We start from the raw sequence: 115343 nt of genomic DNA, 5'->3' as shown, positions 1-115343 counted from the left end.
GGCAAGAAAGCATTCAACTATTCGGTTCATCACTATGAGCCCAGGAGCAACAACAGGCACTGAGGGATTCAATACACTCCCGCTTGTTAAACAATGGGTGATGAAGGGTATGATGCAGGTCATGCAATGGGCTGGTAAAGTCCATGGCGTTGAACAAGGTGCTGCTCGATACATTGACGGCCTATACAATCTTGAGCTTAAAAGTGGCGGGTTCTACGCCAGTCAGAAAGGGCTATCGGGGCCAATTGACGATCAAAGTAAGTTATTTCCTGATATAGGTAACACAAATTATCAAGACAACGCTTATCAAGCGATTCAGAGGTTCTTGTAAGCAGTGTATAGACACTGCTTACAATTCAACTATAGCGATCGTATTCGAGCGATATCAGCCATTGGGAGCTTCAAAGACACTAGAAATTTTTGATGCTCAGCAGGCTCCATACGTTCAAACGCTTGATGCCACTTAAGCATCTGTGCTTCAGAAATACCTGCAGCTTTCATAATTTCAACCCAACGTTGTTTATTCATCTTTATTCTCCTGTAGTAAAACCAGTTGTTATCAACTGACTCAGCAGTATGAAGCGTGAAGTCATGATCAGGTCAACATGCTTTATTTTTTAAATAACGCGCGTAGATTAGCAACCCCTTGTTTTGCTTTTTCTTGTGTTTGTTCACGTGTTTGTGGTTTGCGCGTATTTTCCCAAATTAGATCATCTTGAGGTAATTCATACAGAAAACGACTAGGTTCCGTTCGCGCGACTTCGCCAAACTGTCTGCGCTCTTTGGCATACGTAAATATTAACTCGCGTTGTGCGCGGGTGATACCCACATAGGCTAGTCGACGTTCTTCTTCAACGTTACCTTCATCCATCGATGTTTGGTGGGGTAGTAATCCTTCTTCCATGCCAATCAGAAAAACATAAGGAAACTCAAGGCCTTTTGATGCATGAAGTGTCATCAATTGTACTTGATCGGCGTTATCTTCTTCTTCACCACGCTCCATCATGTCGCGCAATGTTAGACGAGTAACCACCTGTGCAAGCGTCATCGGCTCATCCATTTCAGAACCTTCGAGCATATCCGTCACCCAGCTAAAGAGTTGAGTAACGTTTTTCATTCGCATCTCAGCTGCTTTTGCACTGGTCGATGAATCGTAAAGATAATCTTCATAATTCATTTCTCGTACCATGGCACGTAAAACGGCAGCAGTATCACCACGTTGCGCGTTATCTGCTGTTTCGACAATCCATCGGGTAAACTTTTGAACATTTACCAAACCACGCCCCGTTAGGTGCTGCTCAAGACCCAACTCAAAACTGGCCGCAAACATACTGATTTGACGCATATTGGCGTAAGTGCCAAGCTTCTCTAAAGTTGCGGGGCCAATTTCTCGCTTAGGGACATTAACAATGCGTAAGAAAGCATTGTCGTCATCCGGATTCACCACCAATCGTAAGTACGCCATCATATCTTTGATTTCCGCACGAGAGAAAAACGAGGTACCACCACTAATCTTGTAGGGAATACGGTTTGTCATTAGTGCTTTTTCAAGCAACCGCGATTGGTGATTGCCACGATAAAGTACCGCATAATCTCGATACTGGGTTTTGTTCATGAATCGATGACCAATCAGCTCACCGACTAGACGTTCAACTTCATGCTCTTCGTTTTTTGTTTCAACGACTTTAAGCTCAACACCATAAGCAAGTTCACTAAATAGCGCTTTGTCATAATCGTGTGGATTATTAGCGATAAGAATATTGGCACATTTTAGAATGCGACCACTTGAACGGTAATTTTGCTCTAGCTTGATTAGCTTCAGGCTAGGGTAATCTTTACCAAGTAGCACAAGGTTTTGAGGTTTTGCGCCACGCCATGAATAGATTGACTGATCATCATCACCTACAACCGTTAATAAGCCTTTATCACCAGTAATTAGTTTTACTAATTCATATTGGCTGGCATTTGTATCTTGATATTCATCAACCAGCATATACTGGATTTTTTGCTGCCAACGCTCACGAACCTGCGGAAAGTTTCGAAACATTAAGGTGGGAATCAAGATTAGATCATCGAAATCAAGTGCATTATAGGCTTTCATATGCTGCTGGTATCGTTGATAGAACTCAGCATACATTCGCGTATCCGCGTCACCAGCATATTCAATCGCCTGATCAGGCAATAACAAATCATTCTTCCAATTAGAAATCATCATTTGTAACTTACTTAATAAGTCTTTATCGCCATCTAGCTCTTCAAGCGTTAACTCTTTTAACAATGCGATGGTGTCTTGATCATCAAATAAGGTAAAGCCTGGCTTATAACCTAATGTACGTATTTCTTTGCGAATAATATCAAGACCTAACGAGTGAAACGTTGATACTGTTAAGCCACGCGTTAGGTCACGGCCAAGCATGTTGCTAACACGCTCTTTCATTTCGCGTGCGGCTTTATTGGTAAAGGTTACCGCAGCAATGTTTCTCGCTTTATAGCCACACTTTTGAATGAGGTACGCAATTTTTTGACAGATTACACCCGTTTTGCCACTACCAGCGCCTGCTAAAACAAGACAAGGTCCCGATACATATTTCACTGCCTCTTCTTGTCTTGGGTTTAATCTCATTGCCAACGTTTTGCCCTCAAAATAAAAAAGGCGATTTTACCTGTTTTTGTGATCAAGAACACGTGTTGTAACGATATTACAAATAAAAAATATCGCCTCAATCAAAAAATTGATTACAATGACACCATTAGATTAAGGCCAATCGGCATAATAGGATACGAACATGATTAACGCGAAGAAGCTCGAAGAGATCGCACAGCAAGTAACAGAATCAATTCCACCAGGATTAAAAAACCTTGCGAATGACTTTGAAGATAAAACGAAAACAGTGATTCAACGTAAATTAGCTGAGCTAGATGTTGTGTCACGCGAAGAGTTTGACGTGCAAACACAAGTGCTTTTAAAAACACGCGCGCAAATAGCCGAACTTGAGAAAAAAATCGGCGAACTTGAAGCTAAATTAGCTGAAAAAGAAGATTAATAGCGATTAAAATGTATTGCCGGCATAGTCTTCACCGGCAATACCACAAACAGCAAAGCTATTTACTTAGGAATGCTTTGAATGCTGGGTTTTGGCTCTCTTCTTGCCATTTATAACCTAAGTCTTTTAAGTGTCTAAAGAAGGCTAACTGTTCATCGTTATCTACTTCAAACCCCGCTAGCACTTGACCATAAGCCGCACCGTGATTGCGGTAATGAAACAGCGTGATGTTCCATAGTTCCCCTAACGTCTGTAAGAAATTCTCCAACGCACCAGGTGCCTCTGGAAACTCAAAGCTAAATAGACGTTCTTGTGCCGAATTTGGATTGGGTCCCCCCACCATGTAGCGCACATGTAACTTAGCAAGTTCATTGTCAGTTAAGTCAATGGCTGTAAAACCTTGTTCATTCAAACTCTGACACAATGCTTCGCGCTCTTCATTACCGCTAATTTTGATGCCGACAAACACATCCGCTTGTTCTTTGCCAACATAGCGATAATTAAACTCTGTGATAATGCGAGAATTCAGTGACTGACAAAAACGCTTAAAACTGCCTTTTTCTTCAGGAATAGTAACAGCAAATACCGCTTCTTTTTGCTCACCAAGTTCACAACGTTCAGAGACATAACGTAGACTGTGAAAATTCATGTTGGCGCCTGATAAGATCGCCGCAAGATTCTCATCGCCTTCACTGGTTTGACAATATTTGTTGATGCCCGCTAATGACAACGCTCCGGCTGGTTCCGCGATAACACGCGTTTGCTCAAAGACTTCTTTGATAGCAGCGCAAATTTCATCTGTCGTTACGGTAATCACCTCATCACAATACTGTTTGATCACGTCAAAGGTATGTTGACCGATGCGCTTGACCGCAACACCATCGGCAAATAAGCCAACTTGCGCTAGATCGGTTGGTTCACCGCTCTCCATCGCAGCTTTGAGACATGCTGAATCTTCAGCTTCAACACCAATGACTTTAATGTCAGGACGAAGCTGTTTAATGTATACCGCCATACCCGCTAATAGGCCACCACCACCTACCGGAATGAAAACCGCATTAAGCTGATGGTTCTGCTGTAATAACTCTTTGGCAACTGTGCCTTGACCTGCGATGACATCAGGATCATCGAATGGATGAACAATGGTTTTTGACTCTTCATCAGCTATCGCTAATGAGGCTGATTGCGCATCATTAAAACTTTTACCAATTAAGCGGACATCTGCACCTAAGCGCCTAACATTTTCCACCTTGATATCCGGCGTTGTAATCGGCATAACTATGGTGGCTGTAATACCAAGTTTACTTGCTGCTAATGCCAGCCCCTGAGCATGATTACCAGCCGAAGCCGCCACCACGCCTTGACTTCTTTGTGCATGGGTAAGACTCGCAAGTTTAGTGTAGGCGCCACGCAACTTAAATGAGTGTACGGGTTGCTGGTCTTCACGCTTAAGAAAAACCTGATTTCCATTACCTAATCGCGCCGATATCTTATGACACGGCGTTAAATCAGATTCCACGGCAACATCGTAAACAGGCGCAAGTAATATCTTTTTCAAATAATCGATTGCCATTGCTGCCTCGCTTTCTTGTTCAGTTTTAACCGCAGCTGTCCCAGAGCTTGCCATGACTTACCCTTTACTGCGTTGATTTAAATGAGGCGATGCGCCGTCTAATACGGCACGATCTCGTACGGCACCTTTATCTGCGCTTGTCGCTAACATTGCGTAATTCTTTAAGGCATACGTCAGAGGGCGATCACGATCGACAGGTTGCCACGCATATTGACGTGTTGCCATCTCGTCTTTGCGCTTTGCTAGCTCTTCGTCTGAAATCTGCAGTGAAATGCTTCGACTAGGGATATCAATATCAATAATATCGCCATTCTCAACAAGACCTATAGCGCCACCATTCGCCGCTTCTGGCGAAATATGACCAATAGAGAGTCCCGATGTACCACCAGAGAAACGACCATCAGTAATCAATGCGCATTTTTTCCCTAAGCCCATCGACTTTAAGTAAGTTGTTGGGTATAGCATCTCCTGCATACCCGGACCACCTTTTGGTCCCTCATAACGAATAACAACGACTTCACCCGCTACAACCTTACCTGACAAGATGCCGTCTACCGCATCTTCTTGGCTCTCAAATACATGAGCTGGGCCCGTGAATGTTAAGTTTTCTTCAGCTACGCCAGCAGTTTTAACAACACAGCCATCAAGAGCAATATTGCCGGTAAGCACCGCTAAACCGCCTTCGGTTGAGAACGCATTGTCGAGTGAGCGAATACAACCGTTTTCACGATCATCATCTAAGGTGTCCCAACGACAATCTTGACTAAATGCTTTTGTTGTACGAATACCGGCAGGACCTGCTCGATAAAACGCTTTTATGCTCTCATCTTCAGTCACCTTAATGTCATACTGATTCAGGTGTTCTGTGAGGCTTGTCCCCAAGACATTAGTCACGTCCATTTTTAATAGGTTAGCGCGGGCTAATTCACCCAAAATTGCGATGACACCACCTGCGCGATGGACGTCTTCCATATGGTAATCAGGAGTTGATGGTGCAACTTTACACAATTGCGGAACAATACGTGACAGCTTATCCATGTCTGCCATGGTGTAATCGATTTCACCTTCTTGCGCGATGGCAAGTAAATGTAAAATAGTGTTCGTTGAACCACCCATAGCAATATCTAAACACATAGCATTGTGCAAGGCGTCTTTGTTGGCTATGTTACGTGGTAAGGCCGTTTCATCGTCTTGTTCATAATAGCGCTTTGTTAATTCAACAATTTGCTTACCCGCTTTTAAAAACAATTGTTCACGATCGGCGTGAGTCGCTAGCATAGAGCCATTTCCTGGCAAAGCTAAGCCCAATGCTTCTGCTAAACAGTTCATTGAATTTGCAGTAAACATACCCGAACAAGAGCCACATGTAGGGCAGGCTGAACGTTCTACCTGTTTACTTTGCTCGTCTGAAACAGTTGGGTCTGCGCCTTGGATCATGGCATCGACTAAATCCAGTTTAATGATTTGGTCTGAAAGCTTGGTTTTGCCTGCTTCCATTGGACCACCGGATACAAAAATAACCGGAATGTTTAAACGCATTGCAGCCATTAACATGCCTGGTGTAATTTTGTCACAGTTAGAAATGCACACCATGGCATCAGCACAATGCGCATTGACCATATACTCGACTGAATCAGCAATTAAGTCACGCGACGGTAGGCTATAAAGCATACCCGAGTGGCCCATTGCGATGCCATCATCAACCGCTATCGTGTTAAATTCTTTAGCAACGCCACCTGCTTCTTCAATAGCGCCGGCAACAAGTTGTCCCATATCTTTCAAATGAACATGACCAGGTACAAATTGCGTAAAGGAATTAACAACAGCAACAATAGGCTTACCAAAGTCATCATCTGTCATACCCGTTGCACGCCAGAGCGCACGAGCACCGGCCATATTGCGGCCTTGAGTTGAAGTTGCAGATCTTAATTTTGGCATTTTCGTTGTTTCCTACTGTTACTGATTGTTTTTATTTTTTAACGTTAAATAACAGACATTGAGTGTCTGATTTTATTCAACAGGTAATAACCAAGAATCTGGAATGTCAGTTGTTCCATCGAACATACCGAAAAACGCTTCTTGGATAGCTTTGGTAATTGGACCTCGAGATCCTGTACCTACTGGCATTCCGTCAACAGTTTTCACTGGAACCACTTCAGTTGCAGTGCCTGTCATAAAGAATTCGTCCGCAAGGTATAGAGATTCACGTGAAATTGGCTCTTCACGTACTTCATAACCTAACTGTTGCGCTAATTGAATAACGGTATCGCGAGTTAATCCTGGTAAAATTGATGCTGTGCTAAATGGCGTGTAGATAACCCCGTTTCGAACTAAGAATAGGTTTTGGCCTGCACCTTCACTCACCATGTTATTGATATCTAAAGCAATACCTTCAGTGTAACCATGACGACCAGCTTCCATTGAAATCAATTGAGAAGATAAGTAGTTTCCACCTGCTTTCGCTGCAGTTGGCATCGTGTTCGGCGCTAATCGGTTCCAACTTGATACACCAACATCAACACCTTGTTCAATCGCTTCCGCACCTAAGTATGCTTCCCAGCTAAACGCTGCAACCATTAAATCCGCTTTTGCGTCTGCAGGTGGACGAAGCCCCATACCTACATCACCTAAAAAGGCTAATGGACGCAAATACGCTGCAGCTAAACCATTTTTTGCAACCGCATCTTTACAAGCTTGCTCAACTTCAGCCTGCGTGTATGGGATATTCATACGGTATACTTTTGCTGAATCGAATAAGCGTTTGATGTGTTCCTCTAAACGGAAAATACAAGTGCCTTTATGCGTTTTGTATGCACGGATACCCTCAAAAACTGATGAACCGTAGTGTAATGCATGGCTCATTACGTGAACTGTCGCATTCTGCCAAGGCATGAGTTCACCGTTAAACCATATTAATTCTGCATTTACTTTTGCCATTTTGTTGTCCTAACTATCTATTTGTTTTTGCTTAAAGAAAGAATGCTAAGCAAAAAAATTTATGTCTATTATTGGAGCACAATCCTTGATTATGCTCGTGTTATGCGCTTGCTAATTGCATGACGTTATTGTCTACCGTGACACTCTTGATGTCGATTAGTTTATTGATTTGATCTATCAATAATTCGATTGGTCGCTCACTACTGACAAGTAGCTCAATAATGCCAATATTGTTTTGAGTGTTAACTTGCGCATTAATGCCGTTGATCAGAAATCCACGGTAACGAGCAACTTGCAAAATTCGCTCTAGAACAACTTGTTTATCATCAGCGGTGATATTTAATTGGTAGCGATTCATTAGGTGCTCTCCATCATTTTGTCATTTGCGGTTTCTGGCGGTACAAGTGGCCAAACATTATCTTTTGCATCAATTTTAACTTGTAATAAATATGGGCCATCGTGATCAAGCATCTCTTCAACGGCATCGGCAACCTCATGTTTTTTCTCAATTTTTCTAGCTTTAATATCAAACGCTTCAGCAAGTTTTAAAAAGTCAGGGTTATCTGATAAGTCGGTTTCACTTAGTCGACCATTAAAAAATAAATCCTGCCACTGTCTCACCATACCCAGCTTTGAGTTATCGATGAGTACAATTTTTACAGGCAATTGAAAGCGCTTAATCGTTGCTAATTCCTGCACGTTCATCATGATTGAACCGTCTCCCGAAACAGCAATAATGCAGTCGTATGGACGGCTCACTTGTGCACCAATGGCAGCGGGAAGACCAAAGCCCATTGTGCCCATACCACCACTGGTTAAAAAGTTTGTTGGGTCGGCAAATCTCATATGCTGAGCCGCCCACATTTGATGTTGCCCAACATCCGTTGTTACGCACGAATTTGCTGGCATACGTTCGCTGACTTCTTTCAAAACCGCAGGTGCAAAGATATTTTCGCCTGGGTGATCGTAACGCCAGCCGAAGTCTCGCTGCATTTGCTGACATTGTTCTTGCCACTCAGTGATATTTAACGGAACTTCAAGCGCTGGTAAATTCACTTTCAAATCACCTAACACGGGAACATCCGCCTTACGTCTTTTATCGATTTCAGCGGTATCAATATCAAAATGAATAACCTTGGCATTGGGAGCGAACTCTGCAAGCTTGCCCGTAACACGGTCATCAAAACGTGCGCCAACAGCAACCAGTAAATCACATTCTTGCACTGCCAAGTTTGATGCTTTTGTACCGTGCATCCCCAACATGCCCATGTAATTAGGGTCCTTAGGATCTACCGCACCCAAACCTTTCAGCGTAGAAACACTTGGCATGCCGGTACATTTTGCAAAGCTTCGTAATTCATCAATTGCTTGCGCCATACCTACACCACCACCTACGTATAGGATCGGTTTCTTAGCCTTACTCATAAGCGCCAATGCACCACCAACATTTGCTGGTGGTAACTTCACTTTATTGCGCAATTGAGAGTAATTACCATGTTTCTCTTCTACGGCAGCAATCTGAACATCTTTAGGAATATCAACAAGTACAGGACCTTGGCGCCCTTCTAGCGCAATCGCAAAGGCGCGATGAAGGACTTTTTCTAAGTCATTAACGTCTGTCACTTGAAATGAATGCTTTGTACAAGCAAGCGACAAGCCGAAAACATCAATCTCTTGAAAGGCATCTGATCCCATTGCCGCCGTGGCGACTTGTCCAGTTATCGCAACAATTGGGATAGAATCAGCCAACGCATCAGCAAGGCCTGTGATTAAGTTCGTCGCCCCAGGACCTGAGGTTGCAAAACAAACCCCAACCTGCTCAGATGCACGCGCATAGCCTATTGCAGAAAATGCGGCACCTTGTTCGTGGCGGCATAAAAAGTGCTCTACGTCACTATCATAAAGCGCGTCGTAAATTGGCATGATGGCACCACCTGGGTAGCCAAAAACATGTTTCACTTTATGTTGTTCAAGCACTTTAAAAAGTAACGCTGCGCCTGTCGTTGTTTGCTCACTTGCCATGTGTTGTTAAAAGAATATGCAAAGCCTTTTCATGCTCAGGGTATTTGCACTTCAATCCTCAAAGTTAAGTTAATAAAAAATGGTTAATGTTCGTTTTCAGTTTTCTTTGGCCTAAAAAAACAAAACCCCCGGTCCTTTCGGAGCGGGGGTTTGTTGTAAAAATAAATTTCTTTTAACGCAACAAACGATCCCGCGGCGAAATAATAATCACCACGACGAGAATAATGTTAATAATAATTGCGTTTAAGTTATGCATATTTATTTAAAAATAATGAAAATTTATTTTGATGTTTGTCTTTTTTAAATTAGTACCATAGCTCTAATTCATCAGGCAAGTTATTTTTTAAAAAATTTATAATTATTTTTTCTTCGTTATTCCTGATTATTAATTAGGCAAACTTTCTCAACGTTAACTACACTCAATTAGCAACATATTAAATGGAATTATTATGTCTTTAGCCCGTGTATATAGTCGAGCACGCTTAGGATTAGAAGCGCCACTTGTCACCGTTGAGGTACACATCGCCAACGGTCTTCCCGCATTTCATATTGTTGGCCTCCCCGAAACATCGGTCAAAGAATCAAAAGATCGTGTTCGTAGTGCGCTTCTAAATTGCGGTTTCGAATTTCCTGCAAAGCGTGTCACGATAAATTTAGCACCTGCCGATTTACCCAAGGAAGGTGGCCGTTATGATTTACCCATTGCCGTTGGCATCTTGGTGGCGTCTAAACAATTACCTGACAACGACATTGAACATTATGAATTTGCCGGAGAACTCGCGTTATCTGGCGAATTACGTCCGATAGTTGGTGATATTCCGATGGCCATAGCGTGTGCTAACCAAAATCATACGCTGATTATGCCTTTTGAAAGTGCAAAGAAAGCCTGTCATGTGAAGTCTGCTCAAGTTCTTGGGTTAAACCATTTAACTCAATTGTTTGCCCATTTCGCGAGACAACAAACATTACCAATAATGAACCTTAATGAGCATCAGGTTCCACAAACCTCAGCTGATGACCTAGTCGATATGGCAGATGTTGTTGGCCAGCCACATGCCAAAAGGGCCTTAGAAATTGCGGCAAGCGGTGGCCACAACTTGTTGTTCATTGGCCCCCCAGGGACAGGAAAAACTATGTTGGCTAGTCGATTACCTGGGATCTTACCGACAATGACGGAACAAGAAGCGCTCGAAGTATCCGCCGTCACATCGATATCTCAGCAACACTTAGACGAAAGTCGCTGGTACGTGAGACCGTTCAGATCCCCACACCATACTGCCTCGTCTGCCGCCTTAATTGGCGGTGGCAGTCAGCCAAAGCCCGGAGAAGTATCTTTAGCACACAATGGTGTCTTATTTTTGGACGAGCTACCTGAGTTTGACCGAAAGGTACTCGATGTATTACGTGAACCAATGGAGTCAAATGAGGTCACTATTTCTCGAGCTAGCCAAAAGCTCACTTTTCCTGCGAATTTTCAGTTAGTCGCAGCAATGAACCCAAGTCCTACAGGTTTTTACAATGATAATCGGTCAACGCCAGAGCAAATCCTAAAGTACCTTAGTCGCTTGTCTGGACCATTTTTAGACAGGATTGATATTCAAATTGAAGTCGCCCGTTTACCCAAAGGAATTTGGGCATCACAGCAACATCAGGAAGAAACGAGTGAAACTATCAAACAACGTGTTGCACGGTGTAGAGCGATTCAACTTACGCGACAAGAGTGCGCTAACGCGCAAATGACAAGCGCACAAATCAAGCACTATTGCTATCTAAGCCATGATGATAATGAATTTCTCGAACTCGCCGTTGAAAAACTCGGGCTATCGACACGTGCACATCACAAAATCCTAAAAATATCGAGAACCCTTGCAGACATGGAAGGATCTGAAGATATTGAGAATAAACACCTTGTCGAAGCGTTGTCTTACCGTGCCATGGACAGAATTTTACGACATTTAACCGAGTCTATTGCCTGTTAATCGCATCAAAGAACGCTCTTAAAAGGGGTTGTTGTTTTTTAATATTCAAACAACATACGCCTAAATCAAATGGCTTGATATTTGTCTCAATATCAAGAACTTGAACACGATCTTTAAGTGGACTCAGTTCAGTAACGACTTTAGGGGCTATACCGACACCACAACCTAATGCAACCATCGACACAATCGCTTCATGGCCCGAAACGTTAGCGTAAATATTGGGCTTGCCAAAATGTAGTTGGCGATACCATTTTTCAAAACGAGTACGTGCCAAACCCTGTTCAGGCAAAATAATTGGCACTTTTGCCCAATCAATTTGTTGCTGATTGATCAGCTGTTCAACCGGACAAACCATCGACGGTGCAATCAATTGTAAATCAATATTCGTTAGATGATGAAAGTAAAAACTACTTGATAAGTCATCGGGTTTAGCCGCGATCGCAATATCAACACTTTGTTGCTGAATTTGGCTAACAGCGTCAGCGGCGTCCCCTGTAGTCAACATAATCTCTACGAGTGGATATTGCTGACGAAAACGATCGAGTAGATCTGGCAAATGACTGTATGCAGCAGTCACGGAACAGTAAATATGAAGTTTACCCGTCAATTGTGTTTGCTGTTGAGCAAGTGCTAGCTTTAGTCCTTCAAGTTGAGATTGTTGCTGAACGGCAAATTCTTGTAGCTTTTCACCCGCCTGAGTAAGCACTACATTGCGATTATCTCGATGTAGAAGTTGACAACCAAGCTCATCTTCTAGCCGTTGAACGGCGCGACTGAGTGTTGACGGACTCACGTAAAACGTTTCAGCCGTTTTGCCAAAATGCAGGCTTTTCGCGAGGTGTGCGAACATAGACAATGACTTTGCATCCATAGCACCAAATCCAATGTTGCGTATTTTGCAACATAGTAATGCAAATATATCAATTTAAGCAACATTAAACTTGTATTACTCTACTTTCATCAAATTTTTTCTGGAGTAAACCATGGCGAACTATTTCAATACCTTAAGCCTTAGAGAGCAATTATCGCAGCTAGGCAAATGTCGTTTTATGAAAAGAGACGAGTTTCAAGACGGCTGTAATTACATTAAAGATTGGAATATCGTCATCGTTGGTTGTGGTGCACAAGGCCCCAACCAAGGCTTGAATATGCGTGATTCAGGGCTAAATATCTCATATGCCCTACGTGAAGCTGCAATTGCAGAAAAACGTCAATCGTATCAATGGGCTACTGAGCATGGTTTTACCGTAGGCACGTACGAAGAGCTTATTCCAAAAGCAGATTTAGTATTAAACCTTACACCTGACAAGCAACATACATCAGCGGTTAGTGCAGTAATGCCATTAATGAAACATGGCGCGACGCTATCATACTCTCATGGTTTCAATATCGTTGAAGAGGGCATGCAAGTGCGTCCTGATATTACCGTTGTAATGGTTGCACCTAAGTGTCCAGGTACAGAAGTACGTGAAGAATATAAACGTGGATTTGGTGTACCAACCCTAATTGCAGTTCACCCAGAAAATGATCCTAATGGTGATGGTTTAGCGATTGCAAAAGCCTACGCAAGTGCCACTGGTGGCGACCGTGCAGGGGTATTGGAGTCATCGTTTATTGCTGAAGTGAAGTCTGACTTAATGGGTGAGCAAACCATCTTATGTGGCATGTTGCAAACAGGTGCAATTTTAGGTCATCAGCAGCTTGTAGCAAACGGTGTAGACGCTGGTTATGCACGTAAATTAATTCAGTATGGTTGGGAGACAGTTACAGAAGGTTTAAAGCATGGTGGTATCACCAACATGATGGATCGTCTTTCCAATCCAGCAAAAATCAAAGCTTATGACATGGCTGATGAGTTAAAAGAGATACTGCGTCCACTATTTGAAAAGCACATGGATGACATTATTGACGGTACTTTCTCGACAACCATGATGGAAGACTGGGCAAATGACGATGTAAATTTACTTACATGGCGTGCTCAAACTGCTGAAACATCATTTGAACTTGCGCCTGATTGCGCAACGGAAATAACTGAGCAAGAATTCTATGACAAAGGAATTTTCCTTGTCGCAATGATTAAAGCAGGTGTTGAACTGGCATTTGAAGCTATGGTTGCTGCAGGCATTATCGAAGAGTCTGCATATTACGAATCACTGCACGAAACACCACTTATCGCAAACTGTATTGCGCGTAACAAGCTTTACGAAATGAATGTTGTAATCTCTGACACAGCTGAATACGGTAACTACTTATTTAGCCATGCAGCTGTGCCATTACTGTCTGATTTTGTTAGTAAGCTGACGTTAGAAGAATTAGGTGAAGGTTTAGCAAGTTCATCGAACCAAGTAGATAACCAACGATTGATCGAAGTTAATGACGCGATTCGTAATCATAGTGTAGAAATCATTGGTAAAGAGCTACGCGGTTACATGACTGACATGAAGCGTATTGTAAGCGATAGTTTATAACAGAGAAAACGACAAACAGTTACTCGCTGACTGACATTACATTAAGTAATTTCAGTTAAAAAGCGGTACGAGTTGCACCTCGTACCGCTTTTTTATATTCAACGAAAGGTCAAGTTATCTCACTTGACCGTCACCAATTACGACAAACTTTTGTGTTGTTAGGGCTGCTAATCCCATTGGGCCGTATGCATGCAATTTACTCGTCGATATACCGATTTCCGACCCTAAACCTAACTCGCCGCCGTCTGAGAATCGAGAAGATGCATTCACCATCACGACAGAAGAGTTAATTTGTCTGACAAACTGCTGTGTGCGAGAAGTATCTTGACTCACAATCACCTCTGTATGATCTGAAGTATATTGGTTGATATGCTCAATCGCACTATCAAAGCTATCAACTACTCGAATCGCAATTTCTTGAGCAAGATATTCAGCAGAAAAGTCTGTTTCATCCGCCAATTCGGCACCATTAAAATATGGCAGAGCATGATTGCAGGCATGTATTTTTACTTTAAAGGGTGCTAAAGCCTGTTGTGCCTCAGGTAAAAATTTAGTCGCAATATCTTTGTGCACTAAGAGCGTTTCAATAGCGTTACAAGCACTTGGCCTCTGAGTTTTACCGTTCACTAAAATTGCGAGTGCTTTTTCAAGATCAGCAAACTTATCGATATATAAATGGCAAACCCCTTTAAAATGTTGAATCACGGGAATCTGACTTTGCTCAGTTACCATGGTGATCAGGCCCTCACCACCGCGTGGAATAACTAAATCAATGTATTCTCGCATCGTCAACAATTGCTCTATCATTTGACGAGAAGTATCGGGAATAACCGTTACAATCGCACTTGGTAATTGATGAGCAACCAACGCAACATGTAAGCAACTAGCGAGCGCCAAATTACTATGAATGGCCTCACTGCCGCCACGCAAGATGACACCATTACCTGACTTAATGCACAATGCAGCAGCTTCTGCCGTCACATTAGGACGTGCTTCATAAATCATCGCAATGACACCAAGCGGAATCCGCATTTTGCCAACTTGTAATCCGTTAGGACGGACAATCGTTTGCTCAATCGTGCCAACAGGATCCGGCAACGCAATAATTTCTCTAATAGCTTCTGCGATATCAACGACACGTTGATGTGTCAGCAACAAGCGATCGAGCATTGCATCGGAGAGCCCTTTTGCTCTTCCTGCTTCAATATCTTTGGTATTTGCCAATAATATCTCTTCAACCCGTTGTTCAATGGTATCGGCAATCGTTCTTAATAAATCATTTTTTTGCGTTGTCGTGCATTGGGCAATAGCAAAGCTTGCCTTCTTTGACGCCTGTGCGGCTGATTCCATATCAAAATGTGTAGAATTACTCATGACTTTGCTCCTTGCTCTTGTCCGATTAACAGTACTAAATCATCTCTGTGAACGATAACTTTGCTCGGACAAAAACCTAAAATATCTTCAAAAGCATCACTGTGCTTTCCTTTAAGTTTCTCTAAATCTCGGCTGTTGTATTGACTAATGCCCTTTGCAATAACTTGTTGCTTAGCATGACATACCATCTCAATTGACTCACCAACGTCAAAATGACCGATAACATCTGTAATACCAGAAGCAAGTAGTGATGCTCCTTTTGAAGTAAGCGCTTGGCTTGCTCCTTGGTCTAAAACTAACTGACCCGCACTTTTTAATGTATGTTTGAGCCAGTGTTTCTTGGCTTTCGTCACACTCGCTTGTGGCGTAAACAGTGTACCTGGATTTTTACCTTGTAATAGTTGTTCAAACGCTTCTGGCTTCGCACCATCAAGAATGTAAGTGGCTATTCCATTTTCAATTGCTTTTTCTGCTGCCTGAATTTTGGTTTTCATGCCACCAGTTGCAATATGGTTTTGACTGCCACCTGCCATCGCGTAAATCTCAGGCGTTATTTTCTCAATCACCTTGAACTTATTTGCGTTAGGGTTATTGCGAGGGTCTTGATCGTAAACGCCATCAACATCACTCAATATCAATAGGCAGTCAGCTTCAGAAACCATGGCAACCAGTGCTGCAAGATTATCATTATCGCCAACCTTCAACTCTTCAGTCGCTACAGTATCGTTTTCATTAACTACAGGTATGATCTTGTTCTCAAGTAGAATACGCAATGTATTTCGTATGTTGATGTAACGGTTTCGATCTTTTAAATCACCATGCGTGATCAGCAATTGAGAACACGGCTCATCAAAAAAGCGTTGCCAATTGGCCATCATCTTCATTTGACCAACAGCAGCCATCGCTTGCTTTGCGGGGATTGAGGGATTGGGAGAACCATGTTGTATGAGTTGACGTCCGGCAGCAACACTACCCGACGATACTAAGATAACTTCTTTTCCAGCTTGATGACACTGGGTGATAAAGCTAGCAATACTCAAGATATGTTGGCCGCTACAGCCATTACCTTGTGGCGCTACCAATGCACTACCAACTTTAATAACAACACGATTAAAGTTCATTTTTTCTCCTTTATTTCAATCCACACCTAGCATGAACTTAATTAACTGGATAAGCAATGAACTTTTCGCTTTGTTTTTAGACAAAAACGCAATTTTTAATACGTTAAATCAATAATCATTCCATAAAGAATGTTTTAACTAGTTATTCCAACCATTTATTAAAGATTATTTGAGGTATATCAAAAAAATGACGTTTTTTTCACCTTTTGACTACGAGCGAGCAAACGCCTTTTTAACAAAGTTTGGCAATGCTTTTGCCGCTTGATGAATCTCAGCATTGTAGTAAAGAGTTTCAAAAGTAGCTTGTTTAACATCATCTTCTCTAAAACCATCAATACTTTGCGATTTTCTTGCTAGTGTACAGCTCCACCATCCACTTGGGTAAATTGGTTGAGGAAAGTTTAAAGTTTGTAAGTCGGCAAACCCGACATCCTCCATGGCATGGCGCATAGCCGTCAATAAACTTAAATGATAAAGCGGCGATTCACTCTGCTGAACGAGAATTCCACCCGGTTTGAGCGCAGTTAAACAAGATTCATAAAATGCATGATTGAACAATCCTTCACCAGGACCAATCGGGTCGGTTGAATCTACGATCACAATATCAATCGAATTCGGTGCTGCGTCTTTCATAAATTTAATGCCGTCATCGAACATAATCGTTGCACGAGGGTCATTATTTGATTCGCATAATTCAGGAAAGTATTGCTCAGCCATTTGTGTAACAACTTCATCAATATCGATCTGATAGGCCTGTTTCACGCCCTGATGCTTAAGCACTTCTTTTAACGTGCCACAATCACCACCACCGATGATAACAACTGTTTCAGGGTTATCATGAGTAAATAACGCAGGGTGCGTCATCATTTCATGGTATAGAAAGTTCTCTCGACTTGAGACCATAGTGCAGCCATCGATAGTCATGAGTTTACCAAACTGAGTTGTTTGGAAAATTTCCACTTTTTGAAATGGCGACTGTTGCTCAGCAAGTTTTTCTGTAATTTTTAAAGAATAAGCACTTTCTACGTCTGCATGGACTTCAGTGAACCAATTTTTTTGCTCGAATGTCGACATGTTTGCCTCAAACCAAAACTAAAGTTTATTTTAGTGTAATCAAAATTTTGCGATTTATACTGCAACTCAGCGGTTTTGTCATTAAAATTAATTCACTTATTGTGTGTAGAAAATACAAGATGGCAGAACAACAAACACAACCTGATTTATACAATGTTAATGCATGGAGCTCGGGCTACTTTAGTATTAGTCGTGCGGGTAATGTGATCGCCCACCCTAAAGGCTTAGATAACTCAAGCACGATAGACCTGGCTAACCTAGTACCCAAACTTCAGAATGAAGGCGTTACCCTGCCCGTATTAGTGCGTTTTACAGACATTTTACAACATCGTGTTTCACGCCTTGTGACTGCATTTAAACAGGCAAAAGCGCTCAGAGACTATTCCGGTCGTTACACTGCTGTTTACCCAATAAAAGTGAATCAACAATTTAGCGTTGTTGAACACCTTCTCAAAGATAGTGACGGCAAAGTTGGGTTAGAAGCGGGCAGTAAGCCCGAACTACTGGCTATTTTAGGTGTAACCACCGAACCAATTAAAATCATCTGCAATGGTTACAAAGATTCAGAGTTCTTGCGCATTGCAACGATTGGCGCACAAATGGGCCATGATGTATGTGTTGTGATAGAGAAGCTAACGGAATTAAGAACCTTTTTAGCGAATTACGATCCGAATCAACCTCACCCTTGGCTAGGCATTAGAATAAAATTACATTCTGCGGCTAAAGGTAAATGGCAAAATACAGGCGGAGAAAAAGGTAAATTCGGTTTAAACGCCAGCCAGCTGCTTGAGGCCGTTAAATTACTTCAAGAAAACGATGCACTGCACCTGCTTAATCTCGTTCACTTTCATATCGGTTCACAGGTTGCCAATATCCGTGATATTCACGATGCCATGCACGAATGTGCTCAACATTATGCACAACTAAGACAATTAGGCATCAATATTACTTGTGTTGATGTAGGCGGTGGCTTAGGTGTCGACTATGACGGTAGTCGCTCTCGCAGCGCCTGTTCTATGAATTATTCAATCGAAGAGTATGCCAAAAATATTGTCAACGGCTTAGCTGACGCATGTGAAGCACTTGATTTACCGCACCCCGATATAATTTCTGAATCGGGTCGTGCAATGACAGCCCATCACGCGGTGTTAATTACCAATGTAATAGAGCGAGAGGCCGCTCTTGGAAAAAATCAACCGAGCGAGCCTGATGCTCAAGCCCCACGTCAATTGCAAGTACTTGCGTCATTAACGACAGAGTTAACTGTTCGCAGTGCTTTAGAAAGTTACCATGACGCCAAGCATGCTTTTAGCGATGCACATAGCCAGTATACCAGTGGCCAAATTACCCTGACTCAATGGGCCCAAGTAGAGCAATGGTATTTTTATTGTCTTCGACAGATTCACAAAACTTTAAAACCGTCTCATCGTGCACATTTAGATTTAATCGATAGGCTTAATGAAAAATTAGCCGATAAGCTGTTTTGTAATTTCTCATTATTTCAATCGATGCCTGATGCTTGGGGGATTGAGCAACTTTTCCCTATTATGCCGATATCACAGTTAAACGAACCACTGAATAACCGTGTCATCATACAAGACATTACCTGTGATTCAGATGGCCAGATAAAACAATATGTCGACGAAAATGGCATTGAATCGAGCCTTGCCACGCCTGACTTTAATGAAAAGTCTCCCTATTACTTAGCCATGTTTATGGTCGGCGCCTATCAAGAAATTCTTGGTGATTTACATAACCTTTTTGGTGACACCGATTCTGTTCACATCGAAACCACAGAACAAGGATATGAAATAAAAGAGTTCATTAAAGGAGAATCCGCCGCAGATGTCCTAGAAACCGTTCATTTTAATAAGAAAGGTATGCTAGAAAACTATCAAAAAAGACTAAAAAACAGTAAAGTATCAGAACAATACAGGGATGCATTGTTAGCCGAATTAAGTGAAAGCATCGACGGCTACACCTACTTTGAAGAATAAAAAGAGATAGTTATGTTGCGTTTTTTACCAGCCATCATTATCGGCTGTTTGTCATTTTTAATTTATGTTATCAACACCTTATTTTGGTTTGTACCCATTTTCATTGGCTCGATATTTAAGCTACTTATCCCAGTTGCACCTTGGCAAAAGTTAATGAGTTACCTGCTTGATGCAATGGCCAATAGTTGGGTGGCAGTTAACACGCTCAATCAAAAACTATTTATCGGTACCAAGATTGATGTTGACGGCCTCGGTAATTTGAAACTTAATGACTGGTACTTAGTCATCAGCAATCACCAAAGCTGGGTTGATATTCTTGTCCTGCAGCGCATCATGCTTGGTCAAATCCCTTTCTTAAAGTTTTTCCTTAAAAAAGAGTTAATTTATGTCCCTGTTATTGGGCTTGCATGGTGGGCATTAGACTTCCCGTTTATGAAGCGTTACAGCCAAGCTTTTCTGAAAAAGAACCCTCATTTAATTGGAACAGATATTCAAACAACTCGAAAGGCATGCGAAAAATTTAAGCATAAACCTGTGAGCATCATGAATTTCATCGAAGGTACACGTTTTACGCAAGCTAAACACACTAAACAAAAATCGCCGTTTAGCCACTTATTACGCCCTAAAGCAGGCGGTATCGCCTATGTGTTAGATGCAATGGGCAAACATCTCACAAAGGTAGTCAATGTGACCATCCATTACCCACAAGAAATTCCAACTTTTTGGCAATTTATTTCAGGGCAAGTGCAAACAATTAAAGTAAAAGTTGATACCTTTGATATTAATGAACAAATGTCAGGCGATTACTTCAATGATAAGGTATTTAAACAATCATTCCAGCAATGGCTCAACAAGCTATGGCTCGAAAAAGATGAGCAATTAAAATTGATGGCAGAGCAAACTAAGCAATAGAAATAATAGAGGGTAACTACTATGGATAGCGTGTTAGACTTTTTAGCAACCTATGGAGCAAGTCAACAAACCCTGAATCTTGTCGAGAAATCGTCGGGAATCATGCTCATCATTATTATTGCCCTGATTGCTCATTATGTTGCCAAATACCCTATCACCTCACTTATCGAAAAGGCGGTGATGAAATCCCGTAATAAATACGATGATTTACTGCAACAAGAACATGTATTTACCAAAGCAACGGCGATTTTACCTAGCATCGCCATTATCTTTTCTGCACCTTTTATTCTAGACCAGGACCATGCAGCAACTCACCTCCTGATTATCGCCGCCAAGTGTACGATTAGTTTCCAGGTAGCTAAAACGATCAGTGCCTTATTGAATGTCATCAACAAACAATATGATGCAATTGCGCAAGAACGCTATATTCCGCTCAACCCAATTATCCAAATTATGAAATTGACGGTGTATTTGGTTGCCGTAATTCTGTCTATTTCATACATCATAGATCGCTCACCGATGTATTTACTCAGTGGTTTAGGGGCGATTGCGGCTGCCTTAATGTTAGTTTTTCAAGACACGATTAAAGGATTTGCTGCAAGTATGCAAATCTCGGCAAACAAAATGGTGACGGTAGGTGATTGGGTGGAATTACCTAAATATGGTGCCGATGGTGATGTATTGGAAATTGGCTTAACGACGGTAAAAATTCAAAATTTTGATAAAACTATTGTGACGGTACCAACTTACGCGCTGACCTCAGGCTCATTCAAGAACTGGCACGGAATGAAAGTTTCTGGTGGAAGAAGAATTAAGCGCACAATTAATGTCGATACTAATAGCATTTATTTCTATCAGCTGGATGATTTAGAAAAGCTCAAACACTTAACCATCCTAGCGCCTTACATTGAAGAAAAGTTGAATGAATTAACGGCTGACGCAACAAAGAAGAATATTGCCACCAATGATATCAATGCGAGACAGCTCACGAATATAGGAACGTTTAGAGCCTATATTTCACTCTATTTAAAGCAACATGCGCAGGTCAACCACGCAATGACTTGCATGGTACGACAACTGCCAGTAGACGCGAAAGGCTTGCCACTAGAACTTTACTTTTTCAGTAAAGATAAACGCTGGATAAGCTATGAAGGCATTCAGGCTGATATTTTTGATCATCTTTATGCCATTGCGCCAATCTTTAACTTACGTATCTTTCAACTACCCAGTGGTTACGACTGGCATAAAAACAATCATTAAATATAAAGGGTGCATTCATCGTGCCTAAACAGGACGAATCACACCCTCTTGTACTGTTGAAGCAACAAGTTCACCTTGTTGATTAAATATTTTCCCTCGAACCAACCCGCGGCCATTGCTTGCTGATGGACTTTCCATCGAATATAGCAACCAGTCATCAAACCTAAATGGACGATGAAACCACATCGCGTGATCAATCGTAGCGATTTGAATGTTACCGTGCCAATGTGAGGCACTATGAGGGTATAAGGATGTAGGTAAAAAATGATAGTCAGAGGTATAGGCCAGCATATACATGTGGGTTCGTAAATCATCCGGTAGTGCACCGGTGGTCTTTATCCACATATCACATGCTGGTGCCATTTTTTGTGGCTTCACCCAATCATAAACTTGCACTGGACGAATTTCGATCGGCTTTTCTGCCAAGAACTTCGCTTTAATCGGGTCAGGGAAAAACGCTTGGTTTTCGGCAATAAAATCCTGAAATGACGCGATGCCATTAGGCCCATCAACTTCCGGCATTTTATCTTGATGATCAAAACCTTCAGAAAACGGTTGAAACGACGCTGTCATGTAAAAAATCGCCTTACCATTTTGAATCGCTTTCACCCGTCGTGTTGAAACAGTGCGGCCATCCCTAATGGTTTCCACGTCATATATCACCGGTTTTTGTGCATCACCCGGTAATAAAAAGTACGAATGTAATGAATGAACCATTCGGTCGGCTTCCACCGTATTTTGCGCCGCAGACAATGCCTGTCCCATGACCTGGCCACCAAATAACGCTTTAAAACCAAGATCTTGACTTTGGCCACGATAAATTCCGTGTTCGATCTTTTCTAATGATAATAGTTCGAGTAAATCCGTTAATACTTGACTCATAGGGGCTCTAGATGAAATTTATTTCGATTGTTGTGGTCTATTATAACAAGAGCAAACGTAATAATCACAAATGGAATTACAACATACTGGTACTATCAGTGTGGGAATTTTGGTTTTTTTTCGTTCTGATTGTTGAATAAGCAATCAAACTAGTTTATGTTGGACTCACTTATGGTTAAAGAAGTAACTTACTCATAAGATTACTAATATTTGAGGTAAGCAATGCAAGCGTTACGTGAAAGAGAAGTGTTGTTAGAGAGGCGTCAATATTGCCCGGAACAATCTGCTCTATGGGACAAGTTAACATTAGCTCAAAAGTTTGCTGCAAGCAGTTTAACGCAATTTGGCTATGACTTAACATTTATCAGGAACAGCAGTCGAGGAAGCCTCGCTGTATTGCTATGCAACGGAAATGCCGCAACTATTTCTGATGACGGTGAAATAAACACATCACCTGATATTGAAATCAGACATTAAAAAAGCGCTACAGAGCGCTTCTTTTTTATCTAAAATTTGATCTTCCTACCTTAAGCGATTTCTTTCTTATTTTTACTCAGCATTTGTTTTTGCTGAATTTCCAACAATATATCAATAAACGTTATGAACACGCAGTGATCTTTGCTTACCCACATTTTGCGGATACTAGCATCACATTCGCGAATATATTCGTCAATATCGTTAAAATATCGATTACCCGTTTCACCAAGGCATTTGCTATATAGTTGATTTATGGGTTCATCACCTTTCAATAGTTCGCGGTACACATTCGAATACTGACTGAGTAAATAAGACATCACTAATAATTCATGCTTCATTTCTTCTTCAGCACTAACTTTGTCTTGGAGCTTACTTAAACGACGTTTTAGAATGTCTTGATGTCGAGTTGCTGCTAAAACTACGGCATTAGCAATAGACAAATTTTCTTGCTTCGATATTTTTGCTTCGCGTTTATAAGCACTAATTTCTTTTTTGAAGTGCTCTGCGCGGTAAAATAAGTAAATACTAATCAGCACCAAGATAGCAATAACACCAATAACTAAAAACATAGCTTTCCTTGTACATTAAGTTTTATATTGTTCTTCTTCTTTAATCGAATCAGTTAAACGCGATAAAAAGATATACGGTTCAATATCTTGCACCGTTGGAGAGTCAACAGCATAATTAAAATAGACAACAAAATCACCTAAGTTTGCAAAAAATCTTACACGAAGGGCTTCCGTTAACGCTTTAATCTTGAGATTGACATCATCCAGTGTTTGGTGCGGGAAGATCAGCAAATATTCACTACTATTGAGTTCACCTGCTAAATCAAATTCTTCAATGTACTCATTAACCACGGTTGCAATTGAGCGTTTTGCCTCATCCAGACCTTTTCGATTCGTTCTGAATAACAAATCGTTCCAATTAGTCACTTTGATATAGGCAACACAGATAGGATATTCATAACGTCGAGCTTTTTTAAATGCCGATTGGTACATTTGCTTGGTTTTAGCGCTACTAGCAAGCATATCCACTGGAGTCTCTTGCTCTTTGTATGCTAAAGAGTGCTTATCTCGGCGTCGAATTAATAACAAAATGACAAGAGAAGCGCTTAACAGCACAATAATAATACCTAAGCTTATGATAACCTGATTCTTTTCTTGGTACCGCTGATTATATTCAGCTTCCAATTTGGTCTTATCGGCTAAGTCGAGTGCAATCTGCCTTGCTTGCGCTTGGGGTGCTTGTGGAGTTTGCATGGCCACTTTGGTATATCGATATTGATTGACCGAGGCTAAGTGTTTTTCAGACGCATCTAAGTATTGTTGCTGATACTGCCAGGCCAATTCATATTGCTGTTCATTCGCGTATAGTTGGCTTAGCAGACGATACAGCTCTACCTGATCAGACGTTAACTCCATATTTTGCGCAAGATGCTCTGCTTTAAGTAGTAATGTTTTAACATAATCGTCTTCCGATAATTCAAAAGAGACTTTAGCTAAGTTAATGAGCGCGGTGAGATAAGGCTTGGTAAGGTTTTGCCCTTGAAAATTACTTTCAGCATGCTCTAAGCGCTGCTGTGATTCAATCATACTGCCTTGATCAAGTAGCACCAGACCCAAACCAAGCTCAGCATACGCCAAACGAATTGGCGCATTTGCATTTTCTGCTTCAACTTTAGCTTCCCAGTAAGCATTGTATGCATCGTCCAGTCGGCCCATTTTCCAATAAGCTGAGGCGAGCGCGTAATAAGTATCACCTAACCGTTTAAGCTGGCTCAGTTCAAAACGTAATTTTAATACCTTTAATTGTAAATTAACCGCTGTCTCATAATCTTCTAGGTAGTGATATGCCGTAGCCAAGATTTCAAGTAGCTCAACATGTTCTGCGTAATTTTGAAAACGTTGCGTAATGCGATTAATTAACTCTAGCTCAGCCACTGCCTCTTCGTATTGAGAAGTCAAAGCAAAGTAAACGGCTCGATAACCTAGTGCTTTAAGCCGACAAGTAATATCCTCTTCAGAGGCCAGGTTTAAGACCTCATCAGCTCGTTCTTTTACTTGCTCAAATTGGCCTTGGCTGTAATTGGCCATGGCAACTTTTAACAGCAGCTCTAAGCGCGTTTTTCGATCGAGGGAAATAACCTTTAAGCCATCAAGAGAGAATTGGCGCGCTTGTTCCATATCACCTTTATTAATCGCAACATCGGCAAGTAGAACGTAGGTTTTTGCTATGGTATCGCCATGGTAATTACGACGCGAACGAATGACTTTTTGAGCTAGGGTTACCACCTTATCAGCGGGTAACTTTTCACTGCCTTCTTCGTAATAGAAGTCAATTTGCTGAGTATTTTGCTCGACGCTTTTTTCGATGCTAGATTGAGCGAACGTAAGGTGGCTAACCCCACAAGACAAAATCAAGACAAAAAGATTGATCCATCTTAGATTCAATGCCCACCCCTTTCTACACAGCAACTTTCAAATTTCAATTCATTAACTCAACTGTAACACAGTCACTAAAATTAAAGCTAGCGCACTATTTACTTTAGGAAGCGATAAACTATAATGGGCGCAGAGTACTATTACTCGAAAAGGCAAATTTGGTGAAAGCCAAAGACGCAAAGTTACCGGTCTAAGAGCAATGCTTAAGACAGCGGGACTACCGAAATTGATATAGTGGGGGCTTATCCTTTTTGATAGGACTAACGTTTCCGGTACTTTGCTGCTTTCCTTTTTCGCATATCAACAGCTTTAATAGCGAAACCTTCCTCATATACATGTAACAGGCACTTTGCATAGCAAAGCACCCGCTATGATATTGATTAACCCTGTTTTACTTCTCGCTCAGCAATATAGTTTTCAATAATTAACTCGAGCATAGACAATGGCATCGAGCCATTTTTCAACAGTTCATCATGAAACTCACGTAGATCAAAGTTCTTACCTAAACGCTGCTCAGCATCTTTACGCAATCGTTTAATTGTTAATTCTCCAATTTTGTACGACAGCGCTTGACCAGGCCAAGAAATATAACGGTCAATCTCAGTCGTTACATTGTGCAATGACAACGCCGTATTACCGGCTAAGAAGTCGATTGCTTGCTTTCGCGACCAACCCATTTGGTGCATCCCCGTATCAACCACCAACCGAGCAGCACGCCACATTTCGTAAGTTAAGCGGCCAAAGTCACTATATGGGTCTTGATAAAACCCGGCTTCAAGACCAAGGTATTCTGAATATAACCCCCAACCTTCGCCAAACGCCGAAATATAAGTTTGATTACGAAACTGTGGAACATTTTCCATTTCGCGGGCAATAGAGCCTTGCAGGTGATGACCGGGCACTGCCTCGTGTAAAGTTAAAGCTTCAAGCACGTAAAGTGGTCTTCTATCTAGACGGTAAGTGTTCACCCAGTAGTGACCAGCTTGATCATCGCGTGATGGGCCTGAGTATCGTCCCGTCGTATATTTGGGTGCGATATTCGCCGGAACAGGAATTACACCATACGGCGTTCTTGGTAGTGTTTTAAATAAGCTTGGTAATTTCGCATCCATTTTTTTCGCAATGTAGGACGCTTCTTTAATGAGTTCTAACGGTGTTTTTGCATAAAATTGTTCATCCGTTCGCAAAAACTCAACAAAATCAGCAAAACTGCCTTCGAAACCGACCTTCTTAATTATCGCTTCCATTTCAGCACGAATACGCTTGACTTCACTAACGCCAATCTCATGCACTTGTTCAGCACTCATATCCAACGTTGTGTAATGCTTGACGCGATTGTCGTAAAACGCCAAGCCATTCGGAATCGAACTCACTGCAATATCATCACGAGTATTAGGAATATAGTTGTTAACCATAAAGTCGTAGTACTTTTGGTAACTTGGGTATACTTGCGTTTCAATCACTCGTTTTGCTTGCTCACGCAAACGTTCTTGTTCGTCAGACGCGATATGTTTAGATATGTTCAAAAATGGACGGTAATACGTACTCTTTGTCACATCTTTCTTGATAAAAGCTGCAATAGATTTCTCATAACCTTTTAAGACGGCCTTGGGCTGAGTAATCCCTTCATCTAAACCTTTCTGCATCCATGTCATTTGTTGATCAAAATATTTCGGGAGCGCATTCAAACGAGCAAGGTAATCATTATAGTCCTGAACCGTGCTCATGCGATTCGCTGAACTTATCCAACTAATCCACACATGAAAACCTGATTCTGCAGTAAAAGGCGTGTAATGCGATTTAAATTGATATAAATCCAAGTCATTCTTAATTCGGTATCCTAATACCGCGTGGTTAATTTGTTCCTGCGTAGTTAACTGACTACGATCAACCGAATTTAATGCGGTATAAATAGCTAATAATTCTTGATTGTTTTTCTGCAAATTTTCCGCAGACAAATCTGGGAGTAATGCATTATTCCCACCAGGTTCATTGCTGTTCAATGGACTACTGGACTTATTGAATTCATGATAGCTTTCAATAATTTGAGAAAGCTTTTGAGTTTCATTTTGACTTTTTTCAACCGTGTTTTGACAGCCAGTAATAATGACCGTTGAAACAATCAACAAACAACTTAGAAATCGCATATTTTATACCTTCTATAACCTATTGTTAGTCTAACGATTATGTTTCATTGCACCAAGTGATTAGTCTGAATAAATTGACCACTGATCTAGTCTTTGTAAATTTTTCGTTAATTAAATGGGATTAAAACCGAATTTTTGTTGAAAAATACTAGCAGTTTCCCAAACTTTCCTAGAGAATAGCTCTATAAGAATAATAATTTGTACATAATACTTTGAAGTATATAGATTCCATTCAGCAAGCTAATAAAAAAATGGCGCTGGCTGCTCAACAGCTAGATGAATGGGTACTCCCTGCAAATCCTATCAACTACACCATCAGCTATGAATTTGTTGAAGGCAAAAACGCCTCTTTAATAAACGCCGTTAAACAGCGTTTAGCCGAAGGTAAAACACTTGATAACTTTTCAATGGAAGAGTTTTATAAACATTTCATTTTAGGTCAGAGCAAATTTCGTGACGAGTTGGTTGATGATATGGCTGACGTTGTTACACAAGTCGATAGAACCTGTAAGTTATCGACACAACAAGTTGAGCGATTCATCGATAAATTAGACACTAATTTAGTACATATCAACGCTAACGACGACCCACAAGTAAAGAATGCAGTAAGTAATATCCGCCGAGCATCAGACGACTTCAAAACACAACAACAAACACTTATCGAGCGTTTGATTACTTCCCAACAAAAAGCACGTGCACTCAAAGCAGAGCTTGATAAAGTTAAACAGGAAATCTATCTCGACCCAATTACCGGCATGTATAACCGCAAGGCACTACATAAACACTTAGAGACCTGGCATCAACAAGATCCAAATCGCCAACTCGCAGCGATTGTCGTTAATATTGATCAGTTCAAAGAGTTTCACGATAAATTTGGGCCACTAATCGGCAATGTTTTGCTGTCTAAAATCGCACAAAAAGTCAGTAGCTACGTAGATGACAGTGGCTTACCTGTGCGAACAATGAATGACGAGTTTTTGATCTTTTTGCCTGATATCGATAAAACGATAGCGGGTGAGATTGCTGAGAAGATTAGACAGGGTGTTGAAAAGCTTACGTTTATTAGCAGTAAATCTGGTGTTAGATTCCCGAAGATGACAATCTCGCTAGGCGTAGACAGTTTTTCAGTTACCGAAAAACCTACCGCTCTCATTCTAAAAGCCCGTCACGTCTTATCCCGTCATAAAAGTGCAACCGCTAATCAGGTTGTTGTTGCTTAACTTCATTTCCCGTTATCTATCAACGCAATAAGCTGATCAATATTTTGCTCAGAAAACACGCTTACTCCGTGCTGTTCTAATAATGCCGCAGTAACTCCCATTCCATTAATTTTGTTTTGTGAAAAAGTACCGTCATAAATCAAATTGCTGCCACATGAAGGGCTCGATTCTTTTAACAATGCAAATTTGATTTGATGTCGTTGACACAATTCGAGAGCCAAATTAGCGCCTTTTTTGAAAGCGCCAGTGACATCTTCACCATGGCAGGTCATTACACGATTTGTTTTCCGATCCATTTCAGCAGGTGGTCGCGGTACTGGCAGGCCTCCTGCCATTTCAGGGCAGATATTAATTAGTCGTCCTTCACTTTTCCATTGTTCAATGGTGCTAAGAGCTAATGGTTTTGATTGACCATCATAACGCACTGGCTGGCCGAGAAAGCAGCTACTTATTAGAATTTTTTCCATGGGATTAAAGAGAGTTATGCTTCGTTTTTATGTTGCTCTTCAACATCACTGACATAGACCATATTGCGGCCCTGCTTTTTCGCTTGATAGAGAGCTTGGTCTGCAAGGTGGAGCAAGCGTGTCGAGGTAATACCATTTCTCGGGTACATCGCAATACCAATTGATGTTGTTAACGTATCTATTTTATTAGCTTGATGGTTTACAACCAAATTTTCAATTAAGACTCTGATTTTTTCAGCAAGCAAATACGCCTCTCGCAGATTAGTATCAGGGCAGATTATACAAAACTCTTCACCACCATATCGACAAGCTACATCTGACATTCGTAGATTATGCTTAAACACATCAGCAACCAACTTCAAAACTTGATCGCCTGCATCATGACCGTAGGTATCGTTAAGCTGCTTGAAGTAATCGAGATCGATCATTAACAACGCCAGTGTTGATTTATATCGAATAGCGCCACTTAGGCTTTTCTCAAGTGCCTCAGATAAAAAGCGACGGTTATACAAGTTCGTCAACGGATCTCGAATCACCTTTTCTTTTAAGTCATTCTTCAATTGAAGGTTAATCAATGCAATGTTTAATTGAGAAACAAATTTTAAAATATGCTCAACATTGGCTTTGCTAATTCTATGTTTATCATGCTTTAGATGAATCGCACCATATTGATGGTCATCGTTGATCAGTGCAATGATCAATGAGCGATTGCGCAAGCTATAGGATAAATTCAAGTATTGCTTACGTTTACGTGATTTTAACCAACTATCCGTCATTAATACACGACTCGTATAAGCACTATTTCGCCCCCAGCTTCCAAAAGGCTTCAACGTGCCATTTGGCGACTCAATAAACAAAACAGAGCCTGAATAGTAAGGAAAAATATGCGCAAATTCGCGTTTAATCTCTGTCGCTGCTTGCGCTAAATTGTCGAGTTGATTGATGGACGCGGTTAGTTGGTGCATCAAGGTGATTTCACGCGTTTTAACGGACACTTCGTGCTGCTGCAACTCTTTTGCTTGCTCAACCGAAATCCGGATATATTTTCTAAAAGCCATGAGCATGAGCAAAATAACGGCGAACGTTAACACAATCACACGAATAATGAGATTCGTATCGTTATACCAAGCAAACTGTGCATCGGCTTTGTCTAACGATAACAATAATGCGTTAGTATTATTTAGTGGCGTAATGTAATGCCAGTAACCCGAAGTACTTTGAAAAATTGGCTGACTTAATGAAGACAAATTTAAGACATTTTTTGATAATGCAATGCGCTCTTTTTCAGTTAATGGAAAGTTTGTCTCTGATTCAGTGAAATTGAAAACATTGACGTTGAGCGCTTTGGGAAGGTGTTTTTCGTTTTGTAAGTAACGATATTTGTCTTTTAGCTGTTGGTTTGATTGAGAGTTTTCTGTTCCAACAATGAGTTGGCGATGGTCTTGGGTTGCGATGAGCACATTTACGATTTCGATCATCCTGTATCGAACGCGTTCGTCGGTATTTTGGTTATGCTGCCACACAAAACCCACCAAGATGACGACGTACACCATCAGTGGAGCTAAGATAGGCAAAATGTAATCAGTTAACCGATACTTCATTGAAAAACTACGCAAAAAATCGCATTAAATTTTATTATTGTAAAAGGCAATCAATAAAGTATAGACGCTATTTTATTTTTCGCTAATTTTCGATTTGATTTTTTCGGATATTTTTACTAAGGAAGTAATGTCTTGATTATTAACAACTTCTACCCAGCAAGACTCACTGTAAACTTCAAAGTTTAGCAACAATTCTGTATCAAAAGCTCGAATATGGTAGGTTTCAATATCGGCACCTTGAGCGTGATCTATAGTCGCAGCATCGTCGAATAAGCTGATAACGTGCGCTGATAATTCGTCAATATCTTCTTGTTGCCATGATAAACAAAATACGACGTGAATATACGGATTGTCTACATCACCTAATAACTCAATTGATGATATCGATTGCGACATAAGCTTGAGTTTCTCCTGCTTTTACTAATTTATACTTGACGTCTATTATAACGATTTTACCGTCAGGTTAGAGACCTATTTATCTGACCATATAAAAAGTTAAACGCAGTGACTATTTAATACTAATCAACTACCAGTTAGCATGGTCTATTATTTTAATGTAGCGATTGGATCCTTTGCGGCATTTTTAACGTATGATCCTTTGTAAAAATTTGGCGAGTACACCTTGTTGATAAGGTAAAAAAATTACGTTATAAATTTGCATATACAGTGAAAAGTAGCGCTGTTATTTGATGCGAAGCAGGACCAAATTGGACATTAATGTGTGATACTTTGTTTTAGAACAATAAGTTCAACAAAGATCATATAAAAAAATCAACGACAGGCATGTTGTTTTTCCCTATAATTGATCCCAGAAAAATTATATTTATTTGAAAAGAGAGATATTAGCTATGAAAAAAATGATCTTAGCTGCAGCAGCAACAATTGTTATGGCTTCTCCAGCATTCGCGGGCGACCCTGCAATCGGTAAAACGAAATCTGCAACTTGTGCAGCATGTCACGGTGCAAATGGTATTTCTGCTATCCCTATGTATCCAAACTTAGCAGGCCAAAAAGAAGCTTACATTGCTAAGCAATTACGTGACTTCAAATCTGGCGCACGTAAAGATCCTGTAATGGCTCCAATGGCAATGGCTATTGCTGATGAAGATATCGAGCACGTAGCAGCATACTTCGCAAGTCTTAAGCCATAAGCCTTCGCTATTAGCTAGAAAAAAAGCGCTATTGATAGCGCTTTTTTTGTGTCTAAATTAAGCTAAATGTTCTTTTATGACAGTAATGAAATCATCACCGTAACGTGCAAGTTTAGTATCACCTACACCTGAAACGGTCAACATTGCCTGAGATGTGGTGGGTTTAATTTTTGCCATATCAGATAAGGTTGCATCATTAAATACAATATAAGGTGCAATATCTTCAGCATCAGCGATGGTTTTACGTAACGACCTTAATTTACTGAATAACTGACGATCATACGTTGCGTTGACTTTTTGATCATGACGCCAGTAACTGGCGTTTTGCAGTCTTGGGGATGCAAGCATCAGAGGCTCTTGACCTTTGAGCACAGAATGTGAAGCCTGAGTTAAACATAACGCAGATTGTTGTGTAATATCCTGCTGAAGATAACCAAGATGGATTAATTGTCGAATAATCGAGAACCAGTATCCTGGCGTTTTATCTTTGCCAATACCAAAGGTTGAAACTTGGTCATGTCCATGTTTGCTCGTCGCGTTATTTTTAACGCCTCTAAGCACATCAATGACATATTTAATATCGCCTGTTTGCTCTATCCGGTAGACACAAGACAATACCATCTGAGCAACGCGTGTTGCATCAAATTGACTTGGCGGGTCTAAACAAATATCACAGTTACCACATGCATCTTTGGTAAATTGAGCAAAGTAATTTAGTACCACTTTACGTCGACAAGTTTGCGCTTCAACAAACCCACTGATCGCATGGAAGCGTTGCATTTCAACATTCACACGATGTTCATTTTCACCTTCACTAATGCGTTTTTTAATTCTCTCTACATCTTTATCATCATGCAAAATGAGCGCTTCAGCAGGCAAACCGTCGCGACCGGCTCGCCCAATTTCTTGATAATAAGACTCTAAAGTCCTTGGTGGTTCAAAATGAATGACAAATCGAATATTGGGTTTGTTTATCCCTAAGCCAAAAGCCACAGTCGCAACCACAACTTGAAGCTTATCTTTGATAAACCGATCTTGGACACTCGTTCTAAGCTCCATCGGCAAACCTGCATGATAAGCATCGGCATCAATTCCTTGGCCTTTTAAATATTCTGTTAAGCGTTCAACTTGCCAACGACTATTACAGTAAATTACACCACTTTCATTACTCTGCTTCTTGATGTAGCGAGTGATTTGCTGATCACCATTATATTTTTCAGCTAAGGTTAGACGAATATTCGGACGGTCAAAACAACCCAAGTGAATATATGGGTTGTTAAGCTGCAGTTGCTCCAAAATATCTTTACGTGTCGCAACATCTGCAGTCGCGGTTAATGCCATAATCGGTACAAACGGGAATCGCTGTTTTACAATACTTAAATTAGTATAAGCTGGGCGAAAATCATGGCCCCACTGAGAAATACAATGAGCTTCGTCAATTGCAAATAAGCTAATATGTAATTCAGCTAGCCCCATCATGAAATAATGATTATTCAATCGCTCTGGCGCTAAATACAAGAGTTTGATTTGACCTTGAGCTATACCAGAAAATATCTGGCGCGTTGTCTCTTGATCAACGGTGGAGTTAATATAAGCAGCACCAATTCCTTGCCTCACCAAACTATCAACTTGGTCTTTCATTAACGCAATCAAAGGGGATATGACAATAGTTAAACCGGGTAACAAACTCGCAGGCAATTGATAACACAAGGATTTACCCGCACCCGTAGGCATTAATACGAGTGAGTCTCTGCCTTGATAGACACTCTCAATGACTTCAGCTTGACCATCACGCAATGACGAATAGCCAAATTGATGTTTTAGCGCATGATTGATTTCATCTATGGAAAAAGTAGGGGTTGGTAACACTGTGGTCATATGGAGCAGAAATAATTGCGCTATTCTACCTAAGTTATTCGATAAAGGTAATGATAAATAGACAATGCAGATTCATTAATCATTAACACAATGATATTATGCGCCTCTTTTCGTTACCCATTGCTGAACTAACCGAATGTCGACTACTCAAGATTCCCGAAAAGGTATAATTAACGCGGTTGCTGCCTATTCGATGTGGGGCATTGCACCACTTTACTTCAAGCTGATTGCTGATATATCTTCAGGTGAAATCTTGGTTCATCGAATTGTTTGGTCATCACTACTATTGTTTGGTTTGCTCATCGTCATGCGCAAAATTCCAGCAACAATCGCAGCAATTAAACAATCAAAAACGCTAGTAACGCTCTCTTTAAGCGCAACACTATTGGCGGTAAACTGGTTCTTATTTATATGGGCTGTTAATAACGACTACTTGCTTGATGCAAGCCTTGGGTATTACATCAATCCGCTTCTCAACGTTGCGTTGGGCATGATATTTTTAGGTGAGAAGCTAAGAAAACTGCAAGTTGTTGCTGTTGTATTAGCAATATTAGGTGTTGCTATCCAGCTTGTAACATTAGGCTCAATTCCTGTCATATCTCTAGCACTTGCTGGCACTTTTGCTTGCTATGGGCTAATCAGGAAAAAGCTCGCTGTAGACACCTTCATAGGTTTATTTATCGAATCACTACTGATGTTACCCGTTGCACTTCTCGCGTGGCTTTGGGTCATTGATAGCACCACAACAAATATGTTTAACAACAGCGCTTACTTGAATATCTTGTTGGTATTTGCAGGAATCGTCACAACCGCACCGCTCTTGTGCTTTACTGCTGCCGCTAAACGCTTGCCACTGTCGACCTTAGGCTTCTTTCAATACATAGGCCCAAGTATTATGTTCTTGCTTGCGATGTTCCATTTCAACGAGCCATTAGCACTACCAAAACTCGTCACATTTGCTTTCATTTGGAGTGCCTTAGCAATTTATAGTTTTGATTCATTAAAACAACAGCAACGCAAACGTAAAGCGCTAAAAAGTTAAGTGAAAACTTGTCCCGTGGTCATTTTCGCTAGATAACGAAACAAAACCACCATGTGCTAACATAATTTGTCGAGTCAACGCTAAGCCAACACCCGAGCCTTCACGTTTAGTCGTAAAAAACGGGACAAATATTTTCTCCACGATATCCGGCGCTATGCCAGCGCCATTATCCCTTACTTCGATGACTACACGCCCACGGTTATTTAATTTTGCAGATACTATCACTTCAGGGTGAGCTGATGCGGCAACGGCATGCTCTGCGTTTTTTAGTAAATTGATCATGACTTGTGTCAGCATATCGCGGTCAGCATTAATCGTTAGCGTCTGTGGCGTTACATCAAATTGATAATTTACCCCTAGCTCTGGCCATGTCTGACAAGCTAACCGTTCAATTTCTTGAAAAATACTATGGATATTTACAGGTTGTTTATTGGGTGGTGGAAGCCGAGTCAGCTGTCTGTAACTGGTAACAAATTGCATTAGGCCATCACTTCGTCGAGCCACCGTATTGACGGCATCTTTAACGTCACTTAACTCATCAACAATATTAGGCTGCTTAGCTAACTGGATGACCACGTCATCCACCAAATCAACCGCTGTTTTCGCAAGTGAGGCTACTGGCGTAATACTATTCATGATTTCATGGGTAAGTACTCTCACTAAGTCTTGCCATGCCTCTAATTGGGCAGCATCCAATTCCGATTGAATATCCTGTAAGCTAATCAATTGTTCTTTGCGTTGACCAAGAATAATTTCCGTCGCAGCAATGCTCAATTGGTGTTGTACACCATCAATCGAGATTGTAATCAGTGATCGCTCTCCAGGAGCAAGAGTCAGAAGTTGCTGAGAAAAGTCCACCGAGAAAACATCCAAATCTGATAATTTAGTGACAGGGTGAGTGCCAAATAGTCGACGAGCACTATTGTTCCAAAGGGTTAATTGGTTAGATGTTGTAATACTGATAAGCGGTACTGGAACATGCTCGACAACGGCCTTGAGATGTCTAAAAGCTTCTTCTTGTTGTGTTCGAGCTTCTTGTAATCTTTTAAGAATATCGCCAAAAGCATGACCCAATTCATCAAAACCTGATCCTAGTTTTGTTAAGTCGAATCTCTGAGAGTAGTCTGCATGTCTTGCGGCTGAGAAAAAGCGTACTAGTTCATTATTGGTTTTGTTAACAAAGTTCGTCAGCTCTGCTAACTGTGCAACCAGCAACAGCGTCAGCATGATAGTCGCTGCATGATAACCTTCGCTACTGATAAAAAAGCCCAATAACAATAGCGATAGCATTGCTAGCATGGTACGAGCAATAATGAGCATTGAAAATTTCTTAAAGCCCATGCTTTTCCATCCTTCGATACAGTGCAGCTCGCGTTAGTCCTAATTCTTTTGCTGAGTGGCTGATATTATATTTGTGCTTTCGCAACGCTTGAGAAATTGCCATTTTTTCAAGTGCTTCAAGATTTAAATCGGTAGGGAGTGATTCATTGTTTTGCTCTTGTGGAGTAGCATTCGAAACGGTTTGTTGTTCAGCTGGTAACTGCAAATCAAATGGCGTTAACATATCATTTTCCGAGAGGATCACAGCGCGTTCAATCGCATGACGTAGTGCTCGAACATTACCCGGCCATGCATAATCCAACATCGCTTGCTTGGTTTCCTCTGGTAACACAAGTGATGGCTTTTGGTATTTTTTCGCATAAACATCGAGGAAATGAAGCGCTATTTCAATAATGTCAGCGCCACGCTCTCTTAGTGGCGGAAGTGTAACTTCAACGGTATTCAAGCGGAATAACAAATCTTGACGAAAGTATGCTTCGTTAGTCAATTGGCTTTTATCGATATTGGTCGCCGCAACTATCCGAACATTGAATGGTGTTTCAACATTACTGCCAACAGGCGTAACTTTTCTTTGTGCTAATACCGTGAGTAATTTTGCTTGCAAATGCAAAGGTAAATTGCCAATCTCATCGAGAAATAATGTGCCTCCCTCGGCTGCTTGAATTTTCCCAACACGATCTTGTTGTGCGCCAGTAAACGCACCTTTCTTGTGGCCAAACAACTCACTTTCAAATAATGACTCTGAAATCGCGCCCAAATCTACTGAAATAAATACTTGGCCTCGGCGTTGGCTTTGCTGGTGAAGTTCTCGAGCAATGAGCTCTTTACCCGTACCGTTTTCCCCTAAGATCAATACATTAGCATCTGTAGGTGCGGCTCGGCTAATAATGGAAAGCACATCGTTAATCGTCTGCGATTGACCAATAATATGTTCATTCGTGTTCACCGTTGCTTGTACAAGTGCTTGATTGACCACTTTAAGTGAAGCTGATTCCATCCGCGTTCTTTTCAATTCGAGCGCCGTTGAAACTGTCGCAATCACCTTTTCGTTATGCCATGGTTTAGCAATAAAATCAGTGGCTCCCTGTTTAATTGCTTCTACGGCAATGTCTACTCCACCGTGCGCTGTGATCATAATAACAACGATATTTGGATTTAATCGTTTTACTTCCTTGAGCCAATGAAAACCTTGCTCACCAGAGCTTTCTCCTGGGCCAAAATTCATATCTAATAGTACGACATCGATATCAGCTTCCTTGAGCAAAACAGGCAGCTGCTCAGGCCGATTACAGATATCTACTTGTGTAAACTTTCGCTTTAATAAGAGTTTTCCGGCAACGAGAATGTCCTCGTCATCATCGACAATCAAAATATGTGCTGGTTCTTTCAACAGGGCGACCTTGGTCTATTTTCTATAGATTAACTGTTCATTAACGTACACCTAGTGTTCATAAACGTACAGTTATTTCACTTAAATTTCGGACGAAAAATCAAAAAACTAATAAAATCAACAAATTAAAAGTTGGCGCAATTATTGTAGCTATCTATGCAATATCGAGTGCAATGCATTATGGATGCACTTGTAAATCACATAACGGACATAGTAGTTACTTATGAACAACTCATTAAAAGCAGTAAAACAATCAAGTGCAGTAACAGGTGCAGGAATGGATCGCAAAGTCGAAAAGCCAAAAGCACCATGGAAAAAGTTTGCTCTTTTGACGTTGGTCGTGCTTATCCTTGGCTGGTTTATTTTCAATATTTTTAGCCAAGGTACTGGAAAAACACTCTCCGTAAACAGCGAGCGCATTGTTATCTCGTCAGTGACCGAAGGTACTTTTGAAGACTTCATTCCGATAAGAGGCCGAATTGCACCAGCTAAAACAGTGTACTTAGATGCGATTGAAGGCGGGCGTGTTGAACGTATTCTTGTTGAAGACGGCGTAGAACTGAAAGCAGGCGATTTAATCGTCGAGTTGTCGAATGCGTCACTGCAACTTAACGTATTGAGCAATGAAGCTCGTGTTGCCGAGCAACTTAACAATATGCGTTCGATTGAGCTCAGCCTTGAGCAGAATCGCTTACGCCACAAAAGCAACCTCATTGACATTGAATATCAAATTAAGCTGCTAACGCGTCAATTAGCACGCGAAGAAGAATTAATCGCTAGTGGTGCAGTTTCTCAATCCCAATTTGCCGATACTCGCGATACTCTTGCTTGGTACAAAAATCGTCTGGCCATTACCCTTGAAAGCCAAGCATCAGACACCCGTATGCAGGAATCACAATTATCCTTCTTGAAAGAGACCAGCCAGCGCCTTGAAAGCAACTTGGCAATTTCACGTCAAAACTTGGACAACATGAATGTTAAAGCGCCGGTGGCAGGTAAGCTTTCAGGTTTTAATATTGAAGTAGGTCAGAGTATTGGCCGCGGCGAGAGAATTGGTCAAATAGACACACCAAACGACTTCAAAGTCACTGCTTTTATCGATGAGTTCTACTTAAGCCGCGTTGATATTGGTCAATCAGCGCAATTTAAGCAGTATCCATTAACCATCAGCAAAATTTATCCACAAGTCCAAAATGGTCAGTTTGAAGTTGATTTCACCTTCAAAGGTAAGCAACCAGCTGATATTCGTCGAGGCCAGACAGTACAAACCAAACTTACCTTAGGTGACGCAAGTAAAGCCGTACTTATTCCAAGTGGCGCATTTTATCAAGACACAGGCGGAAACTGGATTTTCGTCGTTACCCGTGACGGCAGTGAAGCGGTTAAACGAAATATTCGCTTGGGCAGACGAAACAACCAATTTATTGAAGTGTTAGACGGGTTAGAAGTAGGTGAACGAGTGATCACAAGCCCTTACACCAGCTATCAAGATATGCAACGCCTCGCGTTAAACAAAGAATAAAACGAATATATATAAGAATTAAAGGAAGAAAATCATGCTTAAACTACATAACTTAACTCGCGTATATCAAACGGAAGATGTCGAAACGTTAGCGCTAAATAATGTCAATATTGAAATTGAACAAGGTGAATTTGTTGCCATTATGGGCCCATCAGGTTGTGGTAAATCAACCTTACTTAATACGATTGGCATGTTAGATACACCAACATCTGGACAGTACTATTTCCAAGATGAAGAAATCGCAACATACAGTGAAGCTCAACTTGCAGAAATTCGAAAAAAGAATATCGGTTTTATTTTCCAGAACTTCAATCTCATTGATGAATTAACCGTAGAAGAAAATATAGAGCTCGCATTGCTTTATCACAATATCTCTCCTACCGAGCGCAAAACACGTGTAGAAAAGGTCATGGACCAAGTGGGAATCGCACATCGCGCTAAGCATATGCCAAGCCAGCTCTCTGGTGGTCAGCAACAACGTGTTGCGGTAGCCCGCGCGGTCGTGGGCGACCAAAAAATGATTTTAGCGGATGAGCCTACAGGTAACCTAGATAGTGCCCATGGCCAAGAGGTAATGGAAATGCTTCAAGCGCTAAACGAAGCCGGTACGACCATCATCATGGTAACTCATAGTCCAGCACATGCAGACTATGCCAAACGGACAATTAATCTGTTTGATGGCAATGTTGTGACTGAAAATGTACGTGCAGCCTAAGGTAGGGGAAACTTATGTTTAAAAACTACTTAATTACGGCTTGGAGAAATATCCTTAAAAATGGGATTTTCTCAGCGATAAATATATTTGGCCTCGCATTGGGTTTGATGTCTTGTATTTTGATCATGTTATTTGTCAAAGATGAATCGGGCTATGATCAATGGCTGACGGATAGTGATCGACTTGTTCGTATCCATACCGCTTATACTATGCCTAACCAGCCACCGTTTTTAACGGTGCGTTCAGCTGGACGTATGATGGAGGCGATTAGGGACTATGCGACAGCAGAAGTCGAGACCGGTGTTAGGCTGATTCAATTTGGTATGACGGTTCAGCAAAACAACGAAGGATTTAGTGAGCAAGTCACGATGGTTGATTCAAGCTTTTTAGATGTATTTGATCTGCCATTTGTCCACGGAGACCGCGCAAGTTCATTCGCTAAACCAATGGATATGCTCGTTACAGAAGAAATGGCCTACAAATACTTTGGTCGCACGGATGTAATTGGAGAAACCATGACATTCTGCTGTTTGGCAGGTGGCCCGGCAAATGCAGTAATCACAGGCGTGATAAAAGACTTACCAAGTGCGACGCATTTAGATGTAAATTTCCTATTTTATTTTAATCCTGCGCTTTTTGCTGATGATACCAACGTTGTGCACACCTGGAATAGTGTCAATGTTTACACTTATTTCAAGCTCAAAGAATCCGCAACTATTGAACAATTGCAAGAAAGAATAACTTACTGGTTAAACAACGAAAGTCCGTTTCTAGATATGGTGACCAACTTCTTAGGAGAGCAAGCTGAAGGGGCAAAAGTAACGGATTTTGTTAGCTTGAAAGTAATGTCAGTTCCAGATCTTCATCTCCACGCAAAGCGTGACGCAGGTAGCATGGGTGACCTAACACCAATGGGTGACGCTAACATGATCAAAACGTTTACGGTCGTCGCTATTCTTGTTCTTGTGATTGCTTGTATTAATTTCATGAACCTTTCGACCGCAAAAGCCAGCAAACGCGCAAAAGAAGTCGCCATGCGCAAGGTATTAGGTGCAAGCAGATTTCAAGTCGCTGTCCAATTTCTCAGTGAAGCGCTGACCCTAGTTTTTATCGCGCTATTATTTGCATTGGCCGCTGCAGAATTAGTCTTACCACTTTATAACAAAGTGATTATTAAAGACTTACAGCTTCAACTGTTTAACGACCCTATGTTAATGCTCGACTTATTACTTGTTGCGACTGCCGTTGGCCTAGCCGCAGGTATTTACCCGGCAATTTATTTATCAAAATTCTTACCAGGTCATATTTTAAAGGCAAGTAAAAGTTCTGAATCGCAAAGTTCTACGAAATTAAGAAGTGCACTGGTAGTTGCTCAGTTTTCAACATCTATCATGTTGGTTATTGCAACCTTGGTTGTTTATGGCCAAACGCTCTATTCGGTCGATGCGGATGTCGGCTACCGTTACGATAATAAATTAGTCCTAAATATCAGAACGGCAAGAGACAGTGCTGAAAGCTTAGAGCAGGCTCTATTGAAGGTTCCTGGCGTAACGGACGTGTCATTTTCATCGGAGTCGCCAACGCAAGATTATGAAAACAACACGCAATACACCTTAGTTGAACCAAATCAAAACGGCGATAAAGTAGAGCCTATCGTTTTGAATTACCACAATATGGGCTATGGCTTTTTTGAAAGTTATGGCGTGACTCCAATCGCAGGAAGACTGTTTGATGAGAATTACGGCACAGATCAGGTGCAATCTAGAACTGACGGTGCTGAAGGGATGTCGCAAGCAAGTATTATTGTCAACAGAACGGCAGCAACCAAGCTTGGCTTTACCGACGTTTCTCAGCTTGTAGGTAAAACATTAACGTCGGGTCACTACGAATATACCATCATTGGTGTTATTCCAGACCTACATTTTCGTTCGATAAAATTCGGCATTAGAGCATCAGTTTATACATTAGATCCAACACGTTTTAACGTTGCAAACATTGCCTTTAAAACCAACGACATGCCACAACTGATCAACCAAGTTGAAGCGGTTTGGAAAGAACAAGTCCCACTCCAGCCAATTGATTTACAGTTTTTGTCGGAGATGATGGCTGCCCAATATCAAGATGAAGCAACCACAGCCAAGTTGTTACTCGCATTCTCTGCTTTAGCAATCATTGTTGCTTGTTTAGGTCTATACGGCTTATCTGCGTTTACCGTTGAGCGTCGTACAAAAGAAATCGGTATTCGAAAAGTCATGGGAGCGAAGGTTACTGATATTGTTAAATTGCTCATTTGGCAATTTTCAAAACCGGTACTACTTGCAAATATTATCGCTTGGCCAATCGTTTGTTATTTCATGCTCGCTTGGTTGCAAAACTTCCCTTACCGGATAGAGGCATGGTACTTGATTCCAATTTGTCTATTTGTTGGCGTCATGTCGTTAATTATTGCTTGGCTAACCGTTGGTGGAAACGCAGCAAAGGTCGCTAACAAAAACCCTGTAAACTCATTAAGGTATGAGTGATGAAACAAAAAAGCCCGCTAAAATAGCGGGCTTTTTACTGTTAAGCAAAACGAGAGAAGTTTAATCCTCGTGTTCGTCACCGTGAATCACAACCTGATTACGACCATTTTCTTTGGCGTTATAAAGCGCCGAATCCGCCATATTTAGTTGTTGAGCGACAGCGGCTTTAACGTTCATCGCAACACCGATACTGACAGATACTGAAATAGCATTGTCTTCAAATGGCACTTGCTGAATAGATAACTCGCGACGAAAATCATCTAATTTTGAATACATTTGATCTTCATTAACGCCAGCTAAAATAACCGCAAACTCTTCACCACCCATGCGCCCTAGAACACTATTACCAAGATACTTACGCATATATAACGAGACAACCTTCAACACATGGTCGCCAGCTTCATGTCCGTAATTATCGTTGATTTGTTTAAAGTGGTCTAAATCAATCATTGCGGCACAATAAGGTACGTTTGATTTTAAACACTTAGCAATAAACTGCTGTGATTGCTGAAAAAATGCTCGACGGTTTGGTAAATCTGTTAAGTAATCGGTATTGGCAGCGTGCTTAATTTGCTCAATATGACTCAAACTTTCGATATTTTGCGTGATTCGGCAATAAAACTCTTCTGGGCAAAACGGTTTTCTCAAGAAATCGTCTGCACCATTTTTGATGAATCGTGCCGAATGAATACCTGAGGTTGCCCCAGAAATACCAATAATCGACAACTGATCGCGATTGTAATTCTTACGAATCTCATTGGTTAACACAATGCCATCCATTTCCGGCATCTCTAAATCAGTGATAACCATTTTTATGTTTGGGTTAGCGTGCAGAACTTCTAATGCTTCAACACCATTTTTCGCACCAAAGGTTTTAAAGTTCCTGCGCTTTAAAAGCTCAGTCACATGTTTTCGCGCAGATAATGAATCGTCAACGACAAGCACGCCAATGCTGCTGTTGGTGGTTTGCCAATGTAATATACGTTTTAAATAAAGGAACGCTTGACTGTTCTCTTTGGGAATATAATCAATAACAGGAAGTGACAAAATTCGCTCACGAGTTTTGTCATCCATTTTACCCGTTAACACTAGGCTTGGAATTTGATTTGCTAAAACCAATTCAATTGCCTGGCCATCTGGTGCATCAGGTAATGCATAATCGATTGTGGCGGCAAAAAACTCCTGATCGGTATTTAGGATAGCTTCTACCTCTGACAGTGTTTTAGCTAGCACAACGTTAAAGTCTAACGCTTCGCCAATTTGTCGAATAACCGATGCAATCGGTTTACTGTCTTCAACGACTAATAAGTTTCTTGCCATAGTTTTATTACTCTCAATTTACTGCTTGAAGGTTAGCGTAAGCGACAACCAGCCATTTACTGCCAAACTGGTCAAAGTTCACTTGTATGCGACTTTGCGCTCCACTGCCTTCATAATTTAGTACTACACCTTCGCCAAACTTGGCATGAACAACCTGCTGCCCCAAGGCAAATCCGGTATTATCAAAACTTTCCGTAGTAAAGGTCGATGAGAATCTCCCACTTGTTACCGGGCGACTCACTTGTTGTTGTAATCGTATCTCTTCAATACATTCACTTGGTAGCTCACGTATAAAGCGGCTTTGCTTGTGATATTTCTCTTGCCCATACAAACGACGTGACTCCGCATGACATAAGTATAGCTTCTCCATCGCACGTGTCATGCCGACGTAACATAATCGTCGCTCTTCTTCTAATCGACCAATCTCTTCAGCCGACTGAAGCGAAGGAAACATTCCTTCCTCAAGCCCAGCAATAAAGACCAACTTGAACTCCAAACCTTTAGCACTATGCATCGTCATAAGTTGCACCGCTGGTTCATAATCATCGGCTTGAGATTCACCCGCCTCCAGCGACGCATGCGTTAGGAACGCATTGAGGTCGGTCATTTCTTCTTCAAGCTCAGGATCTTTCTCAAACGTCTGACACGCCGTCACTAATTCGTTCAAGTTTTCAATTCGTGCTTGTGCTCGTTCACCTTTTTCAGCTTCATACATTGCTTTTAAGCCACTGTTTTTAATAACATAATCGGCTTGCTGATCAAGATTAAGATGAATGGCATCATCTTCTAACTGATCAATTAAATCAATGAAATTCTTAATTGTTTTTGCGCTACGCCCTTTGAGTTCTTCATTGCTAAGCATATGCTGACACGCTTGCCACATGGTCATCTCTAAGCTACGCGCAGCATCTCTCACTAAACTCAATGTCGTATTACCAATACCACGTGTTGGTGTATTTACAATACGCTCAAATGAGGCGTCGTCATCGCGGTTAGCAATTAAACGAAGGTAAGCAAGCGCATCTTTGATTTCTTGACGATCAAAAAAGCGCTGACCGCCATAAATGCGATAAGGTAAGTGCTCTTTTAGTAACGCTTCCTCAAGAATGCGTGACTGCGCATTGTTACGATATAAGATTGCAACATCGTCAAGCGAGCCATTTTGCGAGCGCCACGTGGTAATTCGATCAGAGATAAAGCGTGCTTCATCCAAATCATTAAACGCCGTGTAGATGGAAATCTTTTCTCCGTCGCCATCTTGCGTCCACAAATCCTTACCTAAACGATTGTTGTTATTGGAAATCAAGCTATTTGCAGCTTGTAGAATGTTGGCCGTCGAACGATAGTTTTGCTCTAGTCGTATCGTCTGTGCGCCATCAAAATCATCCAAAAAGCGTTGAATATTTTCAATTTTTGCGCCACGCCAACCATAAATTGACTGATCGTCATCGCCAACGATCATGACACGGCCTTGTTCACCACCAAGTATGCTTAGCCACGCATACTGAATGGCATTGGTATCTTGAAATTCGTCTACCAAAATATGACGAAAGCGTTGTTGATAATGATGCAGTAAAACAGGGTTATTCAGCCATAATTCGTGGGCACGCAATAGTAGTTCAGCAAAATCAACTAATCCTGCACGATCACATGCTTCTTGATAGGCTTGATAAACTTTGACGAACATTTGTTCGGTTGGATCATAACTATCTTCAATATGCTGCGGACGAATACCTTCATCTTTTTTGCCATTGATGTACCACTGTATTTGTTTTGCCGGCCAGCGTTTTTCATCAATATTCAACGCTTTGAGAATGCGTTTAATTAATCGAGTTTGGTCGTCCGAATCTAAAACTTGGAAATTTTGTGGCAACTTAGCTTCTTGAAAGTGCATGCGAAGTAAACGATGGGCTAACCCGTGAAAGGTACCTATCCACATACCGTGAACACCGCCACCCGTAGTTTGCTCAACACGAGCCCGCATCTCAGCAGCCGCTTTATTGGTAAACGTTACCGCTAAAATACTATGGGGAGAGGCTTTCTCAACTTTCATTAGCCACGCTATGCGATGGACTAACACACGAGTTTTACCACTACCTGCGCCTGCAAGCACCAACATGTTTTGTAATGGTGCAGCAACGGCTTCTCTTTGCTTGTCATTCAAGCCATCAATTAAATCAGAAACATCCATTATGGGATCTCAATGTACCTATGAAGGTAACTGTAAAAGTTGTTCGACACTCGAAATTTCTAGATTTGGCAAAACTTTCAATGGTTTGCCAACATCATATTTATTAAGCCATGCACTTTGACAACCAGCGCGCATTGCGCCAAAAATATCGGCATGGCCACAGTCTCCAACGTGAAGTAACGCGTGTGGAGATATGTCGAGTAGTTGGCAAGCTTGGTTAAACATATCGCTATCGGGCTTTTGCAAGTTGCCGTCACCTGCCAAGAAAATGTGCGTAAAGTAAGGTGAAAGACCAACTCGCTGGACATCGACATTACCATTAGTAATAGCAACTAACGGAAATTTTTCAGCAAGTTGCGCCAAAAAGTTGAGTGTATCTTGCCCAACCGTAAAGTTACTTCGCTGCTCTAAAAAGTACGCTAAGCCCTGCTTTGCAAGACGAGCGGCAATTTCATCAGCTAATCCCAGCTTTTTCAAACCATAGTCATAAACAACTTCACGTACTTTAGTCACGTCGTGTTTTAACGCTGGGGTTTGTTTTACAACTGCTTGGCGATATGGCCACCAAAATTTTGCGCTGTAGTCTTGCGCAGGCAAGCCATGTTGAGTGAGCACCTCATTGAAGTGTTTATTCATCGCAACATCCGCAGCAATCATTTGCTCACGATTACTATATAGGGTGTCATCTAGGTCAAAACTAATGGCTTTGACCGCTTTCAAACGGCGGTAAAACTTCATTTGTGCCCTCGGCTATTCACTAGCAAGGTGCTGTGCAAGTAACTTACCCACTAGCTTTCTAAACTGTTCTAACAAAAGGGTATCCATTGTTGGGTCAAAGTGCTCAGCATCTTGTGAGCTGATCGCGATAAACCCTATCGCTTGCTCTCGGTTTTCCAACTTGATCAGAACGACGGAACCATCAGTAGGCTCCGAAAAAATCATTTCTTGTTCACTTTGTTGGATTCGACCAAAATAATAGTCCGTTTTTGCAAATCGATTTTGCATGACACCATAACAATCATTTTTACTGACATTTTGATGATCGAGTTGGCTATCAACTAACCATAATTTGCAATCGGCAAGCGAAAGTAATTGTGTACAAGCCTGATGAATACAATCAATGATTTCACCCGCACTTTGACAATCAATCATTCTCATATACATGTCACTGTACAAGAAAAATAAACGTTCATTTTGTTGCGCAGTCGACATAAGGTGAGTAATTTCTTCTTCTAAACCTTGTACTTTCTGGCGCAAGACTTGTTGTTGTCGTTCAACCAAAGAAACAACACCACGTTGTTCATCCTGTAATCTAAGAGCACCAACTAAATCATTGTGACGTTGAAAAAACTCAGGGTGTTGAATCAAGTAATCAGCAACAAGTTGTTCTGTTGCTTGAGCGCCTACTTTGGCGATCATTTCATCTGCAACACCTTCAATGTCTGCATCTAATTTTTCTTGGGTGTTCTGAAGGTTGTTGTCGTTGTTCATATATGTAATTGTCCGTCGAATACGTGCACTGCGGGTCCTGACATTTTGACTGAATGTCCAGGCCCTTTCCAAAAGATACGTAATTTACCACCAGGAAGTTCTACCGTCACTTGATTGGCAAGCTTTTTCTGAATTTGACCAACAACGACCGCAGCACATGCTCCACTACCACACGCTAGTGTTTCGCCAGCGCCACGCTCGTATACACGTAGTTTAATAAATTTCTCTGAAACGATTTCCATAAAGCCGACATTAGCCTGCTTAGGAAAACGTTCATGATGTGATATCTCGGCTCCCAACGTCTCAACTGGTGCAGCATCAATATCCTCAACAGTAACCACGCAATGAGGATTACCCATGGATACGGCACCACAAAAAACCGTCTCATCTTCTGTGCGAATAATGTAAGTGCCTTCTTTTTTTTGTGCTTGAAATGGAATTTGACCCGGTTCTAATTGAGGGACAGGCATATGCACGGAAATATTGCCGTCACGCTCTACAAACAACGTCATTTTGCCAGATGAAGTCGACACCTTAATTTTAGTTTTGTTAGTCAGTCCTTTTAATCGGACAAACTTAGCAAAGCATCTAGCGCCATTACCACATTGACTTACCTCACTGCCATCGGCATTGAAGATACGATAATGAAAATCTAAATCAGGATCGTAAGGTGGCTCCACAACTAACAATTGGTCAAAACCAACACCAAAATTTCGGTCAGCTAACTGCTTAATTTGGTCGTTAGACAAAAACACATTTTGGGTGACATTATCTAACACCAAAAAATCGTTACCTAAACCATGCATTTTTGAAAAATTAACTAACATTCAGCTCTTCTTAATCCTCTTTATCGCCCGGCAAAATTGATTCGCCTTGCCATAGACTCTCGATAGTTTCGCGTTGACGAATTAAATGAGATTGCTCATCATCAACCATGACTTCAGCCACTCGAGGGCGTGAATTGTAATTTGAGCTCATTGTAAAACCATAAGCACCCGCAGAGCGCACCGCTAAAAGATCGCCCGCTTTTATCGCAAGAACGCGCTCTTTACCCAAAAAGTCGCCGGTCTCACAAATAGGACCAACAATATCATAGGCTTTCGCTTCAACATCATCACGTTGAGTATCCTCAACTGAAATAATTTGTTGGTAGGCTTGGTAAAGTGATGGACGAATTAAATCATTCATTGCTGCGTCAACAATGGCAAAATTTCGACCTTCATTCGTTTTTAAAAACTCAACCTCGGTAACCAAAATACCAGCATTTGCCATTATTGCTCGGCCTGGCTCGTAAATTAACGTGAGATCATAGCCAGCGAGCTTTTCCGCTAACGCTTTTGCGTAATCATTTGGATGTGGGGGCTCTTCATCATCATAACGAACGCCAAGACCACCGCCGACATCTAAGTGAGAGAGCGTGATCCCCATTTCGGCTAATCGGTCAATCAAAGCTAAGACGCGATCTAATGCATCTAAAAAAGGCGCCATTTCTGTCAATTGCGAACCAATGTGACAATCAATACCTTTGACAGCTATGCCCTTCATTTGTGCAGCTTTTTGATAAATAGAAATAGCTTCATCGATACTGACGCCAAATTTATTTTCTTTTAGGCCAGTGGAAATATATGGGTGGGTACCAGCATCTACGTCAGGATTAACACGTAATGAGACATTAGCCACTTTACCTTCATTGAGCGCCACTTGGTTGATACGTTCTAGCTCTGCTGCTGACTCAACATTGAAGCAATAAATGTTTTTATCTAGTGCATAAGCGATTTCTTTTGATGTTTTTCCGACACCTGAAAAGACCACCTTAGTAGGGTCACCGCCGGCTTGAATAACACGCGCTAACTCACCTTGCGAGACAATATCAAAACCACTACCTAAGCGCGCCATTGTATTTAATACCGCTAAGTTACTATTCGCTTTTACGGCGTAACAAACCATATGAGGTTGTTCGCCTGCTGCGTTGTCGAAAGCATGCCAGTGACGTTCAATTGTCGCTCTCGAATAAACATACAATGGCGTGCCATATTCTTTTGCTAACGCAGTAACAGAGCAGTTCTCAGCATATAATGACTCACCATGGCGATTAAAGTAATCCACGAATTATTGTTCCTGTGAAGATGATGTTGGCGTGTTTTTCTCAGGTGGTTCTTGATAAAGGTCGCCACTTAAACCGCAGCCAGATAAACACAAAACCAATAAACCACAAACGGATAAAATAACTTTTTGTTTGTTCATATGCACTATTTACCAATAGATAATTGGTGTTTCGAGTTTTTTTACCATGATAGACGTTTTATAATCGGTTTTATACAACGAATTTTATTACCTTGACGTATATCAGTGTTTTGGGGAATAAAATTGCTACATTAGACGAGTTAAAGGATAATTATGAACGATAGCCAATACAATTTAATTGCTGACGACTTATTACTGGCAATTGAAGAGGCCATTGAAGATTGTGGCGTTGATATTGATTACGAAAGCGTAGGTTCAATGCTCACATTAGCGTTCAAGAATGGCTCTAAAATCATTATTAACAAACAAGCACCATTACATGAAATATGGGTTGCGACTAAGTTTAATGGTCATCATTTCGTTTTTGACAACGATTCATGGCAAGACAAACGCGGTGGCGGAGAGCTTTGGCAGTTTTTATCTAACGCAGTAAGCGTGCAAGCCGAAGCAACTATAGAATTAAGTGCTGAATAAATTAAGGTAGTTTCATGACTCCAACTGTACGCATTGCAACACGCAAAAGCGCTCTTGCATTATGGCAAGCTGAATATGTAAAAGCTCAACTTGAGCACTTCCATGATGACATTAAGGTAGAGCTAGTACCTATGGTCACCAAAGGCGATATTATTTTAGATACACCATTGGCCAAAGTAGGTGGTAAAGGTCTTTTTGTAAAAGAACTTGAAGTAGCAATGTTAGAAAATCGTGCTGATATCGCTGTTCATTCGATGAAAGATGTTCCTGTCGAATTTCCAGAGGGGTTAGGCTTAGAGATTATTTGTCCACGAGAAGATCCGCGCGATGCATTTGTTTCAAATACTATCGCAAGCTTAGCAGAGTTACCTGAAGGAGCGATTGTCGGTACATCGAGTTTACGCCGGCAATGCCAAATCAAAGCAATGCGACCAGATCTGGATATTCGCGATTTACGCGGCAATGTAAATACCCGTCTAAAAAAATTAGACGAGGGTCAATACGATGCGATCATTCTGGCAGCAGCAGGATTAATCCGCTTGGAAATGCCTGAACGTATCAAAGAGTTCATTGAACCAGACGTCATGTTACCTGCTAATGGCCAAGGTGCTGTAGGTATCGAGTGTCGAACGGATGATGAACAAATAAAGGCATTATTGGCACCATTAGCCTGTGAACAAACGCGTATTAGGGTGCTAGCAGAGCGCGCAATGAACCGTGCACTTGAAGGTGGCTGCCAAGTGCCAATTGGCGCATTTGCAACGTTAGATGGTGACCAAGTTCATTTGAAAGGCTTAGTTGGCGCTGTTGACGGTTCAGAAGTCATCGAAAAGTCAGCCATGGGCCACAAGAATGATGCTGAGCAGTTAGGTCGAAACCTTGCACAAGATTTATTAAGCATGGGCGCTGATAAAATTCTTAAGCAGGTTTATGATCAAGCCTAATCCGCACGTATTAGTAACTCGGCCTGAACCCAAAGGCCGAGCACTTGTTTCACTCCTTCAACAACAAGGCATCAAAGCGCGCTTTGAGCCACTGTTTACCTATCAGCCCACGCCATTAACAACCTCGTTACCGCAAGCAGACATCGCCATTTTTGTCTCTCAAGCCGCGGTCGAGTTAGCCAATGCACAAGTGCCTATCAGTCGATGGCAAGTCACCCTCTTTATCGCAGTGGGAAAAGCTACTCAAGAAACGCTAAAACAACTCGGTGTTAGTGCCGTCACACCATTACAGCAAAACAGTGAAGGTGTATTAGCCCTCGATGAATTAGCGCATGTCGATACCAAAGATATCATCATCGTGCGAGGTGAAAACGGCAGAGAGCTAATGTTTGATGAGTTAACAAAGCGTGGTGCGCAGGTAAAATATTTACAAAGTTACCTGCGTTTATGGCGAACATTTAAACCACAAATAGCACAGCAGTGGCATGATGAGGGGATAAACTTTATTATTTGCTCTAGTGTCGCTATTTTAGAAAAAATGGCAAAATTACTAGTAACGACTGATAATTATTGGCAAAGATCATGTACTTGGGTTGTTGCCAGTTCACGGATTTACGCAAAAGCAAAGCAGTTAGAATTAACCCATATTATTCTAGCCAAAGGTGCGAGTAACCAAGATCTATTGGAAGCTTGCCAAAATGGAAGTAACTATGACCGATAAAAAATCAACGCCTGCAGATTCAAACACTTCTGATAACGTAGTGGACGAGAAACTCGAGGCAACTGCACCAGAGAAACCTGCTAAGGATAATGTTAGCGAGCCAACAAAAGGCGCAGTAGAAGATAAAAAAGCGTCGACAAATAACACGGCTAACTACGAAAAAACCGAAAAGACTGCATCGAGTAAAAGAACGGCGACTTCAGAGAATAAAACGGCGAGACAAGAAACTAAAGGTAGCAATAAATTAGCTGGCTTTGCGCTATTTCTTGCGCTAATCGCTATTGCTGGTTGTGCTGGTATATTTTATTGGTACCAGCAGCAATTGATCGTTATTAATCAACAAGCATCCGACGCCAATGCCAAGCTTGAACAAGATAACCAGCGTCAAATCACTGCATTGGTAACTAAGCAAGCGAATCAACTTGAAGAGAGAATAGCAACTGCTCAGCAAGGTGGAGAGTCCGAGTTAGCTCGAGTTTCTCAAGAGCTCACTCGACTATCAAATGATGTTAGTGCGCTTAAAGATATGCGTTCAAGTGATTGGTTGTTGCATGAAGCTCAGTACTTAGTACGTTTAGCATCACGAGCTATTTGGTTAGAAGACGATACTCAAGGCGCTATTACATTACTAAGAGATGCCGACAACCGGTTAACGGAATTAAACGATCCTAATTTATTGCCTCTTCGTGAGGTAATACACCAAGATATCGAGCAACTCTCGCTATTACCTGCATTAGAGAGCGAGTCGGTTATTTTAACATTGATCGGTCTTGAAAATCAGATCGAAACCCTTCCGCTAGCACTTGCTTATACACCTGATAGTGCAGAGCAAGAACCAGACTTCACGTTGAGCGATAACACTGATGACTGGCGTGAAAACCTATCGAAATCATGGCAACGCCTAATGGAAGACTTCATCACGGTGCGCCGAAGAACAGCAAATGTTGAAGCATTATTGTCACCGAGCCAACAAGAAAACTTGCAACAGAATTTGAGCTTAAAATTACAAGTGGCTCAATGGGCGGTAACGCGTAAAAACTCAGAATTATTTGGCCAAAGCATTGCTGATGTACAAGCATGGTTAATGAGTTATTACGATATGGACAGTCAACAAGTTATCCGATTTAATGAGCGTTTAGCAGAGCTAAATAAAGCGGTAATTGACCTTCCGTTGCCAACGCAACTACGTTCATTAAAAGCCATTTCGCAAACACTCGAGTATCAACCTAATCAAACACCTAAACAGGTTCCATTATTAGAAAAGTTACCAATGCCTAAGCCCGTATCAACCGACAAGGAAGATGAGGGCAGCGCATGAAAAATCTAATTCTGTTTATTTTATTATTTTTGCTCGCTGTTGCGATAAGCCCAATACTAATTGGTGAGAAGGGTTATATCTTGATCGCTATGGGCAATATTACCATTGAATCAACCGTCGTAACGGCTTCGGTACTGCTATTTTTCACGTTTATTGCGCTATTTATCATGCTGCGAGTTGTAAAAGGTGGCGTTAATTTCAGTTTTGGCGCATGGCGAAAGTTCTCACTTGCCAGTCAACGAAAAGCAAAAAGAGATTTCCGAAAAGGTATTGCGTCTTATATTCTCGGTGATTACAAATCCGCTGAGACGTTGTCAGTAAAAAGTGCCGAGCCTATCAGTAACGAAGATGTTGCATACCTGATTGCAGCCGACAGCGCCCAAAAACAAGGTGATAAAGCGAGCACCTTGCATTACTTGCAATATTTAGAAAGCAGCGAAAACACAAAACACAACATCGAAAGTGCGTTGGTGCGTCTTAATACGTTACTAGCACTTGAAGAATACGATAAAGCACGCAAACTGCTTAATGAATACCATCGTCACCTCGGACATGAACCACGTTTACTTGCTTTAGAAATTTCGCTTTCTCTTGCTGAGTTGCGCTTTGATAGCGCGATAGAATACTTAGTGCGTGCACGCAAAGATAAGAACATCAGTGAAAGTGAAGTTTGTCAGTGGGAACAAAAAGCATTTAGCGGTCAGTTCAATTTGATTATTCGCGAGCAGAGCAATGAAGCGCTACAAAAATATTGGCAGGACTTACCACGCAAGGTAAAGCAACGTGAAACAGTGATTGCTTGTTATGCTCACGTGTTAGCGAAAAATAGTATTCAACAAGGTCTAAGCAAAGTGTTATTGCCGCTAATTAAACCAGGTACTAATGTTGAATTGCTTAAATCTCTGCGTGATTTGCCACTTACTAGAGCTGATGATGTAATCGCAAGTGTGCAAAAAATTGTGCAAAAGCAACCAGAAAATGGAGTATGGCTAAGTTATTTAGGGCACGTTGCTGGACAGACTAAAGACTGGGATATGGCGGGTAAGGCGTTTCACTCATTAGCGCAGCTTGAGCACTACCATATGGATAAACAGGACTACTTGATGTTTAGTAACGCATTGGTGGCGCAAAACAAAGTTCAAGAAGCTAACGCAACCTTGTACAAAGCCGTTGAATTAGACAAATAAATGAGTTTCCATAAAAAAAGCCCGGTATGTACCGGGCTTTTTTATTTGTGAACAAGCGTTAATTACTTCTTCTTATTTTTCACGTATTTTTCGAGCCATTCATCTTGCTCCCACAATAAGTGCATGATGCTTTCTTTTGCGCGATAGCCATGAGACTCTTTCGGTAACATAACCAGCCTTGCCGTTGCCCCTAAGCCTTTTAGCGCATTAAAGTAACGCTCACTTTGCAATGGATATGTACCACTATTGTTGTCAGCTTCACCATGGATTAACAACAATGGTGTTTTCATTTTATCAGCATGCATAAATGGCGACATAGTGTAGTAGACCTCTGGTGCTTCCCAGTAAGAGCGTTCTTCTGATTGGAAGCCAAATGGCGTCAATGTTCTATTGTATGCACCACTACGAGCAATACCCGCAGCAAAAAGATCAGAATGTGATAACAGGTTCGCTACCATGAATGCACCATAACTATGACCGCCAACAGCAACACGCTCAGGATCAATAAGACCACGCTCGTCCAATGTATCTATTGCCGCTTTTGCATTGGCAACTAACTGCGTTCTAAACGTGTCATTAGGCTCTTCATCACCTTCACCGACGATAGGGAACGCTGCATCATCAAGTACTACGTAACCTTTCTTAACCCAGTAAATTGGTGAGCCCCAGAATGGGTACGTAAACTCATTCGGGTTCTGCGTGTTTTGACCAGCACTACTCTTATCTTTGTATTCACGCGGATAAGCCCAAAGAATCATTGGGTAACGCTTACCTTCTTCGTAGTTTGTCGGTAAATATAATGTACCTGTTAAGTCTAAACCGTCATCTCGTTTGTAGTTAATGACTTCTTTCTTAACGTTTTGCAGGCTTTGGAAAGGGTTTGCAAAGTCTGTCAATTGCTGAAGATCATCACTTCCTAAGTTACGGAAGAAGTAGTTCGGGTATTGGTCGCTTGATTCAATGCGCACTAGTAGTTGTTGATTCTTTACGTCAAAATCACGTAGATCTTCAATTCTGTCAGTGTATGGAGACTGGTATAAACGTTCCGTTTCTTTGCTTGCTAGCGTTAAGCGATCAAGAAATGGAAATTGACCTTTATCACTAAAACCATCACCAAGCATATAAACTTGACCTTCATCCATCGCCATTACTGAACGGCCGAACTCATTTCGGCGAGTCACGATGTTGCCAGGATCACTATATGCATCTTGGTAGTTGCGGTCATAAAGTACAACCGGTGCCTGCTCAGCGTTTGACGGGTTGAATAAATACGTTTTGGTATTTCGAGTATTCCACCAGTAATCAACCGCTAACGCGTTGTCATCATCACCCCACATAACTGTATATAGGCGGTTGATGCTTTTCATTAATGGTTTTGCGTCACCACTAAACGGCGCGTCCAGCTCACTAAGTTGATCACGATGTGCTACTTCATTAGCAGCGTCACCACCGTCTAATGCTTCAACAAAGTAAAGTGTCGCTGGCTTATCATTTCGCCATGCGATATTACGGCGGCCTTCTCGCACCGACATGAAACCTTTTGGTAAGTCTTCAATTAACGGTACAGAAACAATTTCTTCGACGGCTTTACCTTTTTTAGAATAGACCGTCGATGTCATTGGAAAGCGACGGTATGGTACTAAATATGAAAATGGGCGTTGGTACTGAGTCACAAGAACATACTTGCCATTTGGTGACACTGAAATACCACCGAACATACCTGCATCTGCCCAGTCTTTAACTTTACCCTTGAGAGAAACGACTTTAATTTCAGAACGCGCTAATTGTTCGAAGTTAAACTCGTCGTTTTTATTTTTTAATAAGTCTTGGTATGTGCGGTTTTGAGCTTTTTTACCATCACTTACACTAATTGTTGGACCTACAGGAATAGCCGCTTCAGCGTTAATCAAAGGTTTGCGATCTTCTGGTAACATTTTAACTAACAACGACTTATTGTCTTGCATCCAGTCAATTGGATTGCCCATGTTAGCGTTAAGCGTCGCTTTGGTTAGTTTGCGCACTTTGGCTTTAGCAACGTCAAGTACCCACAACTCAACACCCGTTGCCGTCGTATGCGTCATCGCAATGTATTTTTGATTAGGCGACCAAACAAAATTGGCGAAACGTGGTTTTTCAGGTAAACCTTTCACAGATTTACGCTTTGTATCACCTACGTTTTGAATTTTAATATCGTTGAAGTACGTAATTCGGCTACCAATATTAGTTTTTGGATCAATACGTAAACCCGCAAGCCTCATTTCTTTAATAGATAGTTCTTCAATCGATTTATATGTATCGCGAGATAGCAATACCATATGCTTACGCGCGTCATCGATTAATGTGTAGGGGGCGAGCTTAACGTCGACCAGCTCGAGTATCTCTTTAGATGGCTTCTGGTATTCAGGCGCATCTGCATTAGCACTAACGTGGACCGATGCAGATAACAAAAAGACACCAGAGAGCAACTTAATAAATTTGCGCAAATCTCTTTCTCCTTAATGATTATTACGCGAAATAATCTAGCAAAAACACAGCACTATGTCCTCGACCATGTGTAATAACAGATTCTTGAAAAGGTAAGATAAAGAAGGTCAGGTGGCGCTACAACACGACTATAGCGCCACTATGATTAACAAGTATTTAACAAATTAAATTGTTACAGAGTATGTATTTAAAGTGCGACAGAATGATCAATCTTAATCCATTGACCGTTTTCATATCTCAACTCGTAAAATGGCCAATAATGGTTATTGACTTTCAAGGTTGTTACTTTTGGATTGTTATTAAAATCTATGGTTTTAATTAGCACCGACTCCTGATGCTTTTTCCCTTTTACAGCTTGAATAAAGTCTTGTGTGGTACTAATTTTCTCACCATCAATTTCTACAATGCGTTGCATTGCAAACACTCCATATCGAGTTGCAGGTGAACCATATTGATAGCTCGCAACATAAACCCCTTCAGAGCTAACGTTACCTTGAAGTTGGGCAGCTCGATGCGGTGCATGCAAGTACAATCCAGACCAAAACAGAACTTGGTCTATATCGGTTCCATATAATGCTTGGGTCGCTATTGATGATGTTTTGATTTGTCCTTGACTGAAGTATGTCACGTCAACACTTGGCGCCTGTGATAGCTTTTCCACTTGCTTAAAGGTCGAAACCGGCGTGTCGTTAATAGCGAGTAGAATATCACCACGCTTCAAGAATTCAGCACTATTAGAACTTGTCGACACATTATAAATAGCCAACACTTTGTTTTTCGGATTTGTTTCTTGTAATCGTGTTAGCCATTGATCAGGTAAGCCCATTTGAAGTGCATCAACCGGGGGAATCATCGTCATAGAGATATCAAGCGAGTATATTGGCGTTTGTAAGTTCATGTGCTCAATCATCTCTTTGACATAATGAACCGATAACCCCGCAATTGAGCTACTTTGATTTTTACCAGAAGCATCAGCTGCATCGAAAACAAACCACAAACCTGCAACTTGATAGTCACTGTTAACGATAATGCCGTCAATTTCAGGGTTAGGGTTAACAAAATGGGTTGCTTGAATGTTTTTATCTATAAACTGAGGAACATTGTAATCACGCAACCAAAACTCTTCTGTTGTATCAACTTGGGTTTCACGATATTCAACGACGCCATCATAATTCAGGCCCATTTGGACAATCGTTTCACCTTTTTCCATTGGTTTATCGCTAAGTACAGCCTGTGAAACTTGTACATTGGGTAAATCACTTGGCTGATATGAAAGTAACGTTAAGTTATGAAGTGGATGGATATACTCAACCTTGGCATCAATCTCAAAACGATTGTTGAAGGTCAGTTTAACGTCTCCTAATTTGCTAAATGCGACACTTTGCGCGACAACTACCCATCCTTTTTCGATATCAACAATAACACCTGTGCCGTAATGGTTTTTATCACCACTACGACCTTGGATAGAGTATGGGCTACTAAAAGAAACTCTAACGAGTGTGTCCTCTAGACGCTTAGAATCAACAATCGCCAGCTGACCATTATTTGTATCAGTGGCTACTGCATCCCTGTTTTCATCTTGATACTTCTGACACGGCCAATAAGGGAGAGTGGCGGTTTTTTCACATCGACTATGTTCGAACCATTTTCGATTAATCTCTACCAGGCTGTAGTTGGTCGACCTTGGCGTTGAAAAATCAAAGTAACGCAAATGCACTTTTGTGCCATTATCAATTTCTTGGAAGGCCGCATTTAACTGGTCAACATGCGTAATCTTTTGTCCGTTAAATTCAGTGATGACACTTTTATCAGGCACCCCTGCTTTTTTAAATGAGCCACCGGAATTCGCGACATAAACACCTTCAATAGGTTTGTTAAAGTGGCGCGCTTGTTGATATGACAACGTGTGAAAAATACTACCATCAAATTTGACGATCGTTTGCGGGCTCAAGTCGTGCAAATCATCAACTTGTACATTTAGGCTCATGGCCTGTCCGCGTCGAATAACATTTATCTTGATAACTTGGCCTACATGCTGATTAAGCGCTGAAGCCAGCTGGGTAAAGTTAACCGCATCTTGATCATTAATCTCAAGCAATATATCGCCAACTTGTAACTGACTGTCGGCAGAGCTTTGCGGGATAATATTTCTGGCAACCAATAATCCTTTCAAACTAGGATATTTGTCACGATATTTTTTCTCCAAATCATCGCTTAATCCAAGCCTTTGTAGCTCTGCATATGGCGTCGAGTTAAACGTTGTTTTTAAGGTACCTCGGTTAATTTCTTTGCCTTGTTGCAGCTTCAACAGCGCCTCTTTAATTGGAGACAATGGCAAATAAAAGGCATTAGCAGACTTAGTTTGGCTACCGGCATTCAATGCAACGGCTTCGCCCTTGATGTTAACAACAGGGGCCCCAGATGAACCGCCAGAAGAGGATGTTGCGGCTTGGATATAATAGATGTTGAAGTCGTTATAATTGCCTTTCCCGTATTGCGGAGCATCTCGATCTAAACGAGAAATAGTACCGTCGAGTATCGATATCTTTTGACCCGCATCATTACCAATAATACGAATTGATTCACCAATTTCAGGCGTTTTGTCGCTCAAGATAAACTCATGGGGCTGCAAGTGCTTTATCTGTGCAGGGTCGTACTTGAAAAAGCCGAAGTCATGGATAGGGTCAAAATACAGCGGTGTTAAATCTATTTCTTCATTGTTTACTAAAATGGCTTTAGCGGTAACTGGACCAGGCGTAATCACGTGACGATTGGTTAAAATAATACCTTGAGTCGCATCAACAACAAAGCCCGTTGCATAGCTACTCCTGTTCCACCGTCCATCAAAACTCAGAGGCACGTCAGTTTGAATACTAACAACACCACTGGAAACATTGTTTACCGTTTTATTCCAGCGCTCTTCTGAATTTTTTGGCGAGCAAGCTGTTAGGCTCATTAACGCAACGGTAGCGACAAGCGTCATCACACCGAATTTTTGCCAACTATTCATGAATATCCTTTTCTTTCTATTCTTACTAAATTTTCACCTACTTTAGCGATAAACCGACCAAAGACCAAGGAGTTATCTGCATGATTGGACTAAAAAATCTTAGCATTTAGTAGGTGGCAAATAAAAAAGCCAGTATGGTAATACATACTGGCTTTAAGCATTGGAAACGTGTTTGTTAGATAAAGGCGAATGCGTCTGCAAACATGTGCTCTTTAATTCCACCTTGTTCTATGAAATCTTGACGTACTTTACCCACCATATCGAATCGACCTGCAAGATAGATATCGTAAGGTTCAAAGCTCACAATATCTTTCATTGCTACTTCATGCACTAAGCCTACTTTCCCTTGCCAATCTGCATCTGGATTTTCAACCACAGGAATAAAGCTCGCATGCGCTAATTTAGCGATTGTTTGTGCCGTCTTTTCTAACTCATAACATGCACTTGGTTCACGCAGCCCCCAATAAACAATGACAGGACGTTGGCAATTAACATTCACTAAATGTTCAAAGATTGATTTGATGTAAGAAAACCCAGTGCCACCAGCAAGTAATAAAATCGGACGCTCACTGTCCGCTCTAAATTGCGCTTTTCCTGCAGGTACTTCAATCTGAACAGTGTCCGACGATTTAATTCGATCAATGACCTGCATCGGGTAACTATCCGCACCAAAGGCACCGATTTGTAGCTCTATCAAATCACTTTCAGGTGCACTAGCAATTGAAAAAGGACGTTTATCATCTTCACTCATGACAAAATTTAAATATTGTCCCGCTTCAAATGAAACAGCTTGCTCAGGCTTCAATAATACCTTGTATACATGCTCTGTTAGCGGACTAAGTTGTTCTACCTGACAGGTAATTGTTTTCATACTAAACCTTACATCTTGGTTGGCGATCAAAGCCACTCAGCTAATCTAAAATACCGAGTGACTGCCAAATTTCATCTACTTCTTGTTTAACGGCATCATCCATCACGATGGGGACACCCCACTCTCGATCGGTTTCACCAGGCCATTTATTCGTCGCATCTAGACCCATTTTTGAACCTAAACCAGACACAGGAGATGCAAAATCTAGATAATCAATCGGTGTATTATCTATTAACGTAGTATCTCTGGTTGGGTCCATACGTGTTGTCATCGCCCAAATAACATCATTCCAATCACGCGCATTAACATCATCATCGCAAACGATAACAAATTTGGTGTACATAAACTGTCTCAAGAAAGACCATACACCCATCATTACGCGTTTCGCATGTCCTGGATATTGTTTCTTAATCGTTACCACTGCCATACGATACGAGCAACCTTCTGGCGGCAAATAGAAATCAACAATTTCAGGAAATTGCTTTTGAATAATAGGTACAAACACTTCGTTTAATGCAACACCTAATATTGCAGGTTCATCAGGCGGACGACCTGTATAAGTACTGTGATATATCGGTTTTTGCCTCTGCGTGATATGCGTCACAGTAAACACCGGGAAGTCATCTACTTCATTGTAGTAACCTGTGTGATCACCATATGGACCTTCTGGTGCCATTTCGTCTGGATCAATATAACCCTCTAGCACGATTTCAGCTGATGCCGGCACCTGCAAATCATTGCTCACTGATTTAACAACTTCAGTTTTACTACCACGTAATAAGCCAGCAAAAGCATATTCAGATAACGTATCAGGAACAGGAGTAACAGCGCCTAAAATCGTTGCCGGATCAGCGCCTAATGCAACCGAAACTGGGAATTTTTCACCTGGATGTTCTTTTTTCCATTCAAAAAAGTCCAATGCTCCGCCTCGATGCGACAACCATCGCATAATAACCTTGTTCTTACCCAATAGCTGTTGACGATAAATACCAAGGTTCTGACGTTTTTTGTGAGGGCCTTTCGTAATCGTCAACCCCCATGTAATCAATGGCGCAACATCACCAGGCCAGCATAGTTGAATAGGTAATTTTGTTAAATCAACATCATCACCTGTTAATACAACTTCCTGACATGCTGCTTTCTTAACATGCTTCGCCGGCATATTAAGCACTTTTTTATATACAGGAATTTTATTGAGCGCATCGCGAAAACCTTTTGGTGGCTCGGGCTCTTTAAGCATTGCAAGCAACTTACCCAGTTCTCTTAAGGCTGTTAGATCAGGTTGCCCCATTGCAAGAGCAACACGCTCTGGCGTACCAAATAAGTTGGTAAGCACTGGCATATCAAACCCTATTGGGTTTTCAAAAAGCAAAGCAGGACCTTTAGCACGTAAAGTACGATCACTAATTTCCGTCATTGTTAGCTCAGTAGAAATCGGTTGAGATATTCTTTTGAGCTGACCCATGGCTTCGAGCTGTTCGATAAAATCGCGTAAGTCGTTGTATTTCATTGAGCGTTGCGTTCTAAAATTTGCTGAGCATTATAGCTTGAGATATCGTCGAAAGCATTAACCAAAGTAAGAAGATTAATTAGTTGAGCTTTTCAATCTCATTTGACTCGTCATAAGCCTGCAATAAGCGACTAATCAATTGAGGGTCTGTCCCTTTGCTAAATGCAAAATATAGTTGAGTTGACGGTACAGGTAACGGATGAAACTCTACTAACAGATCACAATCTAGGCTCATTTTCTGACAAAATGCGGCAACACTCGTCCTGTTTGCCGGGATCGCATCGATACGCTTTTGATTAAGCATAGTGACCATTTGAACGGGGTTATTTACACGCTGTATGTTCTCAAACTGTTTTGTCGTTAAATATTGCTCTGTAGCTGAATTACGAATAGCGGCTATGCTTAACTTTTTTAATTGCTCTACAGGCATTTGAGAGAAGGCTAATTGGTTTTCTTTTAATGTGTACAATGAATAACTGAGGTCCGTAATTGGTCTGCCCCAAATAAAACTATGCTCACGTGCAGGCGTTCTAGCTATTGAAAAAATGAGTACATTCGGTGTTTCCAGCGCAATATTGTAGGCACGTGCCCATGGCAATACTTCAATATCAGGCGTTAAGTTAGCGGCGGCTAACATTTTCTTTACTGTTTCAGCATTTTCACCTTTAATTTCATCGTTCTCTAAATACTGAACTGGATATGAATTCTCAGTAACAACCCGTAAATTTGATGCTTCAACCGATAAGGTATAAAAAAACATCAAAAAAAGTACGTTTAGCGCCTTTTTCTCAATTTTCATACAAGCTATTAATTTATTTAAAGTTTTATAAACGTTTATGCCGTGCATGTAGCAACTACCAAAAATGAAAAAGCCAGCGATAACGCTGGCTCCAAAGTAACTATATGATTTACTTACGTTTCATGGAATCAAAGAATTCATCATTGGTTTTGGTCATCGCCAATTTATCAATCAAGAATTCCATGGCATCGATTTCACCCATCTCGTGAACAATCTTGCGCAGAATCCACATTTTTTGTAACTCATCAGGTTTAGTTAATAACTCTTCGCGACGAGTACCACTGCGGTTAATGTGAATAGCTGGGAAAACGCGTTTTTCAGCAACTTTACGAGAAAGGTGTAATTCCATATTACCTGTACCTTTAAATTCCTCGTAAATAACTTCATCCATTTTTGAGCCAGTTTCGATTAGTGCTGTTGCAATAATCGTTAAACTACCACCTTCCTCGATGTTACGTGCTGCACCAAAGAAGCGTTTTGGACGGTGTAATGCATTAGCATCTACACCACCAGTTAAAATCTTACCAGACGAAGGGATCACGGTGTTGTATGCACGAGCTAAACGCGTAATAGAGTCGAGTAAGATAACAACATCTTTTTTGTGTTCAGTTAAACGTTTAGCTTTTTCGATAACCATTTCCGCAACTTGCACGTGACGGCTAGCTGGCTCATCAAATGTTGACGCTACGACTTCACCTTTTACGAGGCGTTGCATCTCTGTTACTTCTTCAGGGCGCTCATCGATAAGCAATACCATTAGCTCACACTCAGGGTGATTATGAGCAATACTTTGAGCAATATTTTGTAGTAAAAGCGTTTTACCTGCTTTAGGAGGTGCAACGATTAAACCACGTTGACCTTTACCAATTGGCGATGCTAAATCTAGAACACGTGCAGTAATGTCTTCCGTTGAGCCATTACCACGTTCCATACCTAAACGTTCATTAGCATGAATCGGTGTTAAGTTTTCGAATAAAATTTTATTACGAGAGTTTTCAGGGCGGTCAAAGTTAACTTCATTCACTTTTAATAGTGCAAAGTAGCGCTCACCGTCTTTAGGTGGGCGAATTTTACCCTGAATAGTATCACCCGTTCGCAAGCTGAAACGGCGAATTTGACTTGGTGATACATAAATATCATCTGGACCCGCTAAGTATGATGAGTCGGCAGAACGCAGAAAACCAAAACCGTCTTGAAGAATCTCAAGTACACCACCACCAAAAATATCTTCACCACTTTTTGCGTGTGCTTTTAAGATAGCGAAAATAATATCTTGTTTACGATGCCTTGCGAGATGCTCAAGTTTCATAGACTCAGCAAGTTGCACCAATTCGTTAATCGATTTTTCTTTTAGTTCGGTAAGATTCATAGTGAGAGTACTTAACAATATTTAATATGTTTGATTGCCTGATGGCTAATGCAAATTATTATAGAAAGTGTTTTGGTTGATATGTAATGTCGGTTGAATGCTAAACTTAGCATTAATTTCCAAATAGGTAAAGAAAGTGGCCTTTCTTTCTAGGTTTTCTAGGTGCCAAATAGCAAAAAAGCCCTAAAAAGGGCTTTTTTCATTATAAGTTGTTATCTAAAAACTCTTTTAATTGAGTTTTTGATAAAGCACCAACTTTAGTGTCTGCAACGTTACCGTCTTTGAATAAAAGTAGCGTTGGGATACCACGAATGCCGTACTTAGGTGGTGTACCAGCATTTTGGTCGATGTTTAATTTAGCTACTGTTACTTTGCCGTCGTATTCTTCAGCAATGTCATTTAATAGCGGGGCGATCATTTTACAAGGACCACACCATTCAGCCCAAAAATCAACAAGTACAGGACCAGATGCATTGATTACATCTGCTTCAAAACTATCATCTGTTAGCTGAACAATCTTATCGCTCATTATTTTCTCCGTTGTATGTGGCCTAAATGCCTAATGGTTGAAGAGTATAACGTCATCTTCACCAGATACCAAACCAAGATATATCACCCTTTTATATAATTAATTCCGACCCGCTCAAATAATAAGGAAGGAATAACCACAACAAGGATAAAAATCATCATTAACTTCTATATTGGGGCATAGATTAAATAATCAATAGTTTTTTATTAACTGCTTACCTGTTAAGCTAGCAGCCATGAAAAAAACACACTTATCAGATAAAAAGTTTGCCGACTTAAACCTTGACCCAAAGGTAGTGACCGGTTTACATGCCATGGGCTTTCAACAATGTACTTCTATCCAGGCAAAATCGTTGCCAGTACTGATTGAAGGTAAAGATATCGCAGGTCAAGCGCAAACAGGTGAAGGTAAAACCATTGCCTTTCTAGCCGCCACATTCCACCGACTGATGCAGTCAGAAAGACCAAACAATAATAATCCGCGTGCGATTATTATGGCGCCAACCCGAGAGCTTGCCGTTCAAATCCAAAAAGATGCTGTTGAAATGGCAAAAAGCACTGGCTTGCGCGTTGGTGTTGTTTATGGTGGTGAAGGTTATGATTCACAGCGCGAAACACTAGAGAAGGGCGTTGATATCCTTATCGGCACTTGTGGTCGATTAATCGACTATCTGAAACAAGGTGTTTATCAATTAAATAATATTGAAGCCGTGGTTCTTGACGAAGCCGACCGTATGTTCGATTTAGGCTTTATTAAAGACATTCGCTATTTATTTAGACGTATGCCTGAAGCAAAAGAACGTCTAAACATGCTGTTCTCTGCAACTTTGTCATTCCGTGTGAAAGAGCTTGCTTTTGAACATATGAATGACCCTGTAAGTGTTGAGATAGAACCAGAACAAAAAACGAATTTACGTATCTCAGAAGAGTTATTTTATCCGTCAAACGAAGACAAAATGACGTTGCTTCAAACCTTAATTGAAGAAGAATGGCCAGAAAAAGCGATTATTTTCGCGAACACGAAGCATTCATGTGAAAACGTCTATAACTACCTAGTGGCAGATAAGCACCGCGTTGGTTTATTAACGGGTGATATCCCACAAAAGAAACGCTTAAATATCTTAGAAAGTTTCAAAAAAGGTAATTTAGACATTTTAGTTGCAACAGACGTGGCGGCACGAGGACTTCATATTCCTTCTGTTAGTCATGTATTTAACTATGATTTACCAGATGACTGCGAAGATTACGTGCATCGCATTGGTCGAACCGGTCGTGCAGGTGCAACAGGCCATGCGATTAGCCTTGCTTGTGAAGAATACGTATTTAATCTACCGGCTATTGAAACTTACATTGAGCACACGTTACCAGTAAGTAAGTACGATCCTGACGCGCTACTCACAGACTTACCAAAGCCTAAACCAAGACAACGCCGTCATAAGCCACACAACGGTGGCCAAAACCGAGCAAAAACATCGTATAACAAGCAACGCAGAAATTAACTTATGTCTTACCCTTTGTATGCTGTCATTGATTTAGGCTCAAACAGCTTTCATATGCTAATTACTCGGCAATTAGCTGACAGCGTACAAATTGTTGATAAAGTTAAACGCAAAGTTCGTTTAGCTAGCGGATTAGACGAAAACAATATCCTCAGTAACGAAAGCATTGAACGTGGCCTTGAATGTATGCGTTTTTTTGCTGAACGTTTGCAAGACTTTCCAAAACAAAATATCCGTATAGTTGCGACAGCGACCTTAAGACTTGCCAAAAATCGAGACGATTTTATTTCGCAAGCTAATCAAATTCTTGGCCACAACATCCAGCTGTTATCTGGTGTCGACGAAGCAAAAACCATCTACAAAGGTGTCGCTTATACCTCGAATATTAAAGGGAACAAGCTTGTATTTGATATTGGTGGTGCGAGTACGGAAATCATTATTGGTGAGAATGTAGAACCGTTAAAAGCAGTTAGTTTAGACATCGGCTGCGTCACCTTTAACAACGCATTCTTCAAGCAAGGTGAATTAGCTGAGCAAGCGTTTGAGCAAGCAATTATCAGAGCAAAAACGAAGATAGCGACCATTATTGAAGACTATCAAACGATTCCATTTGATGTTGTATTAGGTGGTTCAGGTACCATGCAAGCACTTGCTGAAATACTCATGCATCAGCAAAAACCAACGATTATCGATTACCAATTTTTGCGCGATATGCAGCAACAGCTAATCAATAGCAAAACAATTGATGCTATTGATATTGGCGGCTTAGTTGGTGAACGTATTCCAGTATTTGCTAGTGGTTTAACCATACTCATTGCGTTGTTCGAATCTTTTAAAGTTGAATCGTTGCGTTTATCTGCTGGTGCTCTGCGCGAAGGCTTGTTGTACGACATGTTACCGAGCACTAAAACAATCGATATTGCAACGTTAACGATTAACTCAATGATGACAAAATATCACGTTGATCAACCACATAGTCAACGTGTCCTAAATCTTGCCAACGAAATTTTTAGTGCTTGTGTTAATTCATGGTCAGCGCTAGAGCAACAAGATGAGTTTATTCTTAATGCTGCCTGTCAATTACATGAAATAGGCTTATTAATTGAATATAAAAAGCACCAAAAACACGGCGCATATCTAGTGAATAACAGCCAAATGCTTGGCTTTAATCAAACGGAAAAGCAAACGCTCGCTATGCTTATTGAGCAACAAAAAGAAGCGATTGATCTTGATAAACTGGCAAATCAATTATTGCCAATTAAAACTTGTGCGGCGTTGCTGGTTATCTTCAGGTTAGCGATTATGTTGGCAAGTCGTCGTCAAGATAAACACTTACCAAAATTACGTATTAGCGCCGAAGCCAATACCTTAACTATGGGCTTTGAATCGGCTTGGCTTGATAGCCACCCGTTAATCCACGATGAGCTTACTCAAGAGATCAACCGGGTGGCTAAACTAGGTATCAATCTGACGATTAATACCTAATCTTAAGCAAATACTAATTATCTTCTTTCAACCACTGTGCTACCTGTTTAGCAAAGTAAGTTAAAATGCCGTCTGCACCTGCTCGTTTAAACGCTAATAGACCTTCCATGACACATGGTTTTTCTGCTAACCAACCATTTTGAATGGCTGCCATATGCATGGCATATTCACCACTTACTTGATAAGCATATGTAGGTACTTGGAAGTTATCTTTTACGCGACGCACGATATCTAAGTAAGGCATGCCCGGCTTTACCATTACCATATCAGCACCTTCATGAATATCTTGGGCGATTTCATGTAACGCTTCATCACTGTTTGCAGGGTCCATTTGGTAAGAGTATTTGTTGCCGCCTTTAATGTTACCTGCAGAACCAACAGCATCTCTAAATGGGCCGTAGTAGTTTGACGCATACTTTGCTGAGTAAGCTAAAATACGTGTGTTAACAAAACCGTTTTCTTCAAGTATTTCGCGGATTGCGCCAACTCGACCATCCATCATATCTGACGGTGCCACGACATCAGCGCCAGCTTCGGCATGAGACAATGCCTGTTTAACTAAGATGTCTTTTGTGACTTCATTTAGCACATAGCCGTCGTCATCAATGATGCCATCTTGGCCATGCGTCGTGAATGGATCTAATGCAACGTCAGTAATAACACCTAATTCAGGAAATTTAGCTTTAAGCGCACGCACCGCTCTTTGAGCTAATCCTTCGGAGTTATATGCCTCTTCCGCCATTAATGACTTCTTATCACTTGGGGTAACCGGGAAAAGAGCAACCGCAGGAATACCTAAGTCAACGAGCTCTTGCGCTTCTTCAAGTAGCAAGTCTATGCTCTTACGCTCAACACCCGGCATAGAGGGTACAGCTTCTCGTTGATTCTCACCATCTAAAACGAACACAGGGTAAATTAAATCATTTACGGTTAATTGATTTTCCGACATTAATCGGCGAGAGAAATCATCTGCTCTCATGCGTCGCATACGACGAGCAGGGTATTGTCCAAAATTCTTTGTCATTGTCTTTTATTTATCCAAATTTAATGGCAGAAACTGTATTTGATTTCGGCCTTCATTTTTTGCTCGATACAATGCTTTGTCAGCACAGCTAAATAAGGTTTCTACTGTAGCAAAGGACTCTTGTCGATAAGTTGAAATACCACAACTTATCGTTAAAGAAATTTCATGTTCATCTAAACTAATCGAATGCTCTTCTACTTGCTGACGTAGTTTCTCTGCTATAGCCATAGCACCTTCTTCATCCGTTTCCGGCAAAATAATACAAAATTCTTCACCGCCATATCGACATGCGATATCAGTACTACGCTGCGTTGTTAACTTAATTAGGGCTGCAACAGCAATCAGACTTTTATCGCCACCTAAATGGCCATATTCATCATTTACTTGCTTAAAGTAATCAATATCGATTAACACTAAACTTAGTGGCGTGAGATTTCGTTTGCTACGCCTAAACTCCGCCATAATCTTTTGATCGTAGAATCTACGATTATACAAACTCGTTAGCTCATCAGACGTATTCTTTTCTTCCAACTCTTGATTCACTTGTTCAAGCTCTTGCAATGCAATATTGAGCTCAAACGTGCGCTCTTGAACTCGCATTTCCAACTCTTCTTGAGTCGTATTCTGTAACGCTAATAGCTCTTCTTGTGCTTTCTTGGTTGCGTTAACCTGTGCCAGCGCTTCTTTTTGCGCTAATTGCTTATCTTGAATTTGATGTCGATATTGTTTACTTAACAGGAACACAACGAGAATATTATGCAACCAAAAGCCAACAAACATTAAGGTATGGGCTTGCTCAAACCAATAATAGGTATAACTAAAGTAATACAATATGCCTAAAATTAGTTGGATAGCTGAGATAATCGTAATCGCCAATGACAGGCGAACTTGTCGTTTATATAACTGCCAACCGATCACCACAATTGAACTGGTTACCGCGAAGTGCATAATACCTGAAATAGCATAATTTAAAGGCGTATCCAGCAATAGACTTAGCGGGATATATACCACTAATATCAAACTAAAGGTTTTTAAATAACGATAAGCATTAGGTAGGTTTTTCTTTAAATTAAACAGTCTCTCGATAAATAACATATAGAAGACTGCTGATATCGATCCAAGCACCGGATATTCGACGGCTCGAAGCTCAGGATAATCTGGAAACAAATAAAATAGATTATTTCCCATGGTTGTTGTCAACAATACGGTTCGAGTAATGAAGAATGCAAACAGCCACATCAAAGGAGCATTGCCGGTACCGAAATACAACAACAAGGCGGCGACAGATAAACAGAGCATACCACCAATGGCAAAACCCTGAGTAAACTGTGCGTCAAACGTGGCCTCAACAAACGCTGCTTCTTTTTTTAGTTTGATTTGTATATTTGCTGGCCAGTCAGTATCAACCACGATGAAGACCGTCGATTGACCAAAAGCTGGCAATGGAATCGAAGTGGACCATGTATCGTTATTACGAAGAGAGACCTCAAGGATTTTAGGATCTTGACGCTGATCGATATAAAAAATTTTGACTTCCGAAATCGCATTTCGGTTGGCGACATTGATGAATGCGGTCGTTGCTTCCGTATGATGGTTAGCTATCGGAACTTTTAACCAGTTTTTGCCTTCTTCTAGCGCAATAAAACGTTCAACCTTGTTGTCCTGCCACGCACTAGCGGGTGCAGCAAGCACTGCGGAAACAGAAGATACAGGTAGCGACTTAACACGTAATGATTGGTATTCGGTCACCAAAAATGCGGTAGATTTCTCTTTGAAACCATAAACAGTCTCAGCCGCGCTCACCCAAGACATCATTACCAAACAACACAGCATCACTAGCCTAGTCATGAGCACCGCCCAACTGGAAAACTTGGCGAGCATTCTCACTACTGTGCTCCATAATAAGATGCTTTTCTACACCATAAAGCTCAGCTAATGTTGATGCGACATAATCGAGATAGCTTGGTTCATTACGGCTTGATTTGGGCCTTGGACGAATTGTTCTGGGGGTGAGATAGGGTGCATCAGTCTCAATCATCAGACGGTCAAGCGGAATTAGATTGACGATACTCTGCAACTCTTTGCCTCGTCTTTCGTCGCACACCCAGCCGGTAATGCCTATATACATGTCATGAGCCAAGCATATCTCTAATTCACGTTGATTTCCGGTAAAACAATGAGACACCATTGCAGGCACCTGACCGATAAACGGTTTTAAGCACGTAAACCACTCTTCAAATGCATCGCGTTGATGCAAAAACAAAGGCTTTTGAAGGTGACACGCTAACTCAATTTGCGCGGTGAACACTCTTTTTTGATTTTCAGGGGTCGAGAAGTTGCGATTAAAATCCAAGCCACATTCGCCAATCGCTTTAACACAATCATTGTTAGACGCCAGCTCGCGCAATGTTTCAACAAAGTCGTCGCTGGCCTGATCAGCATCATGAGGGTGCACACCACAAGTGCTAGCAAGGTAATCAGGGTATTGCTGACACAAGGAGATCGCCTTTTGGCTTTCCTCTACGCTAGTTCCAGTCACCAAACAGTGGTTAACACCGGCTGACTTAGCGCGTGTAATCACGTCAGCTAAGTCTTTTGTAAACCGACTATTGGTTAGATTTACCCCAATATCAATCAAGCCTTTTATTTCACTCTCTTCACACGAACTTTACGGTTAAACCCAACCTTCTTTAAATACACGGCACTCCATGCGCCTTTAAACAACTCAACTTTATCACCTACTTTCAAGCGCAAGGTTTCGCTATCAGTTTGGTTCCAACGTTGACCATTTTCAAACGTGAGCTTCAATTTCTTTTTAGCAGAGTATGAAACTTTAGCAACTGTAAACTGAACACGCTCTAATTCATCTGGTTTTTTACCTTTCTTAAGGTGATGATCACCAAACTCAGCTTCTTTCTTTTGTTGCGTTTTTGGCACAGCCACTGCCGCAGGTGCAGCAGCTACTTTCTCTTCAACCTTTGCAGCTGACGTAGACAGCGATTGCGTCAGTTTGTCATAACAGGCCAATCGCTCTGTTGACGACGAAACAGTAGCACATTGCTTTAATGATGATGCTAAATCGTTCGCATACGCTGAGCTTGCCAATAAACCAGTCGCAACGACTACACCAGTAAAAAACACTTTAATCATGAATACTTTCCTGCTTAGAATTATCTTTCTTTTTCTTATTTTGCATCGATGCAATAACTACACCGAGTTCGAAGAGTAATAACATCGGCAACGCTAACAGCGTTTGCGAGATTACGTCTGGCGGTGTAAGCAACATACCAATCACAAATGCACCGACAATAATATAAGGTCTTTTCGCTTTTAAACTTTCAGGTGTTGTTACGCCCGTCCAACACAACAATATAATTGCAATTGGAATCTCAAAGGCTAAACCAAAGGCAAAGAATATCTTCAAAATGAAGTCTAGATAACTTGAGATATCGGTCGCAATGGTTACGCCTTCAGGTGCGACTGAGGTAAAAAATGCAAAAGCTAACGGAAATACCACAAAGTACGCGAAGGCTACGCCGGCATAAAATAACAATGAACTACCAAACATGAGAGGCGCAATTAAGCGCTTTTCATTTTGATAAAGCCCTGGCGCAATAAATGCCCAAATTTGGAATAAAATACATGGAATTGCCAAGAACAGCGACAAGATCATGGTTAGCTTAAAAGGTGCAAAGAAAGGAGATGCAACCTCTGTTGCAATCATTTGTGTACCTTCAGGCAAAACATCTAACAATGGTTTAGCGATAAATTGATATATATCTTGGGCAAAATAAACTAAACCACAAAATATAATCAGGACGGCTAAAATCGACTTGAGTAGACGTGATCTTAGTTCAATTAAGTGGTCAAAAAGCGTTAATGGTTGCGACATCTAATCTTGTTTTTCAGTTGATTGCGACGATTTATTTGAATCTGACTTGTCAGCATACGGACGATTAACCATATCTGCAGCCTCTTTCAGTTCAGCAACAGACTTAGCGACATCGGGCGCTAGGTTTTCCATATTAGCCTGTTCGGCTTTCTTCAAATTTTCATGTAGTTCGTGAACACGTAACTCTTCTTTCAACTCAGATTGCACGTTTTGACTAAAAGACTTTACGTTTCGAACCCAGTTGCGAACGGTACGAATGGCTGTTGGTAAGCGTTCGGGACCTAGGACGACAAGGCCAATTACCATAATCAGTAATAGCTCCCAAAAACCAATATCAAACATGAGCTTATGCCTGTTCTTTTTCTTTCTCAGTTGTTTGCGTAGACTTCTGAGTGTCGTCAGTTAAAGATTCAGGTTTGTCTTCTTCATTCATTGCTTTTTTAAAGCCTTTAACAGCACTACCTAAATCACCACCCATGTTACGAAGTTTCTTGGTACCAAATAACAAGATAACAATTACAGCGATAACAACTAGTTGCCAAATACTAATACCACCCATAGCATTCTCCTAAAATTGAGTTATGATGATTATAAAGTGTTGGAAATAAAAAGCACGTATTTCGCAAGGTTATCGCATTAAACTTGATCTCGCAAAACATCCATGGAGTGTAGATGGACAGGAAAAATAAAATCACTCAGATCTTATCGCTGTTTTTGAGTATTTTATCTTTTGACGTCTTGTCGCAGGAAGCAAAACATCAAGACAAGCCAAAGCATAAAAAAGTTACCACAACGGCAGAAGAGCAAACAGCAATCGATAAAATCGACGCCATAGAAGATATGGTGCTAAAGCCTGTGCCTAGCGTAAAACCACTAACCGAATTAGAGGTTTCTCCCGAAGTAGACGACTGGATGACACAAGTTCATCGCAACATTACCGATTCGGTTCATCAGTCCGTTATATGGTTTGATGGTTTTTTTAGTGACGATGAAGTCAATGAGCTTACGCCACAATCACTGGCGAGAATATCGACAACTTGGTTACCTAGAGCTAGAGATTGGAGTGAAGTAAAATTAAGATTTAAATTAAAAGCCAAACTGCCATATTTCGAAAACAAAGTTGATTTGATTTTTTCCGATAACGATGACGAAGATCAACTGCCACTAGAATCTGAGCAAACTAAGCGCTCTTTCGATGACAACGACTTTACAGCAGCCGTTCGTTATATTCACAAGCAAAATCAAAAAGTCTTTACCGATTCTCGAGTCGGTATCTCAGGCAGTGCTTTATATGTAAGAACCCGTCATAAAAGGACTTATGTGTTTGGTGAAAAGCATAGTTTCATGTTTGAACCTTCAGCATTCTACTATACCGATGATGGTTTAGGTGCGAGGCTGTTACTGGAGTATGATTACCAACTCAATCCCGATCATTTATTCAGGGCCAACTACTCTATTCGTGGTTCAGAATCATTTTCAGGTATACGTTGGAAACATGGTGCCTATTATTTACGCCATATCTCAGACAAAGAAGCAAGTGTTTTTGGGGTCGTGGTTGAAGGAGAACGTAATGGTGATAATGGCTTTTTAATTGAAAACACCACACTCAGTTATCGTTACCGGTTTAACGCAATTAAAAAGTGGTTATTTTTTGAGATAGAACCTTTTGTGGAGTGGCCTGAGGACGTTGATTATAAAACTACACCTGGCGTCGCACTCAAAATAGAAGGCTACTTTGCCAGTGGTTAAGCTTTCAATTTTTCGTTGGTAATTAACTCCGCAACCGATGAGTCGATCTTAGTCGGTCGGCTAATATGATAGCCCTGACCAAACTCACAGCCTACGCCTTGTAGCTTCTTAAGCATGGTTTCAGATTCAATACCCTCAGCAACAATGCGATAACCAAACTGCTCGCCAAGCTCATTTAATGCTTTAACCAAAGTTAAGTTCTTATCGCTATTGTTCAGCGTACGAATAAAGCTACGATCAAGCTTAATGAACTCAAATGGATAGCTATGTAAGAAACTAAATGAAGAAACACCTGCACCATAGTCATCTAGCGCTAACTTAACCCCAAACTCTTTAAGTTTACGCAGGCCTTTGTGCGCTAGCTCGGTATGTTGAGTAAAAGCAGATTCATTAAACTCTAAGATAAGGCGCTCAGGCTCAACAGTGTTGCTCTTAATCAATGAAATTAACTTATTAAGTTGATTAGCTTGAGTTAATTGACGACCCGATAGATTTACCCCAATGAAGGCATTGCTGTACTTTTTATGATCTTGCCACTGAGATAACTGCTGACAAACTTCTTCAATCACCCAGGTTTCAATTTCTAAGATAATACCAGTCTCTTCAGCCATGAAGAGGAATTGGCTCGGTGTTAATAGGCCTTTCGTTGGATGATTCCAACGCAATAACGCTTCAAAACCTATTGCACTTGTACTATCTAGGTTAGAGATCTGCTGATAATGCAGCTCAAACTGCTGCTGTTTAATCGCGGCACGTAACTCTTGCTCAAGTGACATATTCTCAAGCAATTTCTCACGCATGCTTTCATCGAAGAACACAAAACGGCCACGGCCTAAACTTTTAGCCTGATACATAGCGGCATCTGCATCACGCAAGATTTCATTTGCATCATTATACTGGTGACTACATAACGCGATGCCGATACTGGCATTAGAATAGAGCTCATTACCATCATAAACAAAAGGCTCAGCGATTTTATCTATGATTCGAGCACAAACATCTTCTACGTCTTCTTGACTTTGCATTGAATCAAGTAAGACCACAAATTCATCACCACCTAAACGCGCTAACAAGTCATTGTCACGAACACAAACCTTCAATCGATTTGCGATCTCAATCAAAAACTCATCACCAGCGTGGTGCCCTAAGGTATCGTTAATCATCTTAAAGCGATCTAAATCGATAAATAAGACGGCAAAACGATTTTGAGGGTGACGTTTAATATGTCGTAACGCAAAACTCAAACGATCAGAAAACATTGCTCTGTTTGGCAGTGTTGTTAGTGAGTCATGATGGGCTTCATGATAAAGTTTGGCTTCAGCTTTGCGACGTTCCTCTACTTGCATACGCAAGTTTAAGTTACTAATTTGCAGTTCTTTAGTACGCTCATTAACTAAGCGCTCTAATTCATCTTTGTTCTTCTGCTCTTGCAGTTCATGGTTCTTACGATTAATCGCACTTGCGATATGATCGGCGATAAAACGAATAATTTCTAAGTCGTCTTGCTGATAAGCATTTTCATCATAGAAGTCTTGCAACGCAAGGACGCCAATCACTCGATCTTGATGCATAAGCGGCGCCGACAGCCATGCTTTTGGCAACGTACTATTAAATTGCGCAAAAGATAAGTCCTGCGGTGTAATACCACCTTTAGGCGTCAAACTTAACAATTCTTGGTTGGCTAATAGCAACGGTGCTGATAGCACGATAGTGCGCTCAGTCAGCCCAGATTTACGTCGACTTGAGTTTATCTCAATGATTTGTTCATTAACGATGTACGGGTATTCAAGCTTGTAACCGTCGTTTGAAAGTAAACTAATGAAAAAGTTTTTCGCGGGTAATAGCTTTTTTACTTGATGATGCAATGCTTGATAAAACTGCTGAATATCATCACTCGATGCCGTAATTTCAGAGATCGATAATAAGACTTTATGAATATTTTCCGCTTTTTGACGCTCAACAATCTCTTTTTGCAACTGAGCATTCGCTTGGGTAAGTTTGCGAGTACGTTCAGCAATACTATTTTCTAATGATTGTCGAGAACGAACTCGATCAATAGCAGTAACAATGTGCTCACTAATAAACGTGAGTAAATCAGCGTCTGCTTTATCAAATTTCAAGTCTTCTTGATAACTTTGAATAGCAATAACACCAATCACTTTATTTTCGCGTTTTAGCGGAGCACCAAGCCACTCAAGACAACCACAGTCGCTTTCAATAGACTGTTTCGGGCAAAAATGTTGAGTTCGAGCTTCGCGGTAAACTTCAGCAGTTAAACCGTTTTGCCACTGGTCTGGCGTTGTATTTACGATCATTTCCGCATCAACATTGTTTTGCATGTAAGCAAGCTCAAGAAGTCCTTGCTTATTAACAATGGCGATATGGAAGTTTTTGGTGCGGAAAATGGGTTCTACGACAGAAGCAAGCGCAGTATAGAAAGCCCCCATGTCAGTCACTGTAGCCGCTAACTCTGAGAGGGTTAGCAAATTCGACTGCATGTTTTTTAGGTGTCGGTACTTTTTCAATAGCGACTTGAATTTTGGCAGCTGTCGAGCAGCAATAAAACTATCGCTCGCCTTGCATTCCATTAAGGCTTTCCATTTTATTAGTATTATTTTTAAGCAGTTAGTCTATCAAAAAAATCAGACATAACCACCCTTTTTGTGAATCCATATTATAAAAAACGTTAATTTGGATCAAGTAGTGGTCTAACTTCCTGTAAAAGCCAATGGCGCCATTGGACTATGCTTACTTAAGTGTACTGTTGATCACAATTGATGTAATCAACGTAAAGTTGTGTAAATAGTGTTTTTTCCTAGAAAAATATGAATAAACTGATGCAATCAAAATTCTCACTAAAAGGTAGTAAATAATGTTTTGGAGTCGAAGGGCTGCCTCCATATCCCTTGCAATACTAGTGGCATCTGGGTGCGCGTCTCAATCACGAATAGACGACCAAGTCATATCACCTGAGCTACCCAGCCAGTGGTATCAAAAAACCCAAATAGCGGAAGTCAATCAAGATTGGCTAAAGCAAATAAGCAATGATCAATTATCACACCTCATCGATCAATCTCTAAAGCACAATCGCCAGCTAAAACAAAAAGCCCTAGACCTAGCAATACTAGCTGAGCAAGTCGAAATTACCAACGCAACACTTTGGCCAGAGATCGACTTTTCGTTAACTAGCTCTCGTCAGGCATCAGGTGAGCCAACACAATATAGCAACAGTAATAGTGCAAACATCAACGTCAGCTACGAAATCGATCTCTGGGGAAAACTTTCTGATGCAGCCCAGCAAGATCATCTCACATATTTAGCAGCGAAAGCCGAATACCAGCAAGCGAGAACTGAGCTCATTGCTGAGGTCATGATCAACTATTTTGAACTAGCTGCAGCACAACAGCTTAGCAAGCTTTTCGAGCAACGTGTCACCTTATCAAAAGAAAATTTAGACATTATTTTATCAGGCTACAAACAAGGCCTAAATGAAGCCTTAGACGTTTATCTCGCACGAAACGACCTGAACGCAGAACTATCTTCACTTGCAGCTCAACAATCAAACGTCCAACAAACTAGCGCCAACATAGAACTACTTGTTGGAAAATACCCAGGTGGTCGTTTAAATACAGAATCAAACATTCCAGTGCTCTTGGACAATGTTAGCGTTGGGTTGCCTTCAGAATTAATTAAGAAAAAGCCCGAATTACAGGCAAGTTGGTATCAATTACTTGCCCAAGATGCGGCATTAGCATTTGCGCATAAACAGCGCTTTCCAAGTATCCGGTTAAGCGGTAGTTATGGCAGTCAGGCGAATGAGTTAGATGATTTACTATCAAGCTCATCAGTTGCTTGGTCATTGCTTGGCGGTGTCACTATGCCACTATTTAATGCCGGTGAATTGAAGTCAATTGAGCAACAACAAGCATTAAGATTACAGCAACAAGAACAACAGTATCTAGACAGCTTATATCAGGCCTTTGCTAGCGTTGAGCGTGGTATCACTCAAGAACGCAGTATCAAAGACCAATACCAAAGTACATTGGCAGCGCAAGAAAATGCATTAATCGCGCAGACCTTAGCGTTTGAGCAATATCAAAATGGCTTGGTCAGTTACACCACAGTACTTGACGCTCAAGAACGAGCATTCAATGCTCAAAGCAACGTAATTTCATTGAAAAACCAATTAATCACCAATCGTTTGAACCTTTATGTCGCATTAGGCGGAAACTTTGCAGAAGGTTTGAATATTCAAGAGTTAGCTAACTATGATCAATAAGAAATATTTACTTCCTGTTGCAATAATTTCACTGACTATTTTGGTGATATATTTCATTACAAGTAATCCTCCACAAACTAAACGTGGTCGTGGCGCACCAACGACTCAACTCGTTGTTGAGACCCAAACACTTGAACCACAACGCTATCAAGTTGCCGTTGAGAGCTTTGGTACAGTGACACCGAGAACCCAAAGTTCGCTGGTAACACAAGTATCGGGACAAATCTTAGACATCAGTCCCAACTTTCGTGCAGGTGGCACCTTCAAACAAGGTGAAGTGTTGGTGAAACTCGATGATCGAGACTATCAAGCCGATGTTAAAATTGCCCGAGCTGCGGTATTTTCTGCACAACAAGCGCTTGAAGAAGAAAAGGCAAGAAGTAAGCAAGCACTTACCGACTGGAATAGACTTTCAAATGGTGAAACACCAACCGACTTAGTATTGCGTAAACCACAACTCGAAGCCGCCAAAGCAAGTTTAATGTCTGCCCAGGCTCAGTTAGAAGTTAGAGAAATTGCGTTAGAAAGAAGTCAAATAATTGCGCCATTTGACGGTCGTGTATTAGAAAAAAATGTTGATTTAGGCCAAGTGGTTTCATCAAACACACAGCTAGCGACAGTATACGCAACAGACTATGTCGAAGTAAGATTGCCGATTAATAATAATGACCTTGCGCTAATGACACTACCAGAGTCATATCAAGCCACTAAATCGATTGATGTGAGTTTTAATTCAACGCTAGTTGGCAGCCAACGTTGGCAAGGCAAAGTCATACGATCTGAAGCGGCTATTGATAATGCATCGCAGCAACTTTACGTTGTTGCACAAATCAACCAACCTTTTGACGTGAGTAATGAGCAACCGGTTCCGATCAAGATTGGTCAATATCTAACAGCAAATATTGCCGGTAATACGATTAATGACGCGCTAGTCATCCCGAATAACACTATCTACCAAGGCAGTTATGTCTATATCGTCCAAGACAACAAAGTATATAGAAGAGAAATCAATATTTTATGGCAAAACAATCAAGAAGCTATTGTTGATTCTGGTCTTACGGCCGGTGAGGAGTTGGTGCTGACATCATTAGGACAGGTGAGTTCCGGCACAAAAGTCGCGATTATGGGGGACGCACTACCTGCCAATGGCCAACAACCATTAAAAATATCGAAGGGTAAACGAGGCGATAAGCCGAAGAAAAATGGACAAAGTGGCGAGCGCACCAAAGGGCAAAAACGAAAGTTGCAGGAGGCTAACTTATGATCGCTTGGTTCGCCAAAAACTCAGTCGCCGCCAATTTACTCATGTTGTTTATTTTGGTGATCGGGTTAGGCTCTTTGTCGACAAAAATCCCATTAGAGATCTTCCCTTCTATTGAGTCTGAAGTCGTATCTGTCAATATCTCCTTGCGAGGAGCAACCCCTGAAGATGTAGAAAAAGGTGTGACGATACGTATTGAGGAGGCTGTTCAAGACCTCGAAGGTATCGAGCGTATTGTCAGTAGCTCTTCAGAAAATCGTTCATCGGTAAGAATTGAAGTTGAAAGTGGTTACGACCCTCGAGAGATGCTTGCCGATGTAAAAAGTCGGATTGATGCGATTAACACGTTTCCTGTCGATGCAGAAAAACCAATTATTGCACTTGCTCAACGTAAAAGAGAAGTTATTGCGGTAACGGTAACAAGCCCATACAGTGAAAAAGAAACGTTAGAATTTGCTGAAGTTGTTCGAGATGAGTTATTAAGAATTCCAGGCGTCACTCAACTCGATCTCAGTGGTGTGCGTAACTATGAAATCAGTTTAACCTTGTCTCAAGATCAACTTCGACAATATGGTTTAAGCATCACAGAAGTATCTCGAAAAGTTAATGCGTTTAGTACCGATGTTTCTGCCGGTAACTTGCGTACTTCAGGTGGTGATATTTTGCTCCGCTCCTCAGGTCAAGCGTATTACAAAGACGAATTTGGCGAGATCCCAATCAAGACCCAAGAAGATGGAACGATTATTCGCTTAAAAGACGTTGCGACCATTAACGATGGCTTTGAAGAGACCCCAATTAGAACAAGATTTAACGGCCAACAAGCTGCATTCATCGATGTTTATCGTATTGGACAACAAAGTGCGATTGAAGTGGCTGATAAGGTTAAAAATTACATCGACAGCCGCCAAGCAACCCTCCCTGAAGGCTTCGGCTTAAGTTATTGGGATGATGACTCGGAAATTGTTAAAAAGCGCATTGCAACACTCACATCGAGTGCACTTCAAGGTGGTTTCCTCGTATTATTGTTACTAACGTTATTCCTACGCCCGTCAATAGCATTCTGGGTTTTCATTGGTATTCCAGTTTCCTTTATGGGTGCCTTTATTTTTATGCCGTTCTTCGGTGTCACGCTCAACATAATGAGTTTATTTGGCTTCATCTTAGTACTCGGTATCGTGGTCGATGACGCAATTGTCACGGGTGAAAATATTTATACCCATTTGAGAAACGCAGAATCTGGAGAAGAAGCAGCAATTAAAGGGACGCAAGAAGTTGCAACACCAGTAACGTTTGGCATTTTGACCACGGTTACAGCCTTTCTTCCAATGTTATTTATTGAAGGAAATCGCGGCGCCTTGTTCTCACAAATCGCAATAGTGGTGATACCTGTACTACTTTTCTCGCTCATAGAATCGAAGCTCGTGCTCCCAGCTCACTTAAAGAAAATAAAGCTACGAGCGGAAAGTAACCCTAGTAAATTAGAAGCATTTCAACAACGCTTTGCTGATGGCTTTGAACGTGGCATCTTAAAATTCTATCAGCCACTATTGTCAGTTGCTTTACGCAATAAGCTAACAACGATTTCGTTGTTCGTGGGTACTTTCGTCATCATCATCGCCTTATTAATGTCTGGGTGGAGTAAATTCGTATTTTTCCCACGTATTCCTAGTGAGACCGTACGTTTGAACTTAACAATGCCGAATGGCACACCATTTGAGATCACTAACAAGCATATTATTAATATCGCTTCACAAGCAGAGAAGTTACAGCAAAAATATGTCGATGAAGAGACTGGTGAAAGTGTCATCATGAACGTTTTAGCCACCACAGGTGGTCGTGGTGGCACATCACATGTTGGCGGTGTTCGTTTTGAACTTGTTTCACCTGAAGATCGCACCATTAATGTAACATCCAGACAGATGGTGGCAGAGTGGCGCAAAATGGTTGGCCAAATACCGGGCGCTGAGTCAATGACATACCGAGCAGAAATAGGGCGTTCTTCCGATCCCATCGACGTTCAATTGACAGGCAACTCACTTGAAACTTTGCAAGAGGTTGCTGACCAGGTCAAAGTGCAATTAGCGACTTATCCAACCGTTTTTGACATTGCTGATAGCTTGTCTGATGGCAAGGAAGAACTTCAAATAGAGCTCACCCAACAAGGTAAAGCGTTAGGGTTATCGCGCCAAGAGGTTGCTAGCCAAGTGCGTAATGCCTACTTTGGCGCTCAAGCTCAGCGTATTCAGCGGGGTCGAGATGACGTCCGGGTCATGGTACTCTTGCCATTAGATGAGCGTAGATCCTTAGCTGATCTAAAACACATTTTGATTGATACACCATCTGGTGCCCAAGTACCGCTATCACATATTGCTGAATTAATTCCAGGTAAAAGCCCATCAACAATCCGTCGAATCGATAGGTACCGAACCGTAAATGTGACAGCAGATATTGATAAGCAGTCGACCAATATGACGACGCTCAATGCTGACTTAAAGGTTTTTCTCGACAATTTAGTCGCTCAATACCCAGGCATAAACCATTCGCTTGAAGGTGAAGCAAAAGAGCAACGTGAATCCTTTGGCTCATTAGGGTGGGGGTTATTGTTTGTCTTTTTCGTGATTTACGCCTTATTAGCAATACCGTTTAAGTCCTACATTCAACCGCTCATAGTGATGAGTGTTATTCCATTTGGCTTAATTGGTGCCTTTATTGGTCACGTTATTATGGGCATGGATCTCACTATCTTTAGTTTATTAGGCATGCTTGCATTAATCGGTGTTGTTGTTAATGACTCGCTAGTGCTCGTAGACTTTATCAATAAGAAACGGGCGGAAGGGTACCCTATTGCTAATGCAGTTCTAACTGCAGGAGCAGCACGTTTTAGGCCAGTCATGCTAACAAGCTTAACGACCTTTATCGGCCTAATGCCATTGCTTTTTGAAGAATCAACGCAAGCACAGTTTTTGATCCCAATGGGGATTTCACTTGGCTTTGGTATTTTATTTGCGACATTTATTACCTTGATTTTGGTGCCCGTTAACTACTTGGTCGTCGAACGCTTAAAAGGCAATAAAGTCGAAAAGTCAGCGCTCATCATTCCATCTAGAGCTGCAACAACTTAATTGCAGCTCAACCAAAAAACTATAGATATAAAAAAGCCCGGTTAATACCGGGCTTTTTCTTAGCTATTCGATCGAACTAAACTAACGCACTTTTAAGTTTAGTTAGCGCATTTTTCTCTAACTGACGCACACGTTCTGCAGAGATGCTGTATTTAGCAGCAAGTTCTTGTAACGTTGCTTTATCATCATCTAACCAACGTGTTTTGACGATATCTTGGCTACGCTCATCTAACGCAACAAGCGCATTAGCTAAACGCTTGTTAGCGTGTGCTTCATAGTCTTGTTCTTCAACCATGACCGCAAGATCTGAGCTTTTATCTTCTAAGTACTGTGCAGGAGAAAAATTACCTGAAGCACTTGCCGAGTCATCTTCGTCTGAACTTAGTTCAAATGCTTGATCTTGATTGCTCATACGTGATTCCATTTCAACCACGTCTTTGGCTGAAACACCAAGTGTTTCCGCTACTGTATCAATCTCGTCTTGGCTAAACCAACCTAAACGTTTTTTATTCTTACGTAAGTTGAAGAATAATTTGCGCTGTGCTTTGGTCGTAGCAACTTTAACAATTCGCCAGTTCTTCAAAACGAACTCATGGATTTCAGCTTTAATCCAATGTACTGCGAATGAAACCAAACGCACACCCACTTCAGGGTTAAAACGCTTTACTGCCTTCATTAAGCCAACGTTACCTTCTTGGATAAGATCCGCTTGAGGTAAACCGTATCCTGCATAGCCTTTGGCAATGTGAATAACAAAACGCAAGTGAGACATAATTAACTCTTGCGCCGCTTGTAAATCATTTTCGTGATGTAAACGAGTTGCCAATTCTTGCTCACGCTCAGCGCTAAGCACAGGAATGCTGTATGCAGATTGTACATAGGCTTCGATGCTTCCGCTTTGTGGAACCGTTAACGCCATTGATTGCATCGTATTACTCATTTTGATCCTCGTTTAAAGTAGCCTCGCGATGATATCACGCGAATAAGCCTTTTGCCACGTCCATTTTTCACTTATGGCAATAGACCTTGGGGCAATAAAAATAATTTCAAGTAAAATCAAAAGAAAGCGGTTACTTGTAACAAATATCGATTAAATTGTTAGATTTTTTGTCTTCTTTCGTTGTAAGCTAACTTCAGATAAAGTCATATTTATTAGATAAAAGCCGTTATTTAGAGGTAGCTTTTGTATTCATATGTAGCCCGACAACCTATTTTAGATAGCAACCAAGAATTAGTTGCCTACGAATTATTGTTCAGGGACGGTGAAAGCAATCATTTCCCAAATATTTGCCCTGACCAAGCAACCTCGAACATCATAACTAACAATCACCTAAATATGGGTGTTGAAAAAGTTACTGGTGACCTTCCTGCATTTATCAATTTCCATGCTGATACGTTAATTAGAAACTTCCCAAGCTTTCTTGATCCTGAAAAAGTTGTGATTGAGATCTTAGAAGACGTTCCAATTAGTGATGAATTACTCGAAGCCTGCAGAGACTTGCGTGCGAAAGGATATAAATTTGCATTAGATGATCATGACTTCGATCCCAAATGGGATGTGTTCTTCCCACTTGTGGATATCATTAAAGTGGATGTATTAAACACCAACATGCTGTCTATTAGCCGTTATATTCGCCGACTAGAAGATCATAATGTTACCTTGCTTGCCGAGAAAGTTGAAACTGCGGAACAATTCGCGCAATTAAAACTTCTTGGGTTTACCCAGTTTCAAGGCTATTTTTTCGCAAAGCCGGAGATGATCAAGCAAAAGAAAATCTCAACGTCTAAACAAAACATTTTAGCGCTAATCGAACAAGCCAATTTAGAAAAGCTTAACTTTGACAAAATTAGTGATATTTTTAGTTGCGATCCAGGCTTAACCTACAAACTCTTGCGTTTCATCAATAGCCCAACTTATGGCAGAAGTCAGGAAATTACCTCACTAAAACATGCTTTAATTTACATCGGTGAAGTAGAACTTAAAAAGTTTATCGCTTTACTTGCGTTATCAGATCTTAACGATGGTCAACCCAGTGAAACTATGCGCATGTCATTAACGCGTGCCAAGTTTTGCGAGCAAATATCGAATTTACGACGCGATGAAGAAAACCCTCCAAAAGCATTTTTAACGGGTATGCTGTCGATGATTGACGGTATTTTAAACTACGAGCTGACCACGGTACTCGACATTTTGCCAATCCATACAGAAATCAAATCTGCGTTGAAAGGTGAAAAGAATGTGCTGTTTGGCTACTTAATGCTTGCAAGAAAATCAGAGAAGGGGATGTGGTTAGAAGCTGAAAAGATTGCAGCTGCATTAAACATATCACACGATGCATATTACCAAGCCCACTCGCTTGCGCTTGAATGGGCTGACGACATGATGCTTACTCAGCAGATGGCTCAATAGCCTTGATATGACGTCTTACCGAGATATAGCTACCCAATAGACCCAGTGCTACGGCGAAAACTAACAACATCATTACCTCACTGCCTGATAGTGCTTGGAAGTCAAAATGTTGCTGATAGACTTCGGTTAATTTAGTAATTGCAGTCGATAAATACCCGACCAGTAACCAGATTAAAATCGTCGCTAAAAGTCCACCAAAAATTCCATACCACATGCCTGCATACAAAAATGGGCGCTGTATAAAGCTATCTGTCGCACCAACCAACTTCATCACAGCAATCGTCTGACGTTGATTTAATATTTGAAGACGAATCGTGTTGCCAATGATCAAAACAACTGAAGTACAAAGCAGCAAGGCGACTGACATCACAATATCTTCAATCAAGCTAGCAATGGCTTCAAGCCTGGTAAGCCACTCTAAATCAAGCTGACCTATGTCTACTTCTCTTTCGTTTTGTAATTTAGCGAGTAGCTCTTGTGCGGCTATTGATTGACTATGTCGTTGAGTCGGCGTTACCAGCAACGTCGCAGGTAATGGGTTCTTATCCAAGTAACCCAGTGCGCCACCAAAACCTGACGACTGGCTAAACTCTGCTAACGCTTGCTTTGGCGAGATATAAACAACATCGTCTACTTCTGGATATAAAGAAACCCGTTGTACTAATGCCTGCGCAGCCTTATCCGAGGTCGACAACTTGAGGTACAAGGTTATTTGCGATGCGCTATGCCATTGGTGTGAAACGGCTTGAGCATTTTTCACAAAAACATGTAACGTTGCCGGCAAAGTCAAACTAATCCCTAACACAACAATCGTCATAATCGTTGTAAACGGTGTACGCCATAGGTCACCCAAACTCCCAACAGCTTGCTGTAAATGCCTGACGGGTAAGGAAATCAATTTTTGAAGAAATGATGGTCGATGTGACAGTGCATTAGTCGATTTAGCCATTTTCGCCCCCTGAATAAAGGCCTTCAACAACACCATCATTAATCATGTTGCCCTGTTTCAACGTCAACGTCCGATACTTCATGCGCGCGATAAGCCCGAGATCATGTGTTGCAATTAACACAGACACGCCTACCGCATTAAAATCTTCGAATAACTTAATAATTTCAAGAGATAATTTAGGGTCTAAGTTACCGGTAGGCTCATCCGCTAGAATAATCGGAGGCTTGTTTACAATTGCACGAGCAATACCTACACGTTGTTGCTCACCACCAGATAACATATAAGGATAGCAGCGTATTTTTTCAGACAAATGTACTTTTTCGAGCGCTGTTTCTACCCGCTTTTTTATTTCCTTAGCGCTAAACCCTTCAATAACCAATGGCAATGCGACGTTATCAAACACCGTACGATCCATAAGCAAGTTATGATTTTGAAAAATCATTCCTATACCGCGACGTACGTAGGGAATGTCTTGATATTTAATATTGGCAAGTTCAGTACCATTTATATTGATACTACCGCTGCTTGGTTTTTCCATCAGAGAAATAAGTTTTAATAACGTACTTTTACCTGCACCCGAGTGCCCTGTTAAAAACGCCATCTCACCTGAGCCGACTTTAAAGCTGACTTGTTTAAGCGCTAAAAATCCACCGGGATAGGTTTTACTTACATTATTAAACTCAATCATCTGACTACTTTTTATATATTTTTTATTATCTTAGTGTCTTTTGTTAAGCGATGACAACCGCATTTTATTGCCAATTGCAGATTATTCATGCTCAAACAATGCATCAATAAAGTCTTCCGCAACAAAAGGTCGTAGATCATCGATACCTTCACCAACACCTAAGTAACGAATTGGAATTTGATACTTATCCGCGATGGCGAAGATTACACCACCTTTTGCAGTACCATCCAATTTCGATAAAGTGATACCTGATAAATCAACAGCTTCCTTGAACAGCTGTGCTTGGCTCAATGCATTTTGTCCAGTACCAGCATCTAATGCCAGCATGACTTCATGAGGTGCGTTTTCGTCAATCTTCTTCATAACACGCACAACTTTTTTCAGCTCTTCCATTAAGTGACCTTTATTCTGTAAACGGCCTGCTGTGTCAGCAATTAGCACGTCCACATTGCGTGCCTTAGCCGCACTCAAAGCATCAAAGATAACAGAGGCACTATCTGCTCCAGTATGTTGAGCGATAACAGGAATATCATTGCGCTCACCCCACACTTGTAACTGCTCAACAGCCGCAGCCCTAAAGGTATCACCCGCAGCTAACATAACAGACTTACCTTGGGCTTGATATTGCTTGGCTAGCTTGCCAATAGTTGTTGTTTTACCTACACCATTCACACCGACCATTAATATGACAAATGGACCATCTGTCGTTTCGATATTAAGCGGTTGATCAACAGGCGCAATGGTATTTTTCAATTCTTGCTTCAGAAGATCATAAAGCGCCTCGGCATCTTTAAGTTGCTTTCGACTTGCTGATTCAGTTAACGAATCAATAATACGGGTTGTTGTATCAACACCGACATCGGCAAGTAACAAGTGCTCTTCTAACTCTTCAAAGAGCTCATCATCAATTTTTTTACCTCGGAATAAGTCAAATAGACCACCACCAAGGCTTTGGCGGGTTTTCGTTAAACCTGATTTCAAACGAGCAAAAAATCCCATTTTTGGCTCTGGCTCTGGCTCTGGCTCTGGCTCTGGCTCTGGCTCTGGCTCTGGCTCTGGCTCTGGCTCTGGCTCTGGCTCTGGCTCTGGCTCTGGCTCTGGCTCTGGCTCTGGCTCTGGCTCTGGCTCTGCAGGAGTTTGCTCTGGTTCGCTTATTGTAGCAACTACTTGATCAGCACTTTCCATAGGTGAATCAGCAGAGGTCTCTAGGCTTTCCTCTACCTGCTCATTTTCCTGTTTTTCAACTGCTTCCGCTTCGTCTTTACTGCCTAATCCTAACCAGGAAAATAAACCTTTCTTCTTGCTCATAATGCTTTATTTCAATAACTTTGAGTAATTTGGGAAGTTTGTTAATAGTTTTTCATAACAAACAGCGATAAAATTGCCGATATATTACCACTTTTAATGCACTAGACAAAACCGCAACTATCGATATGGCAAAACAACGCGCAAGTAAAAAACAGTCATCTGGCTCAATCAGAATTATTGCTGGTATTCATCGTGGCAGAAAATTACCCGTGCTTGATGCACAGGGCTTGAGACCGACAACAGATCGCGTGAAAGAAACGGTCTTTAATTGGTTAATGCCCTACACTCGCGATAGTAAATGCTTAGATTGTTTTGCTGGTGCAGGCTCGCTTGGATTTGAGGCGTTATCTCGAGGAGCAGCTCAGGTCACCATGTTCGAGTTAGAAAAAACGGCTGCGACACAATTGAAAAATAACGCCAAGTTATTGTCTGCAACGAATGTATCAGTGCAACAGGGAGATGCACTTACTTTATTAGGAAAAACGCCAGAAGCAATGGATCTTATTTTTATTGATCCACCTTTTAGGAAAGGTCTAGCTGAACAGGCGATAAACCTAGTCAATAACGGCTGGCTGCAACCCGAAGGATTAGTTTACGTCGAAGTAGAATCAGAACTAACACTCGATAATTTGCCCCATGACTGGCGTTTACTAAAAGAGAAAGTTGCAGGTCAAGTGGCTTACCGACTTTACCAAAAGTCAGCTTAACGCTATGTATCACCTTACCTTTGGGCCCTCAATAGGAGGCATTGAAATATCATTAACTGATTTCAATGCCGAGGTTTGACATACCTTCTTCTAACACCAAATCTTTCGCCTCTTGGCACGTTGCTTTCGTTTCTGCCGCGCTAGCAATATAGTCAAATAACTGTTGCTGTGTTGCAAGCTCCCATTGCATCAGTGGGTGTTCATCGATTGCTGACGCTAACTGTCCTTCGCTGATATCTTCTTGTTCAGAAAGTTCTAGTTCACAGTAAAAATTCACTGAGTTGAGGGATAGTTGCGCTACATTTTCGAAGTTTTCTAGTTCTTTGTCTTGCATCCCCTGAAGTAACGAAATCATGGCCATCGTGACATCTATCGCAGGGAAAACACCAAAACTATCAAATGCTTCTGGATCAGGGATTAACGGCTCTAGCTTAGCTAATTGTGCATTGTAATTAATTTTGCATGACTGCTTTTTATCTAACCATTGCCAAATCAGGTTGAGTTGATTGCGCAGAAGCTTAGGATCACCAAAATCGGTAACTTCATGAAACATATATAAATTAGGTAGCATGCGTTCCATCAATGCTGCGCCATAGGTAACTTGCTGCCAATGGCTCAAGCGGGATAAATTAACCGTCACTAGTTTTGCTCTTTACTTGATAATTTAGGCGTCATTATACCTAGCTTGATGTTTGTTTGGCCAACTGCTTTTGTGCATATTCAAACCGAAGGCGATATTCTTGTAGCTTGTCTTCAAGCTCAGTCGTTGATGTTGATAATTTCTCTGACAGCTCAAAATTTTCATCGCGCAAGTATTTTATAGTTTCGCGGGCTTTTTCATAATCAGCCTCTTCTTTTTCACGACGCTGTTGAGCTAACTGTTGTTTTTCTTTAACTTCTTCAACAAGCTGCTGATAAGCTTTAATGGCTTTTTCTTCATCTTGCTTGAGCAACTGAGCCTTTTCGTCTAACTGTTTGTTTTCCTCTTCACTGTTAGCAAGGTCTTTTGTTAACTGAGCAATCTGTTGCTTAAGTTTATCGCTATATTCAGTGCTTTCAGACAACGCATTTTGCTTTGCTTTTAACTCATTAGCTTGTTGTGCAAGCTCTTGTTCAACCTTCTTACGTTCTTGGTCTTTTTGTTCACTATGTTGAGTTAACTCTTCAATTGTTTGCTGTAATTTTTCTTGTTGCTCGTTATTCGCTTCTATTGTCGCTTGATATTCATCAATCATTGCCTGCATAGCAGTAGCTTGCTCATTCTGCTCTTCAATTTGCTTTTCACTGCTCAGCGCTCGCTGATGTGTTTGCTGCAAGCTTTGTTCTAACTCCGCACACTTATTTTGCAAACCAATAATATCTTGCTTCTGCTGACGACAATCTTCCTGTTCAGCGTCTAACGCTTTACTTTGCTCAGCAATATCTTTTTGTAATAGGGTAATTTGATTTTCGAGCTGAGCAATAAGCGTAGATTTTTCATCGGCATCAAGCGTAGCTTGCTCTTGCGAACTGGCTAACTGTTCTTCTAATGTTTCCTGCTGAGACATAAAAGTCGCCAAACTTTGGCTTAACTGAGCGCTGTTAGCTTTTTCTTCTGCTAACTCATTTTTCAACTGCTGGATTGTTTGTTCATTGTCATCAAGACTAGATTGTTTTTGATCGAGCATTGAGCGTAGCTCTTCTATGCAATCGTCTGCAGACTGCTGGCTCGTTTGATTTGATTCAAGCTGTTGGTTAAATTCGATTTGCTGTTGGGTCAAAGCTTGTTCAGCTAGGCTTAACTCATTCTGCAAATTAGCTTCGGTTTGTTGAAGCTTAGCGACCTGCTTTTCTAATTGAGCTTGCACTGCTTGCTGATCATTTAAATGCTGTTTTTCCGACAGTTTTAGCTGTTCATTCAGATTGGCAAGTTCGGCCTGTAAACTAACTTCAGCTTGCTCTCTTTGCGACAGATCTTCAGATGCTGATTTTTGAAAATCTTCAAACTCTTTATTTATTTGCTCGTAGGCTTGTTGGCTTTGTTGAAGTTGGTCAGTCAGTTCAGAGGTTTGTTGATTGAGATTACTAATTTGATCTTGAAACGATTGGCTTTGCTCATCCAGTTGCTCTGAAGATTGAGCTTGATCTGTAAGCTGTGACTTCAGCTCAATATTATCGCTATTGAGCGCGTTTACTTGTTGTTCTTTTAACTCTATTTTTTCATTGAGTTTTTCTATTTGTTGGTAGGCATTTGTGAGGCTTTTCTCGATTTTTAAATATTCTGGCAGAGTTTTAACATCTGTTGGCTGTACAACAGTCTCAGACTGAGCCTGTGCAAGTAACTGGTTAAAACGCTCTTCCATTTTGAGATAAATCTCACCAGTCAGGTTCTGTAACTCTTCTTCAACGGCTTGCATTAGTTTTTTATTATCAGCCATATCGTCCTCTAACAGCTCACTACCAAGTATGCTCTACTACCCTAGCATATGATTTACGGTGTGTTAATTTTTAATCAATTTTCCTTTTTGCTGAAAAGAAATTTACAAACCCGTAATAAAAAAGCCCAGCGATTGCTGGGCTTTCTGTACATCAATATTCAACGAATCATATGATTATGCGTTAGCTGCTTGTTGCTCTTCTTGATCTGCTGGAGCAATGCGTAAACCAACAACTTTCTGGCCGTCAGACTCATTGCGTAATTTCGCAAGGCGGTTAATTTGACCTAAAGAAAGTAACATTGCGTGCATTGGTACGAAAATACCACGCTTTGTGAAGTCGATGATTTTTTCATCCGAAAGTGCTTGTAGTTTTTGCTCATCAATACCGAATAAGCCAACTAATTTTTTCTTCTCGCCAGAGGCAAAATCAATGTTAAGTTGTAACTCTGCAAGTAATTCGTTATCAACCAATTCTTTAACGAACTTCTCTGTTAATACTTCGCTGTTGTATAGATCGCCAAGTGCTTCTTGAATGTTCTTGAATAACGTCGTTTCTTCACCATTTTCATCAAATAATGGTAAATCTTTGTCGTCACCTACATATTCGCTATCTAGATCAACACATGTTGTAAGCGTTCTTTCTTTTTCTGGATCTAAACCAAGGCTAAATGGCGCTAAAGCTAGTGCTTGTGGCATAAATAATGAGTCTAATACACCATCTTTGTAGAATAAGTTTTCGCCAGCTTCAAGACCTGTCATTAATACAGGGCGGTAACGCTCACCATCTTTGATTAGGAAGATAGGAAAGCTAGTCGCTAACTGAGGAAACTCACGTGCATGCGTAGCAATAATGTGTTGGTTAGAAATATCTGGTAAGCCACGTTGTGTAGTTACTTTTAAGTTTTGATGTGATTCTTTTTTAACTGGGGCAAAGTTAGCCATAATTCTTCTCTTCTTTGAATGTTTGCCTGAACGTGAGGCTTATAATAATTTTGTTAATTTAGTTATGGAGACGAGGTAATGCGGTTTCAATAGCAAGACTGCATTTTTTTATTCCGCGACTGCATTGCTTGCCTTCATTCTTCAAAAAAAGGCTAGCAAGTCAAGCATAGTCCGCGTAAATTTCACATATATTTAAATTAACAGGATAAATTTTGTTCGCTTTAGTTTTTGTTTCACTGTTATGGGCGTTTTCTTTCGGTATTATCAAAGGTGAACTTACCAACCTTCCGCCAACTTTAGTGGCACATTTGCGTCTGTTTATCAGCTTTTTAGTCTTTTTACCTGTTGCATTATTTTTCAAAAGAATAACTCCTTCGATCAAATTAATGGTCTTAGGTAGTGTTCAATTTGGCTTGATGTATATCGCTTATATACTCTCTTATCAGTATTTGCCCGGCTATCTTGTCGCCGTACTAACAATTTTCACTCCACTTTATGTCATGATTTTTGACGCTGTATTGAAAAAACGATTCCATGCAACCTGGTTCTTTCCGATTATTTTATCCATCATTGGTGCTGCGATATTAGTCTATCGCGAAAATAATGCAGACCATTGGTTTGTTGGCTTTTTGATTTTACAAGTCGCGAACTTAGCCTTTGCCTTTGGCCAGATCTATTACAAACATTACACGAGCCATCAAACCCAGATAGCCGACCATGCGAGTAATATGGCGAACATGTATTTGGGTGCGGCACTATTTTCTGGTCTAGTAATGCTAGCAAGTGTAGAGGGGAGCGTAACTGATATTGAGATCACACAACGACAATTATATTTTATCTTATATTTAGGAGCAGTAGCCTCAGGTTTAGGCTTCTTTTTATGGAACTTGGGAGCTAAACAGGTATCCTCGTCAACATTGGCCATCATGAACAATGGCTATGTTCCATTAGCAATTATTCTCGCGTTCACCGTGTTTGATGAAAGCATCGATATGATTAAGCTTTTATGCGGTACCGGTATAATCGTGATAAGCTTAATATGGGCACATAAACAACAGGCCAGAGGTTAATGTCCAAACTCGTTACACTCGTATTCTTGCTGATATTTTGTCTGCCAGCGTGGCCAATGCCTGATATTCGTGTTGAGCATGGTAAAAGCCTAGAAGGCTTTGCCCGCATCCGTATCATCAATAATACACCGCAACCGCTAGCTTGCTTTGTCGCCATAGATGGATACAAAAAACGTTTTGTGCTTGGCGCGTTGAAACCATCTTTGTGGTACAAAGCGACTGACATGAGGTTTAACTACAAAAACTTTAGCACTTGGTGTGATTATTTAGAGTTCCACCCTCAGTTTGAACGCTATCGCACCAATTAGCACTTGTCTGAAACAAAGTAGCAACAATTCTTCGCGGTTTGACTGCCGACATGCACCACGCTATCCGATAAACTAGATTTTTCAGTACAAACAAATAAGTGCGTTTAGCGAGTCGATGAGGTAGCAGTATGAAACTTTCGACACTTCTGTGGCTAGCGGTCATGAGTTGTGCCATCGTGTTAACGACATTAATCTTTGCTTTTGAGCAGTACTCATCACATGTCAGCACATTAGAAGCGCTTAATTACAAAAAACAGACAGTAAACTCGTTAGTTAATCAGTTAAAAGCTAGCCGGAGAAAATTAACTGCCCATGCGAGGCGGTATGTTATTACCAGCGATGAATATGCACTTGAGGTATACGTTCATACACTTGATATAATCCAAGGAAGAAAAGCACGAACGCTTGAATCTTTAAGGCCGTACTTACCCGGTTCTCTTGATAATACAGTGAGAGACTATGTGGGTTCATACCTCTCAGACTATGACTTAATTAAAAAGCAGAATTTCACAGCGAAAGAATTAGCATTATTGAGCGAAATTTTTGACCTTTCTAACGCACTACTCTCTATTGAACAACAGGCGATAAGTAATCAAAAGAACAACCAACGCACCAATCAAATACCCCCAGCCACACTCTTTTCGACCCCATATCAAGATTCAATAATTGCCTTTAATACGTTCCTAGATAGCTACCAAAGGCACAATGCGCATAAAATTAGCAAACAGGTCAATTTAGCTAACAAAGACGTCAATCACTTGTTTATGTTGGTTTCGATAATTTTACTACTTTGTGTCTCTGTTTTATTTGCCATCATCTTCGTGTATCACAAAAAACTTTGGCCGCTTATTACCCAAGAACATGCACCGTTACTTAACTATTGATGAACAAAAAAAGCGACTTAATGGCCGCTTTATTTACATCGATTCTGAAGGTGTTTAGCACCATAAATTTACTTGCGTAATTCTCTACGTAAAATTTTACCTACCGTCGATTTGGGCAGCTCGTCTAACACCACAACCTTTTTTGGCACCTTATATGCGGTTAAATGCGCCCGACAATGTTCAATTACCTCTTCCGCGGTGACACTCGCTTCAATAGTGATATAGGCTGCAACTTTTTCTCCAGTTTTATCATCAGGTTCACCAATTACCGCGGCCTCCAAAATAGAATTATGCTTAGTTAACACATCCTCTACTTCATTTGGGTAAACATTAAAACCAGACACAATAATCATGTCTTTTAAGCGATCAACAATCTTAATTTCGCCTGAATCCAAACGAATACCGACATCACCTGTCTTGAAAAAGCCGTCTTTCATAACTTTGGCTGTCTCATCAGGCATATTCCAATAACCACTCATTACTTGAGGGCCACGGGCAACGATTTGACCTTCTTCCGCGACTTCATCTTTGTCATTCCATAACTCAATTTCTGTCCCAACGAGCGGCTTACCAACACTACCAAGTACTTCATGATCTGGCGTGTTAAAACAAAGTACAGGTGACGTCTCAGATAATCCATAGCCTTCTGTTATCGAGCAAGACGTTACTTGTTTCCATATGTCGACAGCAGATGAAGTTAACGCGGTACCACCAGAAATTGTTAACTTTAATTTTGAGAAATCTAACGTTTTGAACGCTGGGTGGTGGCATAAACCAACAAACAACGTATTAATGCCTGAAAATCCGGTGAATTGAAACGGCTTTATTTGGTTAACAAATGCATCTAAGTCCCGAGGATTTGGAATCAATACATTTAAACTTCCTCGCGAGAAAAACATCACCATGTTCACGGTAAACGCGTAGATATGATAGAGCGGTAATGGACAAACAAATGTTTCCTCACCTTCTATACATTTGTCATCTAAGCGCTCAAATACCTGTACAGCATTAGCAATGACATTATGATGACTTAAACACGCCCCCTTTGATACTCCCGTTGTTCCACCGGTATATTGCAGGACACAATTATCATCACCAGACACTGTAGGTCGTTTAAGTAATGTTTGACTGTGGTAGTCGGTTAAAATGGCATTAAGACTGGTACATCCCTGAGGTGCATCTTTGGCGTCGGGCATCAATAGATCAGGGGCTTTTGTTGTAATAACGAGCTCGACCTCTGTCTCCGACTTGATGGCGTCAAACTTAGGCAGTAAATCTTCTAAAATCACCAAAACCTTGGCACCAGAATCCTTAAACTGGTGCTGCATTTCACGAGGCGTGTATAAAGGGTTAGTGTTCACAAGTACTAATCCAGCACGCAATGCACCATATGCCGCAATAGGATATTGAATCAAATTCGGTAGTTGAATAGCAATTCGATCCCCTGCATTAATCGCCGGATGTTCCTGTAAAAAACATGCTAATGCACGTGATTTTTGTTCTATTTCGGCAAAAGAGAGCGTTTGACCTAAACAAGAAAACGCCGGTTTTTCTGCGAACTTAGCCAAAGTCGCTTCAATAAAATCCGCTAAACTGTGATGTTGTAATTCCAATGCAGATGTAGTTGTCATGATTATTATCCTGTCTGCTTATTTGATAAAGAGTTTATAAACCATTTTATGTAGTGACGTTCCGTATGGAGGAAATAACAAGCTTGTTAAGCTAATTTTTCCACGCGACAAAATAGCTTTAGCATGAGAAAAGGTTTTGAAACCCTCAACACCATGATAATTCCCCATACCTGAATGACCAACGCCGCCAAATGGCAGATCCTCAACGGCCACATGAAATGCTGCCTCATTAATACACACACCACCTGAATGCGTGTTTGCTAAAATATGACGTTGTACAGACTTATCAAAACTATAAATATAAAGTGCTAGGGGTCGCTCATTGCGTTGAATGTATGCTATTGCGTCATCAACTTCATCGTACTCAATTATTGGTAATAGTGGCCCAAAGATCTCCTGTTGCATCACCGTCATGTCATCATTTACATTTTCAAGAGCCGTTAATGGCATTTGACGCGTTTTATTGCAATTGGAGTTTTTCCCTAATTCAGTGATCACGGCACCTTTTTGCTTCGCGTCATCAACTAGCCCCTGTAAGCGATTAAACTGACCGTCGTTAACAATACTCGTATAATCATCATTGTTATCGACGTTTGGGAACATTTTGTTAAACAGGCGTTGCAACTCATTCACCACCTCTTTGCTTTTACCTCGAGGTACGAAAATATAATCGGGTGCAACACAGGTTTGGCCTGAATTAAGCGTTTTTCCAAGCATTAACCTCGAAACAGCTGTTTTTATTGAGATATCAGGGCCAAAAATAGCTGGAGACTTTCCACCTAACTCTAATGTCACAGGCACTAAATTGTCTGCGGCAGCTCTCATGACTAATTTGCCTACATTTGTGGACCCGGTGAAAAACAAATGATCAAAGTTCATGGAAGAAAATTTGGCTGCAACACTTGCATCACCATCGATGATAGCCACTTTATCTTCGCTAAAATATTTACCGACTAATTGCGCCAATACTTGGGTAGTTTTAGGCGTAAATTCAGACATTTTAACCATTGCACGATTGCCTGCGGCCAGTGCCGTAGTCAGCGGACCTAAAGCAAGAAAAATAGGGTAGTTCCATGGCACCATGATGCCAATAACACCAAGGGGCTGATATTCTACACGCGCACTAGCTGGCTGAAACAAAATACCAACGTGACGTCTTTGTGGCTTCATCCACTTTTTTAATTGTTTTTTAGCGTAATGAATACCTGCAACCGTCGTCAAAATATCACCAATTCTAGAATCATCTACTGAGCGGTGACCAAAGTCTTCTTTCATCGCTTCAATCAACGCAGTTTGATTATCCAGTACAAGTGCTTTTAACGTATCTAGATCAGAAATACGCTCCTGATAAGACAAGTAAGGCTTAGCATTAAAGGCGACCTTTTGTTGATCCAATATATGATCTAACCTTTGTAAGTCTTGGTTGTTTTCCATCAATTTCCCCTCTATCGGCTCTATGCAAACACATTGAGATATACCCAATCAGCCTCTGAGCTCATAATTTCATTATCTCTACGATTATTCATCAATTGCAGTGCAAAATAATTGGTTAACTGCGCCAAACACTAATCATCTAACAACCGACAAGTACGTTTCATTTGGTACTTTCCATCACAAAACTTTGCTGCTGCTTTCGATAGGCCCCAGGCGTGACTCCTGTCCAACGTTTAAATGCACGATTAAAGTTGCCAATGTTAGAAAAACCAACAAGGTAGCCTATTTCACTGTAGGAGAGGTGGCTTTGAAGAATGTACTCTAGCGCGAGCTTTTTCCGGGTATTTTCGAGGATATCTCGAAAGTTTGTCTTCCGCTCTTGAAGCCTTCGTTGCAAGTTTCGCAAGCTCATGCCCAGTTGAGACGCTATTTCTGTTTGGGATGGCGTTCCCAGTGGTAACATTTCATGAATGCAATTTTTTACTAACTGCTCAACATCACTCTTATCCAAACGCGACAAATAATCATCCAATAGTTTCTCATGACTTTGGGTCAATAAAGGGTTACCACCAGCAAGATGTTTATTAAGGGTTTCTTCATCAAAAACTAGGCTAATTTCATCGCTATCGAAAATAATCTCACAGTTAAAGTACTCGTTTAAAAAACTTGTATCATAATGTGGCTTTGGCCAATTTAAATGTACCTTTATTGGACTATAATCGGTTTTCAATGATTCTCTTGTGAATTGGGTTATTGTGCCTAAAAAACTCAATATACAGTCTCTTGTCAATACCGGACGCATTGAATCTTCATAGCACTTTACGTCCATAACAAAGTGTACATGACTGCCAATAGTTTCAACGTTCAACGTGCAAGTATTTGACACAACTCGTTTATATCTCGCTATTCGAGAAAACGCATCTTTTAGTGTATCTGATGACATCATTGCGTAGCCTAACGCATGAAACATCCCCGGATGAAATGCTTTCGCAATTGCAATAGAAAAGTCTTTGCGGCCTTTGCGACGATTACAATAATCAATAAGCAATGCGGTTTTTTCAGCCGATAATCTAGATTCTTGATCTTTGAAGTCATCTGGCTTTACATCACATTCTTTGAGTACGTCATTGAGCTCAATTTCCCAAGCATCAAGTGCTCTTGTTACAGGTATCATCCAACCACTCAATACCGAAAAATAACTGCTCATAACCGTGTTAAAATTATTAAAAAAGATGTTTACAAATTAGCGCGTTTTACGTGAGATGACAATCATTTGGCTCGTATCGCGACCAATTTTACAGACGATATCTCAACCGAAATTATTATCACTAATAAAAAAGTAGCGCTTGTAAGGTTTTGTCATATAATCAAAAAATAAGTTTGCCGAACAATGTCTCTAGTTTGCATGGAAGAACTGCTTCGCACAGTTAACCGGTAAGCAACTACACGCGGCACGCTTAGCTATCACAAAGAATAAATATCCAAACGAAACAGTGAGGGATAATAATGATAGAATCTGCTTCCAACCATACGCTCCAATTACTCGCTAAGTCTTTGTTGTTAACAAAGGACGGCGTTGGGATCTTCGACAAAAATGATAAATTAATCTTTTGTAATGACGCTATGGGCGAATTATTTGGTGTTTCTGCATCTAAAGCACTGGGCGAGTCTTTCCGTCAATTATGTTTGCGATGTTTTAACGGCAATACTGGCTTGAATATAGAATCTTCCTCATTTGATAACTGGATGTCCTATGCACAGGCAAAGCGACGAAGCAGTGACTTCAGATCTTTCGAAACTGATACACAAGGCGGGAAATGGTACTTGGTGACAGAGCAAGTCGTTGACCAAGATTATTTGTACGTTCATTTTACCGATATCACAGAGAAAAAGGCCAACGAAACCGCATTACAGACAATGTCAGATAAGCTCACAAAGATTGTTGACAGAGATCACCTAACTGAGGTTTACAATCGACGATACTTTTATAAAAAAGGTCATGCTGAATTCAACCGTAGTCGGCGCTTAAATCAAGCGCTTTCGGTATTGATTCTTGATTTAGATCACTTTAAAGATATCAATGATAATTATGGACACGCTGCAGGCGACATGGTTTTGAAAGCTTTTTCAAATGCGATAGTGCCACTACTTAGAGAATACGATACATTTGCACGAATAGGGGGAGAAGAATTCGCTTTACTTCTGCCTGCTACTAACAGCAATGAAGCACAGTTAATATCTGAACGAATCAGAACAACAATAGTAAAATTAACAATACTGTTTGAGTCTCAGCAATTAAAAGTTACGACCTCAATAGGTGTGACAGGCTGCAGCTCAGAATTCAAAACATTTGATGAAATGATGCATCTAGCTGACACCAGCCTATACAGAGCAAAATCTCAAGGCCGTAACCAAACGATAGTTGCTTAAAAACAGCTTTTTAATCTATGTAAGCGATAACTTCGCGATTACTGATAATCCCGTTTGATCATATCTGCGGCTTTTTCACCAATCATAATGGTTGGCGCATTGGTATTACCGCTAACAAGTGTTGGCATAATCGACGCGTCAACAACGCGCAGTTTTTCAACACCGTAGACCTTAAGACTAGCATCAACAACCGAAAGCTTATCGTCTGATGTCCCCATTTTACATGTACCAACAGGGTGGTATTGGGTATCAGCTCGGTTACGAATGTCTTGCTCCATTGCCACTCGATCACCTTGAGCGACGGGGTAAAGCATCGCTTTGTTAATTGATGCTAATGGCTCAGATTCCAGAATTTTCTGCATCCTTTGAGCACCTTCAATCAGTACGTCCATATCTTCTGATTTATTAAAAAACTTAGGATCGATATCCAAAGATTCTGCTGGATTAGCAGAACGTAACTTAACTTCTCCCTTCGACTCAGGGCGAAGCAGTGTGATATGGCAGCTAATACCATGTCCTAAGTTAATACTTCTTGCATGATCATCTACAATCCCCGCGACTAAAATTAGCTGAACATCCGCACTTGGTACATCGGGTTTGGTTTTATAGAAGGCGCCTGATTCGGCAATGGTGCTGGTCACTTTACCCGTTCGCGTTTTTTTCCATTTAAAGATCTCTTTCGTCATTTTGAGACCACAAGAAAGGCTGAATCCAAAGGTATCTTCAGATGAACTTACTTTGTAGGTTTGAATATAATCAATGTGATCCTGCAGATTTTGCCCTACTCCGGGTAAGTCTTTGATGACGGGAATATTATGCTCTTCTAGATGAGCCCGCGGTCCGATTCCAGACAGCATCATGATCTGAGGTGAACCAAAAGCACCAGCACTTAATAAGACCTCTTTATGCGCGTAAATCTCTTGTACTTTGCCCTTTACGTTGAAGCGAACGCCAGTCGCTACGTTTCCTTCAGTAAGCACTTTCTCAGTCAAAGCATGGGTGATAACCGTTAGGTTAGGGCGATTCAAATGCGGTGTTAAATAGGCTTTTGCGGCACTCCAACGCTCTCCACCTTTGACGGTGCGTTGGTACATGAAACACCCATCTTGCGTTGCTCCGTTATAGTCATCATTGCGAGGTAATCCTTGCGCTTCACATGCTTGTAGGAATAATTCGTTTACATCACTTGCGTCAGTTGCATCCGTGACCTGCAAAGGGCCATCATTTCCGTGATAATAATCACTGATACGCTCGTTACACTCCGCTTTTTTGAAGTACGGTAATACGTCATCGTAACTCCAACCCGGATTACCTAGCTCTTCCCACTGGTTGTAATCAAATTGAGCACCTCGAACATAGAGCATGGCATTTGTTGAAGAACTGCCACCTAAGGTTTTGCCTCTTGGTTGGTACCCTTTACGGCCATTCAGCCCCGGCTGCGGAACAGTTTCAAACGCCCAATTATTGATTTTTGTTGGTAGCATTGCCGCCACGCCCAACGGTGCGTGAATGAGCGGGCTTTTATCTGGTCCACCGGCTTCAAGAAGACAAACGCTAACATCTGGATTCTCAGATAATCGACCAGCAAGTACGCAACCTGCAGAACCGCCCCCAACAATAATAAAGTCATAGGTATTTGACATTTTATTTCCTCAACCTGCTACTGCCTTTTATCGTTTATTTTTATTATTTAATGCGGCAGAAAATTGTTTTACTTCACTCTTTATACCTTAATTTTTAACCTATTTGCTTTAAAAATTCCTATTTGGCATGTGAAGATTATAAGTTGGCGGATTATTTTCCGATGACAGATTTAAGCTTGTGAAAAAACAATAAGACAATGCGTAGTTGGTAATTATCACAAGATAATATGATGTAAAAACATATTATCTTGTGATTTCGCGAGCAACGCTCTCATTACAATCAATTCAGTCGAAAAAAGCGCTGTCGAATGATTATATCTTTACAAAACAAGAGTAGCAGCGCAATCAGCATCATGACCAGACTTGCTGGTTCAGGTACTGTATTAATGGCTTTTCTTTCACCCGTTAACATCAGTTGATCAAAAGCAAAGTCTTCATCGCCGGCATCAAAATTAGCAAACGTTACTTGAATATCTAAAACACTACCTAGCAGCAGTTCGCGTGTATATTGGGTAAACGCATTAGAAATGGTTGCTCCGTCCCCAATACCATCGAAATTGGTATCAACACGGGCTTGGTTATTTGTACCGCCAGCCGAGCGGACAGAAAATAACGGGTTATAGCCAGACTTGTTTATTTGCGTGTCGATTAAGAACTCAGTATTCGCGTCCAAGTCTTCGTTGCCATCACCGGCATCAGCTTCTGCGATAAACCAAGACAATGATAAATTTTGCCACTGACTAATATCGATGTTCTGCCAAGTTAACACTACGTCATCAACGGCAAGCGGTTGAGCACTATCGGTGTCTTGGACACCATAGAATCCGGTTCCTTGATAGTTTTGATAATAAACCGTCGGTGGTAACTGACCAGTCGATAAACGGCCAAAATAGTCTTTGTTACTCACATCAGACAACGCGTCAGTTGAATCGCTCAGATAGGTAATATCGCTATCTTCAAAGTCTTCAACAAAAATAATGTCAGCATTAACATAGGGGTGAAATAAAAGGCAAGCGGCAACCGTGCCACTAAGCATTCTTGCTAGTTTCATATCGTTATTCCTTAACGAGGGTTAAAAATTCCTTTTTTCAAAAAGTAGTCGAGTATTTTGACTCTGTAAAGAAAAGGGTTGAGACTTTGTGTCGTAGGAAGCGTTTCGAACAAATACCAATATTTCACATTCTCGTAATTGACATCATATTACTGCAATATCGATAAGATAATATCAACCGAGCAAAAGGAGTGAGGAGCCATTGATGAAACGATTTGTGTTAATTTTCTTGTGTTCGATAGTGAGCATTTCTGCCATTGGTAAGCCTATCGTGATTGCTCACCGTGGCGCATCAGCTTATTTACCTGAACATACCCTGCCGGCGGTAGTACTTGCAGCGGCGCAAGGAGCTGACTACATAGAACAAGACTTGGTATTGACTAAAGACCATATACCTGTGGTTTTGCATGACATTCATATTGACACTACGACCAATGTCGCCGAACTCTTTCCCAACAGAAAGCGCGACGATGGTCGATATTATGCAATTGACTTTACACTCAAAGAATTAAAACGGTTGCGCGTTCACGAACGCAAAAACCTTGATGGTAAACAAGTATACCCAAATAGGTATCGAGGAAACGCCAACTATAAAATCGCCACGTTTGAAGAACAAATAGAGCTCATTGAGCAATTAAATAGGCAATTAAAACGAAACATTGGACTTTATCCCGAGATAAAAGCCCCCGCTTGGCACAAACAACAAGGTGCAGATATTTCAAACGTAGTATTAACGATTCTTCGTAAGTATCAACTGGACGATTATGATAAGCCAATTTTCCTACAGTGCTTTGATTTTAATGAAACCAAACGATTAAGAAATGCGCTTGGTGCACAGGTAAAATTAATACAACTCATAGGGGAGAATAGCTGGCAAGAGTCGACGACCAATTATGACGTGTTGAAAACAACGAGCGGATTAAATGAAATATCAAAGGTAGCTCAAGGCATTGGCCCTTGGATTCCTCAATTAATTGATATAAATACTGGCAAGCCTACGCTTTTTGCTCATCAAGCAAAAGACGCTGGATTAATGGTGCACCCATATACCTTTCGTTTTGATTCACTTCCCGATGATATGCCTGCTCAAATATTGCTCAAAAAGCTCTTTATTGATTTAGAGATAGATGGCATATTCACAGACTTCCCTGATCAAATACGCGCTTATGTGGATGAAAAAACAGCGACGCCTGTGAAAGATAACTCAAGAGAGGAAGGTCTATCACAGGAGGAATAAAAAAACGCTTAAATAAAAAGAGGAATTATGAGTAGCACGACAATGACCCCAAAACATATAGCACAAAGCGTTATGGCGCAGTTTCGTTACTCGACAAAATTCATCATTATCAGCATTATTTTTATTGTCCCGTTATGTCTGAGCCTGTTCACTTTGTTACTGGAGCTCAACAAAACGACAGATTTTATCGAAGTTGAAACGCAAGGTGCGAGAGCCTTAGCAATTGTTGAGCAAGAGAAACAAACAGCAAGCCAAGCAGTGGTAATGGCTACCTCTCATACATCACAATTAGCTAAGGAGCCAATAAAAGCGGCAATTACCTCGGTGCGTAGTCAAGATATTTTATCAACGTACAACAACCTTGGCGCGACACAAAACTCACTAACACCTTTTGAATTACTCTCTGAACTCTCACAAAGTATTGCTAATGACAAAAACCTAGAGCTTGATCAGCACCTTGACTCAAGTTACCTGATCACTACACTCGTTCATAGCTTACCGCAGGTACACCAGCAGTTTTTAATGACCTTACTTACTGCCCAGCAAGTTGTTAACAGCGGTAGCTTTACACCAGATACCTACATTGGTTTATCAAATGCAAATCAAAAAATGGTATTACTGATCGACAATGTCGACGCGAGTATCCAGGTAAGTTTTGGTGCAAACGACCAATTCTCGGAGCAGTTGCTCAACCAATGGCAAGCGTTACAATCTTCATTAACGCGCTTTAAAACGACCATTGATGACAAGATTTTAAACCCGGATAGTATTGAAATATCGAGTAATACGCTTAAACAACAAAGCGAAGCACTTAACGATCAGATTCATGCATTTTTCTATTTAGCTCAACCAGTATTATTGGAGACACTGGAAGCGCGAATTAGTGAACAGAAAAATAAAAAAGCATTGGTTCTAGGTATTTCTAGCCTGGCTATTATTGTTGCTATTTTTCTCCTCTGGGGAATGTACTTATCTGTTATTAACAACCTAACTCAATTACAAAAAACACTGCACGCTGTTGCGGAGGGAGATTTATCTTCTCGTGTGAAAGTTCAGGGTCGCGATGAAATGCAAGAGATTGCCAAAGACGCTAATCAGATGGCAAGCAGTCTTGAGTTATTGGTAAATAACATGAGCGAAACCATTAACTCATTAAACACCTCTGTTAGCCAGCTAAAACAGGTTAGTGTTGAAACATTGAGTGGTGTAGAGCAACAGAAAAGCCAAACAGAGCAGATAGCACAGTCGATGGAAGCAATGACATCCGTTGCTAAGCATATTGACGAAAACGCAGAGCACGCCTCGCAATCAGCAATAAAAGCAGATGAACAAGCAGCACAAAGCCAGCAATTGATCCAACAATTAGAAGGTGTGATGAACGACATGCAACAAGAGTCGGATCAATCACAAAAAGCACTGAATAAACTCATTGAAGATAGCCGAAATATCGGTCAAGTTTCTACAGCTATCGACGAAATCGCCGAGCAAACGAATTTACTTGCATTAAATGCGGCGATTGAAGCTGCACGAGCAGGAGAGCATGGCAGAGGCTTTTCCGTTGTAGCTGACGAAGTTCGTAGCCTTGCTCAACGCACGCAAGTTCAAACAAACCAAATTCACTCCATTATTACGACACTTCAGCAAGCAACTCAGGATACACAAAAGAGTATGGAGCTTAGCCAATCTCGTATGTATACAAGTATCAAGGAGGTAAATGTTGTTGGTCAGGCGTTAACGACCATCAGTGGCGTGATCACCGAGATTAATGAATTAAACGCGCAAATATCACAGTCTGCTACGCAACAGACTCAATTTACAGAGCAAGTTTCTAACCAAGTTGAAGATATCGCCAATATCGGTGAAACCACAAGAAAAGGGGCTCAAGAAACAGAGCTATCAACCGCTCAATTAGATAATGTGGTTACTCACCTTCAAGACAGTATTTCCAAATTACAGCAAACCAGTTAACTGTTTTCTAAAACGTTTAAACAGTGCTCCGTTTGTACTTGCATATAATGGCTGATTTTTGCACTTTGAGGGTTCCAACCCACTAAAAATCGGTAAAAATCAGCCCAACCGAAACAATATAACGCTCTTATTTCTTCCGCTACCACCTCAAAATCAAGCGTGACGTTATTTAGCACAAACGCCTCGGCTAAATACGCCAAATAACGTTCAATGATCTGTTTATCCTGGTTAAACAGCTGCTCATCCGTTAAACAGCCTGCGACTAAATACGCAATATCTTTAACGGGGCTACCATAGCCGACATATTGAAAGTCAACCGCCGCTAAATCATTACCATTGCTGTGAAAGCAAAAGTTAGCAAATTTTGCATCACCATGAATCAATGGCTGAAAGCGCGCGTTTCTCAGATATTGATCAATGTTTTTCGCCTGCAGTTTAAGTCGGCTTTCAGGCATGTTTAGCCATTCATCTTGACGCGTCGACAAATGCCAATAGCTTCCTGTGGGCCAAACGCCTGAATTGCTAACTTGCCAAGTTTGTGCGTGAAAGTTTGCTAACCAATTAAGCGCTAGATTCAATGCAGGTCCTTGCTGCTTTTCGATTCTCACGTCAAAGTCCAACGTATCAAGATCTTCAAGCACAAGAAAAACTTGCTGTTGAACCTGACAAAAAGCAATTAACTTAGGAACTCTTGCTCGTTCAGACAACGTCGATGCAATTTGTTGGTAAAAAACTCGCTCAACTTGATAAGATTTTAATTTACGCTGGTGACCAACATCGCTTGCCCAGCCTCTCGGGTGGTTTACTTCAGTAGGAGGAGCAACAACCTTAATCACATATGATGTATTTTTGTCTCGACTTAATACCCGAAGAATTTGACCATATCCACTCCATAAAGATTGAATAGACTCTTGAAAACTCAATGAATCGTCGTCGAGTAGTTCGCAAAGCTGATGAAGTATTTGTGCGTGATCCATAAAGCCACTATGAATGGGTAAACAAGAAACCTACATCATAACAGAGTCGGCAGCGCTAAGAAGTATCTTCAATATATCCCTCAACCCAAAATAGACGTATAGACGGCTATATTGATTTATTCGTTTAACCTGTTGTATGCTGTGCTAATCCATAAAAATATACGACTAACTGCCCCGAAACAGGTTAAACATGATAGAGCGACACCATCTACAACTGGTAAAAGCAATTGAGCAATATGGCACGGTGACTAAAGCGGCTAAGCATCTTTTTGTCAGTCAATCCGCGCTCAGCCATTCGATGAAAAAATTAGAGCAAAGTATTGGGGCAAAAATATGGCATAAACGTGGGCGAACATTAGTATTAACGCTTGAAGGTCAAAGGCTCTTAAAAAGCGCTCAAAAAATTCTGCCACAGTTTGAAAATCTCGAACAACAATTGCAAGCTATGGTAAAAGGTGTCGGTGGAAATATAAAAATAGGGATTGAATGTTACCCGTGTTTCTCATGGCTATTGCAAGTTGCCGCTCCTTTCTTAAAAGAAAACCCAGACGTTGATGTCGATCTTAAAAATGAGTTTCAATTCGGTGGTATTGGCGCCTTGCTAAATTACGAGATTGATTTATTAATCACACCTGATCCTTTGTACCAAAGCAACCTCATATTGAACAAGGTATTTGATTATGAGCAAGTGTTGGTTGTCAACAAAACAGACATACTGGCAAGTAAGCCATTTATAGAGCCCCTTGATCTGACTGATAAAACACTGTTTACCTATCCGATAGAGCGGAGTCGACTTGATATTTTTAATCAATTCTTAACCCCAGCAAGTATCGGTGTAAAACAGCACAAAACCCTAGAAAATACCGAAATGATTCTGCAAATGGTTAAGCATCATAGAGGTGTGGCTGTGCTGCCTGATTGGCTTGTTGCACAGGAAAACTGTCAGGACTTAGTTGCCGTTAAAATTGGTAAAGAAGGCATCCATAAATCTACTTTTATCGCGATACGTGCAACAGATGAAGATAATTCATTGATCAAACGATTTATTGAGCAAAGTACGCTGATTGACGTGAACAAAAAATATGGCGAAATTAACTAATTTATATGTGTAAAAATAACCAATTCTTAACATAAACACCTAAACCTTCATAACACCGAAAATTAAATCATTGAATTAAAAGGAATTTATATTTTGGTTTGTAAATTGCTTTAACAAGTTCTAACTTAATCATTGTTAATCACATTAAAACAATGAATGGAAAACACAAAGACAACAGGAATGATGAACATGACGGACGTTAAATTAGAAGATAGACCATTAGAGCAAGTTCGCGAAGAAGTAATTGATAAGCTTATATATAATTATAGCCGTGGCGTAATATCAGCCGAAGCCTTCGAGCGCAGACTCGATCAGGCAATGGCAAGTGAAGTTCACCAAGATATTGTCGATTTAGCCAAAGATTTACCGATGCAAGCCGATTCGTCATTCAAGCAACAAAAAGATGCTAGTTTCAGCGTAAATTATGCTCATAACTCAAGTGCAGAAAAGCTAAAACTGAAAACCATCCTCAGCCATAACGAGCGTAGTGGTAGATGGCAAGTTCCAAGTGAAATCAACAGTATGAATATTCTAGGCTCTTCGGTTTTAGATTTCTCTGATGCTGAATTTACGCATCAAAACGTTATCGTCAACCTCGATTGTGTGCTTGGTTCGAGTATCATCTATATACCTGAAGGTGTGAATGTCGTTTGTGAAGCATTTTGTTTCATGGGAAGTATTGAAAACAAAGCGCCATCGATTTCAAATCGTCAATCGCCAACGATCGTGCTAAAAGGCAATATGTGGTTAGGCTCCGTTGAAATTAAAATTCGTCGTACGATTAAAGAGAAGTTTGTAAGCTTCGCTAATGAACTAAAGGCAATGTTTGATCCAAAAATGTAGCAAAGGGGCTATCAGTTCAATGTCTCGATGTGTGTCATAATGTGGCGGTTCGGAAGATAGGGCTTACCTATTTTCCGAATCTATGCATAGAGGGTTCACAGGGTGAATCAAATTATTGAGCGATAATCTGAGTCAATTTGTTCAAGGTATTTACATTTCGACCCGTACCCTGCTGGCCTAGACAGGCTTCAATATTAGCGACGAGCTTAGATCGGCCAACGCCATCTGGCGCATATAAAAACAAAACGTTGTCCTTAACGGTTATTTCTTCAGTATCACTCTGATACTTCTCAACTTTCACCTGGTTAAGTTCAATGGCATCATCACAAAAATAGCAATGGGCATGATTACCTGGCTTATCTTTATAAGGATTAAGTAATGTTATTTGTGAAAATTCTTTCTCAGTTAAACAAAACACATCAATATCCAGTGAAAATACTTCATGAACTAAATGTTTAACCGTTTGTTTTGGGTTTTCATCCGCAGATAAAACAATATTGCCGCTTTGAATGTAGGTATCAACATCTTGAAAGCCATTCGCTATTAACGTTTGCTTGAGATCCTTCATGGCAAGCCGATTTTTTCCACCAACATTGATGCCTCGAAATAACAAGATATATTTAGTCATTGTGCTTCCCTGCCTTTCAATAGGCTATTGGCTTTTGTCAATTGCGATACATTCTATTTCAACCAATGAACCAAGCGCCAATTGAGATGTTGCGAATGCACTTCTGGCAGGGTATGGAGGTTTAAAAAACTCAGTATATATCTCATTGAATGCAGCAAAGTCATTAATATCAGTCAGCATGACTAAGCATTTCACGACGTCTTTTGTCTGATAACCATACTTATTTAATGTCGCTCGAATATTTTCCAGTGTTTGGCGGGTTTCTGCTTTAAAGCCGCCAACAGCAAGCTTTCCCGTTTTCGGATCAATGCCTATTTGCCCGGATAAATAGACAGTATCACCCACTCTAACGGCTTCTGAAAAAGGAAGCTTTTTATTTGCCGGCTTCGAATTTAAAAACTCAACATGCGATTTTATTTCGCTCTCTGCTCCACTAGCAAAAGATATACAGACAACCAACGTCGTAATAATTGAATAAAGCACATGTTTCATTTTTATTTCCTTAACTATTATTCTACCTGCAAGTAAGCAAGTAACATTTTAGGCAATTCTTTCGCGTAATCGTTTGCATTTAGCTCACTTGCGATTGCAGGCGTCAGGGTAGGATATAAAACTTTCTCCAACAGTGTATTAATCATTACAAACACCACTGTACCCGCAGCATTGCTCTTATTTTCTACTGTAATTTCCTCATCGAAATCCAGCAATAAACTCGCTATTCTTTGATAGATCTGACTGCGATCGACAACTTTATCTGACTCAAGAATTTGCGAGTGCAGGCGAGAGTTTAAATGCAAGGTTCTAAAAACACTTTTATTAGTTTGCAAAAATACCAACGTTTGTTGAGAGATCTTAGTAACGGCTTGTTCTAATGAACGGTACTTTTGCTTTTCTAGTTTGGTCACCCAGCTATCTAAATGATTACCAAAATCTTGGTATAAAAGAGGTAAAAGTGATTCTTTATCTTTAAATCGACGATAAAAAGTACCCACAGATACGCCAGCTTGCTCGGCAAGTTCTTTTATTGATATGTGCTCAAAAAACTTATCTTCTAGACACGTATGAAGTGCATCAAGCAACTTGCGCTGTGTTTGTTGACTTCTAAGTTGCTTTGGCTCTATTACACTTTGTTCAGGCATTTTTATTACAAAATATTAACATTTAACAAGAAAGCTAAATAATGCTCGTTTTAGCAAAAAACAGCAATATAAAAATCACAGTATTACGTGCGGTTTTTATATTGCTTTAAGAGAAAGTCATGTTCAAAGAATCACTACATTAAGTGTACTTGTGTAGCCAAACCAATATTACATCAACGACCAAAAAATGTAAATACAGATTCGCATTAAGTGATTTTAGTAATAAACTGATTAAGCCATCCACTTGCCACACTCGGCTGGTAAACTAAGCTAATTTTCTCTTTTGTTTCATGTCGGTGAACCGATTCATCTAGGTTCAAACGCACAAGCTGCGCACCTTCTCCAACAACATCTGGTAAGTATGACATATAATCTGAGGTTTTCATGAGCTGAAGCTGGCTTTGCAAATCATCAGTAAACACACCTATCTTCCTAGGTAACAGATGATCTGGCCATCCATCAGACCCTAACCCTCTCTCTATGCCACAAAAAGGTGATCGGGTCGGACAAATAAATGGGTATTGGGCAATATCAACTAACGATACTGCCTGGTTTTTGTTTGCTAAAGGGTGATTGTTTGCAACATATAAGTGAGATATTAATGTGTCTAATGTAAAACATTGCATATTCAACATTTGCCAATCAGATTGAGCTTCATGTGTGACAATCGCCATATCCACTTGACCACTAGCTAACATTTTTATTGCATCTCCCTCAAATGCGGTAAGGAATTTCAAAGACTGTGTCGTAATATCTAGTTCACTTGCCACTCGATCACTAAAAGCACTTATCAATAATGCAGGCGCTGCGATCCGAATGAGATGTTGGGTTGTTCCAGAAAATTCACTACACATTTGCTCATACTCATGAACTAAACTCCGCGCGTAAACACTGAATTTTTTCCCTTGTTCATTAACGATGATATTACGCCCAACTCTATCAAATAGTGGTGTACCTAATTTGTTTTCAATCTTTTTGACTTGTTTGGATAAGGCACTTACTGAGATATTGAGCGCCTCAGCGCTAGTATGTAAATTTTGCGTATAAATTAAATGCTGTATTTTTTTTAAATCATCGAATCCCATAACTATTTCCAAATAGTTAACAATCTTTTCTAATTATTCGATAAAAAGTAAATATTTAACAGGGTAAAATATAGAAAAAATTCACCGAGAATACTCATGCATAAAGTACTTATACTCATTATTACAATGCTATTTTACCTTCCAGCATCCGCTCAACAACACCAAGGTCATTCGCTCTATGGTTCACATGGTATGGTATTGTTAAATGTTCCAACGTTAGGTCATGTTGCAAGCCACCTGCCGTTATATTCAACACCCCACGATTATCAAATCCTTTATCAGGTTCATCTATCAGAGCAGGAAAAGTTAGCGCAGCTCAATTCACCAATAGTTACGATCTTGCCAGATAATTTTGACTTAACACGGCTCGTTACGAAACAGCAGTTTACGATAAACGCAAAAGTATTTTCTGGACATTTTGAACGAGGTGGTCAGTATGTGTTTGATTCAAAGATAACTTTCGAACAACCACTCATTGTAGAGCAATTAAAAAATGAATCACTGATTGAAAACGCACACTTCTTTCAATATCCAATTAATCAAGATCAAGAGCTGATTGTCCACAAAATCCAACCAGCACCATCATTTGATGTAATTGGTTTGCGAACAACAACCAAGAACCCAGTTGAGTGTAGTAAGCCAGCCAAGCTTGAGCAATCATTTTTAGCGGCGCATCTTGCTGAGTGCGGAATTAGCCAAATCCTTTACATAGAAACTCAGGATTTTAAGTAAAAGTGTAGCTAATAACGAATCCCCATCATGCAGAGCTGCTTGGTTTGATAATCATCCAATGCAGCTTTCACTTTTTTTGATGCCAAGACGTAAAAACACTTTTGAGTTTCCTCTTCTACTGTTACCCTGACACGCTCACATTCAACATAAAAATAACGATTAACATACGTCATTTACAATCAGTTGACCAAATAATCACAGTTCACATACAAAGCCTTGTATGATCTTGTTTCCCATGATATCTACGGTGCTAAATACCGACAATTCAAAGACGATATTCTGGTAATTGTCTATTCTTAATAAACTAAAGCTTAATCAACAAGATACTATTTAATGAAGCCTTACGTATTCACTATCTTCTTATTTATATTGTCAGGCGCCTGCTCCGCCAACGATGTTATGTCTCAGCAACAAGTCGCGGAGCGCATCAATCAATTAACAGAAGATACCGTTGGTTTACCAAAAGATATTATTGCAGAGCTCGATCAACTCACCGCGCTATCGAGGAAAAATCAGTGGCATGAAAATGCTGTGCATGCACAAACACTCAAAGCAGAGTTTTTAGTGATGTTAGAGCAACTCCCCAAAGCAACAAATGTTGTCAATGACATACTACCATTAGCAATCGAGAATAACTTCACTCGATTAATATCACGCTTAAAGCTGGTCAAGCTTGGCGTATTAGATTCATCGGCATATACCCCAGAAGTGGAAGCTTTGATTCAAGAGCTACTGACCGAAGCAAAGCATTGGAATAATGATTTAGAGGCTGCATCGATTTACACATCAATTGGCCAAAGTTATTACATGCACAAAATGCTCGACCAATCGATTATCTATTTGAAGAAAGCCTACGACATCTACCAACCATTGGATGATAAAGCGAACCTGAGTTACGTCTTAAACTCGTTAGCTAATTTATATTCTGAACTGGGTGATTTCCAAAAGTCTATCGACTATTTCGAGCAATCCATAGCAATAAACAAGTCGTTAGATGACATGTTGAGCGTCTCAATAATTTATTACAACCAAGGTAAGACATATACATTAGCAAAACAATTCGATGATGCGATTAAATCGCTTGAAGCCTCACTCAAGATCGCCATTGAGATTGAAGATGAAATAGGTATTATTTGGGCAAGACAAGCGATTGCTGACGTTTACATTGAACGCGGCACCCCTCAAGAAGCGCTTGTGCTCTATAAAAAGACAGCGCCTGTTTTTCAAGAAAATGGCAATCCTCGTGAATATTTCCACGCAATACAGGGCATGTTTGATGCTCATTTCATGCTTGGCGAATATGACCAATGTAATGCGCTTAAGCCAACGATTGAAGCACTGCTAGACGAACTAAACAGTGATGCTTATTTTGTGAAATTTACCAAACGATTCGCTGATTTAGCGGCCATGCAAGGCGATCATGTAACGGCCTACACGTTATTAGTGAAATATACAGAACAAAAAGCAGCCCTTGATAGCGCAGAAAAACAAAAAAACATCCAGCAGCTAAAAATTGGGTTCGATACTGAGTACCAAGAACATCAAAACCAATTGCTGCAAAAAGAAAATCAATTACAGCAACTCAAAATCACCCAGCAACAACAAGAGCGTTATCTGTGGTTAGTGATTATTTTATTAGCAATAATGTTACTCATTATTGTCATGTTCATGCTTCATCGTCAGATCAAAAGTCGAAACCAATATAAAACGCTAGCGCTCAAAGATACGTTAACGGACTCGCCAAATCGCAGAGCCATCTTAAAAACCGCGCAAATACATTTACGCCACAGCCTTGATACAAACCGTCCATTTAGCCTAGCTATCGTCGATCTAGATAAGTTTAAACGCGTCAATGACGTCTATGGTCACGATACCGGTGACGAAGTGCTTAAGGCTTTTTCCGAGGCCTGTAAATCAACAGTAAGAAAACTCGATCAGTTTGGTCGTTACGGCGGGGAAGAGTGGTTGTTTATTTTCGAAGAGCAGGACGAAGAGGCAATAACGGCTATTTTTCAACGAATACGAAGCACACTCAATGCCAAGGTGATACCAGGTTATCCACCGGAAAAAGACATTACCTTTAGTGTTGGTGTAGCGCGAAAGTCGTCGAGCCACAATAAAAAGCTTCAAGAGTTAATAAACTTAGCAGACAACCAGTTATACAAAGCAAAAGATTTGGGACGAGATACGATTGTTTTTGAGGAGAGTCATAAATCACTCAAATCAGGTTATTAGCCGTATAGTAACAGTTGAGTAGCTCACGATAAATTGAGCTACTCATACGAAAATCTAACGGCCTTTCAAGTACGAAAGCATAGTGTCAGCATCAGTCACTTCAAATGGATCTGTTGGGCAATTGTCTTCATAGCCGGGTTCACTAAATAGTTTTTTGATTTCACCATTTTCAACGTACATAGAATAACGCCAGCTA

98 protein-coding genes, 1 pseudogene and 1 riboswitch (2 of these 100 cut by a window edge) are annotated in these 115343 nt (G+C 40.8%); of the genes and pseudogenes, 37 read left to right on the top strand and 62 right to left on the bottom strand.

Annotated features, from left to right (window positions below):
* Positions 1-331, top strand: partial view of an SDR family NAD(P)-dependent oxidoreductase gene (locus QQK05_RS12295; protein ID WP_284298987.1) — the final stretch only. It extends 581 nt beyond the left edge of the window; only the last 331 of its 912 coding nucleotides appear in the window; its start codon lies off the left edge, out of view; it ends in the stop codon at positions 329-331.
* Positions 332-360: 29 nt separating this feature from the next.
* On the opposite strand, the gene QQK05_RS12290 is transcribed toward QQK05_RS12295, so the two are convergent.
* Complete coding sequence (locus tag QQK05_RS12290; RefSeq protein WP_284298986.1) at positions 361-528, bottom strand: MerR family transcriptional regulator; 168 nt, start codon at positions 526-528, stop codon at positions 361-363.
* Positions 529-610: 82 nt separating this feature from the next.
* A complete protein-coding gene (rep, locus tag QQK05_RS12285) occupies positions 611-2623 on the bottom strand; it encodes a DNA helicase Rep (RefSeq protein WP_284298984.1) in 2013 nt (670 codons plus the stop codon).
* A gap of 163 nt (positions 2624-2786) precedes the next feature.
* Between rep and ubiK the strand changes: the two genes are divergently transcribed.
* A complete protein-coding gene (gene ubiK, locus QQK05_RS12280; protein ID WP_284298982.1) occupies positions 2787-3044 on the top strand; it encodes a ubiquinone biosynthesis accessory factor UbiK in 258 nt (85 codons plus the stop codon).
* A 58-nt stretch (positions 3045-3102) separates the two neighbouring features.
* On the opposite strand, the gene ilvA is transcribed toward ubiK, so the two are convergent.
* The 5 genes from ilvA to ilvG all read right to left on the bottom strand — a co-directional run bounded on the left by ilvA (position 3103) and on the right by ilvG (position 9576).
* A complete protein-coding gene (gene ilvA / locus QQK05_RS12275; RefSeq protein WP_284298980.1) occupies positions 3103-4671 on the bottom strand; it encodes a threonine ammonia-lyase, biosynthetic in 1569 nt (522 codons plus the stop codon).
* 3 nt (positions 4672-4674) lie between these two features.
* The gene (gene ilvD, locus QQK05_RS12270; RefSeq protein WP_284298978.1) at positions 4675-6555 is read right to left on the bottom strand and encodes a dihydroxy-acid dehydratase; all 1881 of its coding nucleotides are present in this window, start codon (positions 6553-6555) and stop codon (positions 4675-4677) included.
* Positions 6556-6627: 72 nt separating this feature from the next.
* Positions 6628-7554 (bottom strand): branched-chain amino acid transaminase, encoded by a 927-nt coding sequence (locus QQK05_RS12265; protein ID WP_284298976.1) that lies wholly within the window; start codon positions 7552-7554, stop codon positions 6628-6630.
* Positions 7555-7654: 100 nt separating this feature from the next.
* On the bottom strand, positions 7655-7912 hold the full coding sequence (ilvM, locus tag QQK05_RS12260; RefSeq protein ID WP_284298974.1) for an acetolactate synthase 2 small subunit: 258 nt from the start codon (positions 7910-7912) through the stop codon (positions 7655-7657).
* The gene (ilvG, locus tag QQK05_RS12255; protein ID WP_284298973.1) at positions 7912-9576 is read right to left on the bottom strand and encodes an acetolactate synthase 2 catalytic subunit; all 1665 of its coding nucleotides are present in this window, start codon (positions 9574-9576) and stop codon (positions 7912-7914) included. The genes ilvM and ilvG overlap by 1 nt, the downstream gene beginning before the upstream one ends.
* A 449-nt stretch (positions 9577-10025) precedes the next feature.
* On the opposite strand from ilvG, the gene QQK05_RS12250 reads away from it, so the two are divergent.
* Positions 10026-11555 carry a YifB family Mg chelatase-like AAA ATPase gene (locus QQK05_RS12250; RefSeq protein WP_284298971.1) on the top strand — a complete coding sequence of 510 codons (1530 nt, stop codon included), beginning with the start codon at positions 10026-10028 and terminating at the stop codon, positions 11553-11555.
* Here the strand turns inward: QQK05_RS12250 and ilvY are convergent.
* Positions 11542-12426, bottom strand: coding sequence for an HTH-type transcriptional activator IlvY (ilvY, locus tag QQK05_RS12245; RefSeq protein WP_284298969.1), 885 nt, complete (start codon positions 12424-12426; stop codon positions 11542-11544). The genes QQK05_RS12250 and ilvY overlap by 14 nt on opposite strands.
* Positions 12427-12538: 112 nt before the next feature.
* On the opposite strand from ilvY, the gene ilvC reads away from it, so the two are divergent.
* Positions 12539-14023, top strand: coding sequence for a ketol-acid reductoisomerase (ilvC, locus tag QQK05_RS12240; RefSeq protein WP_284298967.1), 1485 nt, complete (start codon positions 12539-12541; stop codon positions 14021-14023).
* 114 nt (positions 14024-14137) lie between these two features.
* On the opposite strand, the gene QQK05_RS12235 is transcribed toward ilvC, so the two are convergent.
* From QQK05_RS12235 to speE, 3 genes are all read right to left on the bottom strand, one after another.
* Positions 14138-15397, bottom strand: coding sequence for a glutamate-5-semialdehyde dehydrogenase (locus QQK05_RS12235; RefSeq protein ID WP_284298965.1), 1260 nt, complete (start codon positions 15395-15397; stop codon positions 14138-14140).
* The gene (proB, locus tag QQK05_RS12230) at positions 15394-16518 is read right to left on the bottom strand and encodes a glutamate 5-kinase (RefSeq protein ID WP_284298963.1); all 1125 of its coding nucleotides are present in this window, start codon (positions 16516-16518) and stop codon (positions 15394-15396) included. The genes QQK05_RS12235 and proB overlap by 4 nt, the downstream gene beginning before the upstream one ends.
* A gap of 210 nt (positions 16519-16728) precedes the next feature.
* Positions 16729-17592, bottom strand: coding sequence for a polyamine aminopropyltransferase (gene speE / locus QQK05_RS12225; protein ID WP_284298961.1), 864 nt, complete (start codon positions 17590-17592; stop codon positions 16729-16731).
* Positions 17593-17711: 119 nt separating this feature from the next.
* Between speE and speA the strand changes: the two genes are divergently transcribed.
* Genes speA through QQK05_RS12210 form a run of 3 tightly spaced genes read left to right on the top strand, consistent with a single transcriptional unit; the run spans position 17712 to position 21761 of the window.
* On the top strand, positions 17712-19589 hold the full coding sequence (speA, locus tag QQK05_RS12220; RefSeq protein WP_284298959.1) for a biosynthetic arginine decarboxylase: 1878 nt from the start codon (positions 17712-17714) through the stop codon (positions 19587-19589).
* Between the two features lie 12 nt (positions 19590-19601).
* Positions 19602-20501, top strand: coding sequence for an acyltransferase (locus QQK05_RS12215; RefSeq protein ID WP_284298957.1), 900 nt, complete (start codon positions 19602-19604; stop codon positions 20499-20501).
* A 21-nt stretch (positions 20502-20522) separates the two neighbouring features.
* Entirely contained in the window at positions 20523-21761 is a 1239-nt protein-coding gene (locus tag QQK05_RS12210; RefSeq protein WP_284298955.1) for a mechanosensitive ion channel family protein, read from the top strand.
* Between the two features lie 24 nt (positions 21762-21785).
* On the opposite strand, the gene tesB is transcribed toward QQK05_RS12210, so the two are convergent.
* Positions 21786-22643 carry an acyl-CoA thioesterase II gene (tesB, locus tag QQK05_RS12205; RefSeq protein WP_284298953.1) on the bottom strand — a complete coding sequence of 286 codons (858 nt, stop codon included), beginning with the start codon at positions 22641-22643 and terminating at the stop codon, positions 21786-21788.
* Between the two features lie 222 nt (positions 22644-22865).
* On the opposite strand from tesB, the gene QQK05_RS12200 reads away from it, so the two are divergent.
* Complete coding sequence (locus tag QQK05_RS12200) at positions 22866-23120, top strand: hypothetical protein (RefSeq protein WP_284298951.1); 255 nt, start codon at positions 22866-22868, stop codon at positions 23118-23120.
* A 50-nt stretch (positions 23121-23170) separates the two neighbouring features.
* On the opposite strand, the gene QQK05_RS12195 is transcribed toward QQK05_RS12200, so the two are convergent.
* From QQK05_RS12195 to QQK05_RS12185, 3 genes are all read right to left on the bottom strand, one after another.
* The gene (locus tag QQK05_RS12195) at positions 23171-23689 is read right to left on the bottom strand and encodes a hypothetical protein (RefSeq protein WP_284298949.1); all 519 of its coding nucleotides are present in this window, start codon (positions 23687-23689) and stop codon (positions 23171-23173) included.
* A gap of 15 nt (positions 23690-23704) precedes the next feature.
* On the bottom strand, positions 23705-25573 hold the full coding sequence (locus tag QQK05_RS12190; RefSeq protein WP_284298947.1) for an ATP-binding protein: 1869 nt from the start codon (positions 25571-25573) through the stop codon (positions 23705-23707).
* Between the two features lie 132 nt (positions 25574-25705).
* Positions 25706-25789, top strand: a riboswitch (cyclic di-GMP riboswitch).
* Between the two features lie 155 nt (positions 25790-25944).
* A complete protein-coding gene (locus QQK05_RS12185; protein WP_284298945.1) occupies positions 25945-27711 on the bottom strand; it encodes a DUF885 domain-containing protein in 1767 nt (588 codons plus the stop codon).
* A gap of 212 nt (positions 27712-27923) precedes the next feature.
* Here QQK05_RS12185 and QQK05_RS12180 point away from each other — a divergent pair, with 212 nt between their 5' ends.
* Positions 27924-28931, top strand: a complete 1008-nt coding sequence (locus tag QQK05_RS12180; protein ID WP_284298943.1) for a GGDEF domain-containing protein — start codon at positions 27924-27926, stop codon at positions 28929-28931.
* 2 nt (positions 28932-28933) lie between these two features.
* Here the strand turns inward: QQK05_RS12180 and QQK05_RS12175 are convergent, their stop codons facing one another.
* From QQK05_RS12175 to QQK05_RS12165, 3 genes are all read right to left on the bottom strand, one after another.
* Positions 28934-29398, bottom strand: a complete 465-nt coding sequence (locus QQK05_RS12175) for a DUF523 domain-containing protein (protein WP_284298941.1) — start codon at positions 29396-29398, stop codon at positions 28934-28936.
* 14 nt (positions 29399-29412) lie between these two features.
* Positions 29413-30999, bottom strand: coding sequence for a GGDEF domain-containing protein (locus QQK05_RS12170; protein WP_284298939.1), 1587 nt, complete (start codon positions 30997-30999; stop codon positions 29413-29415).
* 72 nt (positions 31000-31071) lie between these two features.
* The gene (locus QQK05_RS12165; protein ID WP_284298937.1) at positions 31072-31395 is read right to left on the bottom strand and encodes a DUF3630 family protein; all 324 of its coding nucleotides are present in this window, start codon (positions 31393-31395) and stop codon (positions 31072-31074) included.
* A gap of 452 nt (positions 31396-31847) precedes the next feature.
* Here QQK05_RS12165 and QQK05_RS12160 point away from each other — a divergent pair, with 452 nt between their 5' ends.
* Entirely contained in the window at positions 31848-32150 is a 303-nt protein-coding gene (locus QQK05_RS12160; protein ID WP_284298935.1) for a c-type cytochrome, read from the top strand.
* Positions 32151-32207: 57 nt separating this feature from the next.
* Here the strand turns inward: QQK05_RS12160 and recQ are convergent, their stop codons facing one another.
* Positions 32208-34028 carry a DNA helicase RecQ gene (gene recQ, locus QQK05_RS12155; RefSeq protein WP_284298932.1) on the bottom strand — a complete coding sequence of 607 codons (1821 nt, stop codon included), beginning with the start codon at positions 34026-34028 and terminating at the stop codon, positions 32208-32210.
* A 136-nt stretch (positions 34029-34164) separates the two neighbouring features.
* On the opposite strand from recQ, the gene rarD reads away from it, so the two are divergent.
* A complete protein-coding gene (rarD, locus tag QQK05_RS12150) occupies positions 34165-35070 on the top strand; it encodes an EamA family transporter RarD (protein ID WP_284298930.1) in 906 nt (301 codons plus the stop codon).
* On the opposite strand, the gene QQK05_RS12145 is transcribed toward rarD, so the two are convergent.
* A complete protein-coding gene (locus QQK05_RS12145; protein ID WP_284298928.1) occupies positions 35059-36411 on the bottom strand; it encodes a sensor histidine kinase in 1353 nt (450 codons plus the stop codon). The two genes, rarD and QQK05_RS12145, sit on opposite strands and share 12 nt — an antisense overlap.
* Positions 36401-37801: a sigma-54-dependent transcriptional regulator gene (locus tag QQK05_RS12140; protein WP_284298926.1), complete on the bottom strand. Its 1401-nt coding sequence runs from the start codon at positions 37799-37801 to the stop codon at positions 36401-36403. The genes QQK05_RS12145 and QQK05_RS12140 overlap by 11 nt, the downstream gene beginning before the upstream one ends.
* Before the next feature lie 223 nt (positions 37802-38024).
* Between QQK05_RS12140 and QQK05_RS12135 the strand changes: the two genes are divergently transcribed.
* From QQK05_RS12135 to QQK05_RS12125, 3 genes are read left to right on the top strand one after another with little or no spacing between them, the layout of a single operon-like run.
* Complete coding sequence (locus QQK05_RS12135) at positions 38025-39323, top strand: efflux RND transporter periplasmic adaptor subunit (protein WP_284298924.1); 1299 nt, start codon at positions 38025-38027, stop codon at positions 39321-39323.
* Between the two features lie 34 nt (positions 39324-39357).
* Complete coding sequence (locus tag QQK05_RS12130) at positions 39358-40038, top strand: ABC transporter ATP-binding protein (protein ID WP_284298922.1); 681 nt, start codon at positions 39358-39360, stop codon at positions 40036-40038.
* A gap of 14 nt (positions 40039-40052) precedes the next feature.
* Complete coding sequence (locus QQK05_RS12125) at positions 40053-42560, top strand: ABC transporter permease (RefSeq protein WP_284298920.1); 2508 nt, start codon at positions 40053-40055, stop codon at positions 42558-42560.
* Between the two features lie 60 nt (positions 42561-42620).
* Here QQK05_RS12125 and QQK05_RS12120 read toward each other — a convergent pair whose 3' ends face one another.
* From QQK05_RS12120 to lptM, 7 genes are read right to left on the bottom strand one after another with little or no spacing between them, the layout of a single operon-like run.
* Positions 42621-43880, bottom strand: a complete 1260-nt coding sequence (locus tag QQK05_RS12120) for a diguanylate cyclase (protein WP_284298918.1) — start codon at positions 43878-43880, stop codon at positions 42621-42623.
* Positions 43881-43893: 13 nt separating this feature from the next.
* Positions 43894-46071: a DNA helicase II gene (uvrD, locus tag QQK05_RS12115; protein ID WP_284298916.1), complete on the bottom strand. Its 2178-nt coding sequence runs from the start codon at positions 46069-46071 to the stop codon at positions 43894-43896.
* 18 nt (positions 46072-46089) lie between these two features.
* Positions 46090-46809, bottom strand: a complete 720-nt coding sequence (locus QQK05_RS12110; protein WP_284298915.1) for an HAD-IA family hydrolase — start codon at positions 46807-46809, stop codon at positions 46090-46092.
* 12 nt (positions 46810-46821) lie between these two features.
* Complete coding sequence (locus QQK05_RS12105) at positions 46822-47562, bottom strand: DUF484 family protein (RefSeq protein WP_284298914.1); 741 nt, start codon at positions 47560-47562, stop codon at positions 46822-46824.
* A complete protein-coding gene (gene dapF, locus QQK05_RS12100) occupies positions 47559-48389 on the bottom strand; it encodes a diaminopimelate epimerase (protein WP_284298913.1) in 831 nt (276 codons plus the stop codon). Before dapF ends, QQK05_RS12105 begins: the two co-directional genes overlap by 4 nt.
* 10 nt (positions 48390-48399) lie before the next feature.
* Positions 48400-49668: a diaminopimelate decarboxylase gene (gene lysA / locus QQK05_RS12095; protein WP_284298912.1), complete on the bottom strand. Its 1269-nt coding sequence runs from the start codon at positions 49666-49668 to the stop codon at positions 48400-48402.
* A 3-nt stretch (positions 49669-49671) separates the two neighbouring features.
* The gene (lptM, locus tag QQK05_RS12090; protein WP_284298911.1) at positions 49672-49806 is read right to left on the bottom strand and encodes an LPS translocon maturation chaperone LptM; all 135 of its coding nucleotides are present in this window, start codon (positions 49804-49806) and stop codon (positions 49672-49674) included.
* Positions 49807-49959: 153 nt separating this feature from the next.
* Between lptM and cyaY the strand changes: the two genes are divergently transcribed.
* Genes cyaY through QQK05_RS12065 form a run of 5 tightly spaced genes read left to right on the top strand, consistent with a single transcriptional unit; the run spans position 49960 to position 54450 of the window.
* On the top strand, positions 49960-50280 hold the full coding sequence (gene cyaY / locus QQK05_RS12085) for an iron donor protein CyaY (protein WP_284298910.1): 321 nt from the start codon (positions 49960-49962) through the stop codon (positions 50278-50280).
* A 14-nt stretch (positions 50281-50294) separates the two neighbouring features.
* Complete coding sequence (gene hemC, locus QQK05_RS12080; RefSeq protein ID WP_284298909.1) at positions 50295-51224, top strand: hydroxymethylbilane synthase; 930 nt, start codon at positions 50295-50297, stop codon at positions 51222-51224.
* Positions 51211-51945: a uroporphyrinogen-III synthase gene (locus tag QQK05_RS12075; RefSeq protein WP_284298908.1), complete on the top strand. Its 735-nt coding sequence runs from the start codon at positions 51211-51213 to the stop codon at positions 51943-51945. Before hemC ends, QQK05_RS12075 begins: the two co-directional genes overlap by 14 nt.
* On the top strand, positions 51935-53263 hold the full coding sequence (locus QQK05_RS12070) for a uroporphyrinogen-III C-methyltransferase (RefSeq protein WP_284298907.1): 1329 nt from the start codon (positions 51935-51937) through the stop codon (positions 53261-53263). The genes QQK05_RS12075 and QQK05_RS12070 overlap by 11 nt, the downstream gene beginning before the upstream one ends.
* Entirely contained in the window at positions 53260-54450 is a 1191-nt protein-coding gene (locus QQK05_RS12065) for a heme biosynthesis HemY N-terminal domain-containing protein (RefSeq protein ID WP_284298906.1), read from the top strand. The genes QQK05_RS12070 and QQK05_RS12065 overlap by 4 nt, the downstream gene beginning before the upstream one ends.
* A 62-nt stretch (positions 54451-54512) precedes the next feature.
* On the opposite strand, the gene QQK05_RS12060 is transcribed toward QQK05_RS12065, so the two are convergent.
* The 7 genes from QQK05_RS12060 to trxA form a co-directional block, all read right to left on the bottom strand.
* Positions 54513-56933 (bottom strand): S9 family peptidase, encoded by a 2421-nt coding sequence (locus tag QQK05_RS12060; RefSeq protein WP_284298905.1) that lies wholly within the window; start codon positions 56931-56933, stop codon positions 54513-54515.
* 188 nt (positions 56934-57121) lie between these two features.
* The gene (locus QQK05_RS12055; RefSeq protein WP_284298904.1) at positions 57122-59944 is read right to left on the bottom strand and encodes a trypsin-like peptidase domain-containing protein; all 2823 of its coding nucleotides are present in this window, start codon (positions 59942-59944) and stop codon (positions 57122-57124) included.
* A gap of 175 nt (positions 59945-60119) precedes the next feature.
* Complete coding sequence (gene fre / locus QQK05_RS12050; RefSeq protein WP_284298903.1) at positions 60120-60815, bottom strand: NAD(P)H-flavin reductase; 696 nt, start codon at positions 60813-60815, stop codon at positions 60120-60122.
* A gap of 40 nt (positions 60816-60855) precedes the next feature.
* Positions 60856-62325 carry a 4-hydroxy-3-polyprenylbenzoate decarboxylase gene (gene ubiD, locus QQK05_RS12045; RefSeq protein WP_284298902.1) on the bottom strand — a complete coding sequence of 490 codons (1470 nt, stop codon included), beginning with the start codon at positions 62323-62325 and terminating at the stop codon, positions 60856-60858.
* Positions 62326-62404: 79 nt separating this feature from the next.
* Positions 62405-63124, bottom strand: a complete 720-nt coding sequence (locus tag QQK05_RS12040; protein WP_284298901.1) for a substrate-binding periplasmic protein — start codon at positions 63122-63124, stop codon at positions 62405-62407.
* 109 nt (positions 63125-63233) lie between these two features.
* Complete coding sequence (gene rho / locus QQK05_RS12035) at positions 63234-64493, bottom strand: transcription termination factor Rho (RefSeq protein WP_284298900.1); 1260 nt, start codon at positions 64491-64493, stop codon at positions 63234-63236.
* A gap of 202 nt (positions 64494-64695) precedes the next feature.
* A complete protein-coding gene (gene trxA / locus QQK05_RS12030; RefSeq protein WP_193022635.1) occupies positions 64696-65022 on the bottom strand; it encodes a thioredoxin TrxA in 327 nt (108 codons plus the stop codon).
* A gap of 235 nt (positions 65023-65257) precedes the next feature.
* Here trxA and rhlB point away from each other — a divergent pair, with 235 nt between their 5' ends.
* A complete protein-coding gene (gene rhlB, locus QQK05_RS12025; protein ID WP_322790572.1) occupies positions 65258-66520 on the top strand; it encodes an ATP-dependent RNA helicase RhlB in 1263 nt (420 codons plus the stop codon).
* A 3-nt stretch (positions 66521-66523) separates the two neighbouring features.
* Positions 66524-68005 carry a Ppx/GppA phosphatase family protein gene (locus tag QQK05_RS12020; protein ID WP_284298899.1) on the top strand — a complete coding sequence of 494 codons (1482 nt, stop codon included), beginning with the start codon at positions 66524-66526 and terminating at the stop codon, positions 68003-68005.
* A gap of 13 nt (positions 68006-68018) precedes the next feature.
* Here QQK05_RS12020 and hemB read toward each other — a convergent pair whose 3' ends face one another.
* Genes hemB through tatA form a run of 7 tightly spaced genes read right to left on the bottom strand, consistent with a single transcriptional unit; the run spans position 68019 to position 73480 of the window.
* Positions 68019-69029, bottom strand: a complete 1011-nt coding sequence (gene hemB / locus QQK05_RS12015; protein WP_284298898.1) for a porphobilinogen synthase — start codon at positions 69027-69029, stop codon at positions 68019-68021.
* Positions 69030-69035: 6 nt separating this feature from the next.
* On the bottom strand, positions 69036-70877 hold the full coding sequence (locus QQK05_RS12010; protein ID WP_284298897.1) for a sensor domain-containing diguanylate cyclase: 1842 nt from the start codon (positions 70875-70877) through the stop codon (positions 69036-69038).
* Entirely contained in the window at positions 70870-71667 is a 798-nt protein-coding gene (locus tag QQK05_RS12005) for a TatD family hydrolase (RefSeq protein WP_284298896.1), read from the bottom strand. Before QQK05_RS12005 ends, QQK05_RS12010 begins: the two co-directional genes overlap by 8 nt.
* Before the next feature lie 5 nt (positions 71668-71672).
* Positions 71673-72179 (bottom strand): hypothetical protein, encoded by a 507-nt coding sequence (locus tag QQK05_RS12000; protein WP_284298895.1) that lies wholly within the window; start codon positions 72177-72179, stop codon positions 71673-71675.
* Positions 72172-72921 (bottom strand): twin-arginine translocase subunit TatC, encoded by a 750-nt coding sequence (tatC, locus tag QQK05_RS11995; RefSeq protein ID WP_284298894.1) that lies wholly within the window; start codon positions 72919-72921, stop codon positions 72172-72174. The genes QQK05_RS12000 and tatC overlap by 8 nt, the downstream gene beginning before the upstream one ends.
* Complete coding sequence (tatB, locus tag QQK05_RS11990) at positions 72922-73263, bottom strand: Sec-independent protein translocase protein TatB (protein ID WP_284298893.1); 342 nt, start codon at positions 73261-73263, stop codon at positions 72922-72924.
* 4 nt (positions 73264-73267) lie between these two features.
* A complete protein-coding gene (tatA, locus tag QQK05_RS11985) occupies positions 73268-73480 on the bottom strand; it encodes a Sec-independent protein translocase subunit TatA (RefSeq protein ID WP_284298892.1) in 213 nt (70 codons plus the stop codon).
* 113 nt (positions 73481-73593) lie between these two features.
* Here tatA and QQK05_RS11980 point away from each other — a divergent pair, with 113 nt between their 5' ends.
* Positions 73594-74670, top strand: a complete 1077-nt coding sequence (locus QQK05_RS11980; protein WP_284298891.1) for a hypothetical protein — start codon at positions 73594-73596, stop codon at positions 74668-74670.
* Here the strand turns inward: QQK05_RS11980 and QQK05_RS11975 are convergent.
* Positions 74667-77258, bottom strand: coding sequence for a bifunctional diguanylate cyclase/phosphodiesterase (locus tag QQK05_RS11975; protein WP_284298890.1), 2592 nt, complete (start codon positions 77256-77258; stop codon positions 74667-74669). The genes QQK05_RS11980 and QQK05_RS11975 overlap by 4 nt on opposite strands.
* Before the next feature lie 329 nt (positions 77259-77587).
* On the opposite strand from QQK05_RS11975, the gene QQK05_RS11970 reads away from it, so the two are divergent.
* From QQK05_RS11970 to QQK05_RS11960, 3 genes are read left to right on the top strand one after another with little or no spacing between them, the layout of a single operon-like run.
* Positions 77588-78949 (top strand): efflux transporter outer membrane subunit, encoded by a 1362-nt coding sequence (locus tag QQK05_RS11970; RefSeq protein ID WP_284298889.1) that lies wholly within the window; start codon positions 77588-77590, stop codon positions 78947-78949.
* A complete protein-coding gene (locus tag QQK05_RS11965) occupies positions 78939-80213 on the top strand; it encodes an efflux RND transporter periplasmic adaptor subunit (protein WP_284298888.1) in 1275 nt (424 codons plus the stop codon). The genes QQK05_RS11970 and QQK05_RS11965 overlap by 11 nt, the downstream gene beginning before the upstream one ends.
* Entirely contained in the window at positions 80210-83332 is a 3123-nt protein-coding gene (locus QQK05_RS11960; RefSeq protein WP_284298886.1) for an efflux RND transporter permease subunit, read from the top strand. Before QQK05_RS11965 ends, QQK05_RS11960 begins: the two co-directional genes overlap by 4 nt.
* Positions 83333-83408: 76 nt before the next feature.
* Here the strand turns inward: QQK05_RS11960 and rpoH are convergent, their stop codons facing one another.
* On the bottom strand, positions 83409-84272 hold the full coding sequence (gene rpoH / locus QQK05_RS11955) for an RNA polymerase sigma factor RpoH (RefSeq protein WP_284298884.1): 864 nt from the start codon (positions 84270-84272) through the stop codon (positions 83409-83411).
* 243 nt (positions 84273-84515) lie between these two features.
* Between rpoH and QQK05_RS11950 the strand changes: the two genes are divergently transcribed.
* Complete coding sequence (locus tag QQK05_RS11950) at positions 84516-85742, top strand: EAL and HDOD domain-containing protein (protein ID WP_284298882.1); 1227 nt, start codon at positions 84516-84518, stop codon at positions 85740-85742.
* Here the strand turns inward: QQK05_RS11950 and ftsX are convergent.
* The 3 genes from ftsX to ftsY form a co-directional block, all read right to left on the bottom strand.
* Complete coding sequence (gene ftsX, locus QQK05_RS11945) at positions 85720-86691, bottom strand: permease-like cell division protein FtsX (RefSeq protein ID WP_284298880.1); 972 nt, start codon at positions 86689-86691, stop codon at positions 85720-85722. The two genes, QQK05_RS11950 and ftsX, sit on opposite strands and share 23 nt — an antisense overlap.
* Entirely contained in the window at positions 86684-87379 is a 696-nt protein-coding gene (ftsE, locus tag QQK05_RS11940; protein ID WP_284298878.1) for a cell division ATP-binding protein FtsE, read from the bottom strand. The genes ftsX and ftsE overlap by 8 nt, the downstream gene beginning before the upstream one ends.
* An 81-nt stretch (positions 87380-87460) precedes the next feature.
* Complete coding sequence (ftsY, locus tag QQK05_RS11935; protein ID WP_284298876.1) at positions 87461-88687, bottom strand: signal recognition particle-docking protein FtsY; 1227 nt, start codon at positions 88685-88687, stop codon at positions 87461-87463.
* A 125-nt stretch (positions 88688-88812) separates the two neighbouring features.
* Here ftsY and rsmD point away from each other — a divergent pair, with 125 nt between their 5' ends.
* Complete coding sequence (rsmD, locus tag QQK05_RS11930; RefSeq protein WP_284298875.1) at positions 88813-89394, top strand: 16S rRNA (guanine(966)-N(2))-methyltransferase RsmD; 582 nt, start codon at positions 88813-88815, stop codon at positions 89392-89394.
* Between the two features lie 52 nt (positions 89395-89446).
* Here rsmD and QQK05_RS11925 read toward each other — a convergent pair whose 3' ends face one another.
* From QQK05_RS11925 to QQK05_RS11915, 3 genes are all read right to left on the bottom strand, one after another.
* Positions 89447-90034 (bottom strand): YjaG family protein, encoded by a 588-nt coding sequence (locus tag QQK05_RS11925; RefSeq protein ID WP_284298873.1) that lies wholly within the window; start codon positions 90032-90034, stop codon positions 89447-89449.
* A 40-nt stretch (positions 90035-90074) separates the two neighbouring features.
* Positions 90075-91811 carry a hypothetical protein gene (locus tag QQK05_RS11920; protein WP_284298871.1) on the bottom strand — a complete coding sequence of 579 codons (1737 nt, stop codon included), beginning with the start codon at positions 91809-91811 and terminating at the stop codon, positions 90075-90077.
* Between the two features lie 174 nt (positions 91812-91985).
* Positions 91986-92753 (bottom strand): SapC family protein, encoded by a 768-nt coding sequence (locus QQK05_RS11915; protein ID WP_284298869.1) that lies wholly within the window; start codon positions 92751-92753, stop codon positions 91986-91988.
* 212 nt (positions 92754-92965) lie between these two features.
* On the opposite strand from QQK05_RS11915, the gene QQK05_RS11910 reads away from it, so the two are divergent.
* From QQK05_RS11910 to QQK05_RS11900, 3 genes are all read left to right on the top strand, one after another.
* On the top strand, positions 92966-93823 hold the full coding sequence (locus QQK05_RS11910; RefSeq protein ID WP_284298867.1) for an EamA family transporter: 858 nt from the start codon (positions 92966-92968) through the stop codon (positions 93821-93823).
* Entirely contained in the window at positions 93823-94131 is a 309-nt protein-coding gene (locus QQK05_RS11905) for a hypothetical protein (protein WP_284298865.1), read from the top strand. The genes QQK05_RS11910 and QQK05_RS11905 overlap by 1 nt, the downstream gene beginning before the upstream one ends.
* 128 nt (positions 94132-94259) lie before the next feature.
* On the top strand, positions 94260-95015 hold the full coding sequence (locus tag QQK05_RS11900) for a hypothetical protein (RefSeq protein ID WP_284298863.1): 756 nt from the start codon (positions 94260-94262) through the stop codon (positions 95013-95015).
* Positions 95016-95083: 68 nt separating this feature from the next.
* Here QQK05_RS11900 and QQK05_RS11895 read toward each other — a convergent pair whose 3' ends face one another.
* From QQK05_RS11895 to QQK05_RS11885, 3 genes are all read right to left on the bottom strand, one after another.
* Positions 95084-96646, bottom strand: a complete 1563-nt coding sequence (locus QQK05_RS11895; protein ID WP_284298861.1) for an AMP-binding protein — start codon at positions 96644-96646, stop codon at positions 95084-95086.
* Positions 96647-96664: 18 nt separating this feature from the next.
* Positions 96665-98080 carry a coniferyl aldehyde dehydrogenase gene (locus tag QQK05_RS11890; protein WP_284298859.1) on the bottom strand — a complete coding sequence of 472 codons (1416 nt, stop codon included), beginning with the start codon at positions 98078-98080 and terminating at the stop codon, positions 96665-96667.
* A 160-nt stretch (positions 98081-98240) separates the two neighbouring features.
* Entirely contained in the window at positions 98241-99287 is a 1047-nt protein-coding gene (locus tag QQK05_RS11885) for an AraC family transcriptional regulator (RefSeq protein WP_284298857.1), read from the bottom strand.
* 299 nt (positions 99288-99586) lie between these two features.
* Here QQK05_RS11885 and QQK05_RS11880 point away from each other — a divergent pair, with 299 nt between their 5' ends.
* A complete protein-coding gene (locus QQK05_RS11880) occupies positions 99587-100510 on the top strand; it encodes a sensor domain-containing diguanylate cyclase (RefSeq protein ID WP_284298855.1) in 924 nt (307 codons plus the stop codon).
* Positions 100511-100548: 38 nt separating this feature from the next.
* Here the strand turns inward: QQK05_RS11880 and QQK05_RS11875 are convergent, their stop codons facing one another.
* Complete coding sequence (locus QQK05_RS11875) at positions 100549-102153, bottom strand: GMC family oxidoreductase (protein WP_284298853.1); 1605 nt, start codon at positions 102151-102153, stop codon at positions 100549-100551.
* Between the two features lie 280 nt (positions 102154-102433).
* Positions 102434-103204 carry a PEP-CTERM sorting domain-containing protein gene (locus tag QQK05_RS11870; protein WP_284298851.1) on the bottom strand — a complete coding sequence of 257 codons (771 nt, stop codon included), beginning with the start codon at positions 103202-103204 and terminating at the stop codon, positions 102434-102436.
* Between the two features lie 205 nt (positions 103205-103409).
* On the opposite strand from QQK05_RS11870, the gene glpQ reads away from it, so the two are divergent.
* Together glpQ and QQK05_RS11860 are read left to right on the top strand one after the other, a co-directional pair.
* Positions 103410-104441, top strand: coding sequence for a glycerophosphodiester phosphodiesterase (gene glpQ, locus QQK05_RS11865; RefSeq protein ID WP_284298849.1), 1032 nt, complete (start codon positions 103410-103412; stop codon positions 104439-104441).
* A gap of 27 nt (positions 104442-104468) precedes the next feature.
* Positions 104469-106409 (top strand): methyl-accepting chemotaxis protein, encoded by a 1941-nt coding sequence (locus tag QQK05_RS11860; protein ID WP_284298847.1) that lies wholly within the window; start codon positions 104469-104471, stop codon positions 106407-106409.
* On the opposite strand, the gene QQK05_RS11855 is transcribed toward QQK05_RS11860, so the two are convergent.
* Positions 106406-107386: a phosphotransferase gene (locus tag QQK05_RS11855; protein ID WP_284298845.1), complete on the bottom strand. Its 981-nt coding sequence runs from the start codon at positions 107384-107386 to the stop codon at positions 106406-106408. The genes QQK05_RS11860 and QQK05_RS11855 overlap by 4 nt on opposite strands.
* Positions 107387-107576: 190 nt before the next feature.
* On the opposite strand from QQK05_RS11855, the gene QQK05_RS11850 reads away from it, so the two are divergent.
* Positions 107577-108485: a LysR family transcriptional regulator gene (locus tag QQK05_RS11850; protein WP_284298843.1), complete on the top strand. Its 909-nt coding sequence runs from the start codon at positions 107577-107579 to the stop codon at positions 108483-108485.
* Positions 108486-108641: 156 nt separating this feature from the next.
* Positions 108642-109328 carry a LiaF domain-containing protein gene (locus tag QQK05_RS11845; RefSeq protein WP_284298841.1) on the top strand — a complete coding sequence of 229 codons (687 nt, stop codon included), beginning with the start codon at positions 108642-108644 and terminating at the stop codon, positions 109326-109328.
* A gap of 112 nt (positions 109329-109440) precedes the next feature.
* Here the strand turns inward: QQK05_RS11845 and QQK05_RS11840 are convergent, their stop codons facing one another.
* The 4 genes from QQK05_RS11840 to QQK05_RS11825 all read right to left on the bottom strand — a co-directional run bounded on the left by QQK05_RS11840 (position 109441) and on the right by QQK05_RS11825 (position 112180).
* The gene (locus QQK05_RS11840) at positions 109441-109956 is read right to left on the bottom strand and encodes a DUF1697 domain-containing protein (protein ID WP_284298839.1); all 516 of its coding nucleotides are present in this window, start codon (positions 109954-109956) and stop codon (positions 109441-109443) included.
* A 24-nt stretch (positions 109957-109980) separates the two neighbouring features.
* Positions 109981-110448 (bottom strand): RidA family protein, encoded by a 468-nt coding sequence (locus QQK05_RS11835; protein ID WP_284298837.1) that lies wholly within the window; start codon positions 110446-110448, stop codon positions 109981-109983.
* A gap of 17 nt (positions 110449-110465) precedes the next feature.
* A complete protein-coding gene (locus tag QQK05_RS11830; RefSeq protein WP_284298836.1) occupies positions 110466-111095 on the bottom strand; it encodes a TetR/AcrR family transcriptional regulator in 630 nt (209 codons plus the stop codon).
* Positions 111096-111301: 206 nt separating this feature from the next.
* Positions 111302-112180, bottom strand: coding sequence for a LysR family transcriptional regulator (locus QQK05_RS11825; RefSeq protein WP_284298834.1), 879 nt, complete (start codon positions 112178-112180; stop codon positions 111302-111304).
* Between the two features lie 96 nt (positions 112181-112276).
* Between QQK05_RS11825 and QQK05_RS11820 the strand changes: the two genes are divergently transcribed.
* Positions 112277-112912, top strand: a complete 636-nt coding sequence (locus QQK05_RS11820) for a hypothetical protein (protein WP_284298832.1) — start codon at positions 112277-112279, stop codon at positions 112910-112912.
* Between the two features lie 8 nt (positions 112913-112920).
* Here QQK05_RS11820 and QQK05_RS11815 read toward each other — a convergent pair whose 3' ends face one another.
* Positions 112921-113085: a hypothetical protein gene (locus QQK05_RS11815; protein ID WP_284298830.1), complete on the bottom strand. Its 165-nt coding sequence runs from the start codon at positions 113083-113085 to the stop codon at positions 112921-112923.
* A gap of 160 nt (positions 113086-113245) precedes the next feature.
* Between QQK05_RS11815 and QQK05_RS11810 the strand changes: the two genes are divergently transcribed.
* Entirely contained in the window at positions 113246-115147 is a 1902-nt protein-coding gene (locus QQK05_RS11810) for a tetratricopeptide repeat-containing diguanylate cyclase (RefSeq protein ID WP_284298828.1), read from the top strand.
* Between the two features lie 66 nt (positions 115148-115213).
* Here the strand turns inward: QQK05_RS11810 and QQK05_RS11805 are convergent.
* A pseudogene (locus tag QQK05_RS11805) lies at positions 115214-115343 on the bottom strand (redoxin family protein); its annotated part runs 383 nt beyond the window's last position; the annotation flags it as partial.

Source organism: Thalassotalea loyana (genome assembly GCF_030161435.1).
GTDB classification, from domain to species: Bacteria; Pseudomonadota; Gammaproteobacteria; order Enterobacterales; family Alteromonadaceae; genus Thalassotalea_G; species Thalassotalea_G loyana.
This window is presented reverse-complemented; position numbering and strand designations above follow the sequence as displayed.

Coding starts and splice junctions, on each gene's coding strand:
- QQK05_RS11870 (WP_284298851.1), bottom strand. CDS start 103,204: ATGAAACTAGCAAGAATGCTTAGTGGCACGGTTGCCGCTTGCCTTTTA.
- recQ (WP_284298932.1), bottom strand. CDS start 34,028: ATGACCACAGTGTTACCAACCCCTACTTTTTCCATAGATGAAATCAAT.
- tatB (WP_284298893.1), bottom strand. CDS start 73,263: ATGTTTGATATTGGTTTTTGGGAGCTATTACTGATTATGGTAATTGGC.
- ilvD (WP_284298978.1), bottom strand. CDS start 6,555: ATGCCAAAATTAAGATCTGCAACTTCAACTCAAGGCCGCAATATGGCC.
- rho (WP_284298900.1), bottom strand. CDS start 64,493: ATGAATCTTACCGAACTAAAAGAAAAATCGATTAACGAATTGGTGCAA.
- QQK05_RS12070 (WP_284298907.1), top strand. CDS start 51,935: ATGACCGATAAAAAATCAACGCCTGCAGATTCAAACACTTCTGATAAC.
- ilvY (WP_284298969.1), bottom strand. CDS start 12,426: ATGGATGCAAAGTCATTGTCTATGTTCGCACACCTCGCGAAAAGCCTG.
- QQK05_RS11900 (WP_284298863.1), top strand. CDS start 94,260: ATGAAACTTTCGACACTTCTGTGGCTAGCGGTCATGAGTTGTGCCATC.
- QQK05_RS11905 (WP_284298865.1), top strand. CDS start 93,823: ATGTCCAAACTCGTTACACTCGTATTCTTGCTGATATTTTGTCTGCCA.
- QQK05_RS11980 (WP_284298891.1), top strand. CDS start 73,594: ATGGACAGGAAAAATAAAATCACTCAGATCTTATCGCTGTTTTTGAGT.
- ubiK (WP_284298982.1), top strand. CDS start 2,787: ATGATTAACGCGAAGAAGCTCGAAGAGATCGCACAGCAAGTAACAGAA.
- QQK05_RS12055 (WP_284298904.1), bottom strand. CDS start 59,944: ATGAATAGTTGGCAAAAATTCGGTGTGATGACGCTTGTCGCTACCGTT.
- rsmD (WP_284298875.1), top strand. CDS start 88,813: ATGGCAAAACAACGCGCAAGTAAAAAACAGTCATCTGGCTCAATCAGA.
- QQK05_RS12235 (WP_284298965.1), bottom strand. CDS start 15,397: ATGAGTAATTCTACACATTTTGATATGGAATCAGCCGCACAGGCGTCA.
- hemB (WP_284298898.1), bottom strand. CDS start 69,029: ATGACAAAGAATTTTGGACAATACCCTGCTCGTCGTATGCGACGCATG.
- QQK05_RS12105 (WP_284298914.1), bottom strand. CDS start 47,562: ATGAACAACGACAACAACCTTCAGAACACCCAAGAAAAATTAGATGCA.
- trxA (WP_193022635.1), bottom strand. CDS start 65,022: ATGAGCGATAAGATTGTTCAGCTAACAGATGATAGTTTTGAAGCAGAT.
- rarD (WP_284298930.1), top strand. CDS start 34,165: ATGTCGACTACTCAAGATTCCCGAAAAGGTATAATTAACGCGGTTGCT.
- hemC (WP_284298909.1), top strand. CDS start 50,295: ATGACTCCAACTGTACGCATTGCAACACGCAAAAGCGCTCTTGCATTA.
- ftsX (WP_284298880.1), bottom strand. CDS start 86,691: ATGGCTAAATCGACTAATGCACTGTCACATCGACCATCATTTCTTCAA.
- QQK05_RS12110 (WP_284298915.1), bottom strand. CDS start 46,809: ATGAAGTTTTACCGCCGTTTGAAAGCGGTCAAAGCCATTAGTTTTGAC.
- QQK05_RS12135 (WP_284298924.1), top strand. CDS start 38,025: ATGAACAACTCATTAAAAGCAGTAAAACAATCAAGTGCAGTAACAGGT.
- QQK05_RS11830 (WP_284298836.1), bottom strand. CDS start 111,095: ATGCCTGAACAAAGTGTAATAGAGCCAAAGCAACTTAGAAGTCAACAA.
- QQK05_RS12290 (WP_284298986.1), bottom strand. CDS start 528: ATGAATAAACAACGTTGGGTTGAAATTATGAAAGCTGCAGGTATTTCT.
- ubiD (WP_284298902.1), bottom strand. CDS start 62,325: ATGAAATACAACGACTTACGCGATTTTATCGAACAGCTCGAAGCCATG.
- QQK05_RS12040 (WP_284298901.1), bottom strand. CDS start 63,124: ATGAAAATTGAGAAAAAGGCGCTAAACGTACTTTTTTTGATGTTTTTT.
- QQK05_RS11810 (WP_284298828.1), top strand. CDS start 113,246: ATGAAGCCTTACGTATTCACTATCTTCTTATTTATATTGTCAGGCGCC.
- speA (WP_284298959.1), top strand. CDS start 17,712: ATGGCAGAACAACAAACACAACCTGATTTATACAATGTTAATGCATGG.
- QQK05_RS11965 (WP_284298888.1), top strand. CDS start 78,939: ATGATCAATAAGAAATATTTACTTCCTGTTGCAATAATTTCACTGACT.
- QQK05_RS11875 (WP_284298853.1), bottom strand. CDS start 102,153: ATGTCAAATACCTATGACTTTATTATTGTTGGGGGCGGTTCTGCAGGT.
- QQK05_RS11895 (WP_284298861.1), bottom strand. CDS start 96,646: ATGACAACTACATCTGCATTGGAATTACAACATCACAGTTTAGCGGAT.
- QQK05_RS11845 (WP_284298841.1), top strand. CDS start 108,642: ATGGAAAACACAAAGACAACAGGAATGATGAACATGACGGACGTTAAA.
- QQK05_RS11820 (WP_284298832.1), top strand. CDS start 112,277: ATGCATAAAGTACTTATACTCATTATTACAATGCTATTTTACCTTCCA.
- QQK05_RS11825 (WP_284298834.1), bottom strand. CDS start 112,180: ATGGGATTCGATGATTTAAAAAAAATACAGCATTTAATTTATACGCAA.
- lptM (WP_284298911.1), bottom strand. CDS start 49,806: ATGAACAAACAAAAAGTTATTTTATCCGTTTGTGGTTTATTGGTTTTG.
- QQK05_RS12125 (WP_284298920.1), top strand. CDS start 40,053: ATGTTTAAAAACTACTTAATTACGGCTTGGAGAAATATCCTTAAAAAT.
- ilvA (WP_284298980.1), bottom strand. CDS start 4,671: ATGGCAAGCTCTGGGACAGCTGCGGTTAAAACTGAACAAGAAAGCGAG.
- proB (WP_284298963.1), bottom strand. CDS start 16,518: ATGAACTTTAATCGTGTTGTTATTAAAGTTGGTAGTGCATTGGTAGCG.
- QQK05_RS12075 (WP_284298908.1), top strand. CDS start 51,211: ATGATCAAGCCTAATCCGCACGTATTAGTAACTCGGCCTGAACCCAAA.
- QQK05_RS11855 (WP_284298845.1), bottom strand. CDS start 107,386: ATGGATCACGCACAAATACTTCATCAGCTTTGCGAACTACTCGACGAC.
- QQK05_RS11840 (WP_284298839.1), bottom strand. CDS start 109,956: ATGACTAAATATATCTTGTTATTTCGAGGCATCAATGTTGGTGGAAAA.
- rep (WP_284298984.1), bottom strand. CDS start 2,623: ATGAGATTAAACCCAAGACAAGAAGAGGCAGTGAAATATGTATCGGGA.
- QQK05_RS12170 (WP_284298939.1), bottom strand. CDS start 30,999: ATGAAGTATCGGTTAACTGATTACATTTTGCCTATCTTAGCTCCACTG.
- QQK05_RS12065 (WP_284298906.1), top strand. CDS start 53,260: ATGAAAAATCTAATTCTGTTTATTTTATTATTTTTGCTCGCTGTTGCG.
- QQK05_RS12130 (WP_284298922.1), top strand. CDS start 39,358: ATGCTTAAACTACATAACTTAACTCGCGTATATCAAACGGAAGATGTC.
- QQK05_RS12195 (WP_284298949.1), bottom strand. CDS start 23,689: ATGTTTTTAGTTATTGGTGTTATTGCTATCTTGGTGCTGATTAGTATT.
- QQK05_RS11815 (WP_284298830.1), bottom strand. CDS start 113,085: ATGACGTATGTTAATCGTTATTTTTATGTTGAATGTGAGCGTGTCAGG.
- fre (WP_284298903.1), bottom strand. CDS start 60,815: ATGAAAACAATTACCTGTCAGGTAGAACAACTTAGTCCGCTAACAGAG.
- ftsE (WP_284298878.1), bottom strand. CDS start 87,379: ATGATTGAGTTTAATAATGTAAGTAAAACCTATCCCGGTGGATTTTTA.
- QQK05_RS12145 (WP_284298928.1), bottom strand. CDS start 36,411: ATGGGCTTTAAGAAATTTTCAATGCTCATTATTGCTCGTACCATGCTA.
- QQK05_RS11860 (WP_284298847.1), top strand. CDS start 104,469: ATGAGTAGCACGACAATGACCCCAAAACATATAGCACAAAGCGTTATG.
- QQK05_RS11960 (WP_284298886.1), top strand. CDS start 80,210: ATGATCGCTTGGTTCGCCAAAAACTCAGTCGCCGCCAATTTACTCATG.
- QQK05_RS12020 (WP_284298899.1), top strand. CDS start 66,524: ATGTCTTACCCTTTGTATGCTGTCATTGATTTAGGCTCAAACAGCTTT.
- rhlB (WP_322790572.1), top strand. CDS start 65,258: ATGAAAAAAACACACTTATCAGATAAAAAGTTTGCCGACTTAAACCTT.
- QQK05_RS11915 (WP_284298869.1), bottom strand. CDS start 92,753: ATGGCTAACTTTGCCCCAGTTAAAAAAGAATCACATCAAAACTTAAAA.
- ilvG (WP_284298973.1), bottom strand. CDS start 9,576: ATGGCAAGTGAGCAAACAACGACAGGCGCAGCGTTACTTTTTAAAGTG.
- QQK05_RS12210 (WP_284298955.1), top strand. CDS start 20,523: ATGGATAGCGTGTTAGACTTTTTAGCAACCTATGGAGCAAGTCAACAA.
- uvrD (WP_284298916.1), bottom strand. CDS start 46,071: ATGGATGTTTCTGATTTAATTGATGGCTTGAATGACAAGCAAAGAGAA.
- QQK05_RS11920 (WP_284298871.1), bottom strand. CDS start 91,811: ATGGCTGATAATAAAAAACTAATGCAAGCCGTTGAAGAAGAGTTACAG.
- QQK05_RS12175 (WP_284298941.1), bottom strand. CDS start 29,398: ATGGAAAAAATTCTAATAAGTAGCTGCTTTCTCGGCCAGCCAGTGCGT.
- QQK05_RS11885 (WP_284298857.1), bottom strand. CDS start 99,287: ATGAGCAGTTATTTTTCGGTATTGAGTGGTTGGATGATACCTGTAACA.
- tesB (WP_284298953.1), bottom strand. CDS start 22,643: ATGAGTCAAGTATTAACGGATTTACTCGAACTATTATCATTAGAAAAG.
- rpoH (WP_284298884.1), bottom strand. CDS start 84,272: ATGAGTAATACGATGCAATCAATGGCGTTAACGGTTCCACAAAGCGGA.
- ilvC (WP_284298967.1), top strand. CDS start 12,539: ATGGCGAACTATTTCAATACCTTAAGCCTTAGAGAGCAATTATCGCAG.
- tatC (WP_284298894.1), bottom strand. CDS start 72,921: ATGTCGCAACCATTAACGCTTTTTGACCACTTAATTGAACTAAGATCA.
- glpQ (WP_284298849.1), top strand. CDS start 103,410: ATGAAACGATTTGTGTTAATTTTCTTGTGTTCGATAGTGAGCATTTCT.
- tatA (WP_284298892.1), bottom strand. CDS start 73,480: ATGGGTGGTATTAGTATTTGGCAACTAGTTGTTATCGCTGTAATTGTT.
- QQK05_RS11835 (WP_284298837.1), bottom strand. CDS start 110,448: ATGAAACATGTGCTTTATTCAATTATTACGACGTTGGTTGTCTGTATA.
- QQK05_RS12250 (WP_284298971.1), top strand. CDS start 10,026: ATGTCTTTAGCCCGTGTATATAGTCGAGCACGCTTAGGATTAGAAGCG.
- ftsY (WP_284298876.1), bottom strand. CDS start 88,687: ATGAGCAAGAAGAAAGGTTTATTTTCCTGGTTAGGATTAGGCAGTAAA.
- QQK05_RS11850 (WP_284298843.1), top strand. CDS start 107,577: ATGATAGAGCGACACCATCTACAACTGGTAAAAGCAATTGAGCAATAT.
- QQK05_RS12265 (WP_284298976.1), bottom strand. CDS start 7,554: ATGGCAAAAGTAAATGCAGAATTAATATGGTTTAACGGTGAACTCATG.
- speE (WP_284298961.1), bottom strand. CDS start 17,592: ATGTCGACATTCGAGCAAAAAAATTGGTTCACTGAAGTCCATGCAGAC.
- ilvM (WP_284298974.1), bottom strand. CDS start 7,912: ATGAATCGCTACCAATTAAATATCACCGCTGATGATAAACAAGTTGTT.
- QQK05_RS11975 (WP_284298890.1), bottom strand. CDS start 77,258: ATGGAATGCAAGGCGAGCGATAGTTTTATTGCTGCTCGACAGCTGCCA.
- QQK05_RS11890 (WP_284298859.1), bottom strand. CDS start 98,080: ATGGAAAACAACCAAGACTTACAAAGGTTAGATCATATATTGGATCAA.
- QQK05_RS12200 (WP_284298951.1), top strand. CDS start 22,866: ATGCAAGCGTTACGTGAAAGAGAAGTGTTGTTAGAGAGGCGTCAATAT.
- cyaY (WP_284298910.1), top strand. CDS start 49,960: ATGAACGATAGCCAATACAATTTAATTGCTGACGACTTATTACTGGCA.
- dapF (WP_284298913.1), bottom strand. CDS start 48,389: ATGTTAGTTAATTTTTCAAAAATGCATGGTTTAGGTAACGATTTTTTG.
- QQK05_RS12120 (WP_284298918.1), bottom strand. CDS start 43,880: ATGGCAAGAAACTTATTAGTCGTTGAAGACAGTAAACCGATTGCATCG.
- QQK05_RS12160 (WP_284298935.1), top strand. CDS start 31,848: ATGAAAAAAATGATCTTAGCTGCAGCAGCAACAATTGTTATGGCTTCT.
- QQK05_RS12010 (WP_284298897.1), bottom strand. CDS start 70,877: ATGACTAGGCTAGTGATGCTGTGTTGTTTGGTAATGATGTCTTGGGTG.
- QQK05_RS12215 (WP_284298957.1), top strand. CDS start 19,602: ATGTTGCGTTTTTTACCAGCCATCATTATCGGCTGTTTGTCATTTTTA.
- QQK05_RS12000 (WP_284298895.1), bottom strand. CDS start 72,179: ATGATTAAAGTGTTTTTTACTGGTGTAGTCGTTGCGACTGGTTTATTG.
- QQK05_RS11880 (WP_284298855.1), top strand. CDS start 99,587: ATGATAGAATCTGCTTCCAACCATACGCTCCAATTACTCGCTAAGTCT.
- QQK05_RS12165 (WP_284298937.1), bottom strand. CDS start 31,395: ATGTCGCAATCGATATCATCAATTGAGTTATTAGGTGATGTAGACAAT.
- QQK05_RS12185 (WP_284298945.1), bottom strand. CDS start 27,711: ATGCGATTTCTAAGTTGTTTGTTGATTGTTTCAACGGTCATTATTACT.